87 protein-coding genes and 2 tRNA genes (1 of these 89 running past the window's edge) are annotated in these 115343 nt (G+C 38.2%); 34 read left to right on the top strand and 55 right to left on the bottom strand.

Going from position 1 to position 115343, the window contains the following annotated elements; all coding sequences use genetic code 11:
* Positions 1–481: 481 nt before the first annotated feature.
* The gene (locus K322_RS18695) at positions 482–3001 is read left to right on the top strand and encodes a rhamnogalacturonan lyase family protein (RefSeq protein WP_169714133.1); all 2520 of its coding nucleotides are present in this window, start codon (positions 482–484) and stop codon (positions 2999–3001) included.
* Positions 3002–3057: 56 nt separating this feature from the next.
* On the opposite strand, the gene K322_RS20165 is transcribed toward K322_RS18695, so the two are convergent.
* The 8 genes from K322_RS20165 to K322_RS0105925 form a co-directional block, all read right to left on the bottom strand.
* Positions 3058–3858, bottom strand: a complete 801-nt coding sequence (locus K322_RS20165; RefSeq protein ID WP_026626054.1) for an META domain-containing protein — start codon at positions 3856–3858, stop codon at positions 3058–3060.
* Positions 3859–3894: 36 nt separating this feature from the next.
* A complete protein-coding gene (locus K322_RS18705) occupies positions 3895–4740 on the bottom strand; it encodes an META domain-containing protein (protein WP_051290662.1) in 846 nt (281 codons plus the stop codon).
* A gap of 26 nt (positions 4741–4766) precedes the next feature.
* Positions 4767–5570 (bottom strand): amidohydrolase, encoded by an 804-nt coding sequence (locus K322_RS0105895; RefSeq protein WP_051290663.1) that lies wholly within the window; start codon positions 5568–5570, stop codon positions 4767–4769.
* Positions 5571–5630: 60 nt separating this feature from the next.
* Positions 5631–6179 (bottom strand): 1-acyl-sn-glycerol-3-phosphate acyltransferase, encoded by a 549-nt coding sequence (locus K322_RS0105900; RefSeq protein WP_026626056.1) that lies wholly within the window; start codon positions 6177–6179, stop codon positions 5631–5633.
* A gap of 27 nt (positions 6180–6206) precedes the next feature.
* Positions 6207–6485 carry a hypothetical protein gene (locus tag K322_RS0105905; RefSeq protein ID WP_026626057.1) on the bottom strand — a complete coding sequence of 93 codons (279 nt, stop codon included), beginning with the start codon at positions 6483–6485 and terminating at the stop codon, positions 6207–6209.
* A gap of 176 nt (positions 6486–6661) precedes the next feature.
* Positions 6662–8047 (bottom strand): methyltransferase RsmF C-terminal domain-like protein, encoded by a 1386-nt coding sequence (locus K322_RS0105910; RefSeq protein ID WP_026626058.1) that lies wholly within the window; start codon positions 8045–8047, stop codon positions 6662–6664.
* A gap of 237 nt (positions 8048–8284) precedes the next feature.
* The gene (locus tag K322_RS0105920) at positions 8285–10165 is read right to left on the bottom strand and encodes an ABC-F family ATP-binding cassette domain-containing protein (protein ID WP_026626060.1); all 1881 of its coding nucleotides are present in this window, start codon (positions 10163–10165) and stop codon (positions 8285–8287) included.
* A gap of 207 nt (positions 10166–10372) precedes the next feature.
* Positions 10373–12412, bottom strand: coding sequence for a leucine-rich repeat domain-containing protein (locus K322_RS0105925; protein WP_035331478.1), 2040 nt, complete (start codon positions 12410–12412; stop codon positions 10373–10375).
* Positions 12413–12645: 233 nt separating this feature from the next.
* Between K322_RS0105925 and K322_RS0105930 the strand changes: the two genes are divergently transcribed.
* Positions 12646–13296: an ABC transporter ATP-binding protein gene (locus K322_RS0105930; protein ID WP_026626062.1), complete on the top strand. Its 651-nt coding sequence runs from the start codon at positions 12646–12648 to the stop codon at positions 13294–13296.
* Positions 13297–13379: 83 nt separating this feature from the next.
* On the opposite strand, the gene K322_RS0105935 is transcribed toward K322_RS0105930, so the two are convergent.
* The 3 genes from K322_RS0105935 to K322_RS0105945 form a co-directional block, all read right to left on the bottom strand.
* Positions 13380–14606, bottom strand: coding sequence for a DUF4468 domain-containing protein (locus K322_RS0105935; protein ID WP_051290664.1), 1227 nt, complete (start codon positions 14604–14606; stop codon positions 13380–13382).
* 315 nt (positions 14607–14921) lie between these two features.
* Entirely contained in the window at positions 14922–15848 is a 927-nt protein-coding gene (locus K322_RS0105940; protein WP_035331480.1) for a YeiH family protein, read from the bottom strand.
* A gap of 64 nt (positions 15849–15912) precedes the next feature.
* Positions 15913–16818, bottom strand: a complete 906-nt coding sequence (locus K322_RS0105945) for a LysR substrate-binding domain-containing protein (protein WP_026626065.1) — start codon at positions 16816–16818, stop codon at positions 15913–15915.
* Between the two features lie 221 nt (positions 16819–17039).
* On the opposite strand from K322_RS0105945, the gene K322_RS0105950 reads away from it, so the two are divergent.
* Entirely contained in the window at positions 17040–17597 is a 558-nt protein-coding gene (locus K322_RS0105950; protein ID WP_026626066.1) for a Crp/Fnr family transcriptional regulator, read from the top strand.
* A 197-nt stretch (positions 17598–17794) separates the two neighbouring features.
* Positions 17795–18124 (top strand): DMT family transporter, encoded by a 330-nt coding sequence (locus tag K322_RS0105955; RefSeq protein WP_026626067.1) that lies wholly within the window; start codon positions 17795–17797, stop codon positions 18122–18124.
* Between the two features lie 185 nt (positions 18125–18309).
* Here K322_RS0105955 and tpx read toward each other — a convergent pair whose 3' ends face one another.
* The 11 genes from tpx to kduI form a co-directional block, all read right to left on the bottom strand.
* A complete protein-coding gene (gene tpx, locus K322_RS0105960) occupies positions 18310–18810 on the bottom strand; it encodes a thiol peroxidase (RefSeq protein WP_026626068.1) in 501 nt (166 codons plus the stop codon).
* 201 nt (positions 18811–19011) lie between these two features.
* A complete protein-coding gene (locus K322_RS0105965) occupies positions 19012–19647 on the bottom strand; it encodes a nitroreductase family protein (protein ID WP_026626069.1) in 636 nt (211 codons plus the stop codon).
* Between the two features lie 118 nt (positions 19648–19765).
* The gene (locus tag K322_RS0105970; RefSeq protein ID WP_026626070.1) at positions 19766–20218 is read right to left on the bottom strand and encodes a MarR family winged helix-turn-helix transcriptional regulator; all 453 of its coding nucleotides are present in this window, start codon (positions 20216–20218) and stop codon (positions 19766–19768) included.
* Positions 20219–20349: 131 nt separating this feature from the next.
* Entirely contained in the window at positions 20350–21387 is a 1038-nt protein-coding gene (gene asnA / locus K322_RS0105975; RefSeq protein WP_026626071.1) for an aspartate--ammonia ligase, read from the bottom strand.
* 356 nt (positions 21388–21743) lie between these two features.
* Positions 21744–24152: a transglycosylase domain-containing protein gene (locus tag K322_RS18710; RefSeq protein ID WP_084158520.1), complete on the bottom strand. Its 2409-nt coding sequence runs from the start codon at positions 24150–24152 to the stop codon at positions 21744–21746.
* 225 nt (positions 24153–24377) lie between these two features.
* Positions 24378–25844, bottom strand: a complete 1467-nt coding sequence (locus K322_RS0105985; protein WP_185095080.1) for an MFS transporter — start codon at positions 25842–25844, stop codon at positions 24378–24380.
* Positions 25845–25929: 85 nt separating this feature from the next.
* Positions 25930–26604, bottom strand: coding sequence for a bifunctional 4-hydroxy-2-oxoglutarate aldolase/2-dehydro-3-deoxy-phosphogluconate aldolase (locus K322_RS0105990; RefSeq protein ID WP_026626073.1), 675 nt, complete (start codon positions 26602–26604; stop codon positions 25930–25932).
* Between the two features lie 172 nt (positions 26605–26776).
* Positions 26777–27571, bottom strand: a complete 795-nt coding sequence (locus K322_RS0105995) for a gluconate 5-dehydrogenase (RefSeq protein WP_026626074.1) — start codon at positions 27569–27571, stop codon at positions 26777–26779.
* A 27-nt stretch (positions 27572–27598) separates the two neighbouring features.
* Positions 27599–28636: a sugar kinase gene (locus K322_RS0106000; RefSeq protein WP_026626075.1), complete on the bottom strand. Its 1038-nt coding sequence runs from the start codon at positions 28634–28636 to the stop codon at positions 27599–27601.
* A gap of 76 nt (positions 28637–28712) precedes the next feature.
* Entirely contained in the window at positions 28713–29870 is a 1158-nt protein-coding gene (locus tag K322_RS0106005) for a DUF4861 domain-containing protein (protein WP_026626076.1), read from the bottom strand.
* Positions 29871–29912: 42 nt separating this feature from the next.
* Positions 29913–30755 carry a 5-dehydro-4-deoxy-D-glucuronate isomerase gene (gene kduI / locus K322_RS0106010; RefSeq protein WP_026626077.1) on the bottom strand — a complete coding sequence of 281 codons (843 nt, stop codon included), beginning with the start codon at positions 30753–30755 and terminating at the stop codon, positions 29913–29915.
* Between the two features lie 453 nt (positions 30756–31208).
* Between kduI and K322_RS0106015 the strand changes: the two genes are divergently transcribed.
* On the top strand, positions 31209–32108 hold the full coding sequence (locus K322_RS0106015; RefSeq protein WP_026626078.1) for an AraC family transcriptional regulator: 900 nt from the start codon (positions 31209–31211) through the stop codon (positions 32106–32108).
* An 8-nt stretch (positions 32109–32116) separates the two neighbouring features.
* Here the strand turns inward: K322_RS0106015 and cobU are convergent, their stop codons facing one another.
* Genes cobU through K322_RS0106040 form a run of 5 tightly spaced genes read right to left on the bottom strand, consistent with a single transcriptional unit; the run spans position 32117 to position 36646 of the window.
* On the bottom strand, positions 32117–32629 hold the full coding sequence (gene cobU, locus K322_RS0106020) for a bifunctional adenosylcobinamide kinase/adenosylcobinamide-phosphate guanylyltransferase (RefSeq protein WP_026626079.1): 513 nt from the start codon (positions 32627–32629) through the stop codon (positions 32117–32119).
* A complete protein-coding gene (locus K322_RS0106025) occupies positions 32622–33209 on the bottom strand; it encodes a cob(I)yrinic acid a,c-diamide adenosyltransferase (RefSeq protein ID WP_026626080.1) in 588 nt (195 codons plus the stop codon). Before K322_RS0106025 ends, cobU begins: the two co-directional genes overlap by 8 nt.
* 17 nt (positions 33210–33226) lie before the next feature.
* Complete coding sequence (gene cbiB / locus K322_RS0106030) at positions 33227–34174, bottom strand: adenosylcobinamide-phosphate synthase CbiB (RefSeq protein ID WP_026626081.1); 948 nt, start codon at positions 34172–34174, stop codon at positions 33227–33229.
* Entirely contained in the window at positions 34153–35163 is a 1011-nt protein-coding gene (locus K322_RS0106035) for a threonine-phosphate decarboxylase (protein WP_026626082.1), read from the bottom strand. The genes cbiB and K322_RS0106035 overlap by 22 nt, the downstream gene beginning before the upstream one ends.
* Positions 35156–36646, bottom strand: coding sequence for a cobyric acid synthase (locus K322_RS0106040; RefSeq protein ID WP_026626083.1), 1491 nt, complete (start codon positions 36644–36646; stop codon positions 35156–35158). Before K322_RS0106040 ends, K322_RS0106035 begins: the two co-directional genes overlap by 8 nt.
* 140 nt (positions 36647–36786) lie before the next feature.
* Here K322_RS0106040 and K322_RS0106045 point away from each other — a divergent pair, with 140 nt between their 5' ends.
* Entirely contained in the window at positions 36787–38589 is a 1803-nt protein-coding gene (locus K322_RS0106045) for a DUF4139 domain-containing protein (RefSeq protein WP_026626084.1), read from the top strand.
* A 117-nt stretch (positions 38590–38706) separates the two neighbouring features.
* Here K322_RS0106045 and K322_RS0106050 read toward each other — a convergent pair whose 3' ends face one another.
* Both K322_RS0106050 and K322_RS0106055 read right to left on the bottom strand, forming a co-directional pair.
* Positions 38707–40659 (bottom strand): RagB/SusD family nutrient uptake outer membrane protein, encoded by a 1953-nt coding sequence (locus K322_RS0106050; RefSeq protein ID WP_026626085.1) that lies wholly within the window; start codon positions 40657–40659, stop codon positions 38707–38709.
* Between the two features lie 12 nt (positions 40660–40671).
* Complete coding sequence (locus tag K322_RS0106055; protein WP_026626086.1) at positions 40672–43728, bottom strand: SusC/RagA family TonB-linked outer membrane protein; 3057 nt, start codon at positions 43726–43728, stop codon at positions 40672–40674.
* A gap of 936 nt (positions 43729–44664) precedes the next feature.
* Between K322_RS0106055 and galK the strand changes: the two genes are divergently transcribed.
* The 5 genes from galK (at position 44665) to K322_RS0106080 (ending at position 48845) form a co-directional block, all read left to right on the top strand.
* Entirely contained in the window at positions 44665–45810 is a 1146-nt protein-coding gene (gene galK, locus K322_RS0106060; protein ID WP_026626087.1) for a galactokinase, read from the top strand.
* 285 nt (positions 45811–46095) lie between these two features.
* A complete protein-coding gene (locus K322_RS0106065; protein WP_026626088.1) occupies positions 46096–46560 on the top strand; it encodes a DUF4494 domain-containing protein in 465 nt (154 codons plus the stop codon).
* Positions 46561–46641: 81 nt separating this feature from the next.
* Positions 46642–47310 (top strand): YggS family pyridoxal phosphate-dependent enzyme, encoded by a 669-nt coding sequence (locus K322_RS0106070; protein ID WP_026626089.1) that lies wholly within the window; start codon positions 46642–46644, stop codon positions 47308–47310.
* Between the two features lie 129 nt (positions 47311–47439).
* Positions 47440–48381: a hydrogen peroxide-inducible genes activator gene (locus K322_RS0106075; RefSeq protein WP_026626090.1), complete on the top strand. Its 942-nt coding sequence runs from the start codon at positions 47440–47442 to the stop codon at positions 48379–48381.
* 98 nt (positions 48382–48479) lie between these two features.
* Positions 48480–48845, top strand: coding sequence for a DUF488 domain-containing protein (locus tag K322_RS0106080; protein WP_026626091.1), 366 nt, complete (start codon positions 48480–48482; stop codon positions 48843–48845).
* A 2-nt stretch (positions 48846–48847) separates the two neighbouring features.
* Here the strand turns inward: K322_RS0106080 and K322_RS0106085 are convergent, their stop codons facing one another.
* Positions 48848–50023, bottom strand: a complete 1176-nt coding sequence (locus K322_RS0106085; RefSeq protein ID WP_026626092.1) for an MFS transporter — start codon at positions 50021–50023, stop codon at positions 48848–48850.
* Between the two features lie 314 nt (positions 50024–50337).
* On the opposite strand from K322_RS0106085, the gene K322_RS0106090 reads away from it, so the two are divergent.
* Positions 50338–51042 (top strand): SAM-dependent methyltransferase, encoded by a 705-nt coding sequence (locus tag K322_RS0106090; RefSeq protein WP_026626093.1) that lies wholly within the window; start codon positions 50338–50340, stop codon positions 51040–51042.
* 142 nt (positions 51043–51184) lie between these two features.
* A complete protein-coding gene (locus K322_RS0106100; protein ID WP_026626094.1) occupies positions 51185–51529 on the top strand; it encodes a P-II family nitrogen regulator in 345 nt (114 codons plus the stop codon).
* A gap of 252 nt (positions 51530–51781) precedes the next feature.
* Here K322_RS0106100 and K322_RS0106105 read toward each other — a convergent pair whose 3' ends face one another.
* Genes K322_RS0106105 through K322_RS0106115 form a run of 3 tightly spaced genes read right to left on the bottom strand, consistent with a single transcriptional unit; the run spans position 51782 to position 55090 of the window.
* The gene (locus K322_RS0106105) at positions 51782–52276 is read right to left on the bottom strand and encodes a dihydrofolate reductase (RefSeq protein WP_026626095.1); all 495 of its coding nucleotides are present in this window, start codon (positions 52274–52276) and stop codon (positions 51782–51784) included.
* Between the two features lie 7 nt (positions 52277–52283).
* Positions 52284–53066 (bottom strand): nucleoside triphosphate pyrophosphohydrolase, encoded by a 783-nt coding sequence (mazG, locus tag K322_RS0106110; RefSeq protein ID WP_026626096.1) that lies wholly within the window; start codon positions 53064–53066, stop codon positions 52284–52286.
* Entirely contained in the window at positions 53063–55090 is a 2028-nt protein-coding gene (locus K322_RS0106115) for a protein-disulfide reductase DsbD family protein (protein WP_026626097.1), read from the bottom strand. Before K322_RS0106115 ends, mazG begins: the two co-directional genes overlap by 4 nt.
* 485 nt (positions 55091–55575) lie before the next feature.
* Between K322_RS0106115 and K322_RS0106120 the strand changes: the two genes are divergently transcribed.
* Genes K322_RS0106120 through K322_RS0106135 form a run of 4 tightly spaced genes read left to right on the top strand, consistent with a single transcriptional unit; the run spans position 55576 to position 60194 of the window.
* On the top strand, positions 55576–56499 hold the full coding sequence (locus K322_RS0106120; protein WP_026626098.1) for a glycosyltransferase family 2 protein: 924 nt from the start codon (positions 55576–55578) through the stop codon (positions 56497–56499).
* Positions 56492–57358: a formyltransferase family protein gene (locus K322_RS0106125; RefSeq protein WP_026626099.1), complete on the top strand. Its 867-nt coding sequence runs from the start codon at positions 56492–56494 to the stop codon at positions 57356–57358. The genes K322_RS0106120 and K322_RS0106125 overlap by 8 nt, the downstream gene beginning before the upstream one ends.
* Positions 57358–58506, top strand: coding sequence for a dTDP-4-amino-4,6-dideoxygalactose transaminase (rffA, locus tag K322_RS0106130; protein ID WP_026626100.1), 1149 nt, complete (start codon positions 57358–57360; stop codon positions 58504–58506). Before K322_RS0106125 ends, rffA begins: the two co-directional genes overlap by 1 nt.
* Positions 58506–60194 carry a DUF6044 family protein gene (locus tag K322_RS0106135; protein ID WP_026626101.1) on the top strand — a complete coding sequence of 563 codons (1689 nt, stop codon included), beginning with the start codon at positions 58506–58508 and terminating at the stop codon, positions 60192–60194. The genes rffA and K322_RS0106135 overlap by 1 nt, the downstream gene beginning before the upstream one ends.
* 72 nt (positions 60195–60266) lie before the next feature.
* Here K322_RS0106135 and xyl3A read toward each other — a convergent pair whose 3' ends face one another.
* The 8 genes from xyl3A to K322_RS0106175 form a co-directional block, all read right to left on the bottom strand.
* The gene (gene xyl3A, locus K322_RS0106140) at positions 60267–62876 is read right to left on the bottom strand and encodes a xylan 1,4-beta-xylosidase (protein ID WP_026626102.1); all 2610 of its coding nucleotides are present in this window, start codon (positions 62874–62876) and stop codon (positions 60267–60269) included.
* A 58-nt stretch (positions 62877–62934) separates the two neighbouring features.
* Positions 62935–64983 carry an alpha-glucuronidase gene (locus K322_RS0106145; RefSeq protein WP_185095081.1) on the bottom strand — a complete coding sequence of 683 codons (2049 nt, stop codon included), beginning with the start codon at positions 64981–64983 and terminating at the stop codon, positions 62935–62937.
* Positions 64984–65027: 44 nt separating this feature from the next.
* Positions 65028–65996 (bottom strand): glycoside hydrolase family 43 protein, encoded by a 969-nt coding sequence (locus K322_RS0106150; RefSeq protein ID WP_026626104.1) that lies wholly within the window; start codon positions 65994–65996, stop codon positions 65028–65030.
* Between the two features lie 33 nt (positions 65997–66029).
* A complete protein-coding gene (locus tag K322_RS0106155; protein WP_026626105.1) occupies positions 66030–67172 on the bottom strand; it encodes an endo-1,4-beta-xylanase in 1143 nt (380 codons plus the stop codon).
* Between the two features lie 72 nt (positions 67173–67244).
* Positions 67245–68663 (bottom strand): MFS transporter, encoded by a 1419-nt coding sequence (locus K322_RS0106160; RefSeq protein ID WP_026626106.1) that lies wholly within the window; start codon positions 68661–68663, stop codon positions 67245–67247.
* Between the two features lie 29 nt (positions 68664–68692).
* Complete coding sequence (locus tag K322_RS0106165) at positions 68693–70621, bottom strand: sialate O-acetylesterase (RefSeq protein ID WP_026626107.1); 1929 nt, start codon at positions 70619–70621, stop codon at positions 68693–68695.
* A gap of 15 nt (positions 70622–70636) precedes the next feature.
* The gene (locus K322_RS0106170) at positions 70637–73150 is read right to left on the bottom strand and encodes a glycosyl hydrolase 115 family protein (protein ID WP_026626108.1); all 2514 of its coding nucleotides are present in this window, start codon (positions 73148–73150) and stop codon (positions 70637–70639) included.
* A 118-nt stretch (positions 73151–73268) separates the two neighbouring features.
* Entirely contained in the window at positions 73269–74933 is a 1665-nt protein-coding gene (locus K322_RS0106175) for a GH35 family beta-galactosidase (RefSeq protein ID WP_260203216.1), read from the bottom strand.
* Positions 74934–75475: 542 nt separating this feature from the next.
* On the opposite strand from K322_RS0106175, the gene K322_RS0106180 reads away from it, so the two are divergent.
* Positions 75476–79588, top strand: coding sequence for a hybrid sensor histidine kinase/response regulator transcription factor (locus tag K322_RS0106180; protein ID WP_026626110.1), 4113 nt, complete (start codon positions 75476–75478; stop codon positions 79586–79588).
* Between the two features lie 56 nt (positions 79589–79644).
* On the opposite strand, the gene K322_RS0106185 is transcribed toward K322_RS0106180, so the two are convergent.
* The 5 genes from K322_RS0106185 to rpsF form a co-directional block, all read right to left on the bottom strand.
* A tRNA-Gln gene (locus K322_RS0106185) sits at positions 79645–79715 on the bottom strand.
* A 46-nt stretch (positions 79716–79761) separates the two neighbouring features.
* Positions 79762–81054, bottom strand: coding sequence for a tyrosine--tRNA ligase (tyrS, locus tag K322_RS0106190; protein ID WP_026626111.1), 1293 nt, complete (start codon positions 81052–81054; stop codon positions 79762–79764).
* A 452-nt stretch (positions 81055–81506) separates the two neighbouring features.
* Positions 81507–81950 carry a 50S ribosomal protein L9 gene (gene rplI, locus K322_RS0106195; protein WP_026626112.1) on the bottom strand — a complete coding sequence of 148 codons (444 nt, stop codon included), beginning with the start codon at positions 81948–81950 and terminating at the stop codon, positions 81507–81509.
* Positions 81951–81971: 21 nt separating this feature from the next.
* Complete coding sequence (gene rpsR / locus K322_RS0106200; protein WP_175552611.1) at positions 81972–82241, bottom strand: 30S ribosomal protein S18; 270 nt, start codon at positions 82239–82241, stop codon at positions 81972–81974.
* Entirely contained in the window at positions 82241–82588 is a 348-nt protein-coding gene (rpsF, locus tag K322_RS0106205) for a 30S ribosomal protein S6 (protein WP_026626114.1), read from the bottom strand. The genes rpsR and rpsF overlap by 1 nt, the downstream gene beginning before the upstream one ends.
* Positions 82589–82916: 328 nt before the next feature.
* Here rpsF and K322_RS0106210 point away from each other — a divergent pair, with 328 nt between their 5' ends.
* A complete protein-coding gene (locus tag K322_RS0106210) occupies positions 82917–83378 on the top strand; it encodes a MarR family winged helix-turn-helix transcriptional regulator (protein ID WP_051290665.1) in 462 nt (153 codons plus the stop codon).
* Positions 83379–83438: 60 nt separating this feature from the next.
* Here the strand turns inward: K322_RS0106210 and trxA are convergent, their stop codons facing one another.
* Together trxA and K322_RS0106220 are read right to left on the bottom strand one after the other, a co-directional pair.
* Positions 83439–83828 carry a thioredoxin gene (gene trxA, locus K322_RS0106215; protein WP_051290666.1) on the bottom strand — a complete coding sequence of 130 codons (390 nt, stop codon included), beginning with the start codon at positions 83826–83828 and terminating at the stop codon, positions 83439–83441.
* Between the two features lie 180 nt (positions 83829–84008).
* Entirely contained in the window at positions 84009–84542 is a 534-nt protein-coding gene (locus tag K322_RS0106220) for an RNA polymerase sigma factor (RefSeq protein WP_026626117.1), read from the bottom strand.
* A gap of 380 nt (positions 84543–84922) precedes the next feature.
* Between K322_RS0106220 and htpG the strand changes: the two genes are divergently transcribed.
* Both htpG and K322_RS0106235 read left to right on the top strand, forming a co-directional pair.
* Positions 84923–86821: a molecular chaperone HtpG gene (gene htpG, locus K322_RS0106225; protein ID WP_026626118.1), complete on the top strand. Its 1899-nt coding sequence runs from the start codon at positions 84923–84925 to the stop codon at positions 86819–86821.
* Between the two features lie 441 nt (positions 86822–87262).
* The gene (locus K322_RS0106235; protein ID WP_026626119.1) at positions 87263–87916 is read left to right on the top strand and encodes an ATP-binding cassette domain-containing protein; all 654 of its coding nucleotides are present in this window, start codon (positions 87263–87265) and stop codon (positions 87914–87916) included.
* A 101-nt stretch (positions 87917–88017) separates the two neighbouring features.
* Here K322_RS0106235 and K322_RS0106240 read toward each other — a convergent pair whose 3' ends face one another.
* On the bottom strand, positions 88018–88386 hold the full coding sequence (locus K322_RS0106240; protein WP_026626120.1) for a hypothetical protein: 369 nt from the start codon (positions 88384–88386) through the stop codon (positions 88018–88020).
* 449 nt (positions 88387–88835) lie between these two features.
* On the opposite strand from K322_RS0106240, the gene K322_RS0106245 reads away from it, so the two are divergent.
* The 6 genes from K322_RS0106245 (at position 88836) to K322_RS0106275 (ending at position 101894) form a co-directional block, all read left to right on the top strand.
* Positions 88836–90170 (top strand): NADP-specific glutamate dehydrogenase, encoded by a 1335-nt coding sequence (locus K322_RS0106245; protein ID WP_026626121.1) that lies wholly within the window; start codon positions 88836–88838, stop codon positions 90168–90170.
* A gap of 599 nt (positions 90171–90769) precedes the next feature.
* Entirely contained in the window at positions 90770–93835 is a 3066-nt protein-coding gene (locus K322_RS0106255; RefSeq protein WP_051290667.1) for a SusC/RagA family TonB-linked outer membrane protein, read from the top strand.
* 40 nt (positions 93836–93875) lie between these two features.
* Positions 93876–95435, top strand: a complete 1560-nt coding sequence (locus K322_RS0106260) for a RagB/SusD family nutrient uptake outer membrane protein (RefSeq protein ID WP_051290668.1) — start codon at positions 93876–93878, stop codon at positions 95433–95435.
* Between the two features lie 20 nt (positions 95436–95455).
* Positions 95456–96568 (top strand): SusE domain-containing protein, encoded by a 1113-nt coding sequence (locus K322_RS0106265; protein ID WP_026626124.1) that lies wholly within the window; start codon positions 95456–95458, stop codon positions 96566–96568.
* Between the two features lie 101 nt (positions 96569–96669).
* Positions 96670–99399, top strand: coding sequence for an alpha-amylase family glycosyl hydrolase (locus tag K322_RS0106270; RefSeq protein WP_026626125.1), 2730 nt, complete (start codon positions 96670–96672; stop codon positions 99397–99399).
* 287 nt (positions 99400–99686) lie between these two features.
* Positions 99687–101894, top strand: a complete 2208-nt coding sequence (locus K322_RS0106275; protein WP_026626126.1) for a glycoside hydrolase family 97 protein — start codon at positions 99687–99689, stop codon at positions 101892–101894.
* A 172-nt stretch (positions 101895–102066) separates the two neighbouring features.
* Here K322_RS0106275 and K322_RS0106280 read toward each other — a convergent pair whose 3' ends face one another.
* From K322_RS0106280 to K322_RS0106310, 6 genes are all read right to left on the bottom strand, one after another.
* The gene (locus K322_RS0106280; RefSeq protein WP_026626127.1) at positions 102067–103380 is read right to left on the bottom strand and encodes an MFS transporter; all 1314 of its coding nucleotides are present in this window, start codon (positions 103378–103380) and stop codon (positions 102067–102069) included.
* 21 nt (positions 103381–103401) lie between these two features.
* Complete coding sequence (locus K322_RS0106285) at positions 103402–104427, bottom strand: LacI family DNA-binding transcriptional regulator (protein WP_026626128.1); 1026 nt, start codon at positions 104425–104427, stop codon at positions 103402–103404.
* 297 nt (positions 104428–104724) lie between these two features.
* A tRNA-Ser gene (locus K322_RS0106295) sits at positions 104725–104812 on the bottom strand.
* Between the two features lie 133 nt (positions 104813–104945).
* Entirely contained in the window at positions 104946–105719 is a 774-nt protein-coding gene (locus tag K322_RS0106300; protein WP_035331491.1) for a TatD family hydrolase, read from the bottom strand.
* Positions 105720–105726: 7 nt separating this feature from the next.
* The gene (locus K322_RS0106305; protein ID WP_035331493.1) at positions 105727–106698 is read right to left on the bottom strand and encodes a polyprenyl synthetase family protein; all 972 of its coding nucleotides are present in this window, start codon (positions 106696–106698) and stop codon (positions 105727–105729) included.
* Between the two features lie 83 nt (positions 106699–106781).
* On the bottom strand, positions 106782–107159 hold the full coding sequence (locus K322_RS0106310; RefSeq protein ID WP_026626132.1) for a hypothetical protein: 378 nt from the start codon (positions 107157–107159) through the stop codon (positions 106782–106784).
* Positions 107160–107942: 783 nt separating this feature from the next.
* Between K322_RS0106310 and K322_RS0106315 the strand changes: the two genes are divergently transcribed.
* The 7 genes from K322_RS0106315 to K322_RS0106345 form a co-directional block, all read left to right on the top strand.
* Positions 107943–110408, top strand: a complete 2466-nt coding sequence (locus K322_RS0106315) for a T9SS type A sorting domain-containing protein (RefSeq protein ID WP_026626133.1) — start codon at positions 107943–107945, stop codon at positions 110406–110408.
* Positions 110405–110713, top strand: a complete 309-nt coding sequence (locus K322_RS0106320) for a hypothetical protein (RefSeq protein WP_026626134.1) — start codon at positions 110405–110407, stop codon at positions 110711–110713. The genes K322_RS0106315 and K322_RS0106320 overlap by 4 nt, the downstream gene beginning before the upstream one ends.
* Before the next feature lie 306 nt (positions 110714–111019).
* Positions 111020–112075 carry an asparaginase gene (locus K322_RS0106325; RefSeq protein WP_026626135.1) on the top strand — a complete coding sequence of 352 codons (1056 nt, stop codon included), beginning with the start codon at positions 111020–111022 and terminating at the stop codon, positions 112073–112075.
* Entirely contained in the window at positions 112059–112550 is a 492-nt protein-coding gene (locus K322_RS0106330; protein WP_026626136.1) for a YkgJ family cysteine cluster protein, read from the top strand. Before K322_RS0106325 ends, K322_RS0106330 begins: the two co-directional genes overlap by 17 nt.
* 132 nt (positions 112551–112682) lie before the next feature.
* Positions 112683–113597 (top strand): phospholipase A, encoded by a 915-nt coding sequence (locus K322_RS18720; protein WP_051290669.1) that lies wholly within the window; start codon positions 112683–112685, stop codon positions 113595–113597.
* Positions 113598–114333: 736 nt separating this feature from the next.
* The gene (locus tag K322_RS20170; protein ID WP_026626137.1) at positions 114334–115116 is read left to right on the top strand and encodes a hypothetical protein; all 783 of its coding nucleotides are present in this window, start codon (positions 114334–114336) and stop codon (positions 115114–115116) included.
* Positions 115117–115120: 4 nt separating this feature from the next.
* Positions 115121–115343 carry the 5' end (the start) of a hypothetical protein gene (locus K322_RS0106345; protein WP_026626138.1) on the top strand. The gene runs 533 nt beyond the window's last position, so the window shows 223 of its 756 coding nt (coding positions 1–223); the start codon lies at positions 115121–115123; its stop codon lies off the right edge, out of view.

Consider the following 115343-nt stretch of genomic DNA (forward strand, 5'->3'; position numbering starts at 1 on the left):
CAAAAGGTCTTTGGCGCTGCGAGGCTCTGCCTATCTGACAACGTTCACGGGCGAAACTAAATAAAACTCGCCTTTCAGGCTCAAACAGCATTTAGTTTTAACGCCCGTTTCACTGGTCAGATTACGGCTTCACCTCTGTATGCGCCCCGGCTGACGCACACCTTTGCTTGCGCCAGCCTACAAAAGGGTCTGTGACCCCGTCAGGTTTTCGACCTCGGCGGAAGCCCAGGGTACCCGCTGCCCGAAGAAAGCGTTAAAAGACAAATAGATATCAGCGATAATCATTTTTATTTGTCTTAGCTTTCGATAGCTGAGCGGGTCGGGTTGGAGACGCAGTCTTGATCTTTTGTTTCGTTTTGCATCAAGGCAAAATGAAAAATAAAGCCGGGAGGCTGCGTTAGAAAATAGATGAACTTGAAAGCATAATTTAAAAGAACGTTTTATCAATCTAACTACTGATTGACATTATTACTTAATACCAATGAAAAGAAGTTTTGTTTTATATATAATGATCCTTTTTTTATGTTTTCTCTATGTAAATAAGGGATACGCACAGCATAAACAGGAAAAACTGGGGCGAGGACTTTTTGTCGTACCGACAAGCGATCATGAAGTATATATCGGGTGGCGGATATTTTCGGATGATAGAAAAGATTGCAGTTTCGATCTGTATATTCAATCCGGAACGGAAAAGGCCGTAAAAATAAACCAAGCTCCGATTAGCCGTACATCTGATTATGTTTACAGGAATGTTGATTTCGGGAAAGACAATACATGGATATTAAAAGACTCAAAAGGTAAAAACATTGCAAGTTATGCAATTGCAGCTGGCAGCAATCTTGCTCCATATTTAAGCATCCCTTTGCAAAAACCGGAAGGAGGAATCACTTTTGACGGAGAAAAATATACATATACGGCAAATGATGTAACTGTAGGTGACCTTGATGGAGACGGCGAGTACGAAATTATCCTGAAATGGGAACCGGACAATACTAAAAGACCTCCTCAAACAGGTTTTACCGGAGATACCTATATAGATGCTTATAAACTCAGCGGAAGGCGTTTATGGCAAATCAATTTAGGTAAGAATATTCGATCGGGTGCAGCATACACGCAGTTATTGGTTTATGATTTCGACGGGGATGGAAAATCCGAATTGATATGTAAAACAGCAGATGGAACCATCGATGGTATCGGTAAGGTAATTGGAAACGCTGATGCAGACTGGCGAAATAAGGATCCGAAATCTAAAGTATTCGGTAAAATAGTCGAAGGTCCCGAATATATTTCAGTTTTCGAAGGTCTATCAGGTAAGCAATTAGCTACGGCGGAATATATCCCCACCAGATATCCTTTGGACGGCTGGGGTGGTATAGGCGGAAATGGCGGAAATGATTCTACCGGAGGACGATCCGACCGATTTACGGCCTGTGTGGCATTTCTCGAAAAGGATGTTCCATCGGCAGTGATGGTACGCGGCTGGTATGGACGCTCGGTGTTAGCTGCTTGGGATTATAGGAATGGAAAGCTTGTGTCGAAGTGGGTATTCGACAGTGCCTTGCCTCAATGGAAAGGATATTCGGGCATGGGAAACCACTCGGTTACAGTTGCTGATTTTGATGAAGACGGACTGGACGAAATATGTATCGGGGCAATGACGGTAGATCATAACGGAAAAGGATTATATACAACCGGATTGAGACATGGTGATGCCTTGCATGCGGGGGATCTCATTCCTTCACGCAAGGGACTCGAAGTTTTTGGTGTCCATGAGAATGAAGAAAAAACAAAGTCTTTGAATACACCCGGAGTAGCTTTGTTCGATGGTAAAACGGGGGAGATTATATGGCGAAAATTTTTAGGTGAAGATGTGGGCAGGGGAATGGCTGCCGATATAGATCCCAGATATGCGGGAGCCGAATGCTGGGGTGGTCCCGGTGGAACATACAGAAGTAATTCGGGCGAAGAAATTTATCCACAAGAACCCAATTCGTGCAATTTCGGGATTTGGTGGGATGCCGACCCTTTGAGGGAGCTCCTGGACCACACTTCTATCACCAAATGGAACTGGATAAATATGACTACCGATACTCTATTTTCTCCTCAAGGAGTGATTTCTAATAATGGAACCAAAGGTAACGCATGCCTGTCGGGCGATATTCTGGGTGATTGGAGGGAGGAGGTTATATGGAGAACCCCCGATAATGAAGAGTTAAGAATATATTCGACAACAATACCGGCGGCGTATAAGTTTCCTACATTGATGCATAATCATCAATACCGGATGGCTATTGCCTGGCAGAATGTAGGTTATAATCAGCCTCCGCATCCCGATTTCGATATGGTAACAGAAGCAAAAGAGTGGATGTCTGACAAATCGGGACTCTCAGCCGGACTCTTTAATACATACTGGACTGTAGAAGCTAAGGAAAACATAGTCGAACATCTGAACGATACGATTGAAATAGTTGCCAAGAAGGGATTTACATTATGGCGGAATGAAAAACTGGAGGGAGATATTGAAATTTCATTCTCGGCTTGCGTTATGTTCGAGAATCCTGATCGGGACAGGCTAAGTGACCTTAATTGTTTTTGGATGGCTTATGATCCGCTGTTTCCTGATAATATATTCGAACGAGCCGGCTGGCGGAATGGTGTATTCGGTAGATACTATAGCCTGAATATGTATTATCTCGGTTATGGGGGGAATAGCAATACAACTACCCGTTTTCGCAGGTATGATGGAGATTACATGAAATTTGAAAGTGGTAAAGTTCGTCCGGATATTATAACGGAATATACAGATGCTGAACATCTTTTAAAGCCAAATCACTGGTACAATATAACAATCAGATGTATAAACGGACATGTTGAATATATCATTGATGGTCGGAAGATTGTAGATTATACCGATGTACGACCTTATAAATCAGGTTGGTTTGGCTTTCGGACAACAGAGGCAAGAGTCAGATTTACTGGTTTTACTTCTCACCGGCTTTAAACAGACAAGCCACGCCCAATCAGATGGCGTGGCCTGTATATTATATTACTGAGGCTTTATTTTGGAGCCTTACCAAATTTCAGAACTTCTTTTCCATCTCTGATAAATAAAATGGAAGAATCTGTTATTTTCAGATTGCTTACTCCGGATAGAGCCTTTGTATAAGCACTCTCTCCTGATAAGTTGGGGCAAGCCATTTTTGTTAACATTGCAGGTCCGATAGTTAAAGCAGAACCTTCCAGTTTATATCCTGCATTATAACGGTTGCATCCTGCATTTCCGGATATACGGCTTTCTGCGAGGTTAAATTCCAATGTCGGAAGTCTATCCTTTATGTCGAATAATGCTTTTGCATCTTTGCCATCGATAGCTTCTAATGTCCATGTAGAACCTGCTACAGCTGATAGGTCAATGCCTTTTACAAATTCGGCAACGGCTTTTCCTCCGTTACTTAAGGTAAGCGTCGATTCTGTAACGGTCACTTCATTCGATTTGCCCAGCATCTCAAGAAACTGACCTTCTTTATTATCATCGATGCAAGCCATTAGTGTAGCCCCCAGCTTAGGAGCCGATAAGATATTCTTCTCATAAGTGAATGTTCCGAAGAAACGGTTGCAGCCTCCATTACCATTAATCCGTTTCTCTGCAAGATCGATAGTCATCGAAGGAATTTTTCCTTTAAAGGAATTTGCAGCGGGCGCACCTTCAAATGTCTGAAGAATCCATGTTCCGTCAATGGTTACAGCTGATGCTGAACCTTTAGCAGAATCTTTGGTCGACTTACAGCTTTGTATCATAATTCCAAATGCGAGTACAGCTACTGCCAAAAGCAGCATTTTACTTGATAATCTTTTCATTTTTTTGAATATTAATTATTCTATGTTAGTGAGTGTTCATTTTTTCAGAGAGGCAACAGAGTCGGTTTTAGCCCTGTTGAATTCGAGTAGTAAACTTCCATTTTTAGAAATTTGTAAAACATCGGAAGATGGCAATGCTATAATGCTTGTATCAGATAAAGCCTTGATGTATTCATGTTCTGCATCGAGATTCGGACATGCCATTTGTGTGCTGATCAACTGGCCTATTATCAATTGGTCATTATTCAGAGAGAAGCTTCCGCCGTAGCCGTTGCATCCGCTTTTGCCTCCGACTCTATTTTCGGCAATATCGAAATTCAAAGTGGGAACAGCATCTGCTTTACCGAATTTGCCGGCAGCCTCTTCTCCTTTGATTGTTTTCAATGTCCAGAGTCCTTCCAGCTGCTTTGTGTCAATAGCTGTCGCAGTATCAGGTTTCGGAGCTGTATCTTTCTCGAATTCCAGAACGGCTTTTCCGTCGTGAGATATTGTCAATATTCCATTAACAATAGATAAACTGTTTCCTTCGTTGGTAAGTTCCAACAGAAATTCGGGTTCTCTGTTTGGGTCTATGCACAACATTCTGGTTGATGCTAAATTAGGTGCAGTAAAATTTCCGTCTTTATAAGTGAATTTTCCGGTATATCTGTTGCATCCGCTGTTTCCTGAAACAATACTGTCTTGAAAATTAAACTCGAGAGTAGGCAAAGCTCCTTTAAAACCTTCAGAAGCAGCAGTCCCGTTTAAGGACTTCAATACCCATAATCCTTCAAGCTCAGTCTGAGTCGGAGCATTTTTTTTGTCACAACTCTGTAATAATATCCCTGATACAAATGCAATTATCAATATTGCACAAACTTTCATTAAATTCAAACTCTTCATAACTATTGTTTATTTTGATTTGCTTTTCAGTTTAGAGTAAAATCGTCAGCATCTTTCCATACCGGAAATTTATTTCTAAATAAGTTTAACGCTTTTTTAGAAATCTCAACAGTTTCAATTTTCTCTATAGAATCGGTTAATGTACTCAATTTTATCCCTTTAAAATCAATCATCGAAGATTGCCCGTCATATACTAACTTCATCCCGTCAATACCTACTCTATTGACACCGCATACGTAACTCTGATTCTCTAAAGCACGAGCTTCGAGTAAGGTATTCCAAACTCTGATTCTCGATTGCGGCCAGTTAGCAACATATATCAGCAAATCATACTTATTACCGATATTACGCGCCCACACCGGAAACCGTAAATCATAACAAATTAATAAACAAATATTAAATCCTTTATGTTCGACAATGCAATGACTATTTCCTGCTGAGAATGATTTCGCTTCATCTCCCATACGAAACAAGTGCCGCTTGTCATAAAAACAGGATTTCTCGGGAGCTATGAAAAATCCTCTATTGAAAAACTGGCCGTTTTCCGAGGCAATATAACTTCCGCAAATAGCCAGATCGTACTGCTTAGCCCAATCTTTCATGGATGTAACAGTTGTTCCGTCCACAGGTTCGGAGAGCGAATGACTGTTCATAGAAAAACCGGTAGAGAACATCTCAGGAAGTACCACTAAATCGGTTTTTCCTGATAATTCGGATAAAATTCCCTGTACCTTTCTTAGATTCACATCTTTATCTTCCCAGACGATATCCATCTGGACAAGGCTTACCCGAAGTAAGGTCTCAGACCTTTTTATTGATTCTGTAAACATAATAACAGATAGTTAGTTATCTCGCTGAAGTATATCATTAAGTACTTTCAGTTACTTATTTCACTCATCGCTTAATAAAAACCTTTCCTGATGCTTAGCATGTGCATCTTTATAATAAGACTTTATTTCTAACATATCTTTTTCCACATTGCCAGTAGGCATAAAGGCCGTTTTAAAATCGGCTGTCTTTTTCTTATAATCCAGCACAATTATAACGATAGGCACTTTAGCAGCCAAAGCAATATAGTAAAAACCCTTTTTCCACTCCGAATTACGGCTGCGAGTGCCTTCGGGTGTTATAGCCAATTCGAACTGATCTCTGGTTGCAAAAAGATGAGCCATTTGATCAGTCAGAGAGGTTTTCTTCGATCTATCGACAGGAATACCTCCCAGAGCATTAAACACAAGATTCATCGGAAAGAAGAACCATGTCTTTTTGATCAGAAATGAAGCTTTGCGTCCTAGCGACGAGTATATAAGCTTGCCTACAAATAAATCCCAATTACTGGTATGCGGTGCTACACACAACACACATTTTGCGGGATAATTGGTAATCCCTTCTGCTTTCCAACCCAGCTTACGCAGGATAAAGCCGCTTAATTTTTGCATAGCTAAATATAAGTGCAGTTCTCTGGATTATAGAGACTGAATTTCTTTTCCGTAATTATCAACCAATGATTTCAAATCCGATTTTATCTTCGAATAATAAGCTTTTGTACGGCTTTTTACTTCTTTTCCTTCAACTGTGCTGACACGGTTTATCAGCTCAAGATGCGAGTCGGCAATCTGATCTATCAAAGCGTCTGCTTTTTCCTTATTAGCATTTACAGTAAATACTTTATAAAAGATAAGATCGTTGTATAATAACCCTATTGAATTATTGATCAGTTTTTTTAAATCTCTTCTACTACTCATAATTTTTGTTCTTTTTATTTTAGGCTTCTTTCTTTCTACAGATAAGTAATACCAAGTATTTAATAATATATTTTTAGTTTATAAAAGGCTTTGGCTGTTTTGCTTACCAAAGCAATAAATAGGTCTGAGACCTTAAAACGTAATGAGCTTCTATTTGTTGGCAAATATAATCAATTTTAAATGAAGGGCTGGTTATCTTCCGGATTATACCCACTGCGAATCCTCCATTCATTCGGGTACAGATTATTCGCTCTGTTTCCTATATTCTTTACAAACCCTAATGGGATGCCCTTATAAATCAACAGTAGATAACCTCGTGGCGATTCCGAAAATGTCTGGGCTTCCTTTCGTAAGTAAGATATAGCCGTATTCTTATCAATGTCGACCATCTCAAATGCTGAAGTGTTTAAAGCCAAAGACATAGCCAGAGATTGTTGTGGAATAAAATCTTTTCCCTTGATCTCCCCCAAATAAATACCAGCCGACACCAGTCTCAGGTGAGAAACAATATATTCGAACTGCTCTATATTAACGGATGGAAAAGCAAACCACGAAGATGATTTCTCGAAGAAAGTATATTTCTCATTATCTGTCAGATAATTCTTATACTCTCCTTCTAATGGTGTAAGCTTAGCTTTGCCCTGCTTTTTATTTCTCTTGCCGGAATGTTCCGATTTATCAGAATGTTCTCCGGATTTTCTTAGGATTGCAAGAAAAAATCCTTCCCCTTTTGTCAGGTGAGGTAGAAAATGATACACCGGCATATTGTTCTCAAACGATGGGTGTATATTCCAATCGGGAGAAACTTCCAACGGTAATATTTCTGCACCTAAAGAATCTCTGATCCATTGTACATTATGTTCATTTTCTCCGGTATTGTATGTGCAGGTGCTGTATATCAATGTTCCTCCCGGACGAAGGGCGTCCCAAACATCCGCTACAATACGCCGCTGACGTTCTTCGCACAATTGAACATTCCCCAGAGACCATTCTTCTACAGCTTGTGGATCTTTGCGAAACATTCCCTCTCCGGAACAGGGTGCATCAATCAGAATAACATCAAAGAAAGATTCCATCCGTCCGATATCCGAAGGGTCGTTATTAGTTACAATTACATTCGGATAACCGGCTTTAGTAATATTTTCCGACAAAATATTCGCACGGCTTCTGATCACTTCGTTTGAAACGAGTAAACTGTCTTCCGAAATCAATGATGCAATATGAGTAGATTTTCCTCCAGGTGCTGCGCACAAATCCAATACCCTTACAGTTTGGTCTTTGACGTATTGCTTAAAAAACTGACCGACAAACATAGAAGATGCTTCCTGTACATAGTAAGCTCCGGTATGAAATAGCGGATCGAATGTAAAAGAAGGACGTTGGGGTAAATAAAAGCCATTTTCGCACCAGGGTACAGACTCCATTTCGGGAAGCTTGCTGTATTTTTGTTTATTGAACCTGATACTTGTTGGAGAAACTTCGTTCAGGGCTTCTGTAAAAGATACCCATTGATCCCCTAGCAACGGTTTGGTTTTCTGAATAAAGTCTTCGGGCAATATCATGGTGAATCTTTTTATGTTTTATAGTTTTATTTTCCAGTGGATTACTTGTCAAAAGGTTACAAAAGTAATAAAATCAATGATCAGTTATCAATTTCTAATAACACTAAAAGGTAACAAAGGTTACACTCAAATCACACTTTTTCAGCTGTTCCTTTTTTCTCATATAACTTGTAATAACTCCAGCGCTTCATGACTCGTAACTATTTTAGGTATAGATAAATTTCCCGATGCCCAACCTTATATCCATTCGCTCAGCTCCATCCACCGGAGGGTCTTTTCATCTATCTCATCAATTAACTCACTTATCCGAGCCGATTTCGCTAACAATTCATCATTCGATAAAGTACCGCTCGACATATCAGTTTCTAATTGAGTCTTTTCTGTTTCAAGCTTTGGTATCAATGCATCGAGTTCTTCGAACTCCCTTTTTTCTTTGTATGATAGTTTCTTTTTCTCTTCGGTTTTTTTTTTTTCCTGTTTTGGTTTTTCGTCTTTCGCTTTTGCTGTAGATTCCGCCTCTTTTGCAATCAGTTCCTGCACTTCCTTCCACTCTCGGTATTGAGTATAATTTCCCGGAAAGTCTTTAATTTTCGCATTTCCGCTGAAAGCCAGCAGGTGATCAACCACCTTATCCATAAAATAACGGTCGTGGGAAACAACGATCACACATCCTTTGAAACTCTGAAGGTACTCTTCAAGAATATTCAGAGTCATAATATCCAAGTCATTGGTAGGCTCATCGAGTACCAAAAAATTAGGGTTCTTGATTAAAACAGTGCACAAGTACAGGCGGCGTTTTTCTCCTCCCGATAATTTGTAAACGAAGTTATGCTGTTTCTCAGGGGAAAATAAAAAGTGCTGCAAAAACTGAGATGCGGTCAAGCGGTTTCCATTACCAAGATCTATCACTTCGGCAATATCCTGAACTACATCTATCACTTTCATTTCTTCGTTGAATTTTAATCCGTCTTGACTATAATAGCCAAAATTGACAGTTTCACCGATATCAAATTCACCTTTATCGGGTGTAACCTCACCCATCAGCATTTTTATAAATGTCGACTTTCCCGTTCCGTTGTTACCGACAATTCCCATTTTTTCGTAACGGGCAAACACATAATTGAAATCTTCGAGGATTTTCAGATCACCGAAAGCTTTATAAATATGCTTCGCTTCGAATATTTTATTGCCGATGTACGAGCCTTTCATTTCCAGACGTACATTTCCGGCATCTCTTTGCTGTTGGGCTTTTTTCTCCAGATCATAAAAAGCATCGATACGGGATTTAGCTTTAGTGCCTCTTGCTTGAGGTTGGCGGTGCATCCATTCCAGTTCTTTACGTAATAAGTTGTTGGCTCTATCTATTTCTGAATTCTGAGAATTCATCCGCTCCTCTCTTTTTTCGAGGAAGTACGAATAATTACCTTTATACTGAAAAATCTGCTTTTGATCTATTTCTATTATTTCCGAACAAACACGATCCAGAAAATAACGGTCGTGAGTCACCATTAGCAAGCTGAGTCTCGAACGTTGCAGATACTCTTCCAACCATTCGGTCATATCCAGATCGAGGTGATTGGTAGGCTCATCCAGAATAATTAATTCGGGTTCGGTTATCAACACATTCGCTAAAGCGACGCGTTTTAGCTGACCTCCTGATAGCTGAGAAATCTTCTGATCGAAGTTATTTATTTTCAGCTGCGACAGAATCTGTTTCGCACGTTGCTCATAATCCCAAGCCTTCAGCATATCCATTCTTTGGAGTATATCGTCTAGCTTATCATGATTTCCCGAAGCCATAACTCGTTCGTACTCGGCAATTACTTCGGTAACTTCGGTTCCCGAACGGAAACAAGCCTCAAGAACTGTAATATCATCAGGGTAATGCGGATCTTGTTCGAGATACGCAACTTTCAGATCTCGCCTGAAAACGATTGATCCTGAATCATACGACTCTTTCGCGGAAAGGATATTTAATAAAGTAGTTTTTCCCGTACCGTTTTTGGCTATAAGCCCGATACGCTGCCCTTCGGCAATACCAAAGGATATATCTTCGAATAAAACCAAGTCTCCAAAACTTTTGGTAAGATTATCGACTTGTAAATATGGAGTAGCCATTTTTATTTATTTAAGTAATAGAAAGTATTTAATGACGTATTTTAAGCGATAACCAGCTCTCACTGTTACACTTGCAAACTCAGCAAAAGGTCTGAGACCTTGATTAAGATACAAAGGTAAGCAACAGAAAGTATTTAATGATATATTTTTAGTTTATAACAGACTTTGGTTGTTTTACTAGCCAAAGCAATAAAAAGGTTTGAGACCTTATTTTGTTTTTTCTTCTATCGAAATTTTATATCTCAAAACCATTTTAGGAAAAGTATCGTTTGTCATCCGGCAGATAAGATCTACTCCTGCAAACGAATCCGGAACTGTAAATCGTCCGCCTTCGCCGTCAAAAACAATCTCCTCGTTGCTTTCATACCATGTGTAAGTAGTTTTTTTGCCATTCTTCTCAAATTCGGCACTCAAATCGATGACACTTCCGCATGCCGCAGTACCTCCGTCTGTTACAGCCTGTGGTGTGTAGACACAATTTCGAAGGAAATTATATTCGGGAAAATTTAGAGAGGAAAAAGTCAACGCATTATTTGAACAGTTCATCTTAAAGAAGAAGCTTTTCTTTATATCCAAAGATGTCAACTGATTATGAGAACAATCGAGATACAATAGAGGTAAATCGGGCATCAGATTAAGTTCCGATAAATCGTTATCGGCACAATCGAGCATATTCAGCTGCTTATTATTTGAGATATCCAATTCTGCTATGCTGTTCGATGCACAAACCAATTCCGTTAGTTTCGTATTATTAGCGACATTGAGTTCTGTAAGTGCATTATTAGAACAATAGAGCGTTTCCAGATCGGAGCACATAGATACATTCAAAGAAGATAGTGTATTCGACGCACAATTCAGATTTTTCAAAAGCGTGTTTCGGCTAAGATCAATCGATTTTAACTCATTCCCTGAACAATCAAGACTTGTCAGATTCTTATTGGCTGATGTATTAAGAGAATCCAATCTGTTTGCTGAACAATTCAGATCTTCAAGAGCCAAAAGTCCGCTTAATTCCAATCGGGAAAGTTTATTTGTAGAACAATTTAAGGACGACAACTTTTTCAGATTCGAAATATTAAGTGTTTCGAGTTGGTTATCCGCACAACTCAGTTTCTTTAGTTCGGAATTGTATGTGAAATCGATACCCTGTATTTTATTGGATGAAAAATCCAATGTCATCAGATCTAGATTCTTGCCCAGATTGAGAGAAGTTAATCCTGTCGATATACAGTTCAATTCGGTCAACACCCTGTTTTCTGAGATGTCTACTGATATAATCGGATTTCGGGAGATGTCAAGAATCTGCAGTTGTCTGTTATTTGAAATATCAAGAACTGTCAGACTGTTATCCGAGCAATAAAGCGCATTCAGATTAACAGCGTTGCCTAATTCCAGAAAGGATAATTTGTTTGATTTACACGACAAAATATACAAATTCTGTAGATTATTAATATTGACAGTTGATATCTCATTTTTGTCACAATACAAATTAAACAGCGATGTATTAGCGGAAAGATCCAGTGATGTTAATTTATTTTCTTTGCAATCCAATTCTTTGAGGAATAGGTTGTTCGAGAGATCAATCCATGTCAGATAATTCGAATAACATGACAGTTCTTCCAGTTTTTTATTTTTCTCGATATGCAGTTCCGTTAACTGATTCCAAAATATATTCAATACTTTCAGATTTTGATTTTTCGACAGATCTATACTCTTCAATCCGCAATAGCTGCAATCGAGTTTTTCGAGTTTTTTGTTGAATTGCAGGTTGAGATCAGTTATACTGTTCATACTGATATTAAGATCAGTAAGATTCGGGTTTTTCGAGAAGTCCACTTTAGCGATCTGGTTTCCCGATAGATCAATATCTGAAATCTTTTTATTTTTAGTCAATACTATCCCGTCAATGCGGTTGTTAGCACAATGTAGCACCTCAAGTTGGGGAAAGGACGAAAAGTTAAGTTCTCCCGATAGGTTCAAATTATTCCAATCGATACTTGTTATACGTTTGGGTAGGTTCTCAGACCAGGTTACGCCATCCAGCTTGTTTATCCACTCCTGAGATGTATTCCATGCAGTAGTGTCGGCTATGCTTAGTCCCATCTGATGTAAATTAAGACTATCTCTTTGTGCCGATTGCTGCCTGAGTATCATCATTAATCCCGCAACATCCTCTTTGTGATATGATTGGGCGTTCAATATCAAAGAAAGTGCACAAAAACAAAATAGTATATATATTTTCCTCATTGACAAGCTGCTAAATATCCCGAACCTTTTTTATTACTTTGGAGGTTATACTTACCAAAGCAATAAATAGCTGTGAGACCTAAAATTAAAATAAGGACAAAAATAATAAATTTTACGACTCTCGAAGAATAACTTTTTAACACTTATCCGAATAAAATAAACTCTTAGCAAACTCTCTTATTTGAGAAATAGCTTTAAATACTTACTTTTACCTGAGAAAAAAGCAAAAGTAAATGATACAGGTTTCTGGTTTAACAAAAAAGTATGGACAATTAGAAGTCCTTAAAGGCATCGATCTTACAGTCAATGAAGGAGAGATAGTCTCTATAGTCGGTGCAAGCGGAGCTGGAAAAACTACCTTGCTGCAAATCATAGGTACATTGGATAAAGCCGACTCAGGAACAGTATCTATACAAAACCAAATAGTAACAAATCTGAAAGACAATAAATTATCTGATTTCCGAAATAAAAATATCGGTTTTATCTTTCAGTTTCACCAATTATTACCGGAATTTACTGCTCTGGAAAATGTTATGATACCTGCATTGATTGCCAAACAAAAAGATTCGGCAGCTAAACAAAAAGCGTCTGAGCTTCTTGATCTGTTGGGTTTATCGAGCAGAATAGACCATAAGCCCAATGAGTTGTCAGGTGGTGAAAAACAACGCGTAGCCGTTGCTCGTGCTTTAATAAATAATCCGGCTGTTATTCTTGCCGATGAGCCTTCCGGTAGTCTCGACACGGAAAATAAAATAGAATTACATAAACTGTTCTTTGATCTCAGAGACCGTTTCGGTCAAACCTTTATTATAGTTACTCACGATGAAGAGCTGGCAAAGATCACCGACAGGGTTATACATATGAAAGACGGGCTGATACTATAAAGTATCAACCCGTCTTTTATCATAATCAGTTTAACCTGTAATTTTTAGCTGTCAAAATAAAGTTATAAAAAGGTCTGAAGCCTTTATTTCACCCATACATTAAGTATCTCTCCGACATACATTTTGTGGTAACCGTTTTTTGACCATTCTGCCGGAACCTGGGTTTTTACCGCATCAGGTGATATTTGTTGTGCTATTATTTTTTTACATTCGAAGATCATCCATGCTTCCGCAAAGGCAGTTGCTCCCGATGGCGTTTTTATAGGTGTAAGCCCCGAGCCTTTTATTTTATCTGTATTACGTCCGCTGTTGTTTCCACAATACAACATCGCATCTTTATATGCTTCCGTATAAAAAGAGATTGTGTAGGTTTCCCCCTGATCCATAGTTTGTACAGAATAGCGGGATGGATTCAGAAAACAAAAAGCTACAGGTTTTTCCCAGAAGACACCTAGTCCTCCCCAAGAAGCGGTCATGACATTGGTTTTCTCTGCCGTACCTGAAGTAATAAGAGTCCAGTTATTTAGCAGCTTAACAATATTTCCGGGTATTTTATCCGCTGATATCTGTCGAAATCCGGGTAAAGCTGATACAGAGCCGGTTTCAGTAACAGAGGGAGCCGCTCCGGTTTCCTGATAAGTTTCTGCCGCTACAGCAGCAGGAGCTAATGCTGCCATCGGTACGGATACAACAGGTGCTGTCGGCTGATAATCACGCTCTACAGCTCCCGCTACCACTTTAGCCCCATTCAAATAAACGTCTATCTTATTAAATAATGCATTAATAGAATCAACTGTATATATACGGAACTTATTATAATAATTATTAAGTTTATCTCCTTTCTTATTCAGTGCATATTTATCTGTAATCATTTCTTCTGCAGGAAATGTGCTTATCTTTTTACCCGCATCATTATATTCATACTTGATACTTCTGACAACAGCTTCACATTTACCTCCATTAATCTGAAGGATCAATTGGTAAAGCATATTAGACTGATCAAGAGACAAAGCAGATCTTTTGAAAACAAGAGTCATGTCTCCTTGGGCAGCAATTGATTTGTCTTCTTTATTAGATAATAAAATACGCTGTCTCGAACCATCCTGTACAGAATATTCATTACTTACCCATTTGTCCATTAATTCAAATAACCGGTCATCTGTAATAGGCTTATTTACGGTGATAGTGCGGGAAAACAGAACCTTACCGTCAACTTCGGGAACCGCTCCCGCTAGATATTTACTATCTGTTTGTGACGTGGCAGCAAAAGCTGTAGCTGCAAACATCAGTAAAAAAAACAGTTTTTTCATGCTATATAATTTTTTAGATTTCAGATCTATTTCTCAATTATCCAAGCATAACAGTGAGAGCAGGTTATCACTTAAAATACGTCATTGAATACTTGTCTGTTATTTAGAATAATTATTTCTGAATAGTTAGACCAAAGATAAATAAAATATGTCAATCAGTATTTCGATTTATTAAAACGTTCTTTAAAATATTTAGAGGGCATTCTCAAATCTTATTTCCATCTTTCAGCATTTTAAGCAATACAAAGTATTTAATGATATACTCTTAGAGAATAACATTAAATACTTTGTATTGCTTAATTAGTGAAAATTTGTCTATACATACAAAATAACAGAGAGTGATAAAACAGAGATAAATATCCATAGAATTATTCCTTGCAGGAGAGGTTTCACTCCAATTTTTTTTAGAGCTTCTTTTGTCAATCCGGCACCAATAAGGAATAGGGTAAGGGTTAGTCCTCTTTTTGAGATCCAGACGACGGAAGGCCCTATTGTTTGTATTGCAGGAACATAAGTGTTGATAAGCATTGCAACAATGTATAAGAAAATAAAGTAGGGAATAGATATCTTGCTGCCGTTGCTTTTATGGATTATAGCGGTTATTAATGACAAAGGGATAATCCATAAGGCTCTTTCGAGTTTCACGGTTGTTGCAATGTGTAAGGCTATATCTCCGTATTTTTGAGAAGCTCCTACAACCGAACTTGTGTCGTGTATAGCAATAGCTGCCCATAATCCGAATTGCTCTTGGGTCATGGATAATAAGTGCCCGAGAACCGGAAATATAAATAGAGCTATCGAGTTAAGCAAAAATATGATACTGAGAGATATAGATGTTTCTTCTTCGTCAGCATCTATGATCGGGGTCATCGCCGCTATTGCACTACCTCCGCATATTGCAGTTCCGGAGGAAACCAAAATGCTGGTGTTGCGTTCTGTTTTAAAGATTTTGCCGAGTAACAGCCCGAATCCAAGTGTGAGTATAATAGATGCTGCGGTAAATAACAAACCGCTCTTACCTACTTCGAGGGCTTCTTCGAAATTCATTCCGAATCCGAGTCCTACAACTGAAGCCTGTAATAAGAATTTAGTCAGTTTTGAAGTTTTCTTTTTAAATGGATTTCCTATTGTAAATGACAAGATAAATCCTGCAAATAAAGCAATTGGGGGATCGATGAACGGGAATATACACAAGACTGCGATAATGATGAATATTCCTTTGTTTAGATAATTTTTCTGCATAATTTTTTTACATTTACGCAGGCAAAGATCTGATAAATATAATCAGGTAGTATATTTAAAATACTTATAGGGTATTACTTTTGGTTATTGCTTTAAACGAAAAATCCATAAACAGTTCAGACAAACCTTGTTGCTGTCCGTGCAGTTGCACGAAATCAAAAGTACGGACTACTTCAAAATTGTTGATGTCTATGACTTTATATTCTCCGTTTGCCACTTCCTTGGTTACTGCATTAATTGAAATCAAACCCAATGCATCGGCATATGCAAGGTATGTTTTTATGCTTTCGGTACTGCCCAGATGCATGCATATATTCAAATCCGGGAGAGTAATTGATCTTTCATTCAATTTATTGACAATTACTTCGAGGCTTCCTGATCCCTGCTCTCTCAATACAATAGGGATTGATTTGAGTTCGTCAAGTGTAATTTCATCCAGTTTCGACAGATCTTTTGATGTATGGGCTATTGCGACTATTTCGTCATTTATAAAAGGAGTATATTTTAGCTGGCTGTTTCGGGATGTCCCTTCTACCAGTCCAAGATCTATTTCTTTTGCTGCCAGATGAGCTTCTATCTTTTTTGTATTATCGTTGATCAGACTTATATGTATATCGGGATATTGCTGATTAAACTTAGCCAGAATGGGGGGTAATATGTACTGGCCGATAGTGGTGCTTGCACCCAGACGTAATTGTCCCGAGTACTGATCTTTTAGAGTGGATAATTTATAATTGAGAGTCTGATCCAGCTCAAATATCTGTTTAGTATAATCGAGAAGTATCGATCCGGCTTCGGTTAAATACACTTTACCTTTAATCCTGTCGAATAAGCATGCGTCTAATTCGGCTTCAAGTTCCTTGATGTTTTTGGTAACAGCAGGTTGAGTGATGAATAATTCTTCGGCGGCCTGCGTAAAATTCAGGTGAGTTGCAACGGAATGAAATACTTTTAGGCGAAAATTAGACATGCTTGATGTAAATTAAGGTCACAGACCTATTTATAGTTTTGGCAAATATAACAACTTAAGCTTATTATAGCTTGAAATGTATTATTCAATACTTTTATTTACTTAGAGTTTTCTGAAAAGTCCTAAATAGGTCTGAGACCTTAAATGTAACGATTAAAAGGGTTTTATAGTTTCTTCTTTCTTACATTTTTTATCTTTGCTTGTGATAAAAAGGCTGATTTATGGATTTAAAGACAATAATATCATCAGTTTATGAAATTTCAGAAGAAGCGATGACTGCATTTGTGGCGAAAATTGATTCTGTTGAGTTTCCTAAAGGTCATATTCTTTCGCGAGCCGGTAGTCGCGACAGTTATTTATACTTTATCAAACAGGGTGTAGTCAGAGCTTATACAGAATACGATGCAAAGGAAATAACCTTTTGGTTCGGCATCGAAGGTGATGTGGTCTGTTCGATGAAGAATTTTGTCGAAAGAAAACCGAGCTACGAGAGCATTGACTTATTGGAAGATTGTATCTTTTATCGCATTCATATTTCAGATATGGAAAATCTGTTTCGCAAAAATATTGAGATTGCCAATTGGGGCAGGAGCTTTCTTGGAAAGGAAATAATGAAAGTGGAGAATCGTTTGATCGAATACCAATTCGCTAACGCATCTGAGAGGTATGAAGCATTGATGAAGAACAAGCCGAAGTTGTTGCAAAGAGTCCCTTTAGGAATTATAGCCTCTTATTTGGGTATAACTCAGGTGTCGTTGAGCAGAATCAGAGGAAAGTAGTCTTTTTTATCAAATGTAAAAAAATATGGCTTTTATATTTCCGATCTTTGTATTCCTGACAAAAGGAATAATAAAAGGTTTCAAACCTAAAGTTAGATAAGCAACAGAAAGTACTAATAGTACATTTTAGTTTATAACAGACTTTGGATGTTTTACTTACCAAAGTAATAAATGGGTCTAAGCCCCTAAGTGATTATATGAATTGGATATGGTTAGTGATTGCCGGATTCTTTGAAGTCGGCTTTACTTTTAGCCTTGGTAAGGCTAAAGAAGTTTCGGGTAGTAGTGCTTCTTATTTTTGGTATGCTATTTTTATCATTTGCTTGTTTGCCAGTATGGGACTGTTGATTCATGCTCTTAAAACGATACCCATCGGAACGGCTTATGCTATATGGACAGGGATTGGTGCTGTGGGTACAGTTCTGGTAGGAATTTTTATTTTTAAAGAACCTGCCGAGTTTTGGCGTTTATTCTTTGTTACCACATTGATAGGCTCCGTTATCGGACTGAAATTTGTATCTCACTGATAAAAAATAAGGAACCGGATTTTGTCCGGTTCCTTTCGTATATAGGCAGAGGGTAGATAACTAAACAATATTAAATTTAGACGTCTGCACTGTATATAAGCGATAGAATGTATTTAATGTTATACCTTTAAGTCATAACGGTTATTGCTGTTATGCTTACAAAGTCAACAAAAAAGTCTGAGACCTTATTTTGCTGCTGCAAGAGCTGCGTTGTAGTTTGGTTCTTCTGTAATTTCAGGAACAAGTTCAGTATAAGAAACTTTCCCTTCTGGATTAATTACAACTACTGTACGAGCCAAAAGTCCTTTAAGAGGGCCGTCAAGCATAAGTAAGCCGTATGCTTTAGCAAACTCCGGGTTTCTGAATACAGACGCAGGATGTACATTTTCGATACCTTCTGTAGTACAGAAACGTCCTGCTGCGAAAGGAAGATCGGCTGATACTGCAAGAACTACTGTATTAGTTAGACTTGCGGCATCTTTGTTGAAATGACGTACTGAAGCAGCACAAACACCGGTGTCGATGCTTGGGAAAATGTTAAGGATAACAGTTTTTCCTTTCAAATCTTTTAAGCTGACTTCTGACAAGTCGCTTTTTACTAATGTGAAATCAGGAGCTGCTGTTCCTACTGCCGGGATTTGTCCTTCTACGTTTACTTTACCTCCTTTGAATGTAACTGTTGACATAATTTTTTTTCTTTTTTTAGTTTGTAATAAGCCGCTGTTAATGTTTTATGTCTCATTTTTCAATCGATAACAGATTGTTGCTGTTATGGCTTGGATGGACAATAAAAAGGTCTGCGACCTTAATTATATTGTAAGTAGCAGTCGTTAACTGATTCCGCTGCTGTTATATTTGACAAGTTGAAAAGGTCAGAGACCTTGAATTCATTTTATAGTGATAACAAATTCCGATTCGGGATGTCTTACTTTCTTTTGATTGACAAGCCAATCATTTTCTGCGTCTCTGTATCCCAAGGGTAACATAGTAACGCTTTTCAAGCCCTTTGTGTTCAACCCTAAAAGCTCATCGAGAGCCTTGTTGTCAAAACCTTCCATCGGTGTTGCATCCACTTTCAATTCCGCTGCTGCAGCTATTGCATAAGCAAAGGCAATATATGATTGACGGGCTATGTGATCGAAATTTTCAGATGCAGGGCGATTCAGATAAGCCGCTTTCAAACGGTCTGTGTATGCCTTGTATCTGTCCGGAGCTTGTCCTCTCTCTTGAGTTGTGATGCTGTATATATGGTCAATTCGTTCTTCTGTATAATTATCCCATCCGGCGAAAACAAGCAGGTGAGAACATTCTGCGGCTTGTGTTTGTCCCATCGAAATGGTTGCGATCTTGTCTTTAAGTTCTTGATTGGTTATAACCAAAACTTTATATGGCTGTAAGCCTGAAGATGTAGGAGCCAGTCGGGCTGCTTCTATGATTTGTGCAACAATGCTGTCGTTTACTTTTTTTGAAGGATCGAATTTTTTAGTAGCGTATCTCCATTGAGATTGTTCTAATATGCTCATTTTTTATTTTTGTTAAATGTAAATTATTAAATAACAAGAAGCATTTATATGCTATGTTTTTAGTTTATAACAGACTTTGGCTGTTTTACTTACCAAAGTAATAAAAAGGTCTGCGACCTTATTCCTCTGATGTATCGTGTTTGCATTGGGTTGCAGAGTCAATCATTTTTTTTAATTGTTTTTTTAGTTTCTGCAATTGTTCATCATTGGCTTGTAATTTTTCTTTTATTTTAGCAGGAATGTACTCTGCTGATTCTTTTAATTTTAATCCTTTCTCTGTTATATTTATGTTTACTATTCTTTCGTCATTGTCGGAACGTTTTCTTTCGATAAATCCGCTTGTTTCCATCCGCTTTAGCAAAGGAGTAAGGGTTCCGCTGTCCAGCAGTAATATTTCTCCCAGTTCTTTTACTGTTTTTGATTTATGTTCCCACAATACCATCATTACTAAATACTGAGGATAGGTTAACCCTAATTTGTCGAGATATGGGCGATATAGTGCTGTTATCTGTCTTGATAAAGCATATATTGGGAAACATACCTGATTTTCGAGTCTTAAATAATCTATCATCTGTATATTAGTTTTTTTTATTTTGGTTTCACAAAATTAAATTGTGTGCAATTAAGTTGAAAATATATTGTGTTAATAAAACAAAAAAGAGTAGAAGTTTTATTTCTACTCTTTATGTTATATAAGGATGCTTAAATCAAAGGCATGCCCAGGCTTTCAGCTTTGACTCTCATGTCTTTAGGCCAGATTCCGGCTTGGATTTCTCCGATATGCCCTTTACGAAGATAAAACATACATAAACGAGATTGTCCGATACCACCGCCTATCGATTGTGGTAGTTCGCCATTGAGCAGGCGTCTATGGAAGTAAAGTTCTTTTCGGTCTTCCTGTCCGCTTATTTCCAACTGTTTTAGGAGAACTTCTTTGTTGACTCTGATTCCCATGGATGATAATTCCATTGCTTTATCTAGAATGGGATTCCACACAAGCAGGTCACCGTTAAGCCCTTTATAGCCATTTTCTGATGTGCTTGTCCAGTCATCGTAGTCAGGGGCACGTCCGTCGTGTTTCTTGCCATTGCTTAATTCTCCTCCTATACCGATGATGAATACCGCTCCGTGTTTTTGAGTAATGGTATTCTCTCTTTCTTTTTCATCCATATCAGGATATAACTGAAGTAATTCTTCAGAATGTATAAAGGTAATCTCCTTAGGAAGGATAGGAGTAATAGCCGGAAACATTTCATATACCATGTATTCGGTTCTTACGAGTGCAGCATATATTCTTCTAACGACTTCTTTCAGAAAATCAAGGTTGCGGTTATCCTGAGACATCACCATTTCCCAGTCCCATTGGTCAACATATAAAGAATGTAGGTTTCCCAATTCTTCATCAGCTCTGATAGCATTCATGTCCGTATATATACCATAACACTCCTGTATTTTGTAATCGGCAAGTGTCAGTCTTTTCCATTTAGCCAAAGAATGTACTATTTCGGCACGTTCGTCTCCCATATCTTTGATCGGAAATGTAACAGCGCGTTCAACACCGTTCAGGTCATCGTTTATACCCATCCCTTTTAGAACAAACAAGGGAGCTGTAACTCTTCGTAATCTTAATTCGGAAGAAAGGTTTTGCTGAAAAAAATCTTTGATTTGTTTAATCCCCATTTCAGTCTGTTGTAGGTCTAAAATAGGACAGTATTGCTTAGGTTCAATTAGATAGCTCATAATTAAGGTATGTATGTCATTTTTTGAAACGTGCCAGCAAAGGTAATTTTTTAAATGTTATATTGAAAATATTTTATGTTTAAAAAATTCATATTGATAAAATATAAGGCTTTTTGTGATTATTTTTATGTTAATATCTTTGTTTTTTATGTTTTATCGTAGTCATATATAACGCTGCTTTCTTCGTTTTATTGCTGGATATATAAAAAAAGCAACCGTACTGAAAATTGCTTCGGTACGGTTGGCTTGAAGTATATAGGCAGCAACAAGTTTTAATGACGTATTTTAACATAATAACGATCTATTACTATTACGTTTGCAAAGTCAATAAAAAAGTCTGCGACCTTAAAGTTGATCTATTCTTCTATAGTTTCGGGTATTTTTTCAAGTACATCTCCTGCTTCTACATCTATTATACTATCGGACGAAACTTCGGTTGAGTCGTTATGCGATTTATATACCGACTGACATTGATAGTTTCTGCTTATCGCCTTTTTAGGTGCAGGGAATTTTCCCCTGTATTGAGCCAGATCTTTATCGGCAAGGACTTTTTCCATGAAATATCCAAAAATAGGGAGTGCTGTACGGCTGCCCTGTCCGAATGCTCCTGTTTTGAAGTGGATACTGCGGTGTTCGCCGCCGACCCATGCTCCGGCAACAAGATTAGGAGTTACCCCAACGAACCAGGCATCGGAGTGATTGGATGATGTTCCTGTTTTTCCTCCGAATTCTGTATTGTAATTAAATAGGTTAAAGCCCCATAATGCCTGAGTTGTTCCTCCCGGTTCGCTTAATCCCGATTTCAGCATTTCGGTCATAAGAAATGCCGTTTCGTATGGAAGTGCTTGTACCTGAGTTTTATTATATTCGTATAGGACTTTACCGTTCCGGTCTTCTATACGAGTGACTAGTACGGGCTCGTGAGACATACCTTCATTTATAACGGTACAGTACGAATTGATAAGTTCGAGCAGAGAAACATCCGAAGCACCAAGAGAAATAGCCGGAGTTTCTTCAAGCTTGGTTTTTATCCCCATTGCATAGGCTGTTTTTATAATATTGCTTATTCCTACTTCTTTGGCAACTTCAACTGCAATACTGTTGATTGAACGGGCAAATGCGGCTTTGAGTGACATGGTGTCTCCTGAATATGCTCCGTCTGCATTGTGAGGAATCCATTTGGTTGGTTTGCCTTTATCAACGACATCCCAGTCTACATATTGGTCGATACGAGTGTCGCAAGGTGATAATCCCTGATTGAAAGCTTCGCTATATACAAACAATTTGAATGTTGATCCGGGTTGACGTTTGGACAAAACTTTGTCGTATTTCCACGAATCGAAGTTTATATCTCCCACCCAGGCTTTGACAAATCCTGTTTGTGGTTCCATCGCTACAAATCCTGTGTGCATAAATCTCTCCATGTAACGGATAGAATCCATTGCGCTCATTTCTACGATTTTTGAACCCTTGTCGTAATCGAATACTTTAATTTTACGAACCTGATTCATATAATAATCAATAGAGTCTGCGTTGTTCGGGAACTTTTCAGCTAAGTCTTTATAGCGGGATGTTCTTTTTGCCAGAGTTTCGATAAACATCGGTATCTCTTTATGATTTTCATCCTGCCATGGGTTTTCCTTGCCCCATTGGTTATCGAAGTTTCTTTGTACGATACGCATTTGCTTATCTACAGCAGATTCTGCATATGCCTGCATACGAGAATCTACTGTAGTGTATATTTTCAGCCCGTCGGCATATAGGTCTATATCGTTTTCTTTGCACCACCCTTCAAGCGATTCAGCTACGGCATCTCTAAAGTAAAGTGCTGTTCCATCGTAATTGCTTTCAGATGTATAATACAGTTTTATTGGTATTTGTTTTAATGAATCAAACTCAGCTTTGGTGATATGATTTGCCTTTAGAAGGTTTGATAGTACAATGTTGCGCCGTGCTAAACTGTTTTTCGGATTTATCTTTGGGTTGTATGTTGTTGTTGCTTTTAAGAGACCGATCAATGTTGCGGCTTGTTCAACTGTAATATCTTTAGGGGTTGTGTTGAAATAATTCTTACACGCAGTTTTTATTCCATATGTATTACTTCCGAAATCCACCGTATTGAAGTACATAGTAAGTATTTCATCTTTAGAATAGAATGTCTCCAGTTTGAGAGCAAGTATCCATTCCTTCGATTTCATAATTAACATTTTCACTCCGGGAATATATCCCAGCAAACCTGTGGAATATTTCGAACGGACTTTAAACATATTCTTTGCTAACTGTTGTGTGATAGTGCTGGCTCCGCGGGCATTGCCGTGAACCATATCTTTAGCGGCTGCAAAAAGTCCCCGAACATCTATTCCGAAATGTTGATAGAAACGTTCATCTTCGGTCGAAATAAGTGTTTCTTTCAGGATCGGTGAGATTTCGTCAAAAGTTACGGGTGTCCTGTTTTCTTTAAAGTATTTACCCAATAATTTTCCATCCGAACTATATATTTCAGATGAAACATTCTGCATAGGCGCACTTACGTCATAATATCCGGGCGATTTACCAAATAACCAAAGGAAATTAATATCAACTAAAAACAGGTAAGTAATAAATAAGACGATCACCGTAGATATGACTATACCGGTTTTCTTATACCATGCCGATTTTTTGTAATAGGATTTATAAGCATTAAACCACTTTTTGAGATTAGAAGCAATAAGTTGAAAGATTTTTGCTACTTGTGTTTTAATAACCTGAAAATTAATTGTATTCATGCTTTATTAAGCGGTCTTAAATGAGACTGTAAATGTAATAAATTTCAGCATCCGAAAATCAAAATAAACGAGTTTTTTAGGTTGTACGTTTTAGATTTATAGAATAAGTGTCCACGAAAGACAAAACCGCCTCTTTTCCTATTGAAAAGAGGCGGTTTATTATGTAGGTCGAGCAATGTATTTTGCTCATATTTAATCATTAAAAAGGTCTGATACCTTGTGTGATTAGATATCTGTAATTGGTTTGTATTTCGGAACGAGAGTTTTCATAACAATCCATCCGATAAGATAGGCTACCGCACAAATAGAGAAGATGATGAAATATCCAGCTTCTTCTCCTTTAAATCCGAGCAGTTCCATTTGAGTTTGTCCTGCATGATCGAATAGCACTCCCGATCCTTTATTGATAAGGAATGATCCGATTCCTCCTGCCATACCGCCGATACCGGTAATCGTTGCGATTGCCTTTTTGGGGAACATATCACCGATTGTTGAGAATATATTTGCCGACCACGCTTGGTGTGCAGCTCCGGCAATACCGATAATGATTACAGGCAGCCAGTAAGATATATGTCCCAGTGGTTGAGCAAATAAGGCTAGCAGAGGGAAAAATGCAAATATCAACATTGCTTTCATACGCCCGTCATAAGGATTCATACCTTTCTTTTCGACAAAGAAGGTTGGAAGCCATCCTCCGATAATCGACAGCAGTGTTATTGCATACAGAACAAAGATCGCGAGTTGACCTTCTGTGTCCGAAGATTTGATTCCGTAAACCGAACTAAGGTATGCTGGAGTCCAGAATAAATAGAACCACCATACTCCGTCGGTCATAAATTTACCGAAAGCAAAAGCCCATGTTTGCTTGTATTTGAATGCGTCCTTGAATGATATTTTCTTTGATTCCTGAGCTTTTTCAACCTGTTCTTCGACAGGGTCTGTGGAGTCCTGATCCGATTGGATATATGCCAGTTCGTCTGCATTTACTTTAGGGTGTTCTTCGGGTTTATTATAAATGAATACCCAGAATCCCATCCATATAAAACCTAGTGCACCGATGATGATAAAGGACATTTCCCATCCCCATGCTGCGGCAATTACAGGTATAGTAACGGGAGCCGCCAATGCGCCTACTGTTGCGCCAGCATTAAAGATGGAGGTAGCCAATGCTCTGTCTTTTTTCGGGAAATATTCGGCTGTAGCTTTGATGGCCGCAGGAAAGTTTCCTGCTTCTCCGATTGCAAGAATTAAGCGGGCAAAGATAAATAGTACAACGCTTACGCTTGCTACCCGTCCTACATTCTGCACGTGTCCGATGGCTTCTCTGGCTCCTTCGAATCCTACAAACCATTCACCGGCTGTGATTCCGGATGTAGCTATACCGCAGAAAGCATGTAATATAGCTCCTAATGACCATACTCCGATTGCCCAAAGAAAGCCTTTCTTTGTATCCATCCAGTCTACAAACTTTCCGGCAAATAACATGCTTATAGCATAAAATACAGAAAAGAGGGCTGTAATAGTTCCATAGTCGTCATTTGTCCAATGGAATTCTGGTGAGATAAAATCTTTCCAGGTCAGGGACAATACCTGCCTGTCGAGGTAATTGATTGTTGTGGCAAAGAATAACATGGCACAGATTGTCCATCTATAGTTTGTCATCTTTGTGTTTGTATTTCTTGGTATACTCATAGTGTCACGTTTAGGTAATTAAGTGATATGTTTTTATTCATAGCAGGTTTTAGCTGTTTTGCTTATGCCAAACAATGTAAAGGTCTTAACTCTTTCTTGCCTTTTTGATGAATTCCAAAGCTTTCTTGCTCATATCTGCAATCTTCGACCATTCTTTCGCTGCAATCACTTCTTTAGGGAAGAGGTTCGAACCCATGCCTACGGCAGTAACTCCTGCTTCTACCCATTTAGTGAGGTTTTCTTCGGTAGGTTCTACCCCTCCTGTCACCATAACAGAAGACCATGGCATCGGAGCTTTCACGTTTTTAACGAACGAAGGACCTCCCACATTTCCTGCAGGGAACACCTTCACAATTTCCGCACCTAATTCCTGTGCATATCCGACTTCTGATACGGATCCGCATCCGGGTATATAAGCTACCTGACGTCGGTTGCATACTTTAAATATATCGGGGTTGAGAAGAGGTCCCACAACGAAGTTTGCTCCCAGTTGAAGAAACAATGATGCTGTTCCGGCGTCAACTATAGAACCTATTCCGAGGATCATATCAGGACATTCTTTAGCAGCCCATTTGTTTAGCTCACCGAATATTTCGTGAGCAAAATCCCCTCTGTTTGTAAATTCAAATGCACGTACCCCACCTAGGTAACATGCTTTTACCACTTGTTTTGATATTTCCAGATCGCTGTTATAAAATACAGGAACCATTCCTGTTTCTGCGACAGCCTGACAAACTTGTATTCTTGAAAAACGAGCCATAGTTTTTAAATTAAAAATTAAGAATGATGAATGAAAAATTACAATCTGTCCTTTTTGCCATTTATCACTCTTAATTATTCATTATTAATAATTAAAGAGCAAAGGACAAAGGAGAGCAGTACTCTGAAAAAAGCCTGTTCTCCTTGCCATTATTTGTTATGCTGATATCTCATTATGGTTGTTTTCCGATGTATGCAAGTATACCACCATCTACATAAAGTACATGACCGTTTACAAAGTCCGAAGCGTTAGATGCAAGGAATACCGCAGGACCTGCCAGATCTTCGGGATTTCCCCAGCGTGCAGCAGGAGTTTTTGCTATAATGAAAGAATCGAATGGGTGACGTGATCCGTCTGCTTGTTTCTCACGAAGAGGTGCAGTCTGAGGAGTTGCAATGTATCCCGGACCGATACCGTTACATTGAATATTGAATTCTCCGTATTCGGATGCTATATTGCGGGTCAGCATTTTAAGACCACCTTTAGCTGCTGCATAAGCAGATACTGTTTCACGACCAAGTTCACTCATCATAGAGCAGATGTTGATAATCTTACCGGCTCCTTTTTTGATCATGCTTGGAATGACTGCTTTAGAAACGATAAAAGGTGCATTTAAATCTACATCAATTACCTGACGAAATTCTGCTGCAGACATTTCTACCATAGGGATACGTTTGATAATACCTGCATTATTTACAAGGATATCAATTACTCCCACTTCTTTTTCTATTTGAGCAACCATAGCATTTACACCAGCTTCGTCTGTGACGTCGCAAACATATCCATGAGCTTTGATACCTTCTGCTTTATATGCAGCAAGTCCTTTATCTACAAACTCTTGTTTTAAGTCATTGAATACAATTGTTGCTCCGGCATTTGCCAAAGATGACGCAATGGCAAAACCGATTCCGTATGATGCTCCTGTGATAAGAGCTACTTTGCCTTCTAATGAAAACTGATTTTTCATGATTATTATTTTATTGTTATAGTTTATTTAACGAGATACCCTTCCCGATCCATCTCCTTTCATAAGGTTTTCGACCTCAGGAACAGTCACCAGATTAAAGTCACCGTAAATGGTGTGTTTGAGACAAGAAGCAGCAACAGCAAATTCCAACGCCTTCTGATCGTCTGCAGGATAAGAAATCAACCCGTAGATCAAACCTCCCATAAAAGAGTCCCCGCCGCCTACACGGTCAACGATATGAGTAATATCGTAACGTTTTGACTGGTACAATTTATCTGAATATAAACATCCACCCCACGTATTGTGATTGGCATTGATTGATCCACGAAGGGTAATAATTACTTTCTTGGCTCTTGGGAATTTTTTCATCATCTGAGTACAAACCGATTCAAATTCAGCGGCGTTTACTTCACCTCCAGTGTGAGCCACATCGAATCCTTCTGGTTTGATACCGAAGACTTTTTCAGCATCTTCTTCATTTCCAAGAATCACATCACATCCCTCTACCAAAGCGGGCATTACCTGATCTGCAGTTTTCCCGTACTTCCAAAGGTTTTTGCGGTAGTTCAGGTCGGTTGAAACTGTTACCCCCATTTCATTGGCTATTTTGATGGCTTCCAGACAAGCATCTGCTGCCCCTTGCGAAAGAGCAGGCGTAATTCCAGTCCAGTGGAACCATCCGGCATCTTTGAAAACTTCTCTCCAGTTGATCATGCCCGGTTTAATATCAGCAATAGCTGAGTTTGCGCGGTCGTATACAACTTTCGAGGCACGAGCCACAGCACCTGTTTCAAGAAAATAGATACCTACACGGTCTCCACCCCTGAGGATGTTGCTTACCCCTACATTGTATTTGCGCAGGTCAGAGATACACCATTCAGCTATATCGTTTTTAGGCAGGCGTGTAACGAAGTCAGTGGGTATTCCATAGTTTGAAAGAGACACCGCTACGTTTGCTTCACCACCGCCGAAAGTAGCATTAAGATTTGTGGATTGTATAAAACGTTGGTATCCGGGTGTTGCTAGGCGCAACATGATTTCTCCGAAGGTTACTACTTTTTTCATTTATTTTGTTTTCCGTTTTGGGTTAACTTTATAGGTTAAACTTTTATATCGAACAGAAATTCTAAGGCTTTTCGCCTTAGAATTTTATGATAAGAGGTTGCTTTAGTGCATTCGCGAAATTAGTCAGATAAGTCTGAAAATCTGCTTCAGCGGCAAATCCGAATTTAGTCCATCCATAGCCTGTATAGTAAGTGATAGGGCTGTTTGGTTGGTATTTAGCTATGGCAAGTACGTGAGTGTATGTGCCTTTAGTATTATTGACCGGATTTACAACAGAATATGTATCTACAGCAGTACTGTCAAATCCGGCAGGGAATACTAATCCTAAGAATACATTTCCTGCTTTTTCGCTGGGTTCCCGGTATATGAGATAATTCTTTTCGGGAGAGACAATAATCGTATCGTTTTTTTCTCTTTTCGAAAATCCTGCGGCAACATCCATTGATTCGCTAACTCCGTATTCCTGAACTACCTTAGATAGTTGAGATCCCGCATCTATTGAAAATGTGCGGGTTTCTTTGTATGGTTTTCCATTGATCTCGATGTCTTTGTAAGTCAGCTTGAATGTTGTACGCAAAGGCCCGTTTTCCAGAACTTCAGATGTTGCGAAATTTTCGTTCAATACTAACTTTCCATCAACGAAAGGAGCCATAGCACCGGCTCCCAAAGAGCGGCCTACTTTATAATCGTCAAGACCTTCGCCATGATCGTCATGATATGATGCAACTCCGGCAATATCATCTTTGTACCATTGATCTATTTTCAGTGCATTGGTACGTTTATACCAGATATCCAAACCATTACTGGGCCCATCGGTTGCAATCAGAGCAGGACCGTAAATACGGAATGCCACACGGTCATTTTCCCATGCAAAGTCGTCTTTGCGTTCAGTAACAAGTCTTCCGTAAGTTTTGGCTTTATATTCTTCCTTTGCACCTGTTGTTATAGTAAAAGACACAGATTCCTTAGCCTTTACCCCCGATTGGAAAACCAACTTTCCATCGTAAGTAATTTGAGAAGGAATAACCTCTCCTTTGCTGTCTTTTATAATATAAGTTTGGGTAGTATCAGCCAGCTTTACCTGTGCAGTGATGCTTTCGATCGGTATTTCCACTAACTCTTCGGTACGATCAAAATCGCTTGGGTTCTCTACTGTAATCTGCACATCCTTAGTTTGGTGAGAGCAAGAAAAACTAAGAATTCCGGCAAATAGTAAATAAAATATTTTTTTCATGTCTTATGTTTTAAAAGTGATGAAACAAATAGGTTTGCCGTCTTATCTTAATTTGTCAGCAGTGAATGTATCCATATCGTCATAGTCGAGGTTTTCTCCGCACATTGCCCAGATGAATGTATAATTGCTTGTGCCGGAAGCAGAGTGTATAGACCATGAAGGAGATATTACAGCCTGCTCATTGCCCATAAAGATGTGGCGTGTTTCCTGTGGTTGCCCCATAAAGTGGCATACAGATTGCCCTTCTGGAACTTTGAAATAGAAATATGCTTCCATCCGTCGAGAGTGAGTGTGCGGAGGCATTGTATTCCAAACACTGCCTTCTTTCAATTCGGTCATACCCATCTGAAGTTGGCAGCAAGGAACTATTTCACTAAGAATGATCTGATTAAGAAGTCTTTCGTTAGAGGTTGCTTTTACTCCAAGGTCTCTTGTCCGGCGCATTTCCGAAGTGATTTGAGCTGTTGGATATGCTTTGTGTGCCGGAGATGAAGCAAAATAGAATTTGGCGGGTTTTGAGCCGTCGTTGCTTTTGAATGTGACTTCTTTTGATCCGCGTCCAACATAAACGGCATCTTTAAATCCTAGTTTATATTCTGTACCGTCCACAATAACCGAGCCTTCTCCTTCGATACAAATTATACCTAATTCGCGTCTCTCGCAGAAATACTCAGAACGTATAAGATCTACAGTTTCTAACTTTAATGCCTCTTTTACGGGTAGGGCGCCACCTATGATAAGTCGGTCGTTATGTGTATAGGTCATAAGTACCGCATCTGCTTCAAATAATTTTTCTACAAGAAATTCATTACGAAGTTGTGTAGTATCGTAATTCTTTACATCATTTGGGTGTGTGCCCCAACGTTCTTCAATTACAGTTTTCATGTTATATATTATTAAATAGTATTACAAAATTGGCATTTTCAGCCCGTTTCTTACGGGTATCTTTATTTCAAAAGGGTATAATTTTAGGTCAATATCCTAAATTATTGTCTTTTCATAATAATGTTAAAGTTTTTCTTCGAATACAGCATTGTGTTGTCTGTTGGCGCAATAATAATTCATTTTGCATAACGAGTATTGCAAAAATACGTTATTTTAGTGTATTATACTTATCGAAAAGAATATTTAATGTTTTTTACCAACCTTATTTTTTATTAAGAGTTTGTTTAAATTTAAACAGACTCTTGTAACCTGACACAAACCTCTCTATATTAAACAAAGTTATATGAAATAAGAAAAGAGATCTTTACCTTTTTGATTTTAAAACTTCGATATTTGATACACTGCTTTTTTATTGTATCTTCGGATTTCTATATCTGAGGATGCTATTTATAAATGACAGAAGATATCTCCATACATATAAAATACCTGATAGCAAATGAACAGGATTTGTTATGGGGGCTTACTGTAAATACAGTCGGGTTTCAGGATGTCGCTCCTGACTCTAAATATCCGATGGGGGATCATCCGACCCGTTATTTGTTCTCTATAGAGAAAGGGCGGGTTCTGGAAGAATACCAGCTCTTATACATAACACAGGGAGAGGGCAAATTTACATCGACTCATCAGAAGACCATTAGTGTAAGGGAAGGTAATATGTTCTTGCTTTTTCCCGGAGAATGGCACAATTATAGTCCCGATAAGTCTACCGGATGGAATGAGTACTGGATCGGTTTTCAGGGAGTGAATATAGATAACCGGATTCATAACGGGTTCTTCAATAAAAATAAGCCTGTATTTAATGTCGGTATTCGCGAAGAGATAGTTCAGCTTTATAAGCAGGCGATAGATATTGCCCGTGAACAGCGCACCGGGTTTCAGCAGATGTTGGCCGGTATTGTAAATCATCTTCTGGGATATGCATATTCTCATGACAAATATTCTTTGTTCGAAGATCTGAAGGTGACTAACCAGATAAATAAAGCAAAGATTATCATGCTTGAAAATTTTGAAACCTCTATTCTGCCCGAAGAGGTTGCCAATCGGGTGAATATGAGTTACTCGTGGTTTCGCCGTATTTTTAAGCAATATACAGGATTTGCTCCCGCTCAATATATTCTAGAATTAAAAATACAGAAGAGCAAAGAGTTATTGACCAATACAGTGCTTACAAGCCAGGAGATTGCTTTTGCGGTAGGATTCGATAATTCTGATTATTTCTGCAGTACATTTAAACGAAAAACAGGATATACTCCGATCAAATACAGAGAATTTACTCAAGGTAAGAATTTGTAGATAAGCCTTTACTTTACTTTCATCGGAATACCTGAAACCATGAGGTATACTTCGTCCGCTTTTACTGCGATATATTGATTAACCCAACCCTGAAGGTCGGTGAACAATCTCTGTATCTTATTTTCGGAAGTACCTCCAAGCCCTATTTCATTAGTGACAAATATAAAGTATCCATCTTGAAGAATGAATTTATCGAACTCCGATTTGATCTGCTCTAAAGAGAACTTAACATCCGATTCGTTATCAAAAAAGAAATTTGTGCTCCATAGTGTAACACAATCTATAAGTACAACTCTGTTTGCAACAGCCACTTTACTCAGGTATTTTTCTTCTTCTATATTTGTCCATTCGGAACCTCTGTTTGCCTGATGATGTTCTATTCGTTTTCGGTGCTCGTCATCCCAGATACGGGATGTCGCCAGATAAATGGGATTGTCAGATAAAGATAGTGCCAGTTTTTCGGCATAAGAACTCTTACCTGATCGCTGACCTCCGGTTATCAGTATTATTTTTTTACTCATCTGCGGTTGTATCTTTTTTCTTTCGTTTGTACAGAAAATCCTTCCATCGTTCTTCACCTGTACCGTCTCTGAACATTTCGAAACGAGCCATGGTAAAGAATAAGTCTGACAAACGGTTGATAAATTTCAGAATACTTTCGGGAACTTCGTCTTGTTTGTTTAATGTCCACAAACGGCGTTCGCTTCTGCGTGCGATTGTGCGTGCTAATTGTAAATGAGATGAAACCAGATTGCCTCCGGGAAGAATAAAAGACAAGCTTTGCCCCATATTGTCGGTCATACTGTCGATACATTCTTCGCAAAATTTATCGAGATTATCGGGTAGTGGGTTAGGGTTTTTGTCCCTGATAGCGGAAGGAGTCGCTACATGAGACATTACCACCATCAATTCGGATTGGATCCTGAATAATATTTGCTGCCATTCGTGTTCTGCAGGCAAGAATGCCCGTATAACGCCTATCATCGAGTTCAGTTCGTCGATACATCCGTTCGCTTCGATGCGGATATCGTCTTTGTCAACCCGTTGTCCGCCGTGGATTCCGGTTTTACCTTTATCTCCTCCTCTGGTATATATATTCATATTGTTTTTTTGATGGTTTATATAATCGGGAACAGCTGAGTTATACTCAAAAACGTAATAAGTATGACCATTAGTGCTTCTGTCCTTTGATTTGTAACTATGGCAACGAGAGCATCTTCTATTTCTATCGGTCTGTCATTTTCTCCGATATATGGTTTATTAACAAGCTGTCCGAAATAATAGTTCGAACCTCCAAACCTGCAATTGAGTATTCCTGCAAGAGCGGCTTCGGGATAACCCGAATTCGGACTCGCATGCTTCGATCCGTATTTAGAGACGAAAGATACCAATTTAATCTTACCGTTGACTATAATCATAAATAAAGCTGTGAGCCGTGCGGGAATATAATTTGCGATGTCATCGATATGTGCCGCCCAGCATCCGAAGTCTTTATACCGCTCGTTCTTATATCCGATCATTGAGTCCAGCGTGTTTATCATCTTATAGGCTACCATGCCCGGAACTCCTAGTATGAGATACCAAAAGAGAGGAGCTATGACTCCGTCACTCAGGTTTTCTGATAGAGTTTCGAGTGCGGCGGTTTTTATTTGCTGTGGAGACAATTGAGATGTGTCTCTGCCTACTATTCTGGCAACTTGCTTCCGCCCGTCTTCAACAGACCGCTCACAGGCAACAAAAACGGCCTTTACTTCATTTATAAGTGTTTTTCCTGCAAGGCAGAAGAATATAATTATGCCATTGAAAACTATAGCCAATACATTACTTATCGAACTTAACCCCAACTGAATGTATCTCATGATAAAGTAACTTCCGAATATCAGAACGAGCGAAAATACCGCCCCTTTTACTAAACGATAAGTTCCCTTATTCAGTAATTTTTCTCCTTTAGCTATTATTTTTCCGAATAATACTATAGGGTGGGGCAGAGATGGAGGATCTCCCAAGAGACGGTCGGCGATCCATCCTATCAGTAAAGGTAATATCAAAAACGAAGCTTGATCCATTCTTGCAAGGCTTTTATTAATTCTTGATTTTCTTCGGGAGATTGTGTCGCTATTCGGAAATAACGTTCGTCAAGTCCCCTGAAATTTGAGGCGTCCCTGATAAGTACTCCATATCGGTCTATCAGGAATTGTTTCAGTTCCGATGCCTGTCCTTTGTCGAGCCGACACAGGAAGTAGTGCATATCGGACGGATAAATCTCGATGCCGTTTATTCCGGCTATTCTCTTTTGCACTCTTTCAGATTCTGTAATACATTCTCTGAAATCGTATGCTGTATTTTGTAATAAATACTGTCCTGCTAACTGAGCTATTTGATTGACTGACCACGGCATAGAAAAATGTGAGACCTTTTCTGTCAATTTGCTGCATGCCGTGATGTAGCCTAGTCTGAGTCCCGGTATTGCATAACATTTGGTCAATGAATGCAATATAATCACATTCTGATATTTCAGGGCTTCTTTTGCCGACCATACTTTTTTGTCGGTAAACCCTGCATATGATTGATCTATAACAAAGCAAGTCTGTGGATGGTTCGACACGATCTGATCCAGATAATCGGTATCGTATATTTTTCCGGTGGGATTATTCGGATTACACAACCAGACCAGTCCGGTATCTGGTTCTATATTATCAAGCGAATCGATAAAATACAATTGATGCTGTTGTATGCGGCAGGCATCTTCGTATTCGCTGAATGTAGGGATAACAACGGCTGTTTTTGCTCCCCTGTATAATTGGGCTATCAGGTAAATAGCTTCTGTCGCACCATTGGTAATACATATTTCATCTGAGCCGATATTCAGATTTTTACAAATTATACTTTTTAAAGTGTGAGCATCCGGTTCCGGATACGAATGGATAGTCGATATATGGTCGCACAGGTATTTTTCTAAATCGGACGAATCAAATTTATTATAAACATTGGAACTGAAATTGCTGACAATCTTTTTGCCATGAGAATAGATATCGTCTCCGTGTCCGTTAATCATTTTGCTGTTGTTCCATTATTTTATAAACCAGATTCATGTCGACATGCTGTCTTACATGATCGGCCAATTTGTTGTACTGTTCTTCTTTATAGGCTTTGAAATCGAAAGGCTTTTCTGTCAACTTATCAGCGTAAGGTTCCAGTAGAAAGTCAATAAAAGCACCATTGTCCAGTATTCCGTGGATGTATGTGCCGAAACATTTCCGGTTGGCATAATATCCGTCATTTGCACCGTCCGATAAATGGTTGAGCGGCGAGGGTAGGGCATCTCCCATTGGTTGGGTTGTACCCATGTGTATTTCGTATCCTTCGCAAGGGTGTGTCGAATCCAGAAACGTAAAACCTATCTGGCGGGTTACTTTCTCTCCTTGCATTTCGGTTGTAATAGGAAGCAGCCCCAATCCGGGCAAACGCTCTATATCTCCTTCTACATGGTGAGGGTCGCAAACCTCTTGTCCCATCATCTGATAACCTCCGCAGATACCCATAACGGTTGCTCCTTCTTTATGAGCCTTTACAATACTTTGTGCAACACCGTTTCTGCGAAGCTCGTACAGATCCGCAATTGTGTTTTTGCTGCCCGGTATCAGTATGATATCCGCTTTTTCTATTTCATCCGTGTTGTTTGTATAATAAAGATGAACACGCGGATCACGTTCCAGCATATTAAAATCGGTGAAGTTCGAAAGATGTCTGAGTAAGATGACAGCTATATTGACCTTTCCGTGTGTCGCTTGTATATTTTTGGTTTGGAGCATTACCGAATCTTCTTCTTCGATATATATGTCCTTGTAATAAGGAACTACTCCGATAACCGGGATTTTGCAGAGGTCTTCGAGTATTTTTACCCCCGATTCGAACAGCCGGATATCTCCTCTGAATTTGTTGATGAGTATTCCTTTTACATGTTTACGTTCTTCCTCGGTCATGAGCATCACCGAACCGTATACACTGGCAAATACGCCGCCCCGGTCTATATCGGCTACGAGTATAACGTCAGCTTTGGCGTGGATAGCCATAGGCAGATTGACAATATCCGTCTCTCTGAGGTTAATCTCCGAAACACTTCCTGCTCCTTCCATTACAATAGGGTTGAATCGTTTTTCAAGACGGTCAAAAGCATCGTTTACCTCTTTGCGCAACACATCCCGTCCTTCTTTTTTGAAGTACTGGTATGCGCTTTGGTTGCCTAAAGGTTTACCATTGAGAACTACTTGTGCGATTTTGTCGCTTGTCGGCTTCAGTAACAGCGGATTCATATCGGTATGGCAGGGAATACCTGCCGCTTCGGCCTGCACAGCTTGCGCCCGTCCGATTTCGAGCCCGTCGGGAGTGGCAAAAGAATTGAGAGCCATATTTTGAGCCTTAAATGGAGCCGGATGATAACCGTCTTGTAAGAATATCCTGCAGAATGCTGCTGCGATAACGCTTTTACCTACGTCACTGCCGGTTCCGGCGAACATAATCGGATGAAGTTTTCTCATTGATAAAAAAGAATCTATTGTAAGTGCTGTAAAGGTACAAAGATTGTGTGTAATGGGGTAATATTTTTTTTGTTAAACAGAATTTATGGAAATAAGCTATTTTTATACTCTATACAGGAAACAATCTAAAAGTACGGAATATGAAAAGAAAATTATTTGCCTCGATATGCTTATCATTATGCATATTTATCGGTGTTTATGCGAATGAAAAGAAAGTATTCGATTCGGAGTTAAAATCCGCAACTGTCTTCTTTAAGGGAGCAGAACTGAATCACAAAACGTCAGGAAGTCTGGTAAGAGGCGAGAATGAAATTTATATTAATGGATTAAGCCCCAATATAGATCTGAATAGCCTAAAAATGAAGGCTTCGAATGGAATCGTTATTTCGGCTTATGAGTTTTCGGTCAATTATCTCAAAGATATTAAGTCGGTGAACAGAACAGTGAAAGTACTTTTGGATTCGATAGATATCTACCAGCGGAAAAACGAACTTTTAAGTACGGATATCAATGTTACATCTAATCTTATTGCTCTTTTGCAGAAAGGGACTGATAAGAATGTAGCCGGATCGGAAAATGGTTTAGGGATCGATGAACTTATAAAAACAATGGAATATTATAAGACAAAATCGACAGAATTACTTCTTGTTCAGGCAGAGTATAATAAAAAAAAGAAAAAAAATGATGAAGCTTTAACTCGTCTGCGTAATCAGTTAGCTCAGGAAACGACTAACAGTAATAAAAATTCCGGTGTATTGAAAGTTACTCTTTCGGCTCCCGTTGCGTCTATCTGTGATTTTGATATTTCGTATTATACACCGTTGGCTGGTTGGCTTCCGTACTATGATGTAAATGTCTTATCAGTAGATAAACCAATATCCTTGAAGTTTAAATCGAAAGTGAAACAGACTACTGGTTTAGATTGGAATAAAGTGAAACTGACACTGTCTACTGCTACACCCAGCAATGGAAAAGTTGCACCATTATTTAATTCGTGGTTTTTGCAGAATATGCAATTTGCAAGAGCTAGTGGTAGCAGTCGGTTGAGCCAGAATAGTTATTCTTATGATTCTAAAGAAATGTTGGAGGAGGTTGTAGTGGTTGAATCTGTTGCTAAGAAGAACGTTAGTTCAAGACCTCTATATGTTGTCGATGGAAACATTGTGACAGCAGAATATGTAGAGGAATTGGATCCGTCTATGATAAAAGACAGGCAAAAATTATCTGAAGATGTTGCTGCAGGATTGTATGGTAGTAGTGCTGCGAGTGGTGTTGAAGTTATAACTTTGAAAAAAAGTATGGATGATTATATTTCGGTAGCCGATAATGATATGAATATCAATTATGAAATAGATATACCGTATACTATACCCGGAAATGGTAAGGAGCAATCTATAGACCTGCAATCAAAAGAAATAAAAGCGGAATATAAATATTATTGTGCTCCGAAACTGGATACCGAGACATATTTACTGGCGGAAATATCGGATTGGGAGAATCTCAATTTATTAACAGGGAAGGCAAACGTTACTTATGATGGCACTTATGTAGGCGAAACAGTGATTGATGCACATTCGACTCATGCAAAACTATCATTAACACTGGGTACGGATAAGAGAATCAGCGTGAAACGTGAAAAATTGAAGGATTTCAGCAGCACTAAATTTTTAGATAATAATAAGAAACAGGAGTTCAGATACCGTATAGTGGTTAAGAACAATCAATCACGACCGATCAAAATGGTTCTAAAAGATCAATATCCTATTTCTATGCAGAAAAATATAGAAGTGGAACTGTTGATTAAAGAATCAACACCATGGACTGCCAATAAAACGGAGGTAGGTGTAGTGACCTGGGAAGAAGATATTGCAGCAGGACAAACCAAAACATATGAGATCGGTTATACCGTGAAATATCCGAAGGATTTGAATTTGAATCTATAAATCAGATAGATAAAATACAGGGGCTGTCACTCAATGACAGCCCCTGTTTCGTATCAGCTTACCCTATAATATAAGCACATAACGAATATTCTTAATCGTACCGGAAAGTAATGAATCTTAATATCCCGGATTTTGATAAGCTTTTATTTCTGCTTCGCTCATATTCATAGCATCAAGTTGCCCTTGAGGAATCGGACGTAAATAGAGATAGGGTTTTATATCTCTGGTTACTTTCACCGCTGTGTGGTTTCCGACTGCTGTTCCGCATATTTCATAAGATGCAGCTATTTCGCTCCATGTCTGAGTGCGTACAAGGTCGTGCCAGCGATAACCTTCGCCGAAAAATTCACGAGAACGTTCTTCCAGAATGTACTCTATAGTAATTGTCGTAGGAGTGGCTGCAGTCATAGCTGCGCTGTTGTCCTGGGCTTTTGCTGCATTTCCATTATTGCTCCAACGCCATACTCCGGCACGGGCACGCAATACATTTACCAGTTCTCGGGCACTTTTTCCTGCCTTAACGGTAGCTCCTTTTACCGCGGCTTCTGCAGCGATAAGATACAGTTCCGAGAATTTAGCAACAGGGAAAGGACGTGTAATACCTCCATTTGGCTGCCCTAGTCCTGTTCCGTTATCGGTACGGTAAGTTCCTATCTTCCATAGATTAGGGTATGCATACCGGCTTATGCCTTTTGGTGATATTACATAATCGGCACGTCCCGGTAATACACCTGCTCCGATATTGCTCTTATAAACGGAATTGGAATAATCAATAGAACCGCTTGGCTCATCATCAAGGAAAGTAAGTACAGCGTCTCCCGGATATACTTTCAGCCCGTTGGCATTGTATAGAAATTCGTTTTTGACACCGCCTTTATTCCAGTTTCCACGGAATGACGTAACAAATGTTCCGTCGTATCTGGAGTCGTTTGTTTTATCTGCGAATGTTTTGGTTACAACATCAATGGTCGGAGCCATACATTTCCATGGACGTCCGTAGGCTTGAGCAGCTTCACGTTGAACAGAACGGATTTTATCTCCCGACCAATCTGCGTTTTGAGCACTTTCAACAAATGTATAATCCCATGTAACCATCCATGCTGCAAAGTTTCCGGGAGAAGAACCTGTATTGTAAGAGTGGCTCGATCCATCGTAATATTCGCTCGATTCTGTATGGTCTGCATATAGCAGCATTTCTTTATTACGGTCGTTTTGAGCCAGATTCACATCATAAAATGTTGTCTGAAGACCATATGATCCAGGATTCTCAATAGCTGTAGTGGCTATATCGTATGCTTGCTGGAAGTACCATTTGGCATCGTGCCCATCCGGATCGGTTCTTGTTGTTTCGGGATAGGTTGGTATGTTTTTAGGATTTTCAAGCCACCAGCCGTAAGTCAGATACGCTTTTGATAGAAATAACCGGGCTGTTGTTTTTGTAACTCCTCCCGTAATACGGCCGCTTTCGGGCAGATCGTTTATTGCTGTAATCAGGTCGGGGAATATTGCTTTGGTATATACCTCCGGGACAGTGTTACGGACGGAAGATCTGGATGTGGATGTGTTGAACTTCAATTCACCCGATCCTAAATCCAACGGCACACCGCCAAAAGTCTGAACCAGCATAAAATAATAGAATGAACGGAAGAAACGGGCTTCGGCTATCAGCGAATTTGGTATCTCCTCTACAGCTGCGGCATTTTCTATAATTCCGCTGGCGGTATTGATATTGTTATATGAGTTGCCCCACAAAACATCCGAACGGCTGCTGCTGGCTGTCAAAGATCCTACACCCGAAAGGTCTGCATCTTTGTAATTACCGTCTGCCCCGTGGCCGTAAGTGTATTCATCAGTGCCTGTTTCGCAGATGTTAAGCCAGTAGCCATTACCATAAATGTAACGCAATCCGGCGTATAGAGATGTGACTCCACCTGTAACACCGTCTTTTGTTTTAAAGTAATCGGGGGTGAAGATACCTCGGGGTTCTTCGTCCAGCACATCGGAGCATCCAATAAAAAAAGATGCTAAAAGTATTGTTGCAATATATTTTTTTATATCTATTCGTTTCATAATGATCTTTTTTTAGAATGTTACATTTAAGCCGATCAGGTAGTTTCTTGTGGCCGGAGTGTTAGTCCCGATAACAAGCAGACGTTCCTTGTATGATGCTACTGCTTGGTTTTCGTCTCCATAAGAGTTTGTTTCAGGATCCATACCCGATTCGTCATGATATGGAGAGAACAGTACAAACGGATTCTGAACCGTAGCATATACTCTTAGTTTTGTAACACCTAGTTTTTTTGTCAGATCCGGTTTAAAATCATAACCCAGCGTTATCGTGCGTACTTTTAGGTACGAAGCATCAAAATAACCGAGTGTGCTGCCATATTTCGGATTATTGCTGCTTTCTATTCCTCCGGGTTTAGGATATTTTGCTCCGGTATTTTCGGGTGTCCAATAATCAACTTTCACATTGTTTCGGCGTCCGGTAAGCATATTGAGGTATCCGGCGGATGAATAGAGGGTACTGATCAGCTTACCTCCACTTTTGAATGCTCCTACTATGCTCAGATCGAATCCTTTGTATCCTACACGAGTGTTGAATCCTCCCTGAAAGTCGGGATTCACGTCTATGATCTGTCTGTCGTCTGCATTGATTTGTCTTACAGGCGAACCATCTGCATTGTATTCTCCCGTATATTTTACTTTTATCATACCTGCATTACCACCCGGTTCGAGAATGTCACGGTATTTGTCGCTTTCCTGCCATAGACCAACTTTTTCGTAGTCGTATATAACATCGATAGGATGACCTACAAACCACCAGTTATTTTCGTCTCTTGTTTGTCCCGAAGCTAATGATACCAGCTTGTTTTTATTGGCATATAAGTTTACTCCCAGATCCCATGTCCATCCGTTGAGGTTGTCGAGAATAGTTCCGTTCAGAGAAAGTTCAAACCCTTTGTTCTGCGATTTACCTACATTAGCCATGTAGCTGCCTACTCCTGATGTAGAAGGAAGATTGACACTCAGTAAAAGGTCTTTTGTATTCTGTACATAGTATTCGACTGTACCGGATAGCCTGTTGTTGAATAGAGAGAAATCAAGTCCGTAATTCCATGTTTCGGAATACTCCCATCCCAAAGATGGATTTGGTAATTCCGATACATAATATCCAACAGAGTTGGTATCTCCGAAGTTGTATGGGCGCGTTCCTAGAAGTCCTAATGTTTTATAAGAAGGAACCGATTGATTGGATGTTTGTCCGTATCCAACTCTTACTTTCAGGTTGTCGAGCCAGTTTACGTTTTCCATGAATGATTCTTTCTGTATATTCCATCCGGCTGAAACAGCAGGATAAGTGTGCCATTTATGTCCGGGAGCCAAACGTGATGATCCGTCCGATCTGAAAGCTACGCTTAGCATATAACGGTCGTCATACGAATACATGGCACGTCCCATCCACGATGTAAGTCCGCTTTTATAATACCCTTGATAATCGGGGTTTACTACTATTTCTTTAGTCGCATGTCCTAAATTATAGAATTGGAATGCATCCGAAGGGATACCTGTGGCAGACATATGAGAACTATTATAGCTTGTTTCTTCTGCCGAGTACAACGCAACTACATTAAGCGAGTGTTTTTCTGCGAAAGTGCGGTCGTAAGTCAGCAGGTTCTCTACAGTCCATTGAGTTGTATGAGAATTAGATATAGCTGCTGATGAAGGGTTGTCGGGAGTGGAGTTGAATACGCCTTCTCCGGTATAGTTTCCAGTGTTGTTCTGGCGGTAGTTCAGTCCGATATTTATTTTGTATTTTAATCCCTCAACTCCCGGTATCTTAGTTTCTCCATAGATCGTGTTGTATGATCCGAAAGCTCTTGTCTGGTCTATCCATTTGTCCCCTAGTGCATCCACAGTTGCTCTGGAATATACCCAATGCTCGTCGTTAGACATTTTTACTGTTCTTTTCCATGTTCCATCAGCGTTATACGGATTAGATATGGGGGTTGTACTCAGGGTGGTGTATACTCCGAGATTTCCACCGTTAGATACCGCATAGTTATTGTTGGTGATAAATCCGAACTTCAGATATTTGCCAACTTCCTGATCCAAAGTCCCACGCATAGAATAGCGGGTGTAATTCTGACTTGGAAGCAATGATTCGTCACGATAGTATCCTACGCCAAAGTTATAACTGCCTTTTTCAGTTCCGCCTAAAACACTTAAGTCGTGATTGGTTACCATGCTGTTTTTATATAGCAGGTCTTGCCAGTCGGTATTTACATCGTTGTCTTCGTCTACTCCATTCTGAAACTTATTGGCGTATTCACGGAGTTTTACGAATTCGTCGCTGTTCATCATCGGATATTTCGCAAAAAGAGTTTTTAAGCCTACATATCCGTTGTACGAAACTTGAGCTTTTGCTCCTACCAGACCTTTGTTGGTAGTGATAAGTAATACCCCGTTGGCTCCACGAGAACCATAGATGGCTGTAGCAGAAGCATCTTTCAGGATGTCGATACTTTTAATGTCATTTGGATTGATATCGCTCATTGATCCGGCGAAAGGGATTCCGTCCAATACGATCAAGGGGTCGTTACTTGCGTTAAGCGAGCGTGTTCCACGGATACGGATCTGCATCGAAGATCCCGGTTTTGATGATGTCTGAGACATATCTACCCCGGCAATACGTCCTTGCAATGCCTGAGTGATATCAGATGCCGGAACTTCCCGTATAGCTTCATTTTTGATAGAGGCTACCGATCCGGTTACGGCTTCTTTACGCTGTACGCCATACCCTACAACGACCACTTCGCCTAGTAGTTGAGTATCTTCTTCGAGTATGATCGATAAAGATGTTTTGCCCGCAACACTAACGGTTTGTGTTCTGTACCCCATAAATGAGATCGTGAGTGTTGCTTTGGGTGATACTTTTAATGTGAAATTTCCATCGAGGTCGGCTATTATGCCGTTACTTGTACCCGTTTCGGTGATACTTGCCCCTACAACAGGCTCTCCTGATACGTCTTTAATTACTCCCTTTATTGTAACCGTCTGCGACATTGCCAGCAAAGGGATAAAGGACATCAGAATAATTAAGGTAACAATTCTGTAATTGATGATTTGTTTTTTCATAAAATCATAGGTTAAAAAATTAATTGTCTTTTTAGATAAACCAGTTTTGCTTTATAGACAGGTGAATCTTTTTTGATGAAAACAGTATTCTCTGTTTCTAACGAGGTCAGCTTACCGATTAGGATTTAAGATTAAGCAGTTTCGATTAATAGTCAGTCTTGATCAGTCTATAATATAAGGCTGAGGGTTTTGTTTCCGTATTATGGTTGATGTGAATTCATGTTGATAGAATGATTACCGGATATAAGGCTGTGAAATACAAAAGGAATTTTCATAGTTTAAATTAGATTAATGGATATAGATTTTGAAACGGATATAACTGAATGTAAAATTATCAGAATAAGTATTCTTTCGATATTGCTCATGTAACATATATTGTTTTTGGTGTAACATATCTTTTGATTTTGTAACATATTTAGTTGCGTGTGTTTCATTCGGGAAGTGGAAGCCGCTGTTTGTCTTTATTTATCAATTGTGGCATGTCGGTTATTTTCGAATTTATCTATACAGAAAGAGTAATAATACCTCCTGCTTAAAAAGTGTTCTTTGAAATCAATTATAAGCAAACACTGTCACAGAAGCTGATTGAAATGAAAAAGGGGGGTATTCGAAAGTTTGCATTGAGTTTGTAACCTTTGTAACCTTTTTCAAAGAACTGAAAAATGAAGAATTAAAAATACCCATTGATTACTGTTTATTGATAATTATTCATTAATCCAGTTGCTTTTGTAACCTTTTCGAATTAAATGTTTGAAAAACAGGATTTAGATTGTCTCTTCTTAATGTTGATAGATTAGACCGGAATATATCAAAAAGAAGAAATGTTCGTTAAAAGATTAAAAAACTTACCAAATGCACGGAAAATGCTGTCAGGTACGGAAATAAGTGTTAATTTTATAACCTTAATAAAATATTCATTTATTATAATTATAAACCATGGAAACTAGTGTCATTGTAGAAAAATTTAAATCCCTATTCGGAGAAGGTGGACAAATATATACATCTCCCGGTCGTATTAATCTAATTGGAGAGCACACCGATTACAATGGAGGATTCGTTCTTCCCGGGGCTATTGATAAAGCAATGTATTGCGTAATCAAACCTAACGGAACAGAAGACAGAGTTAGAGCTTATGCTTTAGACCTCGAAGAAATGGACGAATTCGGCTTGGATGATATTCCGATCAAACAATGGGGCAAATATATATTCGGCGTTTGTCATGAAATGATGAAACGTGGAGCAACAGCCATCAAAGGGTTTGATTGTGTCTTTGCCGGTGATGTTCCTCTGGGTGCAGGTATGTCTTCTTCTGCAGCATTGGAGAGTTGTTTCGGATTTGCACTGAACGATATGTATAATCTGGGTTTTGACCGTTTCGAATTGGCGAAAATAGGACAGGCTACCGAGCACAACTATGTAGGAGTGAAGTGTGGTATCATGGATCAGTTTGCGTCTTGTTTCGGTAAAGAAGGTTCTTTGATCCGTTTGGACTGCCGTTCATTGGAGTACGAATACATCCCTTTCAATCCTAAAGGTTACCGTTTGGTTTTGATCAATACTTGCGTTGCTCACGAATTAGCTTCTTCGGCATATAACAAACGCCGTGAGTCTTGCGAAAACGCAGCGTCTTACATACGTAAATATCATCCAGAAGTAGAATTGTTGAGAGATGCTACTTTGGATATGTTGAAAGAAGTTGCTAACGAAGTAAGTGCCGAAGATTATATGCGTGCTGAATTCGTTATCGAAGAAATACATCGTATGGGTGAGGCGTGTGATGCATTGAAACGTGGAGACTACGAAACTGTAGGTAAGAAAATGTACGAAACACACATCGGGCTGAGCCGTAAATACGAAGTTAGCTGCGAGGAATTGGATTTCTTGAATGATGTGGCACGTCAGTGTGGCGTTTCGGGTTCACGTGTTATGGGCGGTGGTTTCGGAGGATGTACCATCAACCTTGTAAAAGACGAATTACATGACGGTTTCATTAAACGTGCGACTGAAAGTTACGAGCAGAAATTCCGCATCAAACCTAAAGTGTATGATGTAGTTATCAAAGATGGTGCTCGTAAACTATAATAGATAAAAGAGGCTGAAGTCCGGTTGATAGACGGCTGGTCTTGAGTAATAAATTTTATTTATGAAAGAGAATGTAAATATGTAAATATTTGCTACTTTTGTTTCAGAAATAAAGCTCTCTGTGGGTAGAACTTGTTTTATTCGGCAGAGAGCTTCTTTTTCAAAATAATTCTAAATAATTAGTAATAGCAAGTATTTAATGACCTGTTTCAGAGATATAACTCTCTTTCGTTGTTATGCTTGGTGAATTAATAAATAGGTCTAAGATCTTAAAAGTATAATTGTATGTACAACTGGTTTGAATGTAAAGTGTCTTATGAGAAAACAATGGAGAACGGGACTCAGAAAAAAGTAACCGAACCTTATCTGGTAGACGCTTTATCATTTACAGAAGCCGAAGCCCGTATCATAGAAGAATTGAAGCCTTATATCGCCGGTGAATTTACCATTGCTGATATTAAGCGGGCTAAACTGGCAGAGCTTTTCTTTAATGAAAACGGAGATCGCTATTTCAAAGCGAAAATTTACTTCATCACCCTTGATGAAAAAAGCGGTACTGAGAAGAAAACGGCAGCACAAATGCTTGCTCAGGCTTGTGATATCAGAGAGGCTTTGGAAGTAGTAGAAAAAGGTATGGTAGGTACTATGGCCGATTATACAATTGCGTCATTGACTGAAACAGCATTGATGGATGTCTTCCCTTATTCGACAGATGATAAAGGCAAGATAGACTACAAGAAAGAAGAGTAAGATCTCTAACTTTTTTGTTCTATAATCTGAGAAGTTGGACAGATATAGGCTGCTGCGAATCAGAAATATATATATAAGAAAATGAGTGTTGCGAAAAATTTAGATAGGATAAAGAGTCAATTGCCTGAAAATGTAACTCTGGTAGCTGTGTCTAAATTTCATCCGAAAGAAGCTTTAGAGGAAGCTTATAATGCCGGTCAGCGGATTTTTGGAGAGAGTCGGGTTCAGGAGCTTGACGGTAAAGTTAAAGATTTGTCATCCGATATACAATGGCATCTGATAGGGCATCTGCAAACCAATAAAGTCAAATTTATTGTTCCCTACATCGATACGATACAAAGTGTTGATAGCTGGAAAATATTATTTGAAATAAATAAGTATGCTGAGCAAGCCGGACGAAATATAAAGTGCCTGCTTGAAATAAAAATAGCACAGGAGGATTCTAAATTCGGATTGAGTTTTGACGATTGTCGAACTTTGTTGAGAGATCAGAATTGGAAAGCTCTGCGATATGTACGGATTTGCGGACTGATGGGTATGGCAAGCCTGACTGATGACGAAGTCCAGATTCGAAAAGAGTTTAAGTCTTTAAAATCTTTCTCGGATGAACTGAAGTCTTCATTCTTTTCCGATAATCCGGAATTTTGCGAAATATCGATGGGTATGTCGCACGACTATAAAATAGCAGTAGAAGAAGGTGCCACCATTGTGAGGGTGGGGACATCTATTTTCGGAGAAAGGGAGTATTGAGTACTGAACTTTTTATCTATGGTTAAGTAAGAGTAAATACAACTGGTAGTTGTCATATAGATGAATTACCATTTAAATATTGATAATACGTCATCGAGGGTATACCTGGTGAGAATATTTTATCGCATTATGAACATACAACAGTTAGAGTATATTATTGCAGTAGACAATCATCGTCATTTTGCAAAGGCTGCAGAGGCGTCATTTGTGACTCAACCTACTTTGAGTATGATGATTCAAAAGCTGGAAGACGAATTGAGCGTAAAGATATTTGATCGCAGCCAGCTGCCCGTACAGCCGACTCCGATCGGTGTGCAGATTATCAATCAAGCTCGGGTGATTGTATCTCAGGTAAAGCAGATAAAAGAGATAATTCAGGAAGAGAAAGGCATTGTGAAGGGTACTTTCAAATTAGGAATTATCCCTACAATCGCTCCTTATCTTTTGCCTAAGCTGATGTTGATGCATGAGGAAAATGGCTATGATATAGAGCTTGTCATTGAAGAGACAACAACAGGTCAAATTATAGACCGCCTGTTGAACGGGTCTTTGGATGGAGCTATTTTAGCGACTCCTCTTAAGAATGAAAAGCTAAAAGAGCATCCCATATATTACGAACGCTTCTATGCGTATGTTTCTCCTCGCGAGACTTCCTTGTATGCAAAGAAGGAATTGGACGAAGAAGATTTGAATATAAATAAACTTTGGCTGCTGGAAGAGGTGCACTGTTTCAGAAGTCAGATATTGAGAATATGTAACCTGCGAAAACGTAAGAGTTCTCATACTTTGTTTACATATGAGGCCGGAAGTATTAATACGCTTATAAACATTGTGGATAATAACAGCGGATTGACTATTATTCCGGAAATGGCTATTGAGCAGCTCAACGAAAAGCAAAAACAGAATATACGTCCATTAAAAGATATATGCCCTGTGCGTGAGATAAGCCTTGTTACCCGCAAAGAATTCCTGAGGGAACGTGTTTTGGGTATAATTATAGATGAGGTGAAAAAGGCTGTGCCTCCTGCATTACTGAATCAGGATCTGAAAAAATTTGTAGTAGATATTTGATCTGCTGCTAAAGATATAGATATGAGAGAGGGAAGCTGTAAACAGTTTCCCTTTTTTTCTTGTTATAACCGAGAACACACGATTAAATCTGCAATGTTATGACTGAAATAAGACTGAAGCGAGTGTATGACGAGTTCGACGAAAGTGATGGTTACCGCATCCTGATAGATCGCTTATGGCCAAGAGGCATAAAAAAGGAGAGTCTCAAACTCGATTTATGGGATAAAGATATAGCTCCGTCTACCGAATTGAGGAAATGGTTCCACTCTGATCAAAGTGGTAACTGGAATGAATTTGTTGTTCGTTATATCGCAGAACTCAGAGCTACTAATGCCCTTCCGGAGCTTGTTGAAAATATTAGGGGAAAGAAAACCATTACTTTGCTATATGGAGCCAAAGATCCGGAGCATAATCAAGCTGTTGTGCTTAAAGACGAATTGAAGAAAAGGGTTGACCCTGTATAGAGTTATCGCAACCTTTTCTTCTCGAATACCCTTTTCGATATAAGGATATAAATAATGCTGCTTAACACACATAAACCTGAAGCTACAAGGAACAGTGTTTCGAAAGAATATATCCCCGATATATATCCGCCGACAAGCATACCGAGGGCTAGTCCCAAATCAAAACCTACGAGGTAGGTCGAGTTTGCTGTACCTCTCTGGTTGTTTTCCGCCATATTGATATATAGGGTTTGTAAAGCCGGAAACATCATTCCGAATCCGATACCGATAAATAGCCCGGAGATGCAAAAAGCGGCGATATTATGTATCAGTGCAAAACCAAAGAATGATGCTGCGACAATAAGCATTGAGGATGTATTTACCAGATGGATATGTCCTTTGTCAACCATTTTGCCGGAGAATATACGGGAGACAATAATTCCGCCGGCCCAAAACAGAAAGAATATTCCGGCATTCGGTATTGATATCTCTTTACCATATTGGGCAACAAACGGTCCTATTGTACCCCATGCAAAACTCGGCAGTAGTTGATTGAGGAAAATAGGCCATGCAGGAATCAAGAAGAATCGGTCGAAAGAAAGCTTCTGACGTTCTACTTTAGGTCGTTGAGGAGCTTTGATCAGTATTACTGCGATAATACCTAATATGCCCATGGATATGGCCCAATATAGCAATGTCTGGAAGCTATATGTTTGGTAGATATGTATAGCGATAAAAGGTCCTATAGCCATTGCTACATTCATAAAAGTGCCGTAATAACCGATCCCTTCGGCTCTGCGTTCGGAAGGAACAAGGTCTATCGCCAGCGTGCTGGAAGATACTGTGGATAATCCCCACATGACCCCGTGCATAAACCGCACAATGACGAATATAAGGATTGCAGTAGCATAGAAATATCCTACGAATATAGCTACATAACAGATGAAACTAAGCAGCAGCACTTTTTTTCTGGAGTATAGATCGACAATATAACCTGAGAATGGACGAATAATAAGTATAGCTATTGCATAAGATGCTAAAACGATACCGGTTTTAGTTTGAGGAACTCCCAGTTTTTCCGTTATATAGAGAGGTATAGAAGGCATCAGCAGGTTAAACGAGCATGCCATCAGAAAGTTTGCAATACATACATTAAGATATCCCCATGTCCAAAGTCTGGGGGGCGAATTAGTCTCCATTATTGTACATCTATTTAAGGTCGCAGACCTATTTGTTGTTTTAGCAAGTATAATAATCTTAGTTCGTTATAACTTGGAAATATATGGTTATATGCCTTTGTTTACTTAATTGGCTGGCAAAGAGTATTCTGTGATCAAACCTATAAATACAATGCTTTGTCGCTTATTTTATCTTTACTATATAAGTGAATATAAAAGACCATAAATGCTCTAACAACTAATCATACGTTTTGTTTGCTACCGAAGTGCGAAGATAAATAATAAATAGGTCTGAAACTTTAAAAGATGTACTTTTGTAAAAAATCTGAATTTATATGCAAGCAGCTCTTTATCTTATACCTGTTACTCTGGGAGAGACGGAAATAGATCCGGTATTACCATCCTACAACAGAGAAGTAATACTTGATATTAAGTATTTTATTGTGGAAAATATAAGATCGGCACGTCGTTTTCTAAAAAAGACAGAGCCGACAATTAATATTGATGAACTGACTTTTTTCGAACTGAATAAACATACTAACCGGGATATGCTGGAACAATATCTTGAACCTTTGGAAAGAGGCTTTTCCGTTGGAGTTATTTCTGAGGCAGGCTGTCCGGCTATCGCTGATCCGGGAGCTGATGTCGTCGCTATAGCTCAGCGTAAAAAGATGAAGGTTGTCCCGTTAGTAGGTCCGTCTTCTATTTTAATGGCTCTGATGGCTTCGGGTTTTAATGGACAAAGTTTTGCCTTTCATGGATATCTGCCTATTGATGGATCTGAGCGGATCAAGAAGATCAAACAATTAGAGCAGCGGATATTCAGTGAAGACCAGACTCAGATATTTATTGAAACTCCGTATCGTAATACCAAGCTGATAGAAGACTTTATTAAAACTTGTGGTTCTTCGACTAAATTGTGTGTTGCTATGAATATTACATGTGAAGAAGAATATATCAGAACTTTACCCGTAAAAAGCTGGGCAAAGCATATTTCGGAGATAGGTAAATATCCTTGTATATTCTTGATTTATAAATGATATTTGTGAAATTTAGTTTGTCTTTTTGGTTGGTTTGTTTAATTTTTCATTGTCAAAATAATATTTTAAGTCGAATATTATTTCTTTTTGTAAAAATATATCTATATTTGCATTCATAAATGATACTTAAAAATTGAGAGTTGTGAAAAAGATTGAAGCAATTATTCGTAAATCGAAATTTCAGGAAGTAAGAGAAGCATTACGTGAAGCCGATATTGATTTTCTATCTTGGTGGGAAGTAAAGGGGCAGGGTGATGCTAAGCAGGGTCTTATCTTTCGGGGTATCGCTTATGATATAAATGCAATAGAGCGCATTCATTTGTCATTTGTAGTTCGGGACATTAATGTAGATAAGTCTATTGATGCGATATTGAAATCTGCTTATACAGGAGAAAGTGGAGATGGACGCATTTTTGTTTCAGAAATAGAACAGTCTATCCGAATAAGGACGGGCGAAAGAGGGGATGAGTCTTTGTATAATAAATAGCAAAGTATAATAAAAAGGTCACCGGCCTTATTTTGAGTTAATTAAGGTAGTGTTGTTTTAGGTGTGTATAAGAGTATTAGGGCATATGGACGGTTGTATTTATTGGTTAGGTTTATGTTTATGAAGGTTCAATAAGGTATTTGCAAGGTTCGCTTAATCTTTTTATCACAGCCCGAAGTATTCCCGAAATACTCATTTTATTAGGTTATATGTTTAGTATAGGCAAGTTTCTCAGTTTGGAATTTTGATCGGTTACTGTTTTTGGTAAACTACGAAGCTATGATCATATTGGTTTTTCTCATCAGCCTTATTCTCTGTACGTGAGATCTCTTTCCATACATTTGTGTCTATTTTAGGAAAGAATGTATCGGCCTCTTCGAAAGCATGATAGATATAAGTTATATATAATTCGTCCGAGCTATCCAAACAATCATTATATAATGTAGCTCCTCCCATGATGAAGACTTTGTCTTCTCCCTCAATCGCTTTCTTGACCTCAGCTAATGTCGAAAATACTTCGCATTTATCTAGTTTTAACCCCTCCTTTCGACTTAACACTATATTGCGTCGATTGGGTAATGCCCCATTGGGAAGGGATTCGTATGTCTTGCGTCCCATTATGACAGTATGCCCTAGAGTTGTTGTTTTGAAGTATTTCAGATCATTTGGAAGATGGCAAAGCATCTGGTTATCCTTACCTATGGCATTATTTTCGTCAATAGCGACTATCATTGATATTTTTGTCATTCTTCCTTTAGTTAAATTTCTTAGCTTCTTCCCAAAGAGTATCCATTTCCGCTAATGTCATATCCTTCAGATTTCGACCTTGTTCTTTAGCTTTCTGTTCAATGTAATTGAATCGTTTGATAAATTTTTGGTTGGTACGTTCGAGCGCATTATCCGGATTTACCTTATACAGACGAGATGCATTGATCAGGCTGAAAAACAAGTCGCCGAATTCGGCTTCCATTTTGTCAGGGTTCATTTGTGAGATTTCAGTTTCAACTTCATTGATCTCCTCTTTCACTTTTGTCCAAACATCCTCTTTCTGATCCCAGTCAAAACCTGCATTACGGGCTTTGTCCTGTATGCGGTGAGCTTTTGCTATCGAAGGCAATGAAGCCGGAACTCCTTCCAGAACTGTTTTATTACCACCTTTTTCTTTTAACTTGAGCTGCTCCCACGATTGTTCTACTTCTCCGGCAGTTTTAGCAGCATCGTCACCAAAAACATGAGGATGTCTGTATATCAGTTTGTCGCAAAGAGAATTGCAAACATCTGCTATATCGAAAGCCTCTTTCTCTTGCCCGATCTGCGAATAAAAGACAATATGAAGAAGCACATCTCCCAATTCCTTCTTTATCTCCTGATTATCGTTTTTGATAATAGCTTCGCAAAGCTCGTAGGTTTCCTCTATTGTATTTGTGCGTAAGCTTTCGTTCGTTTGTTTGGCATCCCATGGGCATTTAACCCGTAGCTCATCCATAATATCAAGTAAACGACCGAAAGCCTCTAGTTTTTGTTCTCTAGTATTCATTTTTTTTCTTTTCCAAAGTTGTCTAGTCCTGTTTTCAGAAATTTCAGGTATTTATCAACATCTTCATCATAAGCGTATGATGGCCCGATAGGTTTGCCTTCATTGTCAAGTAATACGTAATACGGCTGAGAGTTTGTCCCGAACTTATGGCGTTGCAGGTAACTCCATTTGTCGCCAATAGTTTTGAGTTTGGATGTTTTACCGTTTTCTTCTACTTCGATTATTTCGGGCAGCTTTTCTTTATCATCAACCATCAGGGTTATTAATACGTAATCGTTTTCGAGAGAATGTTTAACCCTTGGATCTGTCCATACAGATGCTTCCATCTTCCGGCAGTTAACACAGCCATAGCCGGAGAAGTCTATCATTACAGGCTTATTATTCTTAAGTGCATATTGCATACCCGCTTCGTAATCATCAAATTTGGCATGAACGGTGCCGTCATATAAATTAAAGTCCTGAGTGAAATGTGGCGGAGTGAAGGCACTTACAGCTTTTAGCGGTGCGCCCCATAATCCCGGAACAAGGTAGACCGAAAATGATAGAGATATAATAGCTAAAAATAAGCGGAAGACCGAAATGCTTTTCAGATCACTATCGTGGGCAAACTTAAGTTTACCAAGAAGATATAAGCCAAGAAGAGCAAATATGACAACCCACAGAACGATAAATACTTCACGGTCTAAGATTCCCCATTTGTAAGCAAGATCTGCAACCGAAAGGAATTTCAATGCTAAAGCAAGTTCCAGAAATCCTAAAACTACTTTTACGGAGTTTAGCCAACCTCCCGATTTAGGCATATTCTCAAGCCACGATGGAAATATTGCAAACAAGGAGAAGGGTATAGCCAGCGCAACTGCAAATCCGAGCATACCGACTGCAGGAGCAACCATACTGCCTGAACCTGCTGCCTGAACAAGTAGTGTTCCTATGATAGGTCCTGTACATGAGAATGATACTAATGCAAGTGTAAATGCCATGAAAAATATGCTGACTATTCCGGTTGTCGAATCAGCTTTCTGATCCATTTTGTTTGTCCATGACGATGGGAGAACTATCTCAAATGCCCCTAAGAACGAGATGGCGAAAACAATGAGCAACGCAAAGAATATCAGATTGAATATGGCACTTGTCGATAAATCATTTAAAGCACTAGCTCCGAATATACCGGTTATAAGTAATCCTAAAGCAACATATATTATTATGATACCAATACCATAAGTTAGTGCGTCTTTAATAGCCTTACCTCTGTTTTTCTTACTTCGTTTCAGAAAGAAACTTACAGTCATGGGAATCATCGGCCATACACAAGGGGTAAGCAATGCAAGTAAACCACCACCGAATCCGGCTATAAATATCCAAAGCAGAGATTGGTTGGAAGTATCACCTACCGCTCCAAATCCTTTGACTTCCTCTATAACAGGTTTCCATAGTGTGGCTTTATCCACAGGTGTTGCATTTTCTGAGATTTGTGCCTGACTTGTTGTATCTGTTATATTTGTAGATATAGAATCAGAGGTTGCGTCTGCTGCCGTGCTTGCTGTTCCCGAAGCATTAAGCGTTGCAGGCAGGTCTCTGCTTGAGAAACTAAATTCGACCGGTATAGGAGGTGTACATTCTCTGTCATTACAAGCTTGAGCCCGTATATCTCCTTTTAATGAAAATTTCGCCTTATCGGAGACTTTGAATCTTTGGATAAAGGTTGCGGACTTTTCAAAAAAGCCGATTTCCATTTCAAATACTTTATCGAATTCACGGTGCGCTTTCGTGTTGGCATGAAACTTTCCAACGGCAGTTGCCCCTTTGACCTCATCTATGGAGATACCCGTAGGATAGGGGCCTCCATCCGGAATTTGGGTGTCATACAAATGCCATCCCGCACTAATAACAGCATCAGCTACTAATTCTATTTCACCATTGCCTTTGTCTTCTATTTTGAATTTCCAGTTGACAGGATTCTGGGCAAAAGTTGTACCGACCCAAAGTGATAAAAATGCTATCACTGCAAATACACTTCTTTTCATAAGCTTTATCTATACTGAACCTTAAGTTATCGAAACTACAAAGGTAATAAATGCTGTAATACCATTCTGATAATTAACTATTATTGTTATTATTTTTTATGCGAATTGTTTATCAATTATTGATTGGTCTTTGTGATTTTTTTGTCTTTGCTGTTTTTCAGTTTTTTATAACTGAAAAGGTAACAAAAGTAACATTGAATTTGTGACTTTTTATGTATGTATTTTTTCTTGATTTATATCATTGTAGCATGATCTTATTTCCTCATTATTATAATTATGTTTTTTCGTTATAGATAAAAAAGCAATACTAATTTCATGGTTTTGTTTTGATTGTGCGTTGAGAGGTGAATTTTTTCTTAAAAAGGACTATATTTGTATTCTTATGCAGATGAAATATTAGTGGCTGCTTAAAAATTAAATATTCGACACATTACGAATGTATTAGGGGAATAAATACTACTAATAGCAAAAAAGTTTTATAAAACATGAGGATATCAATTGTCAGTCCTGTGTACAGAGCTGAAAAGATAATACCGTTGTTGGTTGACAGGATAGAAAATTCTGTAAAACATATAACGGAAGACTATGAGATAATCTTGGTGGATGATTTTAGCCCGGACAACTCTTGGGGGAGTATCGAAGCGTGTGCAAAGAATAATCCCAAGGTGAAAGGTATAAAATTGAGCCGAAACTTTGGTCAGCATAAAACAATAACAGCAGGATTGGATCAGGCTACCGGAGATTGGATTGTAGTTATGGACTGCGATTTACAGGATCAACCTGAGGAAATTATAAAATTATATAATAAAGCCTTAGAAGGATACAGTATTATTTTAGGGAAAAGAACAAATCGACAAGATAATTTTGTTAAAAAAAGATTCTCTTTCTTATTTTACAAGACATTGTCTTATTTAACAGGAGTTAAACAAGATTCTACTATAGCTAATTTCGGTATATATCACAAAGATGCTATAAATGTAATCCGTTCGATGCGTGAATCCATTCGATATTTTCCGACCATGGTAAATTGGATTGGATTTAAAAAGACTTCCATTGATATAGCTCATTCCGCCAGACAGGAAGGGCAATCTACTTATAATATGAAAAAGCTATTTAATTTAGCTCTGGATATTATTCTGGCTTATTCAGACAAACCTATACGGTTAACAATTAAGGCGGGTGTTTTGATATCCGCCATGTCTATATTGTTTGCTTTGTTTGTTTTTATTCGGTGGTGCTTGGGGTATATCGATGTATTAGGTTACGCAAGTCTGATGATATCTATCTGGTTTCTGTTTGGATTTACGATAGCTACTTTGGGCGTTGTCGGATTATATGTCGGGAAAATATTTGAAGAAACTAAGCAGAGACCATTGTATATAGTTGAAAAAAAAATAAACTATGATTAGATTACGGCTTTTGGGGTATAAAGGTTACTTTGTTTTATCCAATATTTTAAGATATTCGGCATTCATTGACGATGTTGTTATAGCTTGTGATAAGAATGTCCAGGATGATTATTACGAGGAAATTAAACGTTTGTGTATTGACAATAATATATCATACTATGATAGAACTAACGAGCCGGAGTGCAATTCAGTCTATTCTATTGCCATCGGATGGCGTTGGTTGTCATCAGATAAGAATGCTCGGATAATCGTTTTTCATGACTCTTTATTGCCCAGATATAGAGGGTTTAACCCTCTTGTGACCGCTCTTATTAATGGAGATAGTTATGTTGGCGTTACATGCTTGTTAGGTTCTGGCGAGTATGATAGGGGAGCTATAATCAGCCAGCGCAGAATGAAAGTGGACTACCCTGCTAAAATTCAAAATATTATAGAGAATATTTCTCCTCTCTATTTAGATTTAATGATCGATTTTCTGAATAAAATAGAGAAAAAACAGCCGATACGAGGAGAAGAGCAAGACGAACAACTTGCAACATATAGTTTGTGGAGGGATCAATCGGATTACTATATCGATTGGGCTTGGGATGCTGATAAAATTAAACGGCATATTGATGCTGTTGGGTATCCTTATGCAGGAGCCAAAACGTTATTGGACGATCAGGAACTAATAATAAAAGAAGCGAGTATTGTAGATGATGTCAAAATCGAAAATCGAAAAATAGGAAAGATTATTTTTAAAAGAGAAAACGGGTTGGTTATTGTTTGCGGCAAAGGACTTTTGTTAGTAAAAGATTTCTATACATCAAATAATGAATTATTTAATTACGAAAATAAATTTCGGCTAAAATTCAGGTAATGAGTTATAATATACCATTTAATAAGCCTTACCTCACAGGCAAAGAAGCACACTACATATATCAGGCTGTTTTTACCGGAAAGCTTTCCGGTAACGGTATATTCACACAGAAGTGCCAATCTTTCTTAGGATATCGCTATGGGTTCAGCAAATGTCTGCTGACTACTTCTTGTACGGATGCCCTGGAAATGGCGGCCATTTTAATAAATACTCAGCCGGGAGATGAGATTATAATGCCTTCATATACATTTGTCAGTACCGCGAATGCTTTTATATTGAGAGGAGCAAAGATTATTTTCGCCGATTCTATGGATACGAATCCTAATCTCGATGCAGAAAAAATAGAGGCTCTTATTACGTCTAAGACAAAAGCAATAGTTCCGGTTCATTACGCCGGATGTGCCTGTGATATGGACAAAATTATGCAATTGTCTCGAAAATATAACCTGTATGTGATCGAAGACGCTGCTCAAGCTATTGATAATTATTATATCGGGGTGGATGGTATTAAAAGACCTTTAGGGTCTATTGGACATTTGGCTGCTTTCTCTTTTCATGAAACTAAGAATATTATTTCCGGAGAGGGAGGGATGCTCGTTGTAAATGACAAACAGTTTGAAGAAAGAGCTGAAATTATTTGGGAAAAAGGTACTAACCGTTCGGCTTTTTTCAGAGGAGAGGTCGATAAATACGGGTGGGTAGATATGGGTAGCTCTTATCTTCCATCTGAGATTGTAGCTGCATTTTTGTGGGCGCAGTTGGAAAATATGCAAGATATACAAGACAAAAGACTCAAAATATGGAATCTTTACTACGAAGGTCTTAAAGGCTTTGCTGCTGCAAATAATATAAAACTGCCCTTGATTCCCGAATATTCTACGAACAATGCTCATATGTTTTACCTTGTGTGTGAAAGTCTCGAACAACGTTCGGCAATCATTTCTTATCTTAAATCGAAAGGTATTTTGAGCGTATTTCATTATTTAAGTCTTCATTCCAGTCCGTTTTACAAGGATAAACATGACGGGCGTGTATTGCCAGAGTGCGATAAATATTCAGATACCCTTGTTCGTTTGCCCTTTTACTATGAATTGGATGATGAAAATATTGAAACTATAGTGAAAGCTGTAATCGAATCAGTTGGCTGATGAATAATGATAAGTTTTGGAAATATCTGAACAATGAAAGACTATTGCTGTTCTTCGGAGTTTTAATCATATCAATCGTATTTCTCCCTTATTTATACTGGGGAGAAAGTACACCTGTTAGGGTACATGATAATCTTGATTCGAATATTGTTTGGGTGAAAATTTTAAAGGATGCTAATGCTTTGTTTGCTCCGCCTAACGATGTTGTTGAGTCCGTAATGGATGGCTTACCTCGTTCTTCGTTGCATGCTAGTTATGATATCAGTTTGCTTCCTTTTGGTCTGTTAGATATGTTCTGGGGATATGTCCTCAATAAATATCTGATGGCAATTATCGGTTTTGTGGGCATGTATTTGCTCCTTAAAAGATATTTCTTAAAAGAGGAAATTCCCTTATATATCCCTATTTATGTTGCAATACTATTTGCGTTATTGCCTTTCTGGTCTTTTTCAGCATCGGTTTCAGGGCTGCCATTAGTCTTTTATGCTCTATTGAATATTCGGAATAAAAAGCGAGCGATTTCAGATTGGCTTATACTGCTGTTATACGGATTTTATTCGTCGTTGGTCTTAACCGGATTTTTCGTATTATTACTGTTTTCTTTTATTTTAATATTCGATTTTTTTAGAAAGAAAAAGATAAACTGGTATTTATTCGGAGGTATACTTTTTCTTAGTTCCATTTATGTATTGAGTAATATTCCTTTATTTCTTTCATTTTGGATTGATTCCGATTATCACTCTCATCGACTGGAGTTTAAATATCCGGATCTTTTATCTGCAAAAGAAACTTTGATATTTATAATTGATACAATTTATAAAGAAACCGGAGCCCATCATGTTGTTAGTTGCCAGTATTATATACTCATATTGGTTGTGGTTGTGTTGTTTCTGATGATAAAACGACGGCAAATAGATCGATATTTTATCATCATATTGATGTTTATTTTTATTAGTTCTTTATTATCTGGGATTTATGAGTGGAGTGCTTTTGCTGATCTGAGGACTATTTTTATACAGAAATTTCCTCTCAATTTATCACGTATAAATTGGCTGCACCCGATGTGCTGGTATATTTTGTTTGGTATATCATTGAGTTATATATATAAGTCAGTGAAAAAATGGGGAAATGTAATAGTCTGTTGTATTTTGATTGTCCAATCAGGTATTGTTCTCAACAATCTGGAGTATCGGCAGACCTTCTCACAATCGGGATTCTCAGGCTTTTTTGCTGAGGACCAATTTAAAGATATCAGATCTTATATAGGAAAAGATGTTTCTGCTTATAGGGTAATAAGTATAGGAATACATCCGTCCATTGCTCAATATAATGGATTTTGGACATTAGATGGTTATTTTGCGAACTATCCATTGGAATATAAGCACAAATTTTACAACGTAATAGAACCTGAAATATCAAAAGATAAGGAGTTGAATGATTATTTTGTTGATTGGGGGTCACGTTGTTATGCATTTTCTTCCGAATTGGGTAGAAATCTGAGTATCGATAATCGATCAGAAATAGAGCATCTGGACTATAACTTTAATAAATTAAAAGAGATGAACGGGCAGTATATAATATCTGCTATAAAAATAAACGAAACGAATAACCACAGATTAAAATTATTGAAAGTATTTAATAATTATACATCCTCTAATTGGACAATATATCTATATCAGGTTATATAACATAACAGAAAAACTAAAGAGACGGGTTCAATATATAATTGAACCCGTCTCTTTAGTTTTAGGCGATATAAATTATCTTTCAAATTGAATATCCACAGACTGCAAATCAGAATCTTTAGATGATTTTCCGATCAGCAGTTCAAAATCACCTGATGGAGCATCTAACGATTGAGTCTTTTCGTTCCACCAAACCAGTTGCTTTCCTGATAACTCGAATTTGACATTTTCGGTTTGACCCTTGTCTATATTTACTCGCTTGAAGGCGCGAAGTGTTTTTGTAGGGCCATCAGCATCTCCTTTCTTTTTCAGATATACTTGTACTACTTCATCTCCGGGCATTTGTCCTGTATTAGTAACCGGAATAATCAGCGTAACCATTTCTCCACTTTTCTGTGATGTTCTTTCTACTTTAGCTTGTCCGTATTTGAATGTTGTATAACTTAATCCGAATCCGAAAGGGAAAAGAGGATCTTCTTTCATATACCGATAGGTACGTCCTGTCATATTATAGTCCTCGAAATCGGGCAGCTGTGCTGTGTTTTTGTAGAATGTAACGGGTAAACGCCCTGCTGGATTGTATTTTCCGAATAAAACATCGGCTACGGCTTGCCCTCCTGCCTGTCCCGGATACCATGCCTGAAGTATAGCATCGCAGTTTTCTATTTCTGCAACCAGTCCGATAGGGGAGCCCGAACAATTAACAAAAATGACTTTCTTTCCGGCTTCCTTTAATGCCTTGATAAATTCTCGTTGAATAGACGGCAGTTCTATGTCGGTGCGGTCTCCTCCCCTAAATCCGGGAAAATCGACACCCATTTCTTCTCCTTCTAATGATGGAGATATACCTCCGGCAAAGATTACAATATCAGCATTCTTTACTTTATCAATCGATTTCTTTATGTCGGCATCTTCTCTGATTCCCAGATCAAAATTGAGCTGAGCATCACTGTTGAAGAATCTGTAGGCTATTTCAATATTGTATTTTTCTCCGGCTTTTACCTCCATGCTGTAAGTATCTTTGCGACTACCGTGTCTGTTGGCAAAATCTTTGACTTTAACTCCATTGATATACAGATCAATGTATCCGTAGGCATAAAAATCGAAGATAACTTCTCCGCTTTTATCGGGAGTAAATGTCCCTGTATATTTTGCTGAAAAATCAGTCAGGTTTACTTCCGGAGCAAACACGGTTGCCCCCGATGTACAAAAACGGAAGGGTGTGGTAATTTGTTCAGTTGTTACAGGTGTCCCTGAGAAATCGACATTATTCCAATAACGAGCAGTGAATCCTTTTCCTTTTTCGTTGGAGCATTGATCAAATACGCTTCTTATAATGGTGTTTTCAACCAGATTGCATCCTTGTTCGTAGATGAGATTTCCTTTGTTTGACAGAGCCGAGCGTATACCATCCAGAATGGTTATCGTACGGGGAGGGGTTCCGTTGTAATTTCCCCATTGCATAACAGAATCATTGGCATTCGGGCCCATTACCGCAACCGAAATATTGTTTTTTAATGGCAATATATTGTTCTTATTGAGCAGCAAAGTCATCGATTTACGAGCCATATCAAGGGCTATATCGTTATGCTGCTTGGATGCTACTACCGAATAAGGTATATTTGACCACACAACATCTTTATTATTATCCATTTCTCCTAACTCGAAGCGAGCCTTTAGTAAACGTTTTACTGATACGTCGAGATCAGATTCATTTATATATCCTTTCTTTACACTCTCGATAAGAGCTTCGTAACTCGAACCGCAATCGAGATCCGTACCGCTTAATACTCCTTCGGCGGAAGCTGTTGCCGGATCTGAATGCGTTTCGTGCGCTCCCTTTCTGTAGAAATCGGCTATAGCTCCGCAGTCGGCAACAACGATTCCATCGAAGCCCCACTTCTCACGTAAAATCCGGCTTAGCAAACGGTAACTGCCGCAACAGGGTTCATCTTCGAATCGGTTGTATGCACACATTACTTCCCTTACATTTGCATCTTTTACAAGGGCTTCAAAGGCAGGGAGATATGTTTCGTACAGATCACGGGGCTTAATATCTTTAGCGTTGAAAGAATGTCTGTTCCATTCCGGACCCGAGTGCACAGCAAAGTGTTTAGCACAAGCGTGTATTTTGTCGTATTTTCCATCTTTAGGGCCTTGTAATCCGTTTACTGCAGCAACTCCCATAATACTTGTTAGATAAGGGTCTTCGCCATACGTTTCTATACCCCGTCCCCAGCGTGGATCTCTGAAGATATTTATGGTAGGTGTCCACATCGTTAAGCCTTGATATCGGGCATAACTGTTTTCCGATGAGTAACGGGTATGTTTTGCCCGTGCTTCGTCCGATACGGCATTGAATACTCCGAAAACAGCATCGTTGTCAAAGGTTGCTGCCATTCCTATGGGCTGGGGGAATACAGTAGCTAAGCCTGCTCTGGCAACACCGTGTAAAGCCTCATTCCACCAGTTGTATGGCTTGATTCCTAATCGTTCTATCGGTTTTGATGCATCTTGCATGAGTGAAACTTTCTCTTCAAGCGTAAGCCGTTTGATGAGGTCATCCACTCGTTGGTCAAAACTTAGTGCCGGATTTTTATAGGCTTCATTCTGTGCATTGAGACACAACGGCAGTATCAATGCGATAACAATAGGTATTGCTTTTGTGAATATATTGTTTTTCATGCTGTTAGAAATAATAGTTTACATAAGATTAAGAATTTAATAAAAAAGGTGTGAGACCTTAGTTGTGATGTTTCATGTCGAGTTTAATCTTTTTCAGATCGTCCAATTCATGTACAGGACGTTCTATGTCATAAGGTATCGGTTGTTTCGAAAATGTTTGAAAGTAAAGCAGACAGGCGTCTTTCCACCATACAGCATCACGGGCTTGTATCTTTAGCTTCGATTGCACCTCTCTGAATCGTTGCGTATCGATATAAGGTTCTGTCTGATCCCAGATTTTCTGGTATTCACGTACGGTTTTTACTCCTGTATCGTATTTATAACATAACTCATCCCAAAGGGTTTTTCCATTTTTCATCTGATAATTCCATGGTACGTGATGAAACCAAAGAAGCAGGTTTTCTGGACATGTCTCTATATTTCCGTATATCTTATTTAGCGGAGAGAAATATTGTGATACGGCATTGCTGCCTGTTTCGGTTCTGTCGAATCCTATTCCCGTGTTATCTGCATTATGGTAATACACCGAAGTCCAGTCTTTTCTTCCGGCTTCGGACAGCCACGGTTGAGGCCCGTAATGGTGTCCTTCTGCAAAGATGTGATGAATACCCAACGGCATCATGTAATCAACAACAGTTTCACGTGATGTGAGCATCATTTCTTTTACCGGTGTAACAAAGTTTTTATCATCGGTAAATGTCATTCTGATCCATTCATCTGCTATTTCTTCGGATGATAATTGATGATTCCAAGCTAGCCTGCCGAATGCGTACCAGTTCGATTGAGCAAAATGATGTCCGCACCAATTGGTATCTTCCCCGATGTTTGCGACAGCGGATATGGCGGTTACTTTTGCTGGACGTAATGTCCCGTCTGTCAGTTTGGCTATTGTAGAGCCTGCTCCATCGGAATATGTGTCGCTGTCTAGTGTTTCTTTGAATAATGGAGCCAGATATGCTAAGTGGTTCGAAAATCCGAGGTATTCTTGAGTAATCTGAAATTCTATCATCTCGGGAGTCTTACGGAGGGCTCCGAATAGAGGATTGAATGGCTCGCGAGGTTGAAAATCGATAGGCCCGTTTTTGATCTGTATAATTACATTGTCGTGGAACTGTCCGTCCAGAGGAACGAACTCAAGATAAGCTTGCTTTGCTCTGTCATCGTCGGAAGGACTGTATACAAATGCCCTCCACATGACTATGCCGTTGTAAGGCTTTAAGGCATCGGCTATCATATTAGCTCCGTCGGCATGTGTTCGTCCGTAATCCTGAGGACCGGGTTGTCCTTCCGAATTTGCTTTGATCAGAAAACCTCCGAAATCGGGTATCAGTTTATATATTTCTTTTACTTTGTTTGCCCACCATTGCTTAACTTCGGGATTCAGAGGGTCGGCGTCTTTTGTCCCTCCTAATATTTTAGGGGAAGAAAAGTTTACCGACAGATATACTTTCAATCCGTAAAGGCGGAAAATATCGGCTAAGGTTTTTACCTTATTCAGGTATTCGCCTTTCAGTATATCGGGTGATGCGTTGACGTTATTCAATACCGTAGCATTAATCCCTATTGATGCATTTGCACGTGCATATTCTTCGTAACGGGGTGAAACAGTATTGGGCAGCTCGTCCCATTTCCATAGAGAATAACCTGCATAGCCACGTTCAATAGTCCCATCAAGGTTATCCCAGTGGTTTAAAATGCGGATATCGAAAGATGGCTTTTCCGTTAGGTTTATATCGCTCAGATTTGCTTTAGCTGCTTGGAGTCTGAGTAGATGGAAAGCTCCGTATAAAAGCCCTACCTCCTGAGCCGAAGTGACTGTAATCAATTGCCCGTTGCCTTTGATTTCATATCCGTCTTTTAAGGCTTTGAGCTTTTTATCTATCCTTAATTCTACTCTCTGCCCTGTCCAATGTAGGTTCAGTTCTTTCAGGGCAACGGATATCGTTACTCCCGATTGTTCTGATGTTGCTTTTTGCTCTGTTTGTATGTTATTTCTGTTTGTCGGATAACGCAGCCACAATTGGCTACCATCTTCTGCCGGTAGAATGGATGGTAGCATAACCATGAAAAACAAACAGTATATATATTTAAGATTAATCGTGTTCATCCCTTTAGCGATTTTCGGTTATTATATTTTAGAGATCTAAGACCCTATTTCTCTATTCCTTCTATCATTTTTATGGTTCCGTCCGCATTGTATTCCAGTTCAACAACCTTCATACTGCGTAACCATGTTTTACCATCAGATGGAACACAATCGTGATGGAATAAATACCATTTTCCTTTATATTCAACTATACTGTGGTGGGTAGTCCACCCGACAACAGGTGTAAGTATCACTCCCTGAAAAGTGAATGGTCCATACGGATTATCTCCAATCGCATAGCATAAATTGTGAGTATCTCCTGTTGAATACGAAAAATAATATTTTCCGTTGTATTTATGCATCCAGGATGCTTCAAAAAATCGGTATTCGGTATTTCCCTGAGTTAGGGGTTTTCCATGCTTATCCAGAATGAGCAGTTCTCGAGGTTCTTCTGCAAACTCAAGCATATTGTTGCTCAAACGTGCTACTTTTGCAGACAAGGCTGGCTCGTTATCCCCCGGAAAAGCAGCTGATTCCAAAGCCTTATTATTTCGGTAACGTTGAAGCTGTCCCCCCCAGATACCTCCGAAATAAATATAATATTCACCATTGTCTTCGAATACGCACGGGTCGATACTGTAACTGCCCTTTATCGGATTTTCCTGTGGAACGAATGGCCCGTATGGAGTTTCACTGACAGCCACTCCCAGACGGAAAATATCGGTCTTGTCTTTCATCGAAAAATACAAATAGTATTTTCCGTTTTTACAGGCTACATCATTATCCCACAATTGTCTGCCTGCCCAGGGAATATCTTCCACTTTGAGAACGACTCCATGATCTGTGATTTCTCCGTCAATATCAGAAAGAGAGAATACATGGTAATCTTTCATATTGAAATGATCGCCATTGTCATTTTCGGGTACTCCGCTTTCCCAGTCATGAGACGGATAAATATAAATTTTACCTTGGAACACGTGAGCCGAAGGGTCAGCCATATAATCTTGAGGAAATAAATATCTTGATTTTTTCATGATAATGTGTTTTATAATCAGAGACCTTGTGTATTACTTTTTATTTTTTTCTGCTGTATCTATAATTGTCTGTACAATCGGCTTAGCCTTATATGAACGATCGAATAATAATGGATAATCGGTTCTGCCTTTCATCGGGAAATCGTTTTTCCATGAATCGGTATCAGTAACTCCCCACATTGTAACCCGTTTGATTTTATTACTGTTGCTGATAAACAGATCGAAGAATTCGGCAAAGCGTTTATTCCACGCCGCAGCTATCGAATCTGATAGTTTTTCGGTATATGGATTCATTTCCTTGTTGTAGGCTTCCGTATCGGAGATATTAGCTCCTATGTTTGGTCTGGGGGAAGGCAATGCGCTCAGATCGAGTTCTGTAACCATCACTTTTATACCTGCTGAATCGTATGCATTGATGGTTGCTTTGTATTCGTTCAAGGATGGATAATCCATCCCGATGTGTCCCTGCATCCCTACAGCATCTATTTGTATACCTTTTTCTCTTAGTGATTTGACCAGCTCAATGGTTGTGTTACGTTTGCCGGTGTGCCATTCGTTATAATCATTATAGTATAATTCGGCATCAGGGTCTGCTTCGTGGGCAAACTGAAATGCCAGCGGGATAAATTCTTCTCCTATAATTTCATAAAACTTGCTTTTCCGCCAGCTTCCGTCATCAAGAATAGCTTCGTTTACGACATCCCATCCCTTGATTCGTCCTTTGTATCTTGAAACAACAGTGGTTATATGATTCTTCATCCGTTCGATAAGAACTTCTTTCGATACATCTTTCCCTTTCTCATCTGTAAAGAACCACTTTGGAGCCTGCGAATGCCAGATGAGTGTATGCCCTATGATAAACATATTGTTATCTTCTCCGAACTTTACGAATTTGTCGGCATCATCGAAAAAGAATTTCCCTTCTTCGGGTTGCAGATACATGCTTTTCATACAGTTCTCTGCAACGATAGAGTTAAACTGATTTTTTACTATATTCAAAGATAAAGTATCTTTACCTTGTATCTGATTCAGATTTAAGGCTGTTCCGATATAGAATTTATCTTTTAGAGCATCTTTTAAGCTTGGTTCCTTTACTGTATTCTCTTTGCTCGAAGACGAACACCCTAAGAGAAGCCCTGTCAGGAATATAGAAAGAATAGCTGCTGATATTTTCATAATATTATATTTTATATTGTTATATTACTAACGTAAGTATTTGGTGTTGCGTTTTAAAGTTATAACTGCTTATTATTGTTCTTTTGAATGTCTTTGTTCGATTTCCATATTTATCTTATCAATGACATGATCTTCCAATTCGTATTTTGAGATAATAAACATAGCAATGATAAGAAGTATTGCCGGAATTACCGCTACCAACCATAATATTCCTTGTTGTGCAAAAACCGACTGGGATACTTCATCATCTTTATTAAAATCGACAAATGCCAGAACCAGCCCCGGAACAACTCCGCCTAACGCCATTCCTGCTTTGTAAAAAATTCCGGTCAGGGCATTGACTATTCCCGATATCCTTTTTCCTGTGGTATGTTCTCCATACGAAATTACTTCGGGGACTAATGCCCACATGTATCCTGTGGCAACAATGACTCCAGTGGATTTTATAAATTGAGCGACTAATATAAGCCATACATGAGATTTTAAAGAGGGAACGATAGATACTATATACAGTAGTGCCATACCGAGTATCGCGACAGATAAAAATACATAAAACATCTGTTTTTTACCGATCGCTCGTTTGATAGCCGGAACCATAGGCATAAATATAAAGGCGGGAATAGATCCCAGTGCCATGAAGTAAGGAAGCATATCGGGAACCTGAACATTGTAAATCATATAATATGATCCCGCAGAATTGCCGATGGCCATCATGGCAAAAGCTGTGATGAAAAAGAATGCAAGTATGCGTAACGGACGGTTTCTCTTGAATTCGACCCATAGATCGGAAACCTTTACATCTTCCGTTTCTTTTTTGTCCATCACTACCCGTTCTTTGGTTTGGGTAAAACAGAAAATGAGCAGGGCTAATCCTGTTAAAGCATAAATAGTCATCGTTATAAACCAGGCATTTCCGGATTCCGAAGAATTTATTTTTCCATCGGGAGAGAGCAGTTTTACTAATACGGGTATTCCGTATCCTACGGCCAGACCTCCCAGATTCGCCATAAACATGCGTACAGATGTTAGTTTGGTAATCTCGTCGGTATCCCGGGTAAGAGAGGCATTTAATGCTCCGTACGGAACATTGACTAATGTATATAACATCGATAGCCCTACATATGTAACATAAGCATAAAACAATGAGCCTGAAAAACCATTCCAAAAACATAAGATGGCAAAGCCCGTAAGTGGAATTCCCCCGAGTATAAGATAAGACCTGTATTTCCCTGATTTGGGATTGTGCTTATCTACAAATGCACCGACAATCGGATCCCAGATGACATCGATTATCCGGACTATAAGGAACATAACTCCGGCTGCTGCCGCCGAGATTCCGAAAACATTTGTGTAGAAGATGAGTAAATACATAGAGACTGTCTGATAAATCAGATTTTGAGCTAAGTCTCCTGATCCGAAACCTACACGCTGTATTCCGGATAGTTTATAAAAACCTTTCAACTCGGTTGCTGTTTTTGACATTGATTCCATTCTTATTTTTAGATTCTGATAGGATTTATTTACTCTGTTGTGAACGGTGCTGCAGGTAAGCCTTCTTTGTTTTTCAGATTTGCATCATCGGGGTTGTCTGCCCACGCATAGCGAACCGATACTGGATTGGCTACCTGTTCACTCCATATTCTGACTTTGTTATCTGCTAAAAATGATGCTTTTGCCCAAACATACTTTTTATCTGATCCGGCAATTGTAAAGCCTTTCAGATCAATATTGGTATAAAGACCTTTGCCCGGAGAGGAGAATGTCAACACAATACTGTTTTCTTGTATTTCCATACTTTGATATTGAGGACTTCTGATTGCAGAGGAATCATTATATGCTATGTGTTGAGCTTCAAAGAATAAACGTCGGGCTACATCTTTCTTATTAAGAGGATGGATGTCATTCCATTCTCCCAGATCAATGGTTACAGCCATACCTGTTTCAGGGATAGTCAGAGTATGTCGTTGTGCTTCTCTCAATTGTGCCCAATTGCTTTCTGCCGGAGTTTTTACCGCTTTCATAAAATTGGGCAGCTGTGCGTATATGAAGGGTGTTTTTTCGTCACTCCATTTGCTTCTCCAATTACTGATGAGATCGGGAAACAGTGTTTTATACTCTTTTGGATTACCAGTATTACTTTCTCCTTGATACCAGAGAAATCCTTTTATCGCAAAATTTTTGACAGGAGCTATCATCCCATTGTAGAGTCCCGCCGGTTTGTATTGAAAAAATGTTTGAGAAGGAGACGGGCCTGCTTGTGCTCCACGCTGATATTTCCAATCTCCTGTGAGGTCTATTTCTCCTTTGTCTGTAATGATCTTGTAAGGCTTTTCTTCAACGAAACCTCCTCGTCCTCCGTTGCTTACAGTTCGCACGGTAATGTTGTTCGTCCCTTTTCTGAGAATTCCTGCCGGTATATTATATATACGTGGTGGATACTGATAGGAAGTAGTTCCTATAAAAACACCATTGACAAAAGCCGAATCGGAATCCACAATGCAGCCCAAACGCAATATCGCTGCTTGTCCTGCAATAGATGGGTCTACTTCAAATTCTTTTCTGAGCCAGATCGAACCATTTATAAATCCAAGTCCTTTGTCCGACCAGTATCCAGGTAAAGATATTGAAGGCCATTCCGAAATATCCAGCTGATCTTTGTTCCATAGAGATATTCCTTTATCATTTATGCTAAGCTGGCTTTGCCATTGTTTTGCCTGAGCCGATTCTGTTTGGCGTACGCTATCTACATATGCATCATTAGCTGTCAGTGACAATGTCGCTAAATGATTAGGGTAATTGCGTAAAGCGTCTTCGCTGAGCCATGCTTCTGCCGGAGAGCCGCCTATGGCTGTACTGATTATTCCTACCGGAACATTGTATTTATCATATATCTCTTTTGCGAAGAAATAAGATACAGCCGAAAAATCGAGTATATTATCGGGTGTTACGGACTTCCATTCACCTCCTTGCAGATCATTTTCCTCTTGCTTAAAGCTGTATTTCATCGGTACTCGGAATAGCCTTATATTCGGATTGACAGCATTTTCGACTTCTTTTTTGTACAAGTCTAAGGTTCGGCTGATGGGTAGTTCCATGTTCGATTGTCCTGACGAAAGCCAGACATCGCCTATCAGAATATCTTGTAGTTCGGTTTTATTGATGGTCATCAGATACGGCCCTCCTGCCGGATATGATGGCAATGTTATTTTCCAGTTTCCTTTTTTATCGGCTTTGGTGCGGAAATTCTTTTCCTGAAAAGTTACCGAGATAGTTTCTCCTGCTGATGCCCATCCCCATAGAGTTAATGGTTTGTCACGTTGTAGTATCATCCCGTTACTGATCAGACGGGGCAGTTTTATTTCTGCATTTATGTTCAAAATACAGAATTGGATCAGGGCTAGTACAAGCAGTTTTCTGATTGAAAAGCTGATGAAGAGATTTCGTTTCATAGATTCACCAATTATTTATTTCGTATATTGACTCTGAGGTGCTCCCAGATAGCTGGGTTTAAGTCCTCCCATATCCAACATGATTTTCTGAAGCACGATTCCTGCATCAAGAACTCTGAACCGGATGGTATGTCTTCCAGTTGTGCTTATTTTGAATTTAGAGCTTGTTTCTATTATGCTTTCAGCCTGCCATTTGCCCAATTCTCCTTTGTAGTGCCCATTGATGTTTACTACTTGTTCTTCACCTCCGTCGATAGAGACAGCATAACGCAAGCCTCTGTTTGAATTGAAATTGAGAGTGGGAGCGGTCAGTATAATAAGTTTTCCTTCTCCTATGGTTTTCAGATCCATATCATATTCAAGGTACACGCTCTTGTTTTCAGGAGAGGATGTTACAGGTAGAGTTGTTATCCCCGAAAGAGTTTTCCCGAAGTGAGGTATAACAGTCCATTCTATATTACCTTCGCTTTGGTGGCGGCTGTAATTTTCAGCTTCGATCGAAACATATCCGTCAGCTTCTTCGAATACTTTTTCCTTGTATTGAGCGGTTTGCATGATATATTCGACTTTGGGCATAATGCTTCTGTCGGGTTGTTGCCATGTCGTATAACCTATCCGCACCTGATCCATCATATGAGGCCATTTGCCATTTGCTATATCGTTGTTGTAATGTAGGGTAAGAACAGAGTCCCGCTCAAAGCATTCTTTTGCTTTGTCTGCCCAATAATTAGCTTGTATATCCTTTTGATCTACATAAAAACGGTTCTTAGCAACAGCATAATACATTTCATAAAGGTTTGAACAAGCATTAACGGGGAATACAACCAACTGATCAAATGCGTCTTTATATGTATCGGGTATCAGATAATATAATCGCATGGCATCTATAACCAGATTACGATAATCGTTAACTACTGTTTCGAATTCATTATAGTTTTCGAGACTGTAGGTCTTTTCATTCAGCAGTTCGGGAGTAACCCTTCGGTTATATTTTGTGTAAAGATTAATGATGCGGGCTGATTCTTTGGCATATTTTTCGCCAAATTGCTGCGCACACCATTGTTCTGTGTGTTGTAACAGATTGTCTGCATTGAATTGATTGGGATTCCATGCCATATCCAAAAAGAAACTTATAGGATATTCCATGGGTTTTAGGTCTCCTACATTTACCACCCATATCTTATCTACTCCGTGCTGGTAGGTTAGGTTCATCTGCTCCCAGATACGTTGTACGGGACTTATATTGATCCATTTAGAATTACGGGGGCCTCCTACATAGTCGAAATGGTAATACATCCCGTATCCGCCTTTTCGGGGTTTGGCATCCAGTTCGGGTAGTTTGCGGATATTACCCCAATTATCGTCACAAAATAGCAATGTGATGTCATCGGGCACACGCATTCCGTGATCATAATAATCCTGTACTTCTTTGTATAAAGCCCATACTTGGGGAGTTTCTTCAGCTCTTTTGCCTGTAACTTGTGTTATAATGTTTCGTTGATCTTTTACTATCTTTTCCAATAAGGCTATATTTGTACCTTCTTCCATTGCTTCGTCTCCATCACCGCGCATGCCTATAGTGACAACACGTTCCCAGTTGTTGCTGCGTTCTATACCCGATTTCCAGAATGATTTAAGATTCTTGCTGTTGGTGTTGTAATTCCATGAACCGTTTCCTTTTCTGTGCCAGTCTTTTTGAGCCAAAGACATTGGTTCATGATGAGATGTACTCATTACTATGCCATATTCATCAGCTAAAGGACCGTTCAGTGGGTCATCGTCATAGAAGGCGTTGTTCCACATTGCCGGCCAAAGAAAATTACCTTTGAGACGGAGTATCAGTTCAAATACTTTTTCATAGAATTTGTGATTATATCCGCCGAATACAGTGTGACTCCATCCGCTTAAAGCGGGAGCTTCGTCATTCAGAAATATCCCACGGTATTTAACAGCGGGTTCTCCATCTGTATAATTACCTCTCTCAAACGAAAGAACACTTCTTTTCTCGATAGGTACATCTGCCCAATAATACCATGGTGAGACTCCTATCTGTTTCGATAATTCGTAGATCCCGTATATTGTACCCCTCTTGTCGCTTCCTGCTATAACGATGGCTTCCTTTATTCCGTCAAAAGGATCGGTGACATTTTGAATCAGGTATTTTTCATTCTTTCCGCTTAATTCATCTTTGTTCAGTTTTCCTTTTTTTATAAGCTCGTCTATAGATTGATCTACACCAACTGTGCCGATTATAAGTACAGGTTGATTGCTGTTACTGATTTCGGTTCCTAAATCCGGCTCAACTCCAGTCACTTTATAAAAGTCAGCCTGTAAGTTTTTTACGGCTATTTTCACTCCGGGAAGTGCAGTCTCATTTGTCAATATTTTCAACCTGCTGCCGGATTCGAATAAAATCATAGATGAACTACTTTTCTCGTATTTGATGAATCGGATATTATTTCCGTTCAGCATATAAAATGAACAATAGATCAAAAGAACAGGAAGTATTATGTGTCGAAGGTTTTTCATACTCAATTTTTAAGCTCACAAACCTGTTTATTTCTTTGGTAAGTGAGAGATTCAATGCTTGTTATAAACTTGTAAATATTTCATTAAATACTTTTATTTACTTAGTTGTAGTGATATCTTATTTGTATTCATAAAGTTTAACGTGAAGGATACTGAAATCATCAACGCCGATACGTACATGACGTCCCTGATGTGTTTGGTCTCCATTCAACCTGCGGAGGTAGTTGAATGTTCCATCGGGGGAAATACTGATTTCGTCAACAGTGCCGATACCGGCTCTCGATCCACCGTTCCATGTATTTTGTTTTAGGGACTCATTTCCTCCCTGACTGACAAATCCATCTTCTCCCAGGTTTTTAGATTCAGTATATTTGTTTTCTCCTTCTTTCTGAAATTCAATTACAATACCGCTTCCTGCTACAATGTATTCATCTTTAGCCAAGCGGATTATAATCCCTCCGCCTTCAGGCCAAGTACTGCCGTTTGTAGCTCTCGGATCCCATGGCAATGTAAAAAAGTGACGGCTGATAATTTTCAGATCATCATAACGGAGGATACGTTCTTTGTTTTCCTGATCAAACAGAAGTCCGTTTGACATGCCTTTTCCCTGTATTTTGGTTAGGAGGGGTGTTAATTCTTTCAGCTTTGCGTAAGCCTTTACTGTCGGAGCATCTGGATTATCGTTGCCGTTTTCGATGGAGAACGGACAATATCCGATTGCATCGTGTTCGCCGAAAGCATAAAAGGCCTGTACTCCATTGTTATCAGTCAATTTTACTTCGGGTATGAATAATGGATTGTTGTGCAGCTTATACTGTGCAACCCATCCCGCAAAGCCTTTATCGTATAAGTCGGGGGCCAGCAGATCAATATTGGGAGCCCCATACTGCCAAATGTCAATGAGATGAGCCAAAGGCCCAGCTGAGGGATATTCACCGGGTTTGCGTCCCCGGCTGTTCATTGCAGCATTTACATATAGCGGTATATTGTGTATTGAACGAGCCGATAGTGCTAATTTTTCCACATAGGAAGAATAAGACCAAGCCATAAATATCTCATCAGTATAGACGTCGTTCCCGAACACCTCCTGCCAATTTCCTTTCGTTTTAAATCCTGCTTTTCCCCATTTGTCAAGCAGCCAGGGATGAAGTGTTTTTTTATTTTTAGAGAGATACTTGATTAATGTTTCGGGAACCTGAGCTTCGAACAGACCGTTTGCTTCTTTCGAATAATCGCGGGCATTTTCGAGCATCCCGATTTCGTTTTCAATCTGTATCATAATAACAGTATTGTCTTTGCCGTCAACCGATGCTATATGTTTCATTAATTCTGTAAAAGCCCTATTATCAGCCTGTAAAACATTGCCGGAAAAAGAACTGGCTATTTCTAAAGGTTTACCCGACTGAGTGTATGCACGGGGATATTTCTTATAATCTTGTTTAAACCAAAGAGGAGCATAGCAACTCATGGAGTTTTTCCAAGCTCCGAACCAAAGGAAAACAACTTTTAATTGGTTTTTTCTGGCTTGATTTATTGTTTTATCAATCAGGCTGAAATCAAACTGTCCTTCTGTCGGTTCAATCAGATCCCAGTAGGCAGGAACTAATACTGTGTTGAGTCCCATCTTTTGTAATTTTGGAAAAATGGACTCTATATCACTAACCGCTGATGCCGAAGAATTTCCTAATTCACCACCTAGTATCAAAAAAGGTTTATTATCAACTACCAATTGGGTTGCAGTTCCTTGTTTTATCAGATGGGGTATTTGGGATTGTCCTTGCATCGAAGCAGCAATGGCTATAATCAGTATTAAAAGTTTGTTTTTTAACATGGCAATAAATTTTAAGGTTTTCTCGGTGTAATAACTAATAGCAAGTATTTAATAATATATTTTAAAGTTTACAGCGGACTTTGGTCATTCTACTAACCAAAGTTATAGGTAGGTCTGAGACCTTATTTATGAAATACAAACCTATGAATATATCTTTTTAATTTATTGTTTTGGTGCATCAGATAATCGTGCTTGTGTTACATGGCTTGAAGAAAGTGTAACATTTTCTTTTCCCAATGTTACATACAGGGGTAAAATCCTTTTAATTTTCTATATTTGTGTATAGCCTTTTCTCAGGGATTCGTACCTTAGAGTAATTTTGGTCCCGGTAATCTAGATCCTAGAGTAAAAGCCTTAGTGTATGCTATATTAAGTAAATAAATGTATTTGATTATACATTTCTAATTAATAATAAGCTTTGATTGTTATACTTACCAAATCAATAAAAAGGTATAATGCCTTAGTTCTTGTTGTTTCTTAATCTTTTAATATCTATGACCTGTAAAAACATAAGATTAAATTTCCTTATTGTTTTGTTTTTGTTTCTGCTTATCGATTACACTCCTGTTTTAGCTCAGATAGGCAGATTCTATTCTCCCGATGAAAATTTGTCAAGTAGTTTGATAAATCAGATATATCAGGATAAACGCGGCTTTATCTGGATAGCAACGGAGAACGGATTGAATAAATTCGATGGGATGAAGTTTTCGACCTATAAGCATATACCCGAAGATGAGTCTTCTTTAAAGAACGATTATGTCAGAACGGTTTTTGAAGATAGTTCAGGAAATTTTTGGATCGGATGTATTGATGGGTTGATGATATACGACAGGGCTTCTGATTCTTTCAAAGAAATACCTATGTACAACGGAGATAAGCGAGTGAATCCGCATGTGACCCGTATTATCGAAACCCGTAATAAGGAGATATGGATTACGACATCAGGACAAGGTGCCTTCTCTATAAAAAAACATAAGGATGAAGTTCGGGCAGAAGTCCGCTTGAGGGATATTCTTACCAGTAATTATCTATATCTTATATTTGAAGACTCTCATGGAAATTTATGGATAGGCTCCGAAAATGACGGATTGAATCTGTATTCTCCTAAAACAGGTAAGATTCAAACGTTTACTGCTCCGAGCAGAATTATGAGCAATAATATATCGTCTATAGCGGAAGACAGGCAGGGGAACTTATTTGTAGGCACTTTAACGGGAGGGTTAAACAGATATAACCAGAAGACTAAAAATTTTGAGGTTGTTCCTTATAATAAAGGACTTCCATTGATGGTTAAGGACCTGTTGGTCAGTAAAGAAAATCTTTTGTATATAGGTACAGAGGGTCAAGGCTTAAAATACTACAATTCGGAAAAGAATGTTGTGGAAGATTATGAATCGGGCTCTGCTCTTATTGACTTTACCAAAGGAAAGATTTATTCTATTCTCCAAGACAAGGACGATAATCTGTGGTTGGGTGTTTCTCAGAAAGGGATTATTTTTATACCGAACACTAAGAATAAGTTTAGTTACTATGGTTTGAAATCAATAAAGAATAATCCTATCGGAGCTAGTTCTGTAATGTCTATTTATAAAGATCAGGAGGGTATTCTGTGGATCGGAACAAACAACGAGGGCATTTACGGAGTCAATGATGAAGGGGAGAGAGTTGTTCATTATAGCCAGACATCATCACCTGTTTCGATATCCAATACAATACTTAGTATTTATGAAGATTCGAACGATAATTTATGGGTCGGTTCATATACAAAAGGGTTGGCTAAATTGGATCGTAAAACCGGTAATTGTCAGTATATAAAAGAATTGGTCAATGATAAGATTTATTGTATAAGAGAAGATAATCATAAGAACCTGTTAATAGGGACTTATGGTGCAGGCATTTATAAGATGAGTTTGGAGACCGGGAAATTGACTCATTATGAATCGCATAAAAGTGAAAATGACGATTTTTCGGTAGATGAATTAGGTAACGATTGGATTAACGATATTCTGGTGGATAGTCAGGGTTTGATTTGGATTGCTCATTACAAAGGTGTCAGTTGTTTTGATCCGCTGAAGAATACCTTTATTAAATATTTGAATACAAATACCATACAACCGGGGCATGTAGTGTATTGCCTATTGGAAGATGTAATTGGTAATATCTGGATAGGTGCAACGGATGGGCTTAGTGTATTCAATAAGAAAGATCAGACCCTCAAAAAGTATACGACCAAAGATGGACTGTCGAGCAATGTTATTTGCGGAATATGTGAAGATCGGGATGGAAATATGTGGATTAGTACTTATGCCGGAATCAATAAGTTTATAATTGATGAGAACCGATTTATAAATTATTATGCCGGAGATGGGTTGCAAGGGAATGAATTTACCCGTGGAGCTAGATTTAAAGATAGTAAAGGAAAGATGTATTTTGGCGGAATATATGGTGTGACAAATTTCTTTCCAGAAGATATTATCGAAACAAAGAAGCAGCTCCATGTCCTGATAACCGACTTTTATGTATTTAATCATGCGGTAAAAAGGGGAGACCAGTCGGGTGGGGATGATATTGTTTCTACCTCGGTGCAAGATGCCGATGAATTTCATCTGGGATATAATGATAATACTTTCAGTATTGAATTTTCAGCTCTCGAATTTACAAATCCGGAGAGAATTATCTATCAATATATGATAGAAGAAATAAACAAGGACTGGACTAATTCTTATCCGGGGATCAATCGGGTCACGTACACAAACCTTAGTCCCGGAACGTATACATTTAAGCTGAGGGCTCATGATTATGATAACTATTCCGAGATAAAAACGATTAAAATTGTAATTTCTCCACCTTGGTATCAGTCTCCATGGGCATATGGGGGTTATGCTATTTTGATTGTATTGTTGATTTTGTTTGTTGTGAACTACATTTATAGCCGGATGCAACATCGTCAGGAAGCTTTGAAAAGAGAGCATCAGGAGCAGATAAATGAAGCCAAACTACAGTTTTTTATAAATATATCGCATGAAATACGTACTCCAATGACATTGATCATCAATCCGATGGAAAAGTTGATAGTTGATAATAAGGATGCTAAACTGCAAAAGACCTATGTGATGATTTATCGGAATGCTCAGCGGATATTACGATTGATAAATCAGTTGATGGATATTCGCAAACTGGATAAAGGACAGATGCAACTTCATTTCAGGGAAACCGATATTGTTGGATTTATTGAAGATCTGATGATGACATTTGAATATCTGGCTCAGCGAAAAAATATCAGTTTTAATTTTACACACAAAGAGGATAAGCTCAATGTTTGGATAGATCTCAATAACTTTGATAAAATACTTCTTAATATTTTATCAAATGCCTTTAAGTATACTCCGGATAATGGTAATATCTCTATTGAATTATCTACAGGTAAGGATGATCTGGTAAAAGGTCCTCTGCGTAGATATTTCGAGATAGTTATTCAGGATGATGGAATAGGCATAGATAAAGATAAGATCGAACAGATTTTTGAGCGTTTTTATCAAATAAGCAATGATTTCACAAATGCTAATTTCGGAACCGGTATCGGTTTGCATCTGACAAGGTCTTTAGTTCATCTCCATTATGGCTCGATACAGGCTGAAAACAGGTCTGATATGCCGGGTACTCGTTTTATAGTTCGTATTCCTTTGGGCAGCGATCATTTAAGAGCTCAGGAACTGGAAGAAAACGGAGAAATCAAATCACAGGAAGAGAATAAATTTACGACAACCGTTTCGAACGAATTGTCGAACTCGGTTATTGAGAGTGATTCCGATTCGAAAATAAAGCCCCGGACAAAATACACTATTCTGATAGTTGAAGATGAGGATGAGATTAGAGATTATATAAAAAGTGAATTGATTTCCGAATATAAGATCATCGTCTGTGAAAACGGTAAGAAGGCGCTGGATATTGCTTTGATCAAACAGCCGGATTTGATTATAAGTGATGTAATGATGCCGGAAATGGATGGAATAACTCTTGTAAGGAAAATAAAGCAGAATATCAATATCAATCATATTCCCGTTATATTATTGACTGCGAGATCTACTCCTGAGAATAAGATAGAAGGACTTGATGTTGGCGCGGATGCCTATGTGTCGAAACCTTTTAACACAGAGATGCTGAGATACACTATCACGAACTTACTGGAAAACAGAGCCCGTCTTAAGACGAAATTTAGCGGAATGCAGTACCCTGAGGAGATGGTTCAGAATATAGAAATGAAATCTTCCGATGAAATACTGATGGAGAGAATAATGAAGATCATCAATGAGAATTTATCCAATCCAGAGTTGAGTGTCGAAATGCTTGCTACAAATGTTGGTATGAGCCGTGTACATATGCACCGAAAACTAAAGGAGCTTACAAACCAGTCGGCACGTGATTTCATTAAAAGTATAAGACTGAAGCAGGCAGCATTACTTTTGGCTAATAAGAAGCTTTCTATTTCAGAAGTGGCTTACGCAACAGGCTTTTCTAACTTATCACACTTTTCAAGCTCATTTCGTGAGTTTTACGGAATGTCACCCAAAGAATATGTCGAATTTGATTTTGAAAAGGATGAGTGATTGTTGATTTTAGGTAAAAAAAGCTGACAATTGATTGATTATCAGCTTTTTTTTTGTTGTCTCACTAGGATTCGAACCCAGACAAACAGAACCAGAATCTGCTGTGCTACCGTTACACCATGAGACAATATGCATTGCTTTATTAAGGCAATGCAAAAGTATAGATTGTTTTTTTATTTTGCAATCAATAAAAAGTAATTTTTCTTACCTTTTTGCGCAAGAATATACTTTCCTCCGATTAAATACGAAAGATCAATTGATTCTTCAGCACTTTCGAGCTTATTCTTATTAATCATAACACCTCCGGATTGTACTAGCTTTTTCATTTCCCCTTTTGATGGAAATACAGCTGCTGTTTGAGTTAATAGCTCCGATGCATGAATTCCGTCAGCCAAATCAGCTTTGGATATTTCATACTGAGGTACGCCTTCGAATACTTGAAGAAGAGTTTCCTCGTCTAATGTTTTAAGGTCATCCGCAGTCGAATTGCCGAATAATATAGCTGATGCTTTTACTGCCTGATCGTAGTCTTCTTTCGAGTGTACCATCACTGTCAACTCTTCGGCAAGCTTTTTCTGAAGAGGGCGCAAGTGAGCTGCTTCTTTTTGAGCTGTCGCTAATGCTTCGATCTCTTCTTTGCTCAAAGAGGTAAATATCTTAATATAACGTTCTGCATCTGCATCACTTACATTCAGCCAGAATTGGTAGAATTTGTAAGGTGATGTGTAGCGTCTGTCGAGCCATACGTTTCCTGATTCGGTTTTACCGAACTTAGTACCATCGGCTTTTGTTATCAAAGGGCAGACAAGCGCAAATGCTTCGCCTCCTGTTTTGCGGCGGATAAGTTCAGTTCCGGTAGTGATGTTTCCCCATTGATCAGAACCACCCATTTGTATGCGGCAGCCATATTCGTTATATAAGTGCAGATAATCGTATCCTTGCAGTAGTTGATATGAGAATTCGGTGAATGACATACCTTCCGAAGATTCTCCGTTCAATCGTTTTTTTACAGAATCTTTTGCCATCATATAGTTCACAGTGATGTGCTTACCTATATCACGGATAAAATTCAAAAACGAATAATCTTTCATCCAGTCATAGTTGTTAACTAACACAGCTTTGTTTGGTGCATCGGACTCGAAATCAAGGAATTTGGCTAATTGTTTTTTGATACCTTCTTGATTACGGCGAAGGGTTTCTTCATCCAGAAGGTTTCTTTCCTGTGATTTCATTGATGGATCGCCAATCATACCTGTTGCACCTCCGATAAGGGCAAGAGGACGATGTCCGGCACGTTGAAAATGCTTTAAGATCATAACTCCGACAAGGTGGCCGATATGCAATGAGTCGGCTGTAGGGTCTATACCTACGTACCCCGAAGTTAATTCTTTCTGAAGTTGTTCTTCAGTTCCCGGCATGATCTCGTGAATCATACCACGCCATTTTAATTCTTCAACAAAATTCATCGAATTACGTTTTAAGGTCTCAGACCTATTTATTATTCATACTGGTGCAAAAGTACGACTTCTTTTTTAGATAAAAAAAATGTATGTTCTTACATTCAATATCTTGCTCTTGTATAATTAGATAAAAGGTAACAAAAGTAACTCTTAGTTTTACTTCAGATGCCATCTTCACCATTGAACCCAATCATGCCCGTAGGGGCGAAAAATATTTCGCCCGATGTTTTTAAATTCTGGTGTATAATTATACGCCCCTACGAAATATCCTCAAAAGGTAACAAAAGTTACAGTAAACTTGTACTTTCTTTAATGATGCCTTTTCTCTGATTTTTTACAGCAATCTAAAGAACACTTTGTCTATAGATAAAAAAGAAAAAAGGGCAGCATATATATGAAAAAAGGATTACCCAATAGGATAATCCTTTTTTATATATTTTAGATTGCTCTAAAGCCTCTTATTCAGAAACTACTTCGAATGGAACTTCTACTGAAACTTCTTTGTGAAGTTTTAATAGAGCTTTGTACGAACCAACTTCTTTAACTGCATCTTTGATTACAATAACTTTGCGGTCTACTTCGAAACCTTGTTTTGCCAAAGCTTCAGAAACCTGAATGTTTGTAACCGAACCGAAAATTGTACCAGTTGAGCTTGTTTTAGCACCGATAGTCAAAGCAACTCCTTCTAGTTTCGCAGCAAGAGCCTGAGCGTCTTGTTTGATTTTTTCTAGTTTGTGAGCACGTTGTCTTAAGTTTTCAGCTAATACTTTTTTTGCAGATTCTGTAGCTATAACAGCTTTACCCTGAGGTAATAGATAGTTACGTCCGTATCCGTCCTTTACCGTTACTACATCGTCTTTGTAACCTAGGTTGGTTACGTCTTCTTTCAATATAACTTGCATAATTTTTCCTCCTGTTTTAAATTATTTCATCATATCAGTTACGTAAGGAAGCAACGCCAAATGACGAGATCTCTTTACAGCTTGAGCTATACGGCGTTGAAATTTCAACGATGTACCGGTAATACGACGAGGTAAGATTTTGCCTTGTTCGTTCAAGAATTTTTTCAAGAATTCAGGATCTTTGTAGTCGATATATTTGATACCACTTTTCTTGAAACGGCAGTATTTTTTCTTTTTGACATCTACTGAAGGAGGAGTCAAATATCTGATTTCTGATTGTTGTGCCATGATTAATTTTCTTTTTTAGTTGATGATCTTAAACCTCTTCTTTTTTCTGCATATTGATGAGCGTATTTATCTTGGCGGAAAGTTAAGAAACGGATAACTTTTTCGTCACGACGATATTGAAGCTCTAATTTTTCGATAACAGCTGGTTCTGCATCGAACTCGATGAATGCATAAAATCCTGTAGATTTCTTTTGGATTGGGTAAGCTAATTTCTTAAGCCCCCAATGCTCTTCGTTCACGATAGTCGCACCCTCACCAACAAGGATACCTTTGAATTTTTCTACCGCTTCCTTCATCTGTACATCAGACAAAACGGGAGTCAAAATGAAAACGGTTTCGTAATGGTTCATAAATAATTAATTATAATCTGTTAAACAATAATGTTTTTCGAGGCGCAAAGTTAAGATTTAATCCCCGAAAAACAAAATAACCGCTCAAAACTTTTCAGATAAACGCTAAGATATTGTATTTTTGTTTTTCGGGCTAAAGGTTTCAGTCCTTTTTATTATTTTGGCAAGGTCAAACATCCGAAACGTATTATAAGTATCAGTAGGTGTCGATATCGTATTAAAGTAATAACGACCTATTGTTGGCTACTTGGATGGATAATAAATAGATATGAAACCTTGAATCAAAAGTATATTGTTGAATACTTTCTGTTACTTAGATAATTATAAGATGAAGCAAGATAATAGTGAATTGATAGATCCTGAGTATATTTTCCCCATCATTAATGGGAAAGTGTCGATGGCGATAAACCGAAAGATGTATCGCAATTTCCGAAAGGCAGGTGTTGATATTACTCCGGAGCAATGGACTGTGTTGTCCTTTCTGTGGAGGCAGGATGGAGTTTCACAGCAAAAACTCTGCGATGCGACCTTTAAAGATAAACCGAGTATGACCCGTTTGGTCGATAATCTGGTTAAGCAAGGTTTGGTAGAACGTCATGCTACACCAGCCGATAGGCGTTCTAATTTGATCTTTTTGACACCCAAAGGCGAGAGTATAAAAGATGAAGCAAATAGAGCGGTAAATGAGACCATGCATTATGCCTTGGCTGGAATAGACGAGGAAGGGCTTAATCAGGTGCGCTCGATCCTAAAGATTGTTTTTAATAATATACAGGAAAGCCTTATTTGATAGTTGGGTTTATTGTGATATTTATAAAATAGAGAGCATTAAAAAATGCTCTCTATTTGTTTACAGGTACTTGTCTAATATCTTTGTTAATTCTTCTTTCGTGTAAAGTCCGGTGAGATGTTCTACTTCTTTCCCGTTTTTATAAATAAGCATAGTGGGTATTGTCGAAATCTTTTTTGCCGTAGTGAATGACTTATTTTCATCGACATTCAGTTTTCCGATCTTGATGTTTTTTTCCGCTGCCAGACTTTTCAATATAGGTTCTAGTTTACGGCAGGGGCCACACCATGGAGCCCAATAGTCAACTATGACTATCCCTTCGGCTATTTCCTGATTGTAGTTGGTTGCTGTCACTTTTACTACCTTGCCTTGCCCTTTTTCCTGCTTGCTCTGAGCATTCGTAGTCAAAGCTAATACGATGGAGCAGATTATTATTAGATATTTTTTCATCTTATGTGGAATGTTTTGTTTTTGCAGACAACAGAAGATAGTTAATGTCATTGTCTTGAAAGTAGCAACTAACTGTTGTCTTTATATTTGCAAAAGTTTATAAAAAGGTCTGAGACCTTAAAGAGCCGCAGGAAAATAGATTACTGCGGCTCTTGTTATACTTTTGAGGTTTCAGGCCTCTTATTCTCTATCCTGATATTTATAATCACTTAGCATTTCCTGTAATCTCTTGCGGGCAAAGAAGATACGACTTTTTACTGTGCCTATCGGTAAAGATAGGGTTTGAGCTATTTCTTCGTATTTGTAACCCGAAACATGCATCGAGAACGGAATCTTATATTCATTGGTAAAGCTGTTTATAGCCTTTGTAATTTCGGCAATGGTATAAGCTCCTTCGGGAGTGTCAAAACCTGAATCCTGAGGCAGGTTTAAGTGATATAAATTTTCGGTCTGATCCACAACGGTTTGTGTGCGGACTATTCTTCTGTAATTATTTACAAAAATGTTGTGCATTATAGTGAAAACCCAACCCTTGAAATTTACATTTTCATAATACTTTTCTTTATTATCTAATGCTCTCAGAGTGGTTTCCTGTAACAAATCTTTTGCTTCTTCTCTATTTGTTGTAAGAGTCATAGCAAAATTCAACATATTGTTCTGTAATGCAATAAGTTTTCTCTCAAAACCATTTGCGTCTGTAGTGTTTGTACTCATAATTATTCCCCTTTTATGTTGCCCGAAAGCAACGTCCATAATTATATATAATATTTATTGGATTAACCAATATTACAAATTTACAATCTTTTCTGAATCAAAGAAATAAAATATGACTTATTTAGTGAAATAAATGTTAATATTGAATTTGTGGTAGTAGTAATGTATTGGTATTTAATTTTTTGCATTTTATTGAGTGGTTTTGAAAAGAGTGTTATGCGGTATAGATAAAATTTATGTTGGTTTTGGTGTTTGATTGAAAAATCTATTTATTTTGTCAAAATGGCAGGATTTTGATTGTTGGCATTTTTTTTGACGGTGTAATGTGGATGAAACCGAAATAGTAGTAAAATTCATATATATATATATATATAATAATTATGGAAGAGAAAAAAGGTCAAATTGGGGTTACCACAGATAATATTTTCCCCATCATAAAGAAATTCTTGTATAGCGATCATGAAATTTTCTTGAGAGAATTGGTTTCTAATGCTGTTGATGCGACTCAGAAGTTAAAGACATTTTCATCTTTGGGTGAATTTAAAGGAGAATTGGGTGATCTTACAATTCATATATCGGTAGATAAAGAAAAAGGCACTCTGACCATTTCCGATAAAGGTATCGGTATGACTGCCGAAGAGGTTGATAAATACTTGAATCAGATAGCTTTGTCTTCTGCTAATGAATTCCTTGATAAATACAAAGATGATGCTAATTCTATTATAGGACATTTCGGGTTAGGATTTTATTCGTCTTTCATGGTCTCTAAGCAAGTGGAGGTTGTGACTAAATCGTACAAAGATGAGCCTGCCGTAAGATGGACATGTGATGGTAGTCCCGAATTTACAATTTCGGCTGCCGATAAGCAGGAGAGGGGTACTGATATTGTATTGTATATCGATGACGAAAATAAGAACTTCCTTGAAAATGCCGAGATTGAGCGTCTGTTGAAGAAATATTGCCGATTCTTGCCTGTACCGATTGCTTTCGGAAAGAAAACAAAATGGGAGGATGGTAAATCGGTTGAAACTGATGAAGATAATGTCATTAATGATACTACTCCGTTGTGGACTCGTAAGCCAAGTGAGTTGAAAGATGAAGATTATAAGACATTTTATCAGGGGTTGTATCCTTTCACGGATGAACCTTTGTTTTGGATACATTTGAATGTAGATTATCCGTTCAAACTGACAGGTATATTATATTTCCCGAAACTGAAACCAAACGTAGATCCTCATAAGAATAAGATTCAGCTTTATTCTAATCAGGTATTTATTACAGACTCGGTGGAAGGGATTGTGCCCGAATTTTTGACTCTTTTGCATGGTGTGATTGATTCTCCGGATATTCCGTTGAATGTGTCGAGATCATACTTGCAAAGCGATCATAATGTAAAGAAAATATCAAACCACATTACTAAAAAAGTGGCTGACCGCCTGGAGGAAATATTTAAAAATGACCGTCCGCAGTTTGAGGAAAAGTGGGATAGTCTTAAGATATTTATCGAGTACGGTATGCTTACAGATGAAAAATTCTATGACAGAGCTCAGAAATTCTGTCTTTTGAAGAATGTTGATTCTAAAATTTTCACTTTTGAAGAGTACAAGACTTTGATATCTGCAAATCAGACCGATAAGGATGATACTTTGGTTTATCTGTATACAAATAATAAAGAAGAACAGTATTCTTATATTAATGCGGCAAAAGAACACGGGTACGATGTCTTGCTCCTCGATGGGCAATTGGATGTTCATTTAGCGGGAATGTTGGAGTCGAAATTCGAAAAAAGTCGTTTTGTTCGCATAGACAGTGATATTATTGATAATATAATAAAGAAAGAAGATCTAAAAGATTCTGATCTGAATGATGAGCAGAAAGAAAAATTGAACGAAGCTTTTAAATCTCAACTGCCGGTTATTGATAAAGTAGACTTCTCATTTGATTATAAACCGCTTAAAGAAAATGTTCAGCCGATACAGATTACTCAGGATGAGTATATGAGAAGGATGAAAGAAATGGCGGCTTTGCAAACCGGTATGGCTTTTTATGGGGATATGCCCGATCATTATAAAATGGTCGTGAATACGAATCATCCATTGGTTAAGCAGATTCTTTCAGATGTAGAGGCGAAAGATAAGGATGCTGCAGTAGAATATGCTGCCGGAAGTGCAATTATGAGGCAATTAATAGATCTGGCATTGCTTTCAAATAATATGCTGAAAGGTGAGGCTTTGAGCAGTTTTATCAAACGAAGTACCGATATTATTTCGTCGAGATGAATCTGTAAATAATTTAGTTATAATATAAAAAGGGTCGGGCTTTTAATATGGCTTGACCTTTTTTGTGCTTTTTAAATGAGTACGGTTTGTCTTTTTGAATATATTTGATTTTGGAATAAAGTGTGTCATAGAAAAAGTATTGAATGAGGTATCTTAAATTATGTTTTACATTTTATAGATCTTTTGGGATTTTCTCACTGGTAATAACGTTTATCTGTGCCTCTTTTTTTTATCGAGAGGGTGTTTCTGTTTATCTACCATTATTTTGGTTTAAGTTGGGGACTATGGTGTTAGTTTACTTTTATATGAAAGAGTATAAAAAAGGAGAGTTTTATTATTATAAAAATCTCGGGGTTGATAAGCGCAAGTTGTGGTTATTCTCCTTTGTGTTAGATGTATCAATTCACTTATTTGTAATTGTATCGGCTTTAGTTTTGCATTATGAAAAATGTACTTGAAATAGATAGTGTCCAGTTCGGATGGGGCGAAAGCTTAATTTTGAGTAATGTGTACCTGAAGTCGGAGACAGGACGGGTCACTGGGGTTTTGGGTCGGAATGGTTGCGGGAAATCTACTTTATTTAAACTTATTTTCGGGGATATTAGAACAAGCAAAAAATCAGTAAGAATAAATGGCAATATTTTGTTCGGTGACTATCTCAATCCTGCTGAGTTAAGGATGTTGCCTCAATTTAATTTTTTACCAAAGCATTTAAAAGTCACCTCTGTATTCAGAGATTTCTGTGTGGATTATAATGAATTTTGCAGCATTTTTAATGAGTTTTATTCGTATACAGATTCAAAGATATGTCATTTGTCGGGTGGAGATGTAAGAATTATCGAAATATATTTGATTCTGAAAAGTAATTCTCAGTTTTGTATATTGGATGAACCCTTTTCTCATTTGTCACCTATAAATACTTCCGTTTTTGTTGATCTGATTCGAAACGAAAAAACGAAAAAAGGTATTATTATATCAGATCATATGTGTAAATATGTGGTAGATGTCAGCGACGATCTTTATCTTGTAGAGGATGCGGCTGTTCTTCGTGTTGAAGATCTGAGCCGACTCGTAAAGTATGGTGTGGATATGTGATTACGGGACAAAAAAAAATAGAATCAGATATCTGATCCTATTAATATTATAGAGTATTTGTACTTTTCGAAAAAAAAGTAATTTGGGTAGAATTTTTAGCTTTATTTTTCAGCTAAAAACTCTCCACTCTTACTATTATTGGCTGTGATGTTCAACATTATAAGATATTTCTTATACTGTTCGCGAGATAATACGCTTTTTGTATTTGCCAAGTTAAAAGCTAATGCTTTTTGTAAATCTGCTTCAGAAATTGCTCCGTCTACAGATGCAGCTTCAAGTTTTTTGTTTGACAACGCAAATATTTCTTTCAAATATCTTTGTTGTTCAAAATCTGCCTGAAGATAATTAGCCAGTCCTTCAAATTTGTCTTTCTCTGTTAATTTAGAAAGAAATGCATACTCTCCATCACTTGCGAACGATGCAGCGCTTAACGAAAATATAGCTGCTGCTAAAATAAATAACCTTTTCATAACCTAAAATTTTAAAACAACCTTATTGATAACCATTAACCTAATAAAAAAAGACAAAGCATACCTGTTTTCCTGTTTAGATTCATGGTATTCTTTGTCTTAATTTGATGTTACAAAGGTAACACTTATTTTGATTAGAAAAAATATTTTGATAGAAAAAATGCATTTTTATCTGTTAAATTTTGGTTAAGGTGTTAAATGTGTGTTGTCTGTCTGTTCTGTATTCTGATTTTTTGTCTAAATGTATTCTCCGGTTTGCAAAATCATGACAAAATGAATTCGGTTTGTTTTTATTCTTCTCAATTTATAATTTTTAGTTAGTCGTTGTGAGCTTTATTCTGTATGATTGAACTTATTTGTTGCTTTATTGTGGAAAAATGCTATATTTGTATGTCATAATGTTATTTTAGAACCTACATAATTCATAAACATAATTTCTTTTACTAAAAATGAAGACAGAACAAATTTTATCTGAACTAAAACGACGCTTTCCTAACGAACCAGAGTATCATCAGGCAGTCCACGAAGTATTAGAGTCTATTGAGGAGGTTTATAACCAGCATCCTGAATTTGATAAAGTGAATCTGATCGAACGTCTTTGTATTCCGGAGCGTATATTTTCGTTTCGTGTGACATGGACTGACGACAAAGGACAAGTGCATACCAATATGGGATACCGTGTTCAACACAGCAATGCTATTGGTCCGTATAAAGGAGGAATTCGTTTCCATTCATCTGTAAATCTTTCTATATTGAAGTTTCTTGCATTTGAACAGACTTTCAAAAACTCACTGACAACTCTGCCTATGGGTGGCGGTAAAGGAGGGTCGGATTTCAATCCGAAAGGAAAATCAAATGCCGAGATTATGCGCTTTTGTCAGGCATTCGTTACGGAGCTTTGGCGTCATATCGGACCCGATACGGATGTACCTGCCGGAGATATAGGTGTCGGAGGCCGTGAAGTCGGATTTATGTTCGGTATGTATAAAAAGCTGGCTCGTGAATTTACAGGGACATTTACCGGAAAAGGTCTTACTTTCGGCGGATCGCTTATTCGTCCCGAAGCAACCGGATATGGAAATGTTTACTTTTTACTGGAAATGTTGAAAACCAAAAATATAGATATTAAAGGTAAGAAGTGTTTGGTTTCCGGGTCGGGTAATGTTGCTCAGTATACCTGTGAAAAACTGATCGAATTGGGTGCGCTTCCAGTGACATTATCAGATTCAGACGGTTATGTCTATGATCCGGAAGGAATCACAGCCGAAAAACTGGCATATGTGAAAGAACTGAAAGAACTTTACAGAGGACGTATTCGTGAATATTCGGAGAAATATAACTGTAAATATGTAGCAGGCGGCAGACCCTGGAACGAAAAAGCGGATATAGCTTTACCTTCTGCCACTCAAAACGAACTGAATGGGGATGATGCCAAAACTCTTGTCGCCAATGGGGTTATTGCTGTTTCGGAAGGTGCTAATATGCCATCTACACCCGAGGCTGTAAATGTATTTCTTGATGCGGGTATCTTGTATGCTCCCGGTAAGGCAGCTAATGCAGGGGGAGTATCCGTTTCGGGACTTGAGATGAGTCAGAATTCTGAACGTTTGAGTTGGACGGAGGAAGAAGTTGACAATCGACTGAAGCTTATAATGAAAGATATTCACGAAAATTGCGTGAAATATGGTAAGAGTAGCGATGGTTTTGTTAACTACGTGAAAGGTGCAAACATTGCAGGATTTATGAAAGTTGCAAAAGCCATGATGTCACAAGGTGTTTTGTAATATTATATAATCGCATATACTAATTTTTTTGGAAAGAAAAGAGAGTTTGCATTAATGCAGCTCTCTTTTTTTTTGAGATTTCATTCTTAACTTTTATTTCGATTTGGCTCATTCCTTAAAGAGAAAATATACCCTGAAAAAAGTCTTTTTAGTTTATGGAGCTATTCTATTTTCTCTATAATACTATTTTTCCGGATTATATTCCTCTTTAAACAATGTTTGCAAATGTAATGTTATAGGTTATAATAGGGGTGTGTTGTTTTTATCTAAAAAATATTTATAGAGATTAGTGTTGATTTTCTTATGCTTGTATAAGTGTATTTTGTTGAAACATATATGTTTGGGATAGGAAGAATTTATTGTCATAGCTGCATGTTGTAAAACTATCGAGTGTGTGTTAAGATCGAAAGATTGACAAAATGAAAATCCTGATGTTGTATTTCTTTGCAAACGTTTGCACTCCGAAAAGATGAGTTTATGCTTTTTCTCCGATGAAAAAAGTCCTCATTATATCATATTTGTATCATGATTTAAACTTAACGAGGATTTAGATCTTTTTTAAGTTCTCGAAAATTTATGTTAATCTTAACAATTTGCACATGAAGGAAAAGGTGAAAAAAAGCTGTGCTGCGTTACTCTTATTTATGCTAATAGGAGTATTGTCTATTTCGACAATGTATGCACAAAGTGGCTCAGTCGGGCTAGTCAAAGGAACTGTGACAGATTCTAATGGCGAATCTATAATTGGGGCCTCTGTGGTAGTAAAGGGAACTGCTAACGGAACAATTACAAATCTGGATGGACAATTTCAGATAAATGCTCCGTCAAATGGAACTTTGGTTATTTCTTATATCGGATATAAGGCTGTAGAATTGCCTATTGCCGGTCAGAAAGAAATAAATATTAAGTTAGCCGACGATACCGAACTATTAAGTGAGGTAGTGGTAATCGGTTACGGTAGTGTAAAAAAAGAAGATGCAACCGGTTCTGTTGTTGCTATCAAAATCGATGAGAAAAATAAAGGGTTAGCTACTACTGCTCAAGATCTATTGGGCGGTAAGATAGCAGGTGTGAATGTAACTTCCAACGGGGGACGTCCAGGTGAAGGTTCTACAATCCGTATTCGTGGAGGTGCATCGTTAAACGCAAAGAACGATCCGTTAATGATTATTGACGGGGTTATTGTTAGTAATGATCTGGATGGTTCGTCTAACTTCCTAAGTACAATTAATCCCGCAGATATTGAAACTTTTACAGTGCTGAAGGATGCTTCGGCAACTGCAATATACGGGTCGCGTGCTTCGAACGGTGTTATATTAATTACCACAAAAAAAGGGGTTAGTGGCAAATTGAAAGTTTCCTATAATGGTAATTTTTCGGTTAGTACGTCTCGCAAAACAGTAGATGTGCTAAGTGCTAATCAATATCGAAACTATATAACAGAACGGTTTACCGGTACTAGTGATGAGGCTACTGTACTTGGTATGCTTGGTACTGCTAACACCGACTGGCAAGATCAGATTTATAGAACAGCTCTTGGTACAGACCATAACCTAAGCATGTATGGCTCGTTAGGTAAAGCTCTACCTTTCAGAGCGTCACTAGGGTATACTAAGCAAGACGGTATTTTAGAAACCACATCGATGGAAAGAGTTACTGCAAGTATTTCACTGACTCCATCGTTGCTCGATGACCATTTAAAACTGAACATTAATGGAAAGGGTATGTATTCTAAAACCCGTTTTGGAGAGACAGGAGCCATTGGTTCATCAATATCTTTCGATCCTACTCAAGCAGTTAAAAATGGTAGCATATGGGGCGGATATTTCTCATGGACAGATGGTGGAGATCCTAATAAACTATCTTCTATTGCAGGTAAAAATCCTGTGGCAATGTTAGATATGCAAGATAACAGAGCGAATGTGAGAAACTTTATCGGTAATGTTCAGGCTGATTATAAATTACACTTCCTACCCGATTTGCGATTCAATGTCAATCTGGGTATAGATATTGCAACGACAAACGGTACAGATTTTAAAGATCCATTCAATCCTACAGCTTATAGTTTAAATGATGAGCAAAGCGGATTGCGGAAAAATTTCTATAATTTCAAGAATAATCAACTTCTAGAGTTTTATGCTCAGTATATGAAAGAGTTACCTTCATTGAAGAGTAAGTTTGATGTAATGGGTGGTTATTCCTGGCAACATTACAAGAAATGGAAAGACGAAGGACAATGGTACATATCAAAAGAAGATCGTGTGTCAAGTATTGGAGAAGTATATGAAGGACGTAATTTCTTAGACTTTAAAGAATATTATTTGCTGTCATTCTTCGGCCGATTTAACTATACATTTAATGATAAGTACCTGTTGACTTTTACTCTACGCCGCGATGGTTCCTCTCGTTTTTCAGAAGATAATCGGTGGAGTCTGTTCCCTGCTGCAGCATTGGCTTGGAAGATGAAAGAGGAGTCGTTTTTGAGAGATATTTCGGTACTTAGCGATGCAAAATTACGTATAGGTTGGGGTAAAACAGGACAGCAAGACTTAGGTGATGATTATTACTATCCCTCTTCGCCATCCTATTCAATAGGTGAAGGTAAAGCATATTATCCGATGGGAACTAATCCCGATGGTTCAACTAATTGGGTAAACTTAATGCGTCCGAGTGGATACAATCCTAATCTAAAATGGGAAACTACAACAACATGGAATGCCGGTTTCGACTATGGATTCTTAAATAATCGAATTAATGGGTCTGTGGACATATATTCTCGTAAAACAACTGATTTGTTGAATACTGTAGCTCCGGTAGTTGCAGGAACAAGCCCTTCGGAACGTTTGCCTCAGAATATTGGATCAATGACAAATAAAGGGATTGAGTTTTCTATAAACGGACGTCCTATTGCAACCAAAGATTTGGACTGGTCGGTAGGTTTTAATTTGGCATATAATAAAAGTAAAATAACTAAACTTGTAAATGGATCGGAAGCTAATTATTACGAAAGTATAGGATCAGCCGGTGGTGATGGGGGCGAAAAAATACAAGCGTATAAAGTTGGTTATGCACCACGTGTATACTATGTGTACGAACAAGTATATGATGAAAGTGGGAAACCGCTCGAAGGGGTATATGTAGACCGTAACAAAGATGGTATTATTGATGAAAATGATTTGTATGCATATAAAAAACCTGCAGCAGATGTTACTATGGGATTTAATTCGAAATGGACATATAAAAACTGGGATTTTGGATTTAATGGGCGTGTATCGTTAGGTAATTATGCTTATAACTCTGTTGCTGCAAATAGTGCAAATCTTAGCTTAGACCAATTATTCAGTAATAAGGCATCATTATCAAATAAACCGACTTCAGCTTTATATACTAACTTCAGATCAAAACAATTGTTTTCGGATTATTATGTACAAAATGCATCGTTTCTGAAAATTGATAATATCACATTGGGATATACTTTAGATAAACTGAAATTCATCAGTCCTACATCTTCAGCACGTTTCTATGCTACAGTTCAGAATCCGATTATTATTACCAAGTATGACGGTTTAGATCCTGAGGTAGGAAACAGTACTGATCCTGGAATTGATTATAATCTTTATCCAAGACCTTTGGTATTTATGTTTGGTGTGAATTTAAACTTTTAAGGTCTCGGACCTATTTGATTTACTAAATAATCAGATTGTTATGAAAAATAAAATGATAAAATCTAAAAATATATTATACGTAGGTCTGTCTTTATTATTGTCTCTACCATTTGCGGCATGTACCGATGATCTTAATACGGTACCCAAAGGACCTAATATAGAATTGGATCCTTATGCCGATGCGGCTAATTATCCGATGCTTGTAGCTAAAGTTTATTCGGGCTTCAGTAAATTAGGATTAACAGGTCCCGATGGACTGGGGGATATCCCATCTTCGCCGGATCAAGGAAAAACGACATTCTTACGTACTTACTTCAATATCCAGGAGCTAACTTCTGATGAGGCAAAGTGTGCATGGAGTGATAATGATGAGAAAAACTATTCTCAAACTCAGCTTACTCCCGACAATTATATAGGTTATATGCTTTATCAACGTTGTATGTTGAATATTGTGTTTGCCAATGAGTTTTTGAAGAATACAATTACTCCTAGAGTTGAAGTTGAAAACTTAGATAGGATGAGAACTGAAGTAAGAGCATTACGTGCTATGAATTATTTCTTTTTGTTAGATATCTATGGAAATCCGGGTTGGGTTACAGAAGAACATCCTGTAACTTACCTGCCTGAGCAGTTAGGTCGTGAAGGTATGTTTAATTGGATAGAAAGTGAGTTGCTTGATCTCGAAAAAGGAGGGAAGTTAAGAGATTATTCATCGGCTACCTATGGTCTTGTGACCAATCAGTTGATACAGACTCTTTTGGCTAAAATGTATTTGAATGCTGAAGTGTATACGGGCAAGGCTCGTTGGAACGATGCTCTGACATATGCAAAGAAAGTGACTTCTTATACTGGCTTAGCTCTTGAAAGTAGCTATCAGAATTTATTCTGCGCTGATAATAACAAATCTAAAGAAATCATATTTGCATTACCTTATGATTTTACAAATGCTCAGGATTATGGAGGTATGACATTTGTGATGGCTTCATCAACATCTGGAGATATGACAAGTCTTCTTGATTTTAATGGTGCATGGGCGGGAAATAGAGCTACACAACAATTAACATCATTATTTAATACATCAGATAAGCGTGCTTTATTTTTCAAAAAAGATCGCGATCAGAATATGACTGAATTAAATAATTTCGCAAAAGGTTGGTCTGTAATCAAATTTACCAATAAAGGTTGGGATGGAGCTACTAATCCAAATGGAGTTGGACAGTGGACTGATACCGATTTTCCATTGTTCCGTTTGGCTGATGTTATTCTTATTCAAGCAGAAGCCGAATTGAGACTTGGTGATACGGCTAATGCATTAGCTGATTATAATAAAGTGCATGCTCATGCAAGAACAGGCTTATCTGCTGCAACATCTCTTACATTGCAAGACATATTGAACGAAAGAGGTCGCGAATTGTATTGGGAAGCTCAACGCAGAACAGACCTTATACGTTTCGGTAAATTTTCTACCGGTTATAACTGGGCTTGGAAAGGTGGCGTACAGAACGGTACAGACATAGATAAAAAATACGAACTGTTCCCTATCAGTACAAAGCATCTGACCGGTAACCCTGCATTGCAACAGAATGAATTGTATAAATAATCATTAACAAAGAGAATATCATGAAAATTAAAAATATATTGTTTCTGATGATTGCTATGCTGGCTTTTGTTTCGTGTAGTGATGATGATGAGCCTGCCATACCTCAATATCAGCCGTCTGTATTGACTCACCCAACTGATGGAACGTCTTATGAACTGTTGCAGAAGGATAAAACAAAAGAAGCTTTTGCTTTGAGTTGGACATCTTATAAGCAATCAGAATTAGCTTTAGCTCCTCCCGTATATGCTATTCAGGTTGATACTGTTGGGAGTAATTTTTCGAAAGCTCAGACTATTTTGTCGGTGTCGGAAGTAAGTGACGCTACTGCTGCAACAGTGTATAATGCTTCCGTTACAGTTGAACAGCTTAATTCGGCTTTAACAACCGGATTGCATTTAACTCCCGAAAAAGAATATAATATAGAGATACGCGTAATTACTCAGATAGCAAGTGGTCTTATTAAAACCAGTGCATCGAATGTGTTCACGGCAAAGGCTATACCTTATGAAGTTGTAGCTCTTCCTGATCCTATTCATCTGATAGGTAGTATGTTTGGCGAAAATTCGTGGAATGAACACAATTATACATTTGTGATGTTCCGTGCATCTAATGATGAAGTGAATACTTATACCGGAAAATTTGCAGCAGGCAGCGAGTTCAAATTTATACCTAACGCAAATCTTGGAACTTGGGCTTTATCTTATGGAGTTGGAGCATCTGCCGGTACATTAACATCAGATAATGCAGGAAATATTACAGATATAAAAACAGCAGGTTATTATACTGTAACAGCGGATATTTCAGCCTTGAAATATACAGTAACGGCGTACGATGCCAGTGCCGCTAAAGAATATGGAGATATAGAACTTATCGGAGCATTTAATAATTGGTCTGATGCAGGAACCATCAAGCTGACAAAATCGTCTTATGATCCTCATATCTGGGTTGCTGATGATGTTAATATTACTGCAGGTGAAATCAAATTCAGAGCTGATGCTGGCTGGGCTGTAAGTTGGGGTGGAGACTCATTCCCTTATGGTGGAGGTTCAGGTAATAATATTGCGGCTGAAGATGGTAAATACTTTATTAAGTTCAACGATCTCACAGGTCAGTATGTATTCTTAAGCAAGTAATGTGATTGCATAATTGAAATAATTTATAGTAAGAAAGGAGAAGGAGTGAGTTTGATTATTTACTCCTTCTTCTATTACAGCCAACCTTTAAATACTATCGCATGAAAAAAATATATTATTTGATGATAATGCTCTTGTTGCCATTCTGGTTGCAAGCACAGATTATCGCTACAACTCCCACTTTTTTGACGGATGAGACTTCCGCCGAAATCATCTTTGATGCAACAGGTACAGCTTTGTCAGGTATAACAGGCGATGTGTATGCCCATACAGGCGTAATTACCGATAAGAGTTCCTCTACATCCGATTGGAAATATGCTCCAACATGGCTTGATAACAGTGCTAAGTACAAGCTGGTATCGCAAGGGAATAATAAATGGAAACTAAGTATTTCTCCCAATATCCGCGCTTATTACGGAGTACCTCAAGGGGAGAAGATTCAGAAATTAGCATTCGTTTTCCGTAATGCAGACGGATCGAAAGAAGGAAAAGACAATGGTAAAGATATTTTTGTAGATGTGCATGAAACAGGATTAGTTGTAAGTTTCGAAAAACCATCGTCTGACCAGCTTATTGATAAAAATACATCTATAGATGTAAAAGCCAACAGCTCAGCTACTGCTACCATCCGTATACTATTAGATGAAACAGAACTTACAAAAACAACAAATGTTACAAGTCTTTCGTATACATATAACTTTCAAACAGCAGGTAGTCATTGGCTCATTGCTGAGGCCATGCAAGGAACATTTTCTGTAAGAGATAGCGTATTCGTTACAGTCAAGAAAGACGTAATTGATCAGGTAAGACCATCTAATTCAAGAGCCGGAATAAATTATATAAACGATAATTCGGTAACATTGGTACTTTATGCTCCCAATAAGAAAAATGTATATGCGATAGGTGATTTCAGTAATTGGAAAGCCAATAATAACTATATGCTGAACAGAGACGGCGATTATTGGTGGATAACGATTACAGGACTTGGTAAAGGACAAGAATATGCTTTTCAGTATCTGGTAGATGGTACATTAAAGATTGCAGACCCTTATACAGATAAGGTACTTGATCCGTGGAATGATCAATATATTCCGTCTGCAGTATACCCTAATCTGAAAGCATATCCTACGGGTAAAACCGAGGGTATAGCATCTGTTTTTCAGCCCGGTCAGGTATCTTATGCATGGAAGAATAACGATTATACCTTGCCCGAAAAAGATAAAATGGTAATATATGAACTCTTGATTCGCGATTTTACCACCGAGCATAGTTTTGTATCAACTTTAGCTAAACTAGATTACTTGCAATCGTTAGGTGTTAATACAATCGAATTATTACCTATAAATGAATTTGAAGGAAATAGCAGTTGGGGATATAATCCATCATTCTATTTTGCGGTAGATAAATATTATGGAACTAAAGATGCGTTTAAAAACTTTGTAGACGAATGTCATAAGAGAAATATTGCTGTGGTAATAGACATGGTACTGAACCATTCGTTCGGCCAATCGCCTTTCCTGCAGTTGTATTGGGATGCTGCAAACAACCGACCTTCGTCTGATAATCCATGGTACAATGTGGAATCTCCTAATACAGACTATAGTTGGGGGTACGATTTCAATCACGAGTCGGAGCAAACCAAAGCTCTGGTTGATAGTGTCAACAGTTACTGGATGAAGGAGTATCGGATAGATGGTTTTCGTTTCGACTTTACCAAAGGATTTACAAACACTAAGGGTAACGGATGGGCATACGATCAGTCTCGTATCGATATACTGAAAAGAATGACTTCCGAAATATATAAGCGTAACCCTAAAGCCATAGTTATTATGGAGCATTTAGCAGATAACAGTGAAGAAAAAGTGTTAGCTGATGCCGATATTATGCTTTGGGGAAATATGAATTATAACTATGCCGAAGGAACTATGGGGTGGACGGATAATGGAAATTCTGATTTGTCGGGGGCTATATATACAAAACGAGGCTGGTCTAAGCCTAATCTGGTAGCTTATATGGAGAGTCACGATGAAGAGCGTTTGATGTATAAATCGCTGGCTTATGGGAATGCAAGTGGAAGTTATAATGTCAAAGATCTTGCTACAGCATTGAAAAGAGCAGAATTATCAGCCGCTTTCTATTTTACATTGCCCGGACCTAAAATGATCTGGCAGTTTGGTGAGTTAGGATACGATTATTCTATTAATACTTGCAGTGATGGAACTACTATTTCGGAAGATTGCCGGGTAGCAGAGAAACCTGTAAGATGGGATTATCTGGATAACGTCAATCGAAAGAACTTATATAATGCGTATACTAAACTCATCAAATTGAAAAAAGAGAATAATGTATTCGAAAGTTTAAATCTGGATTATTCGTTGGCTAATGCACAAAAATATATAGTCTGGAAAGGTGATATTAATGCATTCCTGGTAGGTAATTTTGGTGTAGCCGAAGCTACAGTCAGTTTAACTTTACCTAAGACTGGAACTTGGTATAATGCTATCTCCGGAGAAAACCTGTCGGTGTCATCAACCAATTATTCTATCAAGTTGCAACCGGGAGAATATCGTTTGTATATTGATAATGGCGGTGTTGCCGGAATTGGAGATGTAATAGAAAATGACTTGGCAGGGCTTACTGTTTCCGATGTTCAGATATTATATAACGGTGGTGAAATAAAAGGTATGGAGGTTTACAATCTTTCGGGAGGTCTGGTTGCGATGTCTCGTAATAGCTCGTCTCTCGATATATCGGGGCTTATACCCGGAGCCTATGTCGTGAAAATTCAATTAGGGGATAAGATTTCTGTTCGCAAATTTATGAAAAAATAGGAAGGTAGAATTGTGTGCAGATTGCAAACGTTTGCAGTTGTAGATTGACTCTTTTAGTGAAAAACAGATATGTTAATAGATACGGATTATTTTTCTTTGTATAGTCATAAGGTCTCAGACCTTTTTATTGACTTTTCAAGTGTAAGAACAATAGATTGTTATGCAATAACAGGTCTGTTCTTGGGCTGCCATAAAGCTCAAAAACTGTATTATTCATTAATAACTGGTTGTAGTTATTATACATACTAAAATTATAAATAGGTCTGTGACCTTATATACCATCAATTATGAGAAAACTAATATTATTAATGTGCTTATGCCTTATTGGCGGAATTGTATCGGCACAAGAGTTAAAATCACCGAATGGTAATTTTATCCTGCGATTCTCGCTGCAAGGAAACGGAGTGCCTACTTATAGCCTTACATACAAAGGTAAGGATGTAGTTAAGCCCAGTAAAATGGGTCTTGAACTGAAAAATGCCGGAGCATCGTACACCTTTGATGATTTTTCGGGTAAGGAAAATTACGATAATAAGGCTTATGATCCTAAATCATCTTTGTTTGATGGGTTTTCAGTATCTGATACTCAAACAAGTACTTTTGACGAAACATGGCATCCTGTTTGGGGGGAAACAAAAGATATCCGTAATCATTACAACGAGCTGGCCGTAACTCTTGATCAGAAAAGTACCGACCGTCATATAATCATCCGTTTTAGATTGTTTGATGATGGTTTAGGTTTCAGATATGAATTTCCTCAACAAAAGAATCTTGTTTACTTCACGATAAAAGAAGAAAAAACACAATTTGCAATGACCGGAGATCATACAGCATTCTGGATTCCGGGCGATTATGATACACAGGAATATGATTATACAAAATCAAAACTGTCACAGATAAGAGGACTGATGAAAGAGGCCTATACTCAAAATAGTTCTCAGACTGCATTTTCTCAGACTGGTGTACAGACTGCATTAATGATGAAAACTGATGATGGTTTGTATATCAATCTTCATGAAGCCGCTTTGGTTGATTATTCTTTGATGAACCTGAATCTGGATGATAAAAATATGATTTTCGAATCGTGGCTGACTCCCGATGCTCAAGGAAACAAAGGACATCTTCAGGCTCCATGTACATCACCTTGGCGTACAGTGATCGTAAGTGATGATGCCCGTGATATATTGGCTTCGAATATTACGCTGAATCTGAACGAGCCTTGTAAATTGACAGATACTTCATGGATCAAACCCGTTAAATATATCGGAGTTTGGTGGGAAATGATTACAGGAAAAAGCACATGGGCTTATACAGATGATTTGCCCAGCGTGAAATTAGATGAAACAGATTATTCGAAAGTAAAACCAAACGGGAAACATGCGGCTAATAATGCTCATGTAAAAGAATATATTGATTTTGCAGCGAAACATGGCTTTGCACAGGTATTGGTTGAAGGCTGGAATATCGGTTGGGAAGATTGGTTCGGAAATTCAAAAGATTATGTTTTTGATTTTGTGACACCTTATCCTGATTTCAATGTCCAGGAATTGCAATCTTATGCAAAAAGTAAAGGAGTAAGTTTGATGATGCACCATGAAACTTCGTCATCTGTCCGTAATTATGAACGCCATTTGGATCAGGCATATAAATTTATGGCAGACAATGGATATAATTCAGTGAAGAGTGGATATGTCGGAGATATTATTCCTCGTGGAGAACATCATTATGGACAATGGATGAATAACCATTATCTGTATGCTTTGAAAAAGGCTGCCGATTATAAAATTATGGTCAATGCCCATGAAGCAAGTCGTCCTACAGGTCTTTCTCGTACTTATCCTAACCTGATCGGAAATGAATCGGCTAGAGGTACAGAATATGAAGCTTTTGGAGGTAATAAACCTTTCCATACAACTATTCTTCCATTTACCCGTTTGATCGGTGGTCCGATGGATTATACTCCTGGTATTTTTGTTATGGATATCGCAGAACTAAATCCAAATAATCATTCGCACGTAAACAGTACGTTAGCTCGTCAGTTGGCATTGTATGTAACGATGTACAGCCCATTACAAATGGCTGCAGATTTACCAGAGCATTACAATAAATTCATGGATGCGTTCCAGTTTATTAAAGATGTCGCTGTAGATTGGGACGACAGTAAATATCTGGAAGCAGAACCGGGATCATATATAACTGTTGCGCGTAAGGCTAAAGGTACTAATAACTGGTTTATCGGTAACACCAGCAGCGAAGAAGGACATACTTCAGCATTTACTTTCGACTTTTTGGATCCGGGTAAAGAATATGTGGCAACGATATATGCTGATGCTAAAGATGCTAATTATAAAACAAATACTCAGGCCTACACAATTCGTAAGGTAGTTGTTACAAATAAGTCTAAATTGACTCAGGTAGCTGCTCCCGGCGGAGGTTTTGCTATCAGTGTGATCGAAGCAGATAAGGCTGCAACTAAAGGATTGAAAAAGCTATAAGATATAGATTCAAGGTTAGTTAGTTTCAAAGGTTAGAAGGTTTCTAGGTTTAAATGTCCGTAGCTGTTTAGCTGCGGACATTTTTAGGTTTCAAACCCTTTTTTTTTTATAAAAAAAACAGATGTTCTAGGTGATTATAACTTTGAGATGAATTTTCAACTACTAATTGAGGTTATTGAAGAGAAACCGTTTTTCTCGACTTGATAAAGTAGACGGAGACAGCTCCCATAAATAAAAAGATTCCGGCTATAAGCATCATCGACACGGAGGATGAACCGGCTATATGCTTAAAAATAAAGTTGCCTGTTAGTCCGCCTATTATCTGAGGAAAAACGATAGTTATATTTAATAATCCCATATAAAATCCCATTTTTTTAGCCGGAGCTATATCGTTCATTAACGTAAAGGGAATGGTCAATATGAGGGCCCATGCTATACCTATCGCAATCATAGGAAATAGAAGTATATACTGGTCTTTGATATAATACAACGAGATAGTTCCTAATCCCCCGGCAAATAAAGCCAGAGAGTAAAGAGTCTTCCGCCCGATGAGGTTAGATATTCGGGGTATATAAAAAGAGAAAATTGCAGCCGTAATACTATACACTCCTGTAAGTACTCCGTACCAGTTACCGGCATCGTTGTATGCAGATGATGAAGCATCGCTCGTATTCCACACCGATTCAGCTAAAGCATCTGTGGCATATACCCATATGATAAAGAATGCCATCCATGAAAATAATTGCACTATTGATATCCTCGACAAAGTGTAAATTATCGTTTTTGTACTTACTGTACTTTGTTTTGATATATCTGCGGAGTTGTATTTCTCAAAAATTGCAGGCGGGTATTCCTTTACTGAGAAACATGTTTTGAGGGATGTGATAAGCAATATTGCAGCGGCTATGTAGAAAGACCATGTAACCGAATCGGCAATGCATTCGCTTTCATCGGCTTCGTTATTTACTCCGGCCTGAGCCAGAACATAAGGTAGGAGAGAACCGATGATTCCCCCTATATTTGCCAGTATTGTCTGTGTGGAATATCCTTTGCTGCTTTGTCTGCTGTCTACCATATCTGAAACCAATGAGCGGTATGGCTGCATGGATATATTGAGGGCTGTTTGCGTCCAGAAAAGAATGAATGTGATGCTTAGGACAACCGAGAAGATGTTGTTCAAAATATGTGAATTGGGCATTAAGAGCATCATTAAGGCTGTCATAATTGTACCTGCCAGCACATATGGTATCCGTCTGCCCCACTTAGTCCATGTACGGTCGCTTATGTATCCGACTATCGGCTGTATAATTAATCCGGCGAGAGGAGGGGCAAGCCATAGTAGCGGCAATTGATCTATATCGGCTCCTAATCCCGAGAGTATCCGGCTTGTATTTGCCAGAATGAGAGTGAGACAAATCTGTAAGCCTAAAAAGCCGAAGTTAATGTTCCATATTTGTTTGTTGTTCAAAAGTGGTTTTTGAGTCATCGTGTTTATCTGATGCATTGACTATTGATTGTCAAGGTGTTTTGTCGTATCTCTGATAATCAGTTCTGTCTTGATAATTTTATTTTTGCGGTCTTTCTGTTCCGCGTTGTTTACTTTTTCGAGAATTAGTTTCATGGCTTCTTCTCCTACTCTTACCGGATACTGATCTACAGTGGTGAGCATAGGATCTGTATCCTGTGATATATTCGAATTTGAAAAACCACAAATAGATATTTCTTCCGGAATTTTTATCTTTAATTCTTTCGCTGCCACTAGTACTCCTGAAGCAGTATAGTCGTTCATACACATAAATGCATCAGGCCGATTATCTGATAATAGCAAATTCTTTGCTGTCTCATAACCCAGTTGTTTATTATCGGCACCGCATATAAAAGACTCTGTTATTGGTAGATGATGTTTTCGAAGAGCATCTAAATAACCGTTTTTTCTATTCTTGGATATTTCGAGATGAGTCGGTGCTCCCAGAAATGCAATTTTTTTGCAACCTGTTTTGATCATATACTCTGTTGCATTCAATGTCCCCGAGTAATCATCTACAACCACTTTGCCTGTATCTATACCTGTACAGATACGGTCGAAAAAGATGATGGGTATATCGTTATCTATCAGTTCCTGAAAGTGATCGTACTCCAATGTTGTCTTGGACTGGGATATGAGGACTCCGCATACTCTCGCTTTTATTAAAGTCTGAACATTACGGACTTCTTTGGTGTATTCTTCCAATGATTGGCAAACAATGACTTGATAGTCATGTTCTTCGGCTATAAGTTCTATGCCTGATAACACAGATGAGAAGAAATGATTGGCTAATTCCGGTACAATAACACCTATAATATTAGAATGTTTACTGCGAAGGTTCATTGCCATTGAGTTCGGCTTGTATTTATGGTCTTTCGCAAATTTCTGCACCATTTTTCTGGTCTCGATGCTAATATCCGGATTATTGTTTAATGCCCGGGATACAGTTGATGCAGAGATTTTTAATTCTTTAGCAATGTCTTTTATGGTTATTTGTCCCTTCTTCATTCTCTCATAATGCATTTATATACCTAAATCCTTTTTGTAAAGGTAGTTAAAATAATCAACTTGTGATGTTGTTATTAGGTATGTGTTGTATATAATATAGTAAGAAACAGGAAATTTAATGATAATATATTAAACTCATAATAAGCTTTAGCTGTTTTACTTACCAAAGTAATAAATAGGCCTGAGACCTTAATAAGGTTTTCTAAAAGAACAGAAAAATGTACAGAATGTTCTGTATAAAGATACAAAAAAAGATGATTGTAGGTTTCAATCATCTTTTAAATTGTTTATTATCAGCGGAGAGGAAGAGATTCGAACTCTCGATACCCTTTAGGGGTATATACGCTTTCCAGGCGTACCTCTTCAACCACTCGAGCACCTCTCCAATTGTGCTTAAACCGTTTGAGGATGCAAAGTTAGCAGGATTTTTCGATTTGGCAAGCAGGGGACGCAAATACCAATCGTAATAAAATTTGCATAAAAGGATTAATAGTCTTGTCTGTATTACTCAGACCTTATTAGATATTAATCCCGAACAGTTTTTTTGCATTATTACTGGTTGTACTTTCGATATCATCTTTACTGGTGTTATAAATATCACACAGTTTATCAACGATGTAACTGGTATATGACGGTTCATTACGTTTTCCTCTATATGGAACCGGTGGAAGGTACGGTGCATCTGTTTCAACTATAATGCGACTGAGATCAGCATCTTGTAAAACCGTTGGTAAAGTCGAATTTTTGTAAGTGACTGTTCCGTTTATTCCGATATAAAAATTCTTTAGATCCAAAACAACTTGGAGTTCTTCACTGTTGCCGCCGAAACTATGGAAAGAGCCTTTCAGCTTATCTGCCCCTACTTTTTTGATACATTCAACTGATTCCATTACCGCATTCCGGCAATGAATAGATACAGGCAGATTGTACTCGATACTCCATCGGAGTTGCTCTTCGAATGCTGACTTTTGTTCTTCAGCCAGGGATGTATCCCAATATAAGTCAATTCCTATTTCACCTACAGCAATGTATTGATGCCTCGAAAATTGCTCTTTGATAATATTCAGATCTTTTTTCCAGTCTTTTGTGACACTGGTCGGATGCAGTCCCATCATCGGAAGACAGTAGCCTTTATGTCTTTCAGCCAGAGAGTTTACCTCTTTTATCGATTCGGTATCAATATTCGGTAATAAAACAGCTGCAACTCCGGCTTGCTTTGCCCTAAGAATAACATCATCAATATCATTCGAGAAAGTTTCGTCGAATATATGCGAATGGGTATCTATGATCATTCCCTGTTTAAGATTTTCTTGTTAAAAGGTTTTCCGCCAGTTTTTTTAATTCTGCTTTCCGGTTCTCATCTACTTGTACCTGATTCAGGTCGTTGATGCCCTTCTGATAGTATGATTCTATCATTTCTTCCGAAAGCTTTTTCAGATTGAGCTTATTATATAATTGTGTCACCGCTCTGATTTTTTCTTCTTCATTATACTCCTCTTTATTTATCCATGCGTGCATTTCGTCCGACGTTTCGTGGTGTTTCAGCGTAGTAATCTGCAAGTATGTTTTCTTGTTGCAAAGAATATCCCCACCGATTCGTTTACCGAAAGTTTCAGGATTGCCATATACATCCAAAAGATCGTCCATCAGCTGAAAAGCCAGACCTATATTTATTCCGAAACTGTACAACGCGTCTGCATCCTTTTGAGAAGCTCCCGCTGCAATAGCCCCGCATTTAAGCGAACATCCTAGAAGGACGGCTGTTTTCAGCCGGATCATTTCAATATATTCATCTTCTGTGACATTCATTCTTTTCTCAAACTCCATGTCGAGCTGTTGACCACAGCAGATTTCAGTAGCTGTATTGGAGAACAAATGTAATATTTCAGGCAGATGTTCCGATGGTGATTTGGCAATCTCACGGTAAGATTCTATCAGCATGGCGTCTCCCGAAAGTACAGCAGTGTTATCGTTCCACTTGATATGTACCGTTGGTTTTCCCCGTCGTTTGTCGGCTTTGTCCATCAGGTCGTCATGAAGGAGCGTAAAATTGTGGAATATTTCAATCGCCAAAGCGATGGGTATTGACTTTTCGATATCCGATTTGTACAGGTTGTATGCCATTGTTGCAAGCACCGGGCGTACTCGTTTTCCTCCGATTTCGAGGATATATTCTATCGGTTCGAATAGCGAGTAAGGTTTTTGCTCGAACTTGAGATTCTTTACTTCTTCGTTGATTTTATCTAATATATCGGAAAATGTATATAACATGATATTTCGTATTTTGTAGTATACAAAGGTACGTCTTTCTTCGGACTAATCGAATGTTTTAAGTAATAAATAGGTCTGAGGTCTTAGGTGTAAATGGCGATGATTCCGAGTAGTATACTGCTTATTGCAACAATGAGGATACCTATAATTATCTGTTTTGCCGTGAACTTCAGTTTTACGGGAGAGTCGGGATTTTCGCTGTATGTATCGATTGTCTTATTATTAAGATAACCCTGCGAGATACCCAAGAGAAGTATATCGAAAGTAATTTCTTTTTTTGCGGTGGGTGTAATATCTTCTTCATTTAGTTGTATATGCAGCGTACTGGTTTCGAGGTAAGATATATCAACACCGAATTCTTTAGCATAACGATTCATAAAACGCTCAACAGTATGAGACTTGCTGTCATTCTGTTCCGAGATATAGTTTCGGATAAATAATCTTAATTGCTGGCTCTTCATCTTTTTTGATAAATATGGATTAAGGTCTCAGACCTATTTATTGACTCTGCAAACATAATAGTAATAGCAGGTTATCGCTTTAATATATGTCATTAAATCCTTTCTGTTATTTATATAGCACTGAAACCCCTGCATACAAATATATCAATAAAAAAGGACTTTTTTAGCTGCAACCTAGATTTGTACCGTATGTTAAAAATATTTATCTTCGCTCGACAAACTTTAGAATCTCGACAACAATCTAAGACAATATACATGAAAAAAATCTTTTAGTTTTTTATTTAAACGCATGGATATCAGTGAATAAGTCCCTTCAATCCAAAGTCTCTGTCGATCTAATAGCGCAGGCAGCAGCAAAAAATATAAAATTCGAATTCATATATTAATTAACTAAGTTGTTCTGATTCTAAAGTTTTGTATCTATAATTTAAGGAGAGGCATATTCGTTTATGTCTCTCTTATTTTTTGTGTTAGGGAATAGCTCTACCTGCCCTTATCGGAATGCCAACCCCCTTTAGTGGATGCAGAGGTTAGCATAAAAAGATAAATTGTTAACAAAACAAAGCCTTTCTAAATTGGTCTTGTTAAAATAAAGTGTTTAATTATGGTTAATTTAAGTTAATTTATTAAGGCTGTGTTTTTAATTGTTAGCAAATATTAATCAAATGTGTATCTTTGTGTGTTGAAAGCTGAATGGAATATAGCTTTCTATATCGGAATTTATACATGTAACTCGTTGTGATAGAGCAGTAATTGCTTTGTCTGACTGAAATCAACACAATAATGAAGGGAAAATTATTTCTATTACTCGGGATAGGCCTCGTTCCTCTGGCTCTCACAGGTCAAACTTATTTGTATAATAAGGGTACGATGTCGGTCGTTACTACAAATAATCAAAATACGGCATTGTATATTGGCGGTGACTTGAGGTCGGAAGCTAGTCCAACGAAGGGTACAGGCTCTATTCTATTAACTAAGGCAAAGATCGTTCTCACCGGTAATCTATATAATTATGGAGAACCTGATGGGACGGGGACAACTCAAGGTCATGTTTTTAATGTGAATGATTATACTGGTTATGGGACTGCAGCTAATCGTTCGTCTCTTCATTTTAAAGGAACTTCTCCCCAAAATGTATGGCAGGCAAGCTCTGCCGGTGGTGTGGATTTCAATAAGATGAACTTTAAGTTGAAGTCTAATAGTGTTATTTATTTTCCTGATATAGTAATAGAGAACGATAAACATGTGACTATCAATCCTGAGGTTGGAGCGAGTGTTTATAATATAACGCCTGTAAAAGGTCGCTTGATACTTGATTCTCGTAAATTAAATCTGGCTGGGGGGGATAAATTACCCGGTGGTTCTACAATTCATAATGATAATAGTTCTTCGGTTTTAGCGCATTTGTTAGTAAGAGGAATTCATAGTCAGGAGTTTGCTACGTCCGAAGGACAGGCGAGGGCTTTGGATGGATATCCGGGCGTACAGGTTAATCTTGCATTGAATGAACTTCCAACGAATGAGAATCAGCGATTTTTTGGTGATCCGATTGTCGGTATGGGTAGTCCGTTTAAGAAAATTCGTGCGGACTATTTTATGTGGAACTTTTTGTTTTTACCTTCTGGTAATAATATATTTAATGAGGATGGTAATACAACGACAGACCCAACGACAGTTTTGGATGCAGGGAGAGGCTTTGTTATTGGTATAGATTTAAGAGGCCAGAATGGTGCTGTGTACAATGATATTCATCCGTTTTATAGAGATCCTGCAAATGGGTACACATTGAATTTTGCTACACGTGCAAAAAATGGTTATAAGTTTAATCGTTTTGCTTATGGTAATAATCACAATAATCTTTATCAGGTAAAGCAGGCATATACAACGTCTAATGCAGTTGATAAACCTAGTAATAATGATGGAGTCAATGTTAAACCCTCAGACCCAGGTAATGATGCTTATACTGCTGAGGTTTTAAACTCTGGAGATGTTAGCAGAACCTTAGTCAAAGGTTTTAACTATTTGTCTAACCCGTTTACTTGCCCATTGGATGTTAGTCAGTTAGTTTATACATATAATGGTGGAGCTGCCGGAAGTTGGGGAGTTATTCCGGGATTTACGCCTAGTGGAACTGTTACACCTGTAGGCGAGATTGCAAACCGTGTTTGGGTAATGGATCCATCTTCTAGGGCATCTGGTACATATAATATATGGTGGGGCGGGACTCGAGATAATCCGGGTAATAAATGGGTGGTCGCTCAATATAAATATCGATTGATATCTCATATAGGGGCTACAAATGTGACTGATTATGATGATGGATCAGGTGTAATGCCTAATGAATTAACTAATCCAAAGGCATTGATTGCTCCTATGCAAATGTTTGTTATCTATGCTAATACTTCAAAAAATATTATTATTCCAGCTAATCAGAGAAAAATTGATGATGATGCTTTATTCTTACGTTCTGAGGAATCTACGAAATATGAGCCGGATGACTTTTTATTTCAAGTAGAGGATATTGATGGTGGTACAACAGATAGGGCTGCAGTAGTATTGCGAACGTTCTCTGAGATTAATAAGACGGGTTATCAGGATATAAAGAAATTGACTACAGATGTTAGTTCCAATGAAGACGGTAAAACAAAAACTGTGATGTCTGAAGGAACCACACCTGAGACTTCAGGAGCAAGTTCTTTGTATACTCAGGACTCTGATGGTAATGCATTAGAAGCAAGGTTTTTATCGTTAGATTTGAACTCGTCAACCACCTCGACAACGCTATATTTGAAACCATCCTTAACGGAGCATCAGATTATGATACGCTCGTTTAGGAATTATACAAAAGACCGTATCTCGGAAATTTGGTTAGATGATAGCAAGACCGGAAAGAAAACTAAATTGTCGGAAGGGGCAACTTATACAACAACCTCTTCGCCAACAGATAATACAGATCGTTTTACATTACGCTTTATATATCCTGCCGGAGGAATCGGGGATGAAGGTATTGTAAATCCGGATGATACAAATATTACAGCGCATTACGCAAATAACACTCTGACTGTTTCAGGTTTCAATGATTCTGATTATGGAAGTCTGGTTTCTGTCTACGATATACAAGGACGTTTGCTAAAACAGCAGAAAGTCGATGGAACTACAGTCAAATTCAATGATGGATTTGCAGTAGGTGCATATATCGTAAAAGTAACAGGTAACAGATCGTATGCAACTAAATTCTTAGCAAGATGAAATTATACATCACATCTTTGGTTTTAGTTTTTCTACTTGTAAACAACGCTCATTCATTACAAGCTGAAGACTTATTACCGTCTGAAGTATACTATAACGAAAACATAGCGGTTAACGATATTGGAGCCTCTGCCCCGACATTAGGTAATACTGATGGGAATGGTGATGATGGTCTTAACCCCGGTGGAGATGGCTGGGGTGGCGGTGGCTGGGTAGGATCACCTGTTGGTGATGCCGTATTACCTGTCGCTGTCGTTGCAGCTATGTACGCGTCCTTTCTATTGTATAGAAGGCGCAAGGCTTAGTATTCGGATTATAAAATAAACAAAATCAATATGTCGTACAAGGGCTTTTTCTACAGGAAGAGCCCCTGTATTTGTTGTGTATATCCTTCCCTGTTTTTTTATATCTTGTATATATAACTGCTCTTACGTTTCCTGATAGTTATTGTTGAATGTTATTTTAATGGCTTTATGTCGAGGATGTAAGTGTTAAAATGTCGTTTTGCTTTTTGATATAGGTGAAAGTTCCGTTTTTTTTGACATTTTGATTGTTTGGTTTGGCTTATTTATGCTATTTTTGTAAGCCTCATCAAATAAGGTTATAGTTGCATGATTGATTACAATGCTAATATACTGTTGATTTATACCGGAGGAACTATCGGTATGGTAGAAAATAACCAAACCGGTGCACTTGAGGTTTTCGATTTTAGTCACCTGACAAGTCACATGCCCGAGTTGCAGAGATTCAGGTTTCGAATCGAAACCATTGTTTTTGATCCTGCTATAGACTCTTCCGATGTATCTCCCGCCCATTGGAAAAAACTAGTGAAAATAATAGAGCAGAACTATGTTGATCACGATGGTTTTGTGATTCTTCATGGAACCGATACGATGGCATATTCGGCTTCGGCTCTTAGTTTTATGATTGAGAATCTGCAAAAGCCGGTGGTGTTTACTGGAGCACAGCTGCCTATTGGTAAATTACGAACCGATGCAAAAGAAAACCTTATTACGGCTATGGAAATCGCAGCCGATAAAGATTCTATTGGTAATCCTATAATACCGGAGGTTTGTATTTTCTTTCAGAATTATTTGTTGAGGGGCAACAGGTCTACAAAAGTGAATGCCGATAACTTCAATGCATTTGCGTCATATAATTATCCTATCCTCGGAAAGTCGGGTATTCATATTCGTTATGACATGGCTAAAATTCTTAAGCCCGATTACGAGAAAAAGGTTCGTTTTCATTATCTGATGGACTCGGAAATTATTATCTTTAAACTTTTTCCGGGTATTCAGCGCAAAACTGTCGATGCTATACTTAATGCTGAGGGTGTAAAGGCTATTGTTCTGGAGACTTACGGGTCAGGTAATGCTCCCCGTTATGAGTGGTTTATCGAGGCTTTGCAGGATGCGGTAAAACGTGGACTGATTATTGTAAATATAACTCAGTGCGAAATGGGTTGTGTTGAAATGCAACGCTATGAAACCGGAAGAGAATTGCTTAGGGCCGGAGTTATCAGTGGATATGATGCCACTGTAGAAGCTACCGTCACTAAACTGATGTACCTCTTGGGACATAAATATTCGAGAGAAGAGATTATTGTAAGAATGCGTGTGCCATTGGCCGGAGAATTAACTCGCTTTGATGAAAGAGAGATCTGATAAGTATAAATCATTATCGGTTATTGCCGAAAAAAATAAATCTGAGTTTCTGTTGTTTCATAAAAAACACAGAAAACGTTTGGAGAAGATGGACTCGATAGTGCATGATTTGCACGAAAGGTTTTCTTCCGAAATAAATTGCCTTGAGTGTGCAGCCTGCTGTAAAACTTTGGGTCCTGCTATTTACGACAAGGATATCGAGAAAATGGCAAAAGCTTTGAGGTTGAAGCCGTCGGAGGTTGTTACTCTTTATTTAAGGATTGATGAGGATGGTGATTATGTTTTTAAAACGATGCCATGTCCTTTTCTTATGGCTGATAACTATTGCTCTATTTATGAATCGCGTCCCAAAGCATGTAGAGAATATCCTCATACTGACAGGAAAAAATTTAGCCAGATTTACAAACTTACTGTAAAAAACACCGCAACATGTCCGATAGCATATGAAGTGCTGAAGGAACTTATTAAGAACTAAGGTCTTTGACCTGCTTATGCTTTGGTAAGTAAAACAGCCAAAGAGTGTTATAAATTAAAAGTATATTATAAGATACTTTCTATTACTTAATATTAAATACAGTATTAATTAAGCCATTTTATTCCGATTGTTATGAAACGAAGTTCGTTAAATGTATTGTTTTTAACTTTGCTCACTTTGTTTGTTTGCTTGTCTGTTTATAGTCAAGAGAATATTCCGGTTGAAAAAGATTCGGTAAAGCATTCACGCTTTGAGGCTAAAACCGAAGAGGTGTTGGATAAGGTTTTCAGACCGGATCCGGAATTAGTTGCAGATAGTATTATCAAGGTGTTTGATGATACGCCATCATTCGGAATTTATAAAGATAATTATATCGCTGTAGGTACAGACTTGTTTCATAAACCGGATAGGTATAACTCAGATGCAAAATTTCAGATAAGTATAATTCAGCGTTTGACGAATAGTGTTTTGCCTTTCAAAACATACCTGTTTCTGACCTATACCCAGCTGGCTATGTGGGATGTTTTTCAGGAATCATTTCCTTTCAGGGATATAAATTTTAACCCAACAGTAGGGCTTGGTAAACCTTTGGTGCATAATAACCGCTATCTGGGCGATATATCGGTGCAATTGGAGCATGAATCGAATGGGAAAGATGGTGATGATTCGCGCAGCTGGAATAAGGTAAGCTTTTCGGGACAATTTAAGATAAACAGGCACTGGAGTTATTTTGCTAAGTTGTGGATTCCTATAGTTGATGGTGAGAATAATAGCAATATTGTTCGCTATAAAGGTTGGGGGACATGCGCACTCAGTTATAATCAACGGGATAAGTATAATATCAGTGTGATAGTGAACAGCCGCCCCGGATTGTTTAATGCCAATTTGACGGTTAATGCTTCGTACCGATTATTTAAGAAAGAGAATCAATACCTGTTCTTTGAATTTTATAATGGCTATGGCGAAAATTTACTGGATTACGATCAGTTTCGACAAAGATTCAGATTAGGTTTTGTAATCAGACCTAATTTCAGATTTATATATTAACCCAAAAAGACAGCAGAGTGCAAATGCTAGATTTGTTAATTTAGAAAAAAGTCTTACATTTGCACTGTTGGCAAGTTCTTGTTAGCTATCTGAATGTATATTTTATGATTGATAATTTTACACATATAAGCATAGAAAATAATCTAAAATTTAACGTTTTAGGTTTGGCTGTCTTGTGTGAAATATTAGAGAGAGAGAGAGAGAGAGAGAGAGAGAGAGAGACACACACACAGACACGCATCTAGCGTAACAAATAATCAAAAATTTCTATTGTGTCAAAATAACGGAGTGTTTTTTTATGCTTCGCAGGGGCAGTTAACGGCCATCTGTCAACAGCTATCAGCTGACTTAATGGTTGAATATCATTTTTTTACATCATTTTTACATCTGCTGATTTTCATATCTATTAATTGGCTGATCTTCATATTTACATATTATACCAAAGTTCAATTAATCATTGATAATTGTTCATTGATAATTGTTCACTGTTCAATCGGTTGGCTCGGCAGGCTGTGTCGGGTAGAGTTGTTATATCGTTGTCGTTCAAATACCGGACAATATAATAGATTGCCTGTAAGCCAACTAATATACGTATCGGGGTGCAGCGATTGCACCTTGATACATTTTTCAGTTAACATTTATCAATCAACAGTTATCATTACCGAAAATGGGTTTAAAGCACATGTTCCTACAACTAATCGGATAAAAATAATTACTCAGAATATAAACAACAACAATGAAAAAGAAAATTTTATTATTAATGGGGGTATTCTCCATTGGTATCCTCCTGTATGCTCAGGTAGGGATAAATACTCAAAGTCCACAGGGAATATTTCATGTCGACAGCAAAGGAGATACAAATGGAGCAACCAATGTTATTGACGACATTCTAGTCGATACCAATGGAAATATGGGAATAGGAACTATCACTCCTCAAGCTAAACTGCATATTGTAACTGGCGGAACATCCAACAGTCCTAAATCAGGAATTATACTCAAAGATGGTAATGAGGTAAATGGACGTGTACTCACTACTGACGCTACAGGGCTGGCTACATGGAAGCAGTTGGGGGTAGCCCCTGCTGTTCAAGGATATTTGAATAGAGCTACAACATTACAGCTGAATTATTCATATACCAGTCAATATCTATCAACAGGTTGTTACATAAATCTACCACCAGGTAAATGGATCGTAAATGTGGTTATGTTAATTACTAATATAGGTAGTGGACAGGCTCGTCCAGTAGAAAGTGTATGGGTGAGATCAACTTTCGCAAACCAAGGTTTGTTGACTAGCAGCCCTGATATACAAGGATCTCCCTTAATCTCAGGTTTAGCATGGAAGAATACTTACAGTCTTCTACAAGGCTTTATTATTATTAATAATACAACATCGGCGGCTAAACGTTATGATTATATAATGGGTGGTACAGAAAATAATGGATCGACAACAGGTTATTTGCATAGACCCGGAGGAGGTTGGAACGAAGATAATATAGTTGCTTACTTATTAATGTAAAAAAATGATTAAATTTAAAATAGTAATAACCATATCATTGTTTCTATCCAGTTCGCTTCCTATTTTTTCTCAGATCGGCATAAATACAGATGCTCCGGATTCATTCATACACATGAAAACCTTATCGACAGGAGCAGATCTTAGAATTGACAATCAAGGAAATATCGGACTCAGTATGAACCCTTTGGTTAAACTTAGTATTGATACAAAAGGAACAACGTCAACTC

It is taken from the genome of Indolivaga capnocytophagoides DSM 22835, assembly GCF_000426485.1.
GTDB classification, from domain to species: domain Bacteria; phylum Bacteroidota; class Bacteroidia; order Bacteroidales; family Dysgonomonadaceae; genus Dysgonomonas_A; species Dysgonomonas_A capnocytophagoides.

Coding starts and splice junctions, on each gene's coding strand:
- K322_RS18695 (WP_169714133.1), top strand. CDS start 482: ATGAAAAGAAGTTTTGTTTTATATATAATGATCCTTTTTTTATGTTTT.
- K322_RS20165 (WP_026626054.1), bottom strand. CDS start 3,858: ATGAAAAGATTATCAAGTAAAATGCTGCTTTTGGCAGTAGCTGTACTC.
- K322_RS18705 (WP_051290662.1), bottom strand. CDS start 4,740: ATGAAGAGTTTGAATTTAATGAAAGTTTGTGCAATATTGATAATTGCA.
- K322_RS0105895 (WP_051290663.1), bottom strand. CDS start 5,570: ATGTTTACAGAATCAATAAAAAGGTCTGAGACCTTACTTCGGGTAAGC.
- K322_RS0105900 (WP_026626056.1), bottom strand. CDS start 6,179: ATGCAAAAATTAAGCGGCTTTATCCTGCGTAAGCTGGGTTGGAAAGCA.
- K322_RS0105905 (WP_026626057.1), bottom strand. CDS start 6,485: ATGAGTAGTAGAAGAGATTTAAAAAAACTGATCAATAATTCAATAGGG.
- K322_RS0105910 (WP_026626058.1), bottom strand. CDS start 8,047: ATGATATTGCCCGAAGACTTTATTCAGAAAACCAAACCGTTGCTAGGG.
- K322_RS0105920 (WP_026626060.1), bottom strand. CDS start 10,165: ATGGCTACTCCATATTTACAAGTCGATAATCTTACCAAAAGTTTTGGA.
- K322_RS0105925 (WP_035331478.1), bottom strand. CDS start 12,412: ATGAGGAAAATATATATACTATTTTGTTTTTGTGCACTTTCTTTGATA.
- K322_RS0105930 (WP_026626062.1), top strand. CDS start 12,646: ATGATACAGGTTTCTGGTTTAACAAAAAAGTATGGACAATTAGAAGTC.
- K322_RS0105935 (WP_051290664.1), bottom strand. CDS start 14,606: ATGAAAAAACTGTTTTTTTTACTGATGTTTGCAGCTACAGCTTTTGCT.
- K322_RS0105940 (WP_035331480.1), bottom strand. CDS start 15,848: ATGCAGAAAAATTATCTAAACAAAGGAATATTCATCATTATCGCAGTC.
- K322_RS0105945 (WP_026626065.1), bottom strand. CDS start 16,818: ATGTCTAATTTTCGCCTAAAAGTATTTCATTCCGTTGCAACTCACCTG.
- K322_RS0105950 (WP_026626066.1), top strand. CDS start 17,040: ATGGATTTAAAGACAATAATATCATCAGTTTATGAAATTTCAGAAGAA.
- K322_RS0105955 (WP_026626067.1), top strand. CDS start 17,795: ATGAATTGGATATGGTTAGTGATTGCCGGATTCTTTGAAGTCGGCTTT.
- tpx (WP_026626068.1), bottom strand. CDS start 18,810: ATGTCAACAGTTACATTCAAAGGAGGTAAAGTAAACGTAGAAGGACAA.
- K322_RS0105965 (WP_026626069.1), bottom strand. CDS start 19,647: ATGAGCATATTAGAACAATCTCAATGGAGATACGCTACTAAAAAATTC.
- K322_RS0105970 (WP_026626070.1), bottom strand. CDS start 20,218: ATGATAGATTATTTAAGACTCGAAAATCAGGTATGTTTCCCAATATAT.
- asnA (WP_026626071.1), bottom strand. CDS start 21,387: ATGAGCTATCTAATTGAACCTAAGCAATACTGTCCTATTTTAGACCTA.
- K322_RS18710 (WP_084158520.1), bottom strand. CDS start 24,152: ATGAATACAATTAATTTTCAGGTTATTAAAACACAAGTAGCAAAAATC.
- K322_RS0105985 (WP_185095080.1), bottom strand. CDS start 25,844: ATGAGTATACCAAGAAATACAAACACAAAGATGACAAACTATAGATGG.
- K322_RS0105990 (WP_026626073.1), bottom strand. CDS start 26,604: ATGGCTCGTTTTTCAAGAATACAAGTTTGTCAGGCTGTCGCAGAAACA.
- K322_RS0105995 (WP_026626074.1), bottom strand. CDS start 27,571: ATGAAAAATCAGTTTTCATTAGAAGGCAAAGTAGCTCTTATCACAGGA.
- K322_RS0106000 (WP_026626075.1), bottom strand. CDS start 28,636: ATGAAAAAAGTAGTAACCTTCGGAGAAATCATGTTGCGCCTAGCAACA.
- K322_RS0106005 (WP_026626076.1), bottom strand. CDS start 29,870: ATGAAAAAAATATTTTATTTACTATTTGCCGGAATTCTTAGTTTTTCT.
- kduI (WP_026626077.1), bottom strand. CDS start 30,755: ATGAAAACTGTAATTGAAGAACGTTGGGGCACACACCCAAATGATGTA.
- K322_RS0106015 (WP_026626078.1), top strand. CDS start 31,209: ATGACAGAAGATATCTCCATACATATAAAATACCTGATAGCAAATGAA.
- cobU (WP_026626079.1), bottom strand. CDS start 32,629: ATGAGTAAAAAAATAATACTGATAACCGGAGGTCAGCGATCAGGTAAG.
- K322_RS0106025 (WP_026626080.1), bottom strand. CDS start 33,209: ATGAATATATATACCAGAGGAGGAGATAAAGGTAAAACCGGAATCCAC.
- cbiB (WP_026626081.1), bottom strand. CDS start 34,174: ATGGATCAAGCTTCGTTTTTGATATTACCTTTACTGATAGGATGGATC.
- K322_RS0106035 (WP_026626082.1), bottom strand. CDS start 35,163: ATGATTAACGGACACGGAGACGATATCTATTCTCATGGCAAAAAGATT.
- K322_RS0106040 (WP_026626083.1), bottom strand. CDS start 36,646: ATGAGAAAACTTCATCCGATTATGTTCGCCGGAACCGGCAGTGACGTA.
- K322_RS0106045 (WP_026626084.1), top strand. CDS start 36,787: ATGAAAAGAAAATTATTTGCCTCGATATGCTTATCATTATGCATATTT.
- K322_RS0106050 (WP_026626085.1), bottom strand. CDS start 40,659: ATGAAACGAATAGATATAAAAAAATATATTGCAACAATACTTTTAGCA.
- K322_RS0106055 (WP_026626086.1), bottom strand. CDS start 43,728: ATGAAAAAACAAATCATCAATTACAGAATTGTTACCTTAATTATTCTG.
- galK (WP_026626087.1), top strand. CDS start 44,665: ATGGAAACTAGTGTCATTGTAGAAAAATTTAAATCCCTATTCGGAGAA.
- K322_RS0106065 (WP_026626088.1), top strand. CDS start 46,096: ATGTACAACTGGTTTGAATGTAAAGTGTCTTATGAGAAAACAATGGAG.
- K322_RS0106070 (WP_026626089.1), top strand. CDS start 46,642: ATGAGTGTTGCGAAAAATTTAGATAGGATAAAGAGTCAATTGCCTGAA.
- K322_RS0106075 (WP_026626090.1), top strand. CDS start 47,440: ATGAACATACAACAGTTAGAGTATATTATTGCAGTAGACAATCATCGT.
- K322_RS0106080 (WP_026626091.1), top strand. CDS start 48,480: ATGACTGAAATAAGACTGAAGCGAGTGTATGACGAGTTCGACGAAAGT.
- K322_RS0106085 (WP_026626092.1), bottom strand. CDS start 50,023: ATGGAGACTAATTCGCCCCCCAGACTTTGGACATGGGGATATCTTAAT.
- K322_RS0106090 (WP_026626093.1), top strand. CDS start 50,338: ATGCAAGCAGCTCTTTATCTTATACCTGTTACTCTGGGAGAGACGGAA.
- K322_RS0106105 (WP_026626095.1), bottom strand. CDS start 52,276: ATGACAAAAATATCAATGATAGTCGCTATTGACGAAAATAATGCCATA.
- mazG (WP_026626096.1), bottom strand. CDS start 53,066: ATGAATACTAGAGAACAAAAACTAGAGGCTTTCGGTCGTTTACTTGAT.
- K322_RS0106115 (WP_026626097.1), bottom strand. CDS start 55,090: ATGAAAAGAAGTGTATTTGCAGTGATAGCATTTTTATCACTTTGGGTC.
- K322_RS0106120 (WP_026626098.1), top strand. CDS start 55,576: ATGAGGATATCAATTGTCAGTCCTGTGTACAGAGCTGAAAAGATAATA.
- K322_RS0106125 (WP_026626099.1), top strand. CDS start 56,492: ATGATTAGATTACGGCTTTTGGGGTATAAAGGTTACTTTGTTTTATCC.
- rffA (WP_026626100.1), top strand. CDS start 57,358: ATGAGTTATAATATACCATTTAATAAGCCTTACCTCACAGGCAAAGAA.
- K322_RS0106135 (WP_026626101.1), top strand. CDS start 58,506: ATGAATAATGATAAGTTTTGGAAATATCTGAACAATGAAAGACTATTG.
- xyl3A (WP_026626102.1), bottom strand. CDS start 62,876: ATGAAAAACAATATATTCACAAAAGCAATACCTATTGTTATCGCATTG.
- K322_RS0106145 (WP_185095081.1), bottom strand. CDS start 64,983: ATGAACACGATTAATCTTAAATATATATACTGTTTGTTTTTCATGGTT.
- K322_RS0106150 (WP_026626104.1), bottom strand. CDS start 65,996: ATGAAAAAATCAAGATATTTATTTCCTCAAGATTATATGGCTGACCCT.
- K322_RS0106155 (WP_026626105.1), bottom strand. CDS start 67,172: ATGAAAATATCAGCAGCTATTCTTTCTATATTCCTGACAGGGCTTCTC.
- K322_RS0106160 (WP_026626106.1), bottom strand. CDS start 68,663: ATGGAATCAATGTCAAAAACAGCAACCGAGTTGAAAGGTTTTTATAAA.
- K322_RS0106165 (WP_026626107.1), bottom strand. CDS start 70,621: ATGAAACGAAATCTCTTCATCAGCTTTTCAATCAGAAAACTGCTTGTA.
- K322_RS0106170 (WP_026626108.1), bottom strand. CDS start 73,150: ATGAAAAACCTTCGACACATAATACTTCCTGTTCTTTTGATCTATTGT.
- K322_RS0106175 (WP_260203216.1), bottom strand. CDS start 74,933: ATGCAAGGACAATCCCAAATACCCCATCTGATAAAACAAGGAACTGCA.
- K322_RS0106180 (WP_026626110.1), top strand. CDS start 75,476: ATGACCTGTAAAAACATAAGATTAAATTTCCTTATTGTTTTGTTTTTG.
- tyrS (WP_026626111.1), bottom strand. CDS start 81,054: ATGAATTTTGTTGAAGAATTAAAATGGCGTGGTATGATTCACGAGATC.
- rplI (WP_026626112.1), bottom strand. CDS start 81,950: ATGCAAGTTATATTGAAAGAAGACGTAACCAACCTAGGTTACAAAGAC.
- rpsF (WP_026626114.1), bottom strand. CDS start 82,588: ATGAACCATTACGAAACCGTTTTCATTTTGACTCCCGTTTTGTCTGAT.
- K322_RS0106210 (WP_051290665.1), top strand. CDS start 82,917: ATGAAGCAAGATAATAGTGAATTGATAGATCCTGAGTATATTTTCCCC.
- trxA (WP_051290666.1), bottom strand. CDS start 83,828: ATGAAAAAATATCTAATAATAATCTGCTCCATCGTATTAGCTTTGACT.
- K322_RS0106220 (WP_026626117.1), bottom strand. CDS start 84,542: ATGAGTACAAACACTACAGACGCAAATGGTTTTGAGAGAAAACTTATT.
- htpG (WP_026626118.1), top strand. CDS start 84,923: ATGGAAGAGAAAAAAGGTCAAATTGGGGTTACCACAGATAATATTTTC.
- K322_RS0106235 (WP_026626119.1), top strand. CDS start 87,263: ATGAAAAATGTACTTGAAATAGATAGTGTCCAGTTCGGATGGGGCGAA.
- K322_RS0106240 (WP_026626120.1), bottom strand. CDS start 88,386: ATGAAAAGGTTATTTATTTTAGCAGCAGCTATATTTTCGTTAAGCGCT.
- K322_RS0106245 (WP_026626121.1), top strand. CDS start 88,836: ATGAAGACAGAACAAATTTTATCTGAACTAAAACGACGCTTTCCTAAC.
- K322_RS0106255 (WP_051290667.1), top strand. CDS start 90,770: ATGAAGGAAAAGGTGAAAAAAAGCTGTGCTGCGTTACTCTTATTTATG.
- K322_RS0106260 (WP_051290668.1), top strand. CDS start 93,876: ATGAAAAATAAAATGATAAAATCTAAAAATATATTATACGTAGGTCTG.
- K322_RS0106265 (WP_026626124.1), top strand. CDS start 95,456: ATGAAAATTAAAAATATATTGTTTCTGATGATTGCTATGCTGGCTTTT.
- K322_RS0106270 (WP_026626125.1), top strand. CDS start 96,670: ATGAAAAAAATATATTATTTGATGATAATGCTCTTGTTGCCATTCTGG.
- K322_RS0106275 (WP_026626126.1), top strand. CDS start 99,687: ATGAGAAAACTAATATTATTAATGTGCTTATGCCTTATTGGCGGAATT.
- K322_RS0106280 (WP_026626127.1), bottom strand. CDS start 103,380: ATGACTCAAAAACCACTTTTGAACAACAAACAAATATGGAACATTAAC.
- K322_RS0106285 (WP_026626128.1), bottom strand. CDS start 104,427: ATGAAGAAGGGACAAATAACCATAAAAGACATTGCTAAAGAATTAAAA.
- K322_RS0106300 (WP_035331491.1), bottom strand. CDS start 105,719: ATGATCATAGATACCCATTCGCATATATTCGACGAAACTTTCTCGAAT.
- K322_RS0106305 (WP_035331493.1), bottom strand. CDS start 106,698: ATGTTATATACATTTTCCGATATATTAGATAAAATCAACGAAGAAGTA.
- K322_RS0106310 (WP_026626132.1), bottom strand. CDS start 107,159: ATGAAGAGCCAGCAATTAAGATTATTTATCCGAAACTATATCTCGGAA.
- K322_RS0106315 (WP_026626133.1), top strand. CDS start 107,943: ATGAAGGGAAAATTATTTCTATTACTCGGGATAGGCCTCGTTCCTCTG.
- K322_RS0106320 (WP_026626134.1), top strand. CDS start 110,405: ATGAAATTATACATCACATCTTTGGTTTTAGTTTTTCTACTTGTAAAC.
- K322_RS0106325 (WP_026626135.1), top strand. CDS start 111,020: ATGATTGATTACAATGCTAATATACTGTTGATTTATACCGGAGGAACT.
- K322_RS0106330 (WP_026626136.1), top strand. CDS start 112,059: ATGAAAGAGAGATCTGATAAGTATAAATCATTATCGGTTATTGCCGAA.
- K322_RS18720 (WP_051290669.1), top strand. CDS start 112,683: ATGAAACGAAGTTCGTTAAATGTATTGTTTTTAACTTTGCTCACTTTG.
- K322_RS20170 (WP_026626137.1), top strand. CDS start 114,334: ATGAAAAAGAAAATTTTATTATTAATGGGGGTATTCTCCATTGGTATC.